Source organism: Spirosoma montaniterrae (assembly GCF_001988955.1).
GTDB lineage: Bacteria > Bacteroidota > Bacteroidia > Cytophagales > Spirosomataceae > Spirosoma > Spirosoma montaniterrae.
Genome location: NZ_CP014263.1, coordinates 1,036,537 through 1,151,879 on the forward strand (window position 1 = coordinate 1,036,537; position 115,343 = coordinate 1,151,879).

Annotated in this window: 97 protein-coding genes and 1 tRNA gene (2 of these 98 only partly in view); 34 read left to right on the top strand and 64 right to left on the bottom strand. The window is 54.0% G+C overall.

The window, feature by feature from the left end:
• The 14 genes from AWR27_RS04510 to AWR27_RS04570 all read right to left on the bottom strand — a co-directional run.
• Window positions 1–271, bottom strand: the 5' portion of a protein-coding gene (locus AWR27_RS04510; RefSeq protein WP_077130095.1) for a hypothetical protein. It extends 260 nt beyond the left edge of the window; 271 of the gene's 531 nt are visible here — the first part of the coding sequence; its start codon is at window positions 269–271; the stop codon falls past the left edge of the window.
• 29 nt (window positions 272–300) lie between these two features.
• Complete coding sequence (gene hisC, locus AWR27_RS04515; protein ID WP_077130096.1) at window positions 301–1,503, bottom strand: histidinol-phosphate transaminase; 1,203 nt, start codon at window positions 1,501–1,503, stop codon at window positions 301–303.
• A 108-nt stretch (window positions 1,504–1,611) separates the two neighbouring features.
• Window positions 1,612–2,127 carry a peptide deformylase gene (locus AWR27_RS04520; RefSeq protein ID WP_077130097.1) on the bottom strand — a complete coding sequence of 172 codons (516 nt, stop codon included), beginning with the start codon at window positions 2,125–2,127 and terminating at the stop codon, window positions 1,612–1,614.
• An 84-nt stretch (window positions 2,128–2,211) separates the two neighbouring features.
• Window positions 2,212–3,399 (bottom strand): aminotransferase class V-fold PLP-dependent enzyme, encoded by a 1,188-nt coding sequence (locus AWR27_RS04525; protein ID WP_077130098.1) that lies wholly within the window; start codon window positions 3,397–3,399, stop codon window positions 2,212–2,214.
• Window positions 3,400–3,428: 29 nt separating this feature from the next.
• Complete coding sequence (locus AWR27_RS04530; RefSeq protein WP_157579134.1) at window positions 3,429–3,662, bottom strand: hypothetical protein; 234 nt, start codon at window positions 3,660–3,662, stop codon at window positions 3,429–3,431.
• A gap of 32 nt (window positions 3,663–3,694) precedes the next feature.
• The gene (gene hisD, locus AWR27_RS04535) at window positions 3,695–4,984 is read right to left on the bottom strand and encodes a histidinol dehydrogenase (RefSeq protein ID WP_077130100.1); all 1,290 of its coding nucleotides are present in this window, start codon (window positions 4,982–4,984) and stop codon (window positions 3,695–3,697) included.
• Window positions 4,985–5,089: 105 nt separating this feature from the next.
• Window positions 5,090–5,941, bottom strand: coding sequence for an ATP phosphoribosyltransferase (gene hisG, locus AWR27_RS04540; protein ID WP_077130101.1), 852 nt, complete (start codon window positions 5,939–5,941; stop codon window positions 5,090–5,092).
• A 294-nt stretch (window positions 5,942–6,235) separates the two neighbouring features.
• The gene (locus tag AWR27_RS25465) at window positions 6,236–6,388 is read right to left on the bottom strand and encodes a hypothetical protein (RefSeq protein ID WP_198045095.1); all 153 of its coding nucleotides are present in this window, start codon (window positions 6,386–6,388) and stop codon (window positions 6,236–6,238) included.
• A 201-nt stretch (window positions 6,389–6,589) separates the two neighbouring features.
• Window positions 6,590–7,576, bottom strand: a complete 987-nt coding sequence (locus tag AWR27_RS04550) for a DUF4238 domain-containing protein (RefSeq protein WP_077130102.1) — start codon at window positions 7,574–7,576, stop codon at window positions 6,590–6,592.
• 167 nt (window positions 7,577–7,743) lie between these two features.
• Window positions 7,744–7,959 carry a hypothetical protein gene (locus AWR27_RS25180; protein ID WP_157579136.1) on the bottom strand — a complete coding sequence of 72 codons (216 nt, stop codon included), beginning with the start codon at window positions 7,957–7,959 and terminating at the stop codon, window positions 7,744–7,746.
• A complete protein-coding gene (locus AWR27_RS04555; RefSeq protein ID WP_077130103.1) occupies window positions 7,925–9,265 on the bottom strand; it encodes a spinster family MFS transporter in 1,341 nt (446 codons plus the stop codon). Before AWR27_RS04555 ends, AWR27_RS25180 begins: the two co-directional genes overlap by 35 nt.
• Before the next feature lie 131 nt (window positions 9,266–9,396).
• Window positions 9,397–10,041, bottom strand: a complete 645-nt coding sequence (locus AWR27_RS04560) for a tetratricopeptide repeat protein (RefSeq protein ID WP_077130104.1) — start codon at window positions 10,039–10,041, stop codon at window positions 9,397–9,399.
• Between the two features lie 14 nt (window positions 10,042–10,055).
• Window positions 10,056–12,221 carry a TonB-dependent receptor gene (locus AWR27_RS04565; protein WP_077130105.1) on the bottom strand — a complete coding sequence of 722 codons (2,166 nt, stop codon included), beginning with the start codon at window positions 12,219–12,221 and terminating at the stop codon, window positions 10,056–10,058.
• A 159-nt stretch (window positions 12,222–12,380) separates the two neighbouring features.
• Entirely contained in the window at window positions 12,381–13,307 is a 927-nt protein-coding gene (locus tag AWR27_RS04570) for a LytTR family DNA-binding domain-containing protein (RefSeq protein WP_077130106.1), read from the bottom strand.
• A gap of 56 nt (window positions 13,308–13,363) precedes the next feature.
• Between AWR27_RS04570 and AWR27_RS04575 the strand changes: the two genes are divergently transcribed.
• The 4 genes from AWR27_RS04575 to AWR27_RS04590 all read left to right on the top strand — a co-directional run bounded on the left by AWR27_RS04575 (window position 13,364) and on the right by AWR27_RS04590 (window position 18,229).
• Complete coding sequence (locus tag AWR27_RS04575) at window positions 13,364–13,999, top strand: 7-carboxy-7-deazaguanine synthase QueE (protein WP_077130107.1); 636 nt, start codon at window positions 13,364–13,366, stop codon at window positions 13,997–13,999.
• 14 nt (window positions 14,000–14,013) lie between these two features.
• Entirely contained in the window at window positions 14,014–15,954 is a 1,941-nt protein-coding gene (locus AWR27_RS04580) for an OmpA family protein (protein WP_232325975.1), read from the top strand.
• A gap of 123 nt (window positions 15,955–16,077) precedes the next feature.
• Window positions 16,078–17,049: a thioredoxin-disulfide reductase gene (gene trxB, locus AWR27_RS04585; protein ID WP_077130109.1), complete on the top strand. Its 972-nt coding sequence runs from the start codon at window positions 16,078–16,080 to the stop codon at window positions 17,047–17,049.
• A gap of 112 nt (window positions 17,050–17,161) precedes the next feature.
• Window positions 17,162–18,229, top strand: a complete 1,068-nt coding sequence (locus AWR27_RS04590) for a peptidoglycan DD-metalloendopeptidase family protein (RefSeq protein WP_077133797.1) — start codon at window positions 17,162–17,164, stop codon at window positions 18,227–18,229.
• 72 nt (window positions 18,230–18,301) lie between these two features.
• On the opposite strand, the gene AWR27_RS04595 is transcribed toward AWR27_RS04590, so the two are convergent.
• The 8 genes from AWR27_RS04595 to AWR27_RS04630 all read right to left on the bottom strand — a co-directional run bounded on the left by AWR27_RS04595 (window position 18,302) and on the right by AWR27_RS04630 (window position 27,838).
• Complete coding sequence (locus AWR27_RS04595) at window positions 18,302–18,931, bottom strand: Uma2 family endonuclease (RefSeq protein WP_077130110.1); 630 nt, start codon at window positions 18,929–18,931, stop codon at window positions 18,302–18,304.
• Between the two features lie 18 nt (window positions 18,932–18,949).
• The gene (locus tag AWR27_RS04600; RefSeq protein ID WP_077130111.1) at window positions 18,950–20,251 is read right to left on the bottom strand and encodes an amidohydrolase family protein; all 1,302 of its coding nucleotides are present in this window, start codon (window positions 20,249–20,251) and stop codon (window positions 18,950–18,952) included.
• A 159-nt stretch (window positions 20,252–20,410) separates the two neighbouring features.
• Entirely contained in the window at window positions 20,411–23,464 is a 3,054-nt protein-coding gene (locus AWR27_RS04605) for an amidohydrolase family protein (protein WP_077130112.1), read from the bottom strand.
• Between the two features lie 238 nt (window positions 23,465–23,702).
• On the bottom strand, window positions 23,703–25,817 hold the full coding sequence (glgX, locus tag AWR27_RS04610) for a glycogen debranching protein GlgX (protein ID WP_077130113.1): 2,115 nt from the start codon (window positions 25,815–25,817) through the stop codon (window positions 23,703–23,705).
• Window positions 25,818–26,042: 225 nt separating this feature from the next.
• Window positions 26,043–26,498, bottom strand: coding sequence for a ferritin-like domain-containing protein (locus tag AWR27_RS04615; protein WP_077130114.1), 456 nt, complete (start codon window positions 26,496–26,498; stop codon window positions 26,043–26,045).
• Window positions 26,499–26,573: 75 nt separating this feature from the next.
• Window positions 26,574–26,921 carry a DUF3140 domain-containing protein gene (locus AWR27_RS04620; RefSeq protein ID WP_077130115.1) on the bottom strand — a complete coding sequence of 116 codons (348 nt, stop codon included), beginning with the start codon at window positions 26,919–26,921 and terminating at the stop codon, window positions 26,574–26,576.
• Window positions 26,922–26,923: 2 nt separating this feature from the next.
• Window positions 26,924–27,139, bottom strand: a complete 216-nt coding sequence (locus AWR27_RS04625; RefSeq protein ID WP_077130116.1) for a hypervirulence associated TUDOR domain-containing protein — start codon at window positions 27,137–27,139, stop codon at window positions 26,924–26,926.
• A 42-nt stretch (window positions 27,140–27,181) separates the two neighbouring features.
• Window positions 27,182–27,838 (bottom strand): YiaD family glycine zipper/OmpA-like lipoprotein, encoded by a 657-nt coding sequence (locus AWR27_RS04630; protein WP_418346634.1) that lies wholly within the window; start codon window positions 27,836–27,838, stop codon window positions 27,182–27,184.
• Between the two features lie 351 nt (window positions 27,839–28,189).
• Between AWR27_RS04630 and AWR27_RS04635 the strand changes: the two genes are divergently transcribed.
• The gene (locus tag AWR27_RS04635) at window positions 28,190–29,386 is read left to right on the top strand and encodes an alpha/beta hydrolase family protein (RefSeq protein ID WP_077130118.1); all 1,197 of its coding nucleotides are present in this window, start codon (window positions 28,190–28,192) and stop codon (window positions 29,384–29,386) included.
• 111 nt (window positions 29,387–29,497) lie between these two features.
• Here the strand turns inward: AWR27_RS04635 and AWR27_RS04640 are convergent, their stop codons facing one another.
• From AWR27_RS04640 to AWR27_RS04660, 5 genes are all read right to left on the bottom strand, one after another.
• Window positions 29,498–30,418: a TolB family protein gene (locus tag AWR27_RS04640; protein WP_077130119.1), complete on the bottom strand. Its 921-nt coding sequence runs from the start codon at window positions 30,416–30,418 to the stop codon at window positions 29,498–29,500.
• A gap of 1 nt (window position 30,419) precedes the next feature.
• Complete coding sequence (locus tag AWR27_RS04645; protein ID WP_077130120.1) at window positions 30,420–31,541, bottom strand: hypothetical protein; 1,122 nt, start codon at window positions 31,539–31,541, stop codon at window positions 30,420–30,422.
• Between the two features lie 49 nt (window positions 31,542–31,590).
• Window positions 31,591–32,586 (bottom strand): 3-hydroxyacyl-CoA dehydrogenase family protein, encoded by a 996-nt coding sequence (locus tag AWR27_RS04650; RefSeq protein ID WP_077130121.1) that lies wholly within the window; start codon window positions 32,584–32,586, stop codon window positions 31,591–31,593.
• A 29-nt stretch (window positions 32,587–32,615) separates the two neighbouring features.
• Window positions 32,616–33,293, bottom strand: a complete 678-nt coding sequence (locus tag AWR27_RS04655) for a response regulator transcription factor (RefSeq protein WP_077130122.1) — start codon at window positions 33,291–33,293, stop codon at window positions 32,616–32,618.
• A 155-nt stretch (window positions 33,294–33,448) separates the two neighbouring features.
• Window positions 33,449–34,675 (bottom strand): sensor histidine kinase, encoded by a 1,227-nt coding sequence (locus AWR27_RS04660; RefSeq protein ID WP_077130123.1) that lies wholly within the window; start codon window positions 34,673–34,675, stop codon window positions 33,449–33,451.
• A gap of 247 nt (window positions 34,676–34,922) precedes the next feature.
• Between AWR27_RS04660 and AWR27_RS04665 the strand changes: the two genes are divergently transcribed.
• Entirely contained in the window at window positions 34,923–35,297 is a 375-nt protein-coding gene (locus tag AWR27_RS04665; protein ID WP_077130124.1) for a DUF1573 domain-containing protein, read from the top strand.
• A gap of 94 nt (window positions 35,298–35,391) precedes the next feature.
• On the opposite strand, the gene AWR27_RS04670 is transcribed toward AWR27_RS04665, so the two are convergent.
• Entirely contained in the window at window positions 35,392–36,444 is a 1,053-nt protein-coding gene (locus AWR27_RS04670; protein WP_077130125.1) for a glycoside hydrolase family 130 protein, read from the bottom strand.
• Between the two features lie 117 nt (window positions 36,445–36,561).
• Here AWR27_RS04670 and AWR27_RS04675 point away from each other — a divergent pair, with 117 nt between their 5' ends.
• Together AWR27_RS04675 and AWR27_RS04680 are read left to right on the top strand one after the other, a co-directional pair.
• The gene (locus tag AWR27_RS04675) at window positions 36,562–36,834 is read left to right on the top strand and encodes an adhesin (RefSeq protein ID WP_077130126.1); all 273 of its coding nucleotides are present in this window, start codon (window positions 36,562–36,564) and stop codon (window positions 36,832–36,834) included.
• 21 nt (window positions 36,835–36,855) lie between these two features.
• The gene (locus tag AWR27_RS04680) at window positions 36,856–37,041 is read left to right on the top strand and encodes a hypothetical protein (protein WP_077130127.1); all 186 of its coding nucleotides are present in this window, start codon (window positions 36,856–36,858) and stop codon (window positions 37,039–37,041) included.
• Window positions 37,042–37,224: 183 nt separating this feature from the next.
• Here AWR27_RS04680 and AWR27_RS04685 read toward each other — a convergent pair whose 3' ends face one another.
• The gene (locus AWR27_RS04685) at window positions 37,225–38,511 is read right to left on the bottom strand and encodes a chorismate-binding protein (protein ID WP_077130128.1); all 1,287 of its coding nucleotides are present in this window, start codon (window positions 38,509–38,511) and stop codon (window positions 37,225–37,227) included.
• Between the two features lie 150 nt (window positions 38,512–38,661).
• On the opposite strand from AWR27_RS04685, the gene AWR27_RS04690 reads away from it, so the two are divergent.
• A complete protein-coding gene (locus AWR27_RS04690; protein ID WP_077130129.1) occupies window positions 38,662–38,868 on the top strand; it encodes a DUF2281 domain-containing protein in 207 nt (68 codons plus the stop codon).
• A 79-nt stretch (window positions 38,869–38,947) separates the two neighbouring features.
• Here AWR27_RS04690 and AWR27_RS04695 read toward each other — a convergent pair whose 3' ends face one another.
• From AWR27_RS04695 to AWR27_RS04715, 5 genes are all read right to left on the bottom strand, one after another.
• Window positions 38,948–40,030 carry a Gfo/Idh/MocA family protein gene (locus AWR27_RS04695; RefSeq protein ID WP_077130130.1) on the bottom strand — a complete coding sequence of 361 codons (1,083 nt, stop codon included), beginning with the start codon at window positions 40,028–40,030 and terminating at the stop codon, window positions 38,948–38,950.
• Between the two features lie 125 nt (window positions 40,031–40,155).
• Complete coding sequence (locus AWR27_RS04700; protein WP_077130131.1) at window positions 40,156–41,322, bottom strand: pyridoxal phosphate-dependent aminotransferase; 1,167 nt, start codon at window positions 41,320–41,322, stop codon at window positions 40,156–40,158.
• A gap of 98 nt (window positions 41,323–41,420) precedes the next feature.
• The gene (locus AWR27_RS04705) at window positions 41,421–41,897 is read right to left on the bottom strand and encodes a hypothetical protein (protein ID WP_077130132.1); all 477 of its coding nucleotides are present in this window, start codon (window positions 41,895–41,897) and stop codon (window positions 41,421–41,423) included.
• A gap of 33 nt (window positions 41,898–41,930) precedes the next feature.
• Window positions 41,931–43,391, bottom strand: coding sequence for a SusD/RagB family nutrient-binding outer membrane lipoprotein (locus AWR27_RS04710; protein ID WP_077130133.1), 1,461 nt, complete (start codon window positions 43,389–43,391; stop codon window positions 41,931–41,933).
• 106 nt (window positions 43,392–43,497) lie between these two features.
• Complete coding sequence (locus AWR27_RS04715) at window positions 43,498–46,668, bottom strand: SusC/RagA family TonB-linked outer membrane protein (protein WP_077130134.1); 3,171 nt, start codon at window positions 46,666–46,668, stop codon at window positions 43,498–43,500.
• Here AWR27_RS04715 and AWR27_RS25185 point away from each other — a divergent pair.
• Entirely contained in the window at window positions 46,667–46,879 is a 213-nt protein-coding gene (locus AWR27_RS25185; protein ID WP_157579138.1) for a hypothetical protein, read from the top strand. The genes AWR27_RS04715 and AWR27_RS25185 overlap by 2 nt on opposite strands.
• Window positions 46,880–47,195: 316 nt before the next feature.
• Here the strand turns inward: AWR27_RS25185 and AWR27_RS04720 are convergent, their stop codons facing one another.
• The 11 genes from AWR27_RS04720 to AWR27_RS04770 all read right to left on the bottom strand — a co-directional run bounded on the left by AWR27_RS04720 (window position 47,196) and on the right by AWR27_RS04770 (window position 65,043).
• Complete coding sequence (locus AWR27_RS04720; protein WP_077133798.1) at window positions 47,196–47,993, bottom strand: RpnC/YadD family protein; 798 nt, start codon at window positions 47,991–47,993, stop codon at window positions 47,196–47,198.
• 5 nt (window positions 47,994–47,998) lie between these two features.
• Complete coding sequence (locus AWR27_RS04725) at window positions 47,999–49,273, bottom strand: DUF5690 family protein (RefSeq protein ID WP_157579140.1); 1,275 nt, start codon at window positions 49,271–49,273, stop codon at window positions 47,999–48,001.
• Between the two features lie 32 nt (window positions 49,274–49,305).
• Window positions 49,306–51,585: a TonB-dependent receptor gene (locus tag AWR27_RS04730; RefSeq protein ID WP_077130136.1), complete on the bottom strand. Its 2,280-nt coding sequence runs from the start codon at window positions 51,583–51,585 to the stop codon at window positions 49,306–49,308.
• A gap of 129 nt (window positions 51,586–51,714) precedes the next feature.
• Entirely contained in the window at window positions 51,715–54,489 is a 2,775-nt protein-coding gene (locus AWR27_RS04735; RefSeq protein ID WP_077130137.1) for a bifunctional YncE family protein/alkaline phosphatase family protein, read from the bottom strand.
• Between the two features lie 97 nt (window positions 54,490–54,586).
• The gene (locus tag AWR27_RS04740) at window positions 54,587–55,120 is read right to left on the bottom strand and encodes a phosphonate degradation HD-domain oxygenase (protein ID WP_077130138.1); all 534 of its coding nucleotides are present in this window, start codon (window positions 55,118–55,120) and stop codon (window positions 54,587–54,589) included.
• A gap of 98 nt (window positions 55,121–55,218) precedes the next feature.
• Window positions 55,219–56,139: a metallophosphoesterase family protein gene (locus tag AWR27_RS04745; protein WP_077130139.1), complete on the bottom strand. Its 921-nt coding sequence runs from the start codon at window positions 56,137–56,139 to the stop codon at window positions 55,219–55,221.
• Window positions 56,140–56,230: 91 nt separating this feature from the next.
• The gene (locus AWR27_RS04750) at window positions 56,231–57,745 is read right to left on the bottom strand and encodes a SusD/RagB family nutrient-binding outer membrane lipoprotein (protein ID WP_077130140.1); all 1,515 of its coding nucleotides are present in this window, start codon (window positions 57,743–57,745) and stop codon (window positions 56,231–56,233) included.
• A 113-nt stretch (window positions 57,746–57,858) separates the two neighbouring features.
• Window positions 57,859–61,191: a SusC/RagA family TonB-linked outer membrane protein gene (locus AWR27_RS04755; protein ID WP_083732750.1), complete on the bottom strand. Its 3,333-nt coding sequence runs from the start codon at window positions 61,189–61,191 to the stop codon at window positions 57,859–57,861.
• A gap of 146 nt (window positions 61,192–61,337) precedes the next feature.
• Window positions 61,338–62,486, bottom strand: coding sequence for a TIGR03364 family FAD-dependent oxidoreductase (locus tag AWR27_RS04760; protein WP_077130141.1), 1,149 nt, complete (start codon window positions 62,484–62,486; stop codon window positions 61,338–61,340).
• A gap of 71 nt (window positions 62,487–62,557) precedes the next feature.
• Window positions 62,558–63,307 (bottom strand): HAD family hydrolase, encoded by a 750-nt coding sequence (locus AWR27_RS04765; RefSeq protein WP_077130142.1) that lies wholly within the window; start codon window positions 63,305–63,307, stop codon window positions 62,558–62,560.
• 248 nt (window positions 63,308–63,555) lie between these two features.
• Window positions 63,556–65,043 carry a nicotinate phosphoribosyltransferase gene (locus AWR27_RS04770; protein WP_077130143.1) on the bottom strand — a complete coding sequence of 496 codons (1,488 nt, stop codon included), beginning with the start codon at window positions 65,041–65,043 and terminating at the stop codon, window positions 63,556–63,558.
• A 154-nt stretch (window positions 65,044–65,197) separates the two neighbouring features.
• Here AWR27_RS04770 and rpoN point away from each other — a divergent pair, with 154 nt between their 5' ends.
• From rpoN to AWR27_RS04800, 6 genes are all read left to right on the top strand, one after another.
• On the top strand, window positions 65,198–66,649 hold the full coding sequence (gene rpoN / locus AWR27_RS04775; RefSeq protein WP_077130144.1) for an RNA polymerase factor sigma-54: 1,452 nt from the start codon (window positions 65,198–65,200) through the stop codon (window positions 66,647–66,649).
• Between the two features lie 166 nt (window positions 66,650–66,815).
• Window positions 66,816–67,403: a hypothetical protein gene (locus tag AWR27_RS04780; protein WP_077130145.1), complete on the top strand. Its 588-nt coding sequence runs from the start codon at window positions 66,816–66,818 to the stop codon at window positions 67,401–67,403.
• 241 nt (window positions 67,404–67,644) lie between these two features.
• Window positions 67,645–68,442 carry an enoyl-CoA hydratase/isomerase family protein gene (locus tag AWR27_RS04785; RefSeq protein ID WP_077130146.1) on the top strand — a complete coding sequence of 266 codons (798 nt, stop codon included), beginning with the start codon at window positions 67,645–67,647 and terminating at the stop codon, window positions 68,440–68,442.
• A 53-nt stretch (window positions 68,443–68,495) separates the two neighbouring features.
• Window positions 68,496–68,569, top strand: a tRNA-Arg gene (locus tag AWR27_RS04790).
• 21 nt (window positions 68,570–68,590) lie between these two features.
• Window positions 68,591–69,082: a hypothetical protein gene (locus AWR27_RS04795; protein ID WP_077130147.1), complete on the top strand. Its 492-nt coding sequence runs from the start codon at window positions 68,591–68,593 to the stop codon at window positions 69,080–69,082.
• 74 nt (window positions 69,083–69,156) lie between these two features.
• Window positions 69,157–69,924, top strand: a complete 768-nt coding sequence (locus AWR27_RS04800; RefSeq protein ID WP_077133800.1) for an SDR family NAD(P)-dependent oxidoreductase — start codon at window positions 69,157–69,159, stop codon at window positions 69,922–69,924.
• A 58-nt stretch (window positions 69,925–69,982) separates the two neighbouring features.
• Here AWR27_RS04800 and AWR27_RS04805 read toward each other — a convergent pair whose 3' ends face one another.
• From AWR27_RS04805 to pckA, 4 genes are all read right to left on the bottom strand, one after another.
• On the bottom strand, window positions 69,983–70,600 hold the full coding sequence (locus tag AWR27_RS04805; protein WP_077130148.1) for a DJ-1/PfpI family protein: 618 nt from the start codon (window positions 70,598–70,600) through the stop codon (window positions 69,983–69,985).
• A gap of 71 nt (window positions 70,601–70,671) precedes the next feature.
• Complete coding sequence (locus tag AWR27_RS04810; RefSeq protein WP_077130149.1) at window positions 70,672–71,589, bottom strand: EamA family transporter; 918 nt, start codon at window positions 71,587–71,589, stop codon at window positions 70,672–70,674.
• Window positions 71,590–71,656: 67 nt separating this feature from the next.
• Entirely contained in the window at window positions 71,657–72,706 is a 1,050-nt protein-coding gene (gene fbp, locus AWR27_RS04815) for a class 1 fructose-bisphosphatase (protein WP_077130150.1), read from the bottom strand.
• A 69-nt stretch (window positions 72,707–72,775) separates the two neighbouring features.
• Entirely contained in the window at window positions 72,776–74,419 is a 1,644-nt protein-coding gene (gene pckA / locus AWR27_RS04820; protein ID WP_077130151.1) for a phosphoenolpyruvate carboxykinase (ATP), read from the bottom strand.
• Between the two features lie 149 nt (window positions 74,420–74,568).
• Between pckA and AWR27_RS04825 the strand changes: the two genes are divergently transcribed.
• On the top strand, window positions 74,569–76,059 hold the full coding sequence (locus AWR27_RS04825) for a helix-turn-helix domain-containing protein (RefSeq protein ID WP_077130152.1): 1,491 nt from the start codon (window positions 74,569–74,571) through the stop codon (window positions 76,057–76,059).
• Between the two features lie 120 nt (window positions 76,060–76,179).
• Here the strand turns inward: AWR27_RS04825 and AWR27_RS04830 are convergent, their stop codons facing one another.
• Entirely contained in the window at window positions 76,180–78,996 is a 2,817-nt protein-coding gene (locus AWR27_RS04830) for a M16 family metallopeptidase (RefSeq protein WP_077130153.1), read from the bottom strand.
• Window positions 78,997–79,261: 265 nt separating this feature from the next.
• On the opposite strand from AWR27_RS04830, the gene AWR27_RS04835 reads away from it, so the two are divergent.
• From AWR27_RS04835 to AWR27_RS04845, 3 genes are all read left to right on the top strand, one after another.
• Window positions 79,262–82,399, top strand: coding sequence for a SusC/RagA family TonB-linked outer membrane protein (locus AWR27_RS04835; RefSeq protein WP_083732980.1), 3,138 nt, complete (start codon window positions 79,262–79,264; stop codon window positions 82,397–82,399).
• A 16-nt stretch (window positions 82,400–82,415) separates the two neighbouring features.
• Window positions 82,416–83,954, top strand: a complete 1,539-nt coding sequence (locus AWR27_RS04840) for a RagB/SusD family nutrient uptake outer membrane protein (RefSeq protein WP_077130154.1) — start codon at window positions 82,416–82,418, stop codon at window positions 83,952–83,954.
• Between the two features lie 70 nt (window positions 83,955–84,024).
• Window positions 84,025–87,465: a VCBS repeat-containing protein gene (locus tag AWR27_RS04845; RefSeq protein WP_077130155.1), complete on the top strand. Its 3,441-nt coding sequence runs from the start codon at window positions 84,025–84,027 to the stop codon at window positions 87,463–87,465.
• A gap of 6 nt (window positions 87,466–87,471) precedes the next feature.
• Here AWR27_RS04845 and AWR27_RS04850 read toward each other — a convergent pair whose 3' ends face one another.
• Window positions 87,472–88,239, bottom strand: coding sequence for a LytR/AlgR family response regulator transcription factor (locus AWR27_RS04850; RefSeq protein ID WP_077130156.1), 768 nt, complete (start codon window positions 88,237–88,239; stop codon window positions 87,472–87,474).
• Window positions 88,240–88,309: 70 nt separating this feature from the next.
• Here AWR27_RS04850 and AWR27_RS04855 point away from each other — a divergent pair, with 70 nt between their 5' ends.
• The gene (locus tag AWR27_RS04855; RefSeq protein ID WP_077130157.1) at window positions 88,310–89,485 is read left to right on the top strand and encodes an ATP-binding protein; all 1,176 of its coding nucleotides are present in this window, start codon (window positions 88,310–88,312) and stop codon (window positions 89,483–89,485) included.
• Here the strand turns inward: AWR27_RS04855 and AWR27_RS04860 are convergent, their stop codons facing one another.
• The 8 genes from AWR27_RS04860 to AWR27_RS04895 all read right to left on the bottom strand — a co-directional run bounded on the left by AWR27_RS04860 (window position 89,486) and on the right by AWR27_RS04895 (window position 98,289).
• Window positions 89,486–90,562, bottom strand: a complete 1,077-nt coding sequence (locus tag AWR27_RS04860) for a sensor histidine kinase (RefSeq protein WP_077130158.1) — start codon at window positions 90,560–90,562, stop codon at window positions 89,486–89,488.
• Window positions 90,537–91,214: an ABC transporter ATP-binding protein gene (locus AWR27_RS04865; protein WP_077130159.1), complete on the bottom strand. Its 678-nt coding sequence runs from the start codon at window positions 91,212–91,214 to the stop codon at window positions 90,537–90,539. Before AWR27_RS04865 ends, AWR27_RS04860 begins: the two co-directional genes overlap by 26 nt.
• A gap of 91 nt (window positions 91,215–91,305) precedes the next feature.
• On the bottom strand, window positions 91,306–92,556 hold the full coding sequence (locus tag AWR27_RS04870; protein WP_077130160.1) for an ABC transporter permease: 1,251 nt from the start codon (window positions 92,554–92,556) through the stop codon (window positions 91,306–91,308).
• A 78-nt stretch (window positions 92,557–92,634) separates the two neighbouring features.
• Window positions 92,635–93,729, bottom strand: coding sequence for an efflux RND transporter periplasmic adaptor subunit (locus tag AWR27_RS25190; RefSeq protein ID WP_077130161.1), 1,095 nt, complete (start codon window positions 93,727–93,729; stop codon window positions 92,635–92,637).
• Window positions 93,730–95,043 (bottom strand): TolC family protein, encoded by a 1,314-nt coding sequence (locus AWR27_RS25195; protein WP_077133802.1) that lies wholly within the window; start codon window positions 95,041–95,043, stop codon window positions 93,730–93,732.
• A gap of 169 nt (window positions 95,044–95,212) precedes the next feature.
• Window positions 95,213–95,668, bottom strand: a complete 456-nt coding sequence (locus AWR27_RS04885) for a hypothetical protein (RefSeq protein ID WP_077130162.1) — start codon at window positions 95,666–95,668, stop codon at window positions 95,213–95,215.
• 66 nt (window positions 95,669–95,734) lie between these two features.
• A complete protein-coding gene (locus AWR27_RS04890; protein ID WP_232325976.1) occupies window positions 95,735–96,370 on the bottom strand; it encodes a response regulator transcription factor in 636 nt (211 codons plus the stop codon).
• Window positions 96,367–98,289: a histidine kinase gene (locus AWR27_RS04895; RefSeq protein WP_083732751.1), complete on the bottom strand. Its 1,923-nt coding sequence runs from the start codon at window positions 98,287–98,289 to the stop codon at window positions 96,367–96,369. Before AWR27_RS04895 ends, AWR27_RS04890 begins: the two co-directional genes overlap by 4 nt.
• Before the next feature lie 205 nt (window positions 98,290–98,494).
• Here AWR27_RS04895 and AWR27_RS04900 point away from each other — a divergent pair, with 205 nt between their 5' ends.
• From AWR27_RS04900 to AWR27_RS04925, 6 genes are all read left to right on the top strand, one after another.
• Entirely contained in the window at window positions 98,495–98,914 is a 420-nt protein-coding gene (locus AWR27_RS04900) for a hypothetical protein (RefSeq protein ID WP_077130164.1), read from the top strand.
• A 2-nt stretch (window positions 98,915–98,916) separates the two neighbouring features.
• On the top strand, window positions 98,917–99,156 hold the full coding sequence (locus tag AWR27_RS04905) for a hypothetical protein (RefSeq protein WP_077130165.1): 240 nt from the start codon (window positions 98,917–98,919) through the stop codon (window positions 99,154–99,156).
• 19 nt (window positions 99,157–99,175) lie between these two features.
• Entirely contained in the window at window positions 99,176–99,682 is a 507-nt protein-coding gene (locus AWR27_RS04910; RefSeq protein WP_077130166.1) for a hypothetical protein, read from the top strand.
• A 39-nt stretch (window positions 99,683–99,721) separates the two neighbouring features.
• Window positions 99,722–100,207 carry a hypothetical protein gene (locus AWR27_RS04915; RefSeq protein WP_077130167.1) on the top strand — a complete coding sequence of 162 codons (486 nt, stop codon included), beginning with the start codon at window positions 99,722–99,724 and terminating at the stop codon, window positions 100,205–100,207.
• 27 nt (window positions 100,208–100,234) lie between these two features.
• Window positions 100,235–100,624, top strand: a complete 390-nt coding sequence (locus AWR27_RS04920; protein WP_077130168.1) for a hypothetical protein — start codon at window positions 100,235–100,237, stop codon at window positions 100,622–100,624.
• A gap of 226 nt (window positions 100,625–100,850) precedes the next feature.
• Window positions 100,851–101,441, top strand: a complete 591-nt coding sequence (locus AWR27_RS04925; protein ID WP_157579142.1) for a hypothetical protein — start codon at window positions 100,851–100,853, stop codon at window positions 101,439–101,441.
• Window positions 101,442–101,490: 49 nt separating this feature from the next.
• Here AWR27_RS04925 and AWR27_RS04930 read toward each other — a convergent pair whose 3' ends face one another.
• From AWR27_RS04930 to AWR27_RS04940, 3 genes are all read right to left on the bottom strand, one after another.
• Window positions 101,491–101,676 carry a CsbD family protein gene (locus AWR27_RS04930; RefSeq protein WP_077130170.1) on the bottom strand — a complete coding sequence of 62 codons (186 nt, stop codon included), beginning with the start codon at window positions 101,674–101,676 and terminating at the stop codon, window positions 101,491–101,493.
• Between the two features lie 35 nt (window positions 101,677–101,711).
• A complete protein-coding gene (locus AWR27_RS04935) occupies window positions 101,712–102,860 on the bottom strand; it encodes a flavin-containing monooxygenase (RefSeq protein WP_077130171.1) in 1,149 nt (382 codons plus the stop codon).
• A gap of 63 nt (window positions 102,861–102,923) precedes the next feature.
• Complete coding sequence (locus AWR27_RS04940; protein WP_077130172.1) at window positions 102,924–103,373, bottom strand: DUF2147 domain-containing protein; 450 nt, start codon at window positions 103,371–103,373, stop codon at window positions 102,924–102,926.
• A 114-nt stretch (window positions 103,374–103,487) separates the two neighbouring features.
• Between AWR27_RS04940 and AWR27_RS04945 the strand changes: the two genes are divergently transcribed.
• Complete coding sequence (locus AWR27_RS04945; RefSeq protein WP_077130173.1) at window positions 103,488–103,997, top strand: acyl-CoA thioesterase; 510 nt, start codon at window positions 103,488–103,490, stop codon at window positions 103,995–103,997.
• A 122-nt stretch (window positions 103,998–104,119) separates the two neighbouring features.
• On the opposite strand, the gene AWR27_RS04950 is transcribed toward AWR27_RS04945, so the two are convergent.
• Entirely contained in the window at window positions 104,120–107,248 is a 3,129-nt protein-coding gene (locus AWR27_RS04950; RefSeq protein WP_077133804.1) for a TonB-dependent receptor, read from the bottom strand.
• A gap of 204 nt (window positions 107,249–107,452) precedes the next feature.
• On the opposite strand from AWR27_RS04950, the gene AWR27_RS04955 reads away from it, so the two are divergent.
• The 3 genes from AWR27_RS04955 (at window position 107,453) to AWR27_RS04965 (ending at window position 111,325) form a co-directional block, all read left to right on the top strand.
• The gene (locus AWR27_RS04955; protein ID WP_077130174.1) at window positions 107,453–107,920 is read left to right on the top strand and encodes a hypothetical protein; all 468 of its coding nucleotides are present in this window, start codon (window positions 107,453–107,455) and stop codon (window positions 107,918–107,920) included.
• 113 nt (window positions 107,921–108,033) lie between these two features.
• Window positions 108,034–109,032 (top strand): nucleoside hydrolase, encoded by a 999-nt coding sequence (locus AWR27_RS04960; protein WP_077130175.1) that lies wholly within the window; start codon window positions 108,034–108,036, stop codon window positions 109,030–109,032.
• Between the two features lie 157 nt (window positions 109,033–109,189).
• Window positions 109,190–111,325: a M3 family metallopeptidase gene (locus tag AWR27_RS04965; RefSeq protein WP_083732753.1), complete on the top strand. Its 2,136-nt coding sequence runs from the start codon at window positions 109,190–109,192 to the stop codon at window positions 111,323–111,325.
• 82 nt (window positions 111,326–111,407) lie between these two features.
• Here the strand turns inward: AWR27_RS04965 and AWR27_RS04970 are convergent, their stop codons facing one another.
• Window positions 111,408–111,956: a YceI family protein gene (locus tag AWR27_RS04970; RefSeq protein WP_077130176.1), complete on the bottom strand. Its 549-nt coding sequence runs from the start codon at window positions 111,954–111,956 to the stop codon at window positions 111,408–111,410.
• Between the two features lie 165 nt (window positions 111,957–112,121).
• On the opposite strand from AWR27_RS04970, the gene AWR27_RS04975 reads away from it, so the two are divergent.
• From AWR27_RS04975 to AWR27_RS04985, 3 genes are all read left to right on the top strand, one after another.
• Window positions 112,122–112,640 carry a DUF4494 domain-containing protein gene (locus AWR27_RS04975; RefSeq protein ID WP_077130177.1) on the top strand — a complete coding sequence of 173 codons (519 nt, stop codon included), beginning with the start codon at window positions 112,122–112,124 and terminating at the stop codon, window positions 112,638–112,640.
• 115 nt (window positions 112,641–112,755) lie between these two features.
• A complete protein-coding gene (locus AWR27_RS04980) occupies window positions 112,756–113,208 on the top strand; it encodes an HYC_CC_PP family protein (protein ID WP_077133806.1) in 453 nt (150 codons plus the stop codon).
• A 78-nt stretch (window positions 113,209–113,286) separates the two neighbouring features.
• Window positions 113,287–115,343: the 5' portion of a TonB-dependent receptor gene (locus AWR27_RS04985; RefSeq protein WP_083732754.1), read on the top strand. 319 nt of this gene lie beyond the right edge of the window; only the first 2,057 of its 2,376 coding nucleotides appear in the window; it begins with the start codon at window positions 113,287–113,289; the stop codon falls past the right edge of the window.

Sequence of the window (115,343 nt, forward strand, 5' to 3'; positions counted from 1 at the left end):
ATTTATGCCACAGATAATGGCCCTGAATGCTCAAACCTACGCTGCGGTACTGGCCCGTGCGGTAGCTACGCCGGGTGCCATACAAACCGCCATACGTGCCAACGTTGAGGTCGAAGGCGTGGTTGCTGCCAAAATATTTGCGGATGTTCAGGCCCGACGGTTCGCCCAGCCGGAAGCCCACCGACCAGTTGTTATACTGCGCCTTTGCCACGTTAGTAACTGATAGCCAACCCGCTACGGTTAATGCAATCAGCAAGAAGGTCTTTTTCATAGAGTGGTTGTATTGCATTGTTGGCAAAATTAAGCGTTCGAGACTAACTCTGGTTTCGTTGCCTGTTGGCCATTGCCAAGTGGTAAACGTGGAGTAGCTGTGTTCTCGTGTTGTTGCCGCAGCACTTCGAGCAAACGTTCGTTCTCGGCCCGTGTGCCAACCGAAATACGCAGGCAGCCGTCGCAGTGTTTTACGCGGGAGCGGTCGCGCACAATAACCTGTTCGCGAATGAGATACTCAAACGTGGCCTGCGCATCGGCGAATCGTACTAATAGAAAATTAGCATCCGACGGATAAATCAGTTGTACGTCGGGCAGCAATTGTAAGTGTTCAGCTAAATAGCCGCGCTCGGTCTGTATTTCGGCCACCATCGCGTTTTTGTCTGCTTCGCGTGTCAGGGCTTCAAGGGCCAGGGTCTGCGTCGGGGCCGAAATGTTGTAGGGTGGCTTGATTTTGTTCAGTACCGCAATCAGTTCCTCGCTGGCAAAGCACATACCGAGCCGCAAACCAGCCAGCCCCCAGGCTTTCGAGAACGTTTGCAGCACCACCAAATTCGGGTAACGGTCGAGTTCGCTCGTCCATGATTTGTCCGGCGAAAAGTCAATGTACGCTTCATCGACTACCACCAGCGATTGCGTAGCCGTTTCCAGCACCGTCCGGATGTCATCGGCTCGCAGCCGGTTGCCCGACGGATTGTTGGGCGAACACAGCCAGACGATCTTCGTGGTTTCGGTAATGCCGGCCAGCACGGCGGGCAGGTCGACCTGAAAATCAGCCGTGAGCGGGATTTTTGTAATTGCTACGTCGTTGATTGTGGCCGATACCTCGTACATGCCGTAGGTAGGCGGCATAATCAGGATGCTGTCGTGGCCGGGCGAATCCACGCCGGGCGAATCCACGCCGGGCGAATCCACGCCGGGTATGCAGGTGGCCCGGATGAGCAGGTCGATGGGTTCGTCGGAGCCGTTACCCAGAAAAATCTGTTCGGGCCGAACGCCCTTAATCGGGGCCAGCCGCTGTTTGATAGCCCACTGATGCGGGTCGGGGTAGCGGTTGAAGTGGACCTCGGCGGTGGTTGAGCCGCCGAGCGTCGGACCGCCGAGCGTCGGGCCGTATGGATTTTCGTTAGCGTCTAAGAAAACGCCTTCGGTGCCGGTATATTCATCACGGGCCGACGAGTAGGGTGTCAGCGTCAGGATGTGTGGGCGCAGCAGGTTTTTTAGTTGGAACATGTTGCAAAGGTACAGGGGAACACGGATTATACAGATGAAACGGATTAACACAGATTTTTCTGTAGACATCCGTGTTGATTTGTTTCATCCGTACAATCCGTGTTCCATTTAAGAATTTGGTGTTGGTCGCCAGCGAAACGCCTGGGCATCGATGGCCCGCATGGTGCAGAGAATGCCGTTGAGGTGGTCGTACTCGTGCTGAATCAGTTCCGAAAGCGACCAGTCCGAAACGGGCCAGACGTGTTCGTGCCAGTGTTCGTCGCGGTAGGTCAGCGTCAAACTGCGGTGTCGGCGCACCCGAACCAGCAGGTTGGGGAAACTCATGCAATCGTCCCAAAGTTCGTCCATATCGTTGCTGACAGATGTTAGTTCGGGGTTGATAATGACCTGCGGCCAAGCCTGGCCCGGACGGTCGATATTCAGGTAGAACAGCCGTTTCATAATACCCAGTTGCGGGGCTGCAATACCGCGCCCAAACTGGTATTTGGCCCGAATCTCCTCCATTACGTTATGCAAATCAGCCACCCAGCCCGGCACGAGCGGCAGTTCGTCGGGTCGAACGGGTTCGCAGGATTCATACAGGCGCGGGTCGCCCAGGAGCAGCAGGTCAGCGAGGGTCTTCATCTGATGGAACACGGATTAAACAGATTGGACGGATTTACACGGATTTTTTCTTGAACAAAATTTACTAATCTGTGTCAGTCCGTCTCATCCGTTTAATCTGTGTTCCATCAAACTGACTAAACGCTCCACTTCGTCGTCGGTATTGAAATAATGTGGAGAGATGCGCAGAGCGGCTGTGGTCATACCTTTTTGGGCGTAGTTGATGACGGCGGCATTGTACGAACTGACCGAGGTGTTAATGCGCTCGGCTAACAGGGCGGCTTTTAGTTCGGCGGCTGTTTTCTGGTTGTGAATCAGCGTAATGATGCTTGCCAGCCGGTTGCCTTCGTCCAGCAGCCGGACGCCGGGCAGTTGGGCCAGTCGCTGACGGAGGTTCGTACACAACTCGGCGTTTCGGTGAGCGATGGCGTCTACTCCCACGCGCAGGGCATAGCGGTGGGCTTCGGCGGCTCCGAGCATCAACGCGTAGGGAAATTCCCAGTTTTCAAAGCGGGCAGCGGTGTCGGCCAGCCGGTAGCTGTCGGGGCCAGTCCAGGTAGCTCCGTGCATGTCGATAAACAGGGGCGCGTAATTCTCTGACAACACCCGGTCCGACACGTAGAGGAAGCCCAAACCGCGTGGCCCGCGCAGAAATTTGCGGCAGGTGGCACTCAGGAAATCACACTGAATCTGCCCCACATCGACCGGCAACTGCCCCACCGACTGACACGCATCCACCAAATACAGTGCTCCAGCTTCGCGGCACAGCGGCCCGATGGCTTCGACTGGCTGAATCAGCCCGGAGTTGGTCGGTACGTGTGTAACGGCTACCAGCCGGGGGCGCAAAGTCTGAATTTTTTCGGCTATGTCGTCAACCGAAACGCCACCCGCCGGGTCGTCTCCGGCCCGTACTACGCGCACGTCGAACCGGTCCTGCAACGACAGAAAAGCGAGTTGGTTGGATGCGTAATCATTATTGGTGGTCAGAATAACGTCGCCCGCCCGAAACGGAATGGCCGATAGTGCCTGACTGTAGGCATCGGTCGCGCTGGAAACGGCGGCAATGTTCCGGGGTTTGGCGTTAAGCAACGCTGCCGTAGCTGCGTAAAATCCCTGAATGGCATTCTGCTGTACTTCAGCGGCTTCGTAGCCACCTACCTGCGCTTCGAGCGTGATTGAGTCGATAATAGCCTGCACCACCGGCTGCGGCATCAGCGACGCTCCGGCATTATTGAAGTGGGTCAGCGTGTCAACGGCGGGCGTATCGGCGCGAAGGGTCTGGAGGTTGTTCAATAGATAGGTATGTTGCTGTCGATAATCATCTATTCACGGCCAGGTAAAGGTCTGTCTTGTCGAGTTTCGCGCTGCCATTCCGAAGCATCTCCGAATGATTCACCAACTCCGCCTTTGGCGGTTATTTCATACATTAGCTCGATAAAATTACGCTGTTTATTGGCCTGATCTACATCAATCACTCGTCCGTTAAATCTGGAAAGAACCGATAGCAGAGATTCTTTATCTTGTGGCGTATCGAACTCGATAAGTACCCGTTCCATAACCTTCTCTTTTTTTAGCAAGATAACCAATTTTACACCAAATTCGCTTCGGTCAGACTCGCCAGCCGGATGCTTACGGCGCGTTTGTGGGCGTCGAGCGATTCGGCTTCGGCCATCGCTTCAACCACCGGGCCAAGCACTTGCAACCCGTCCGGGCTGATGTGCTGCACCGTGATTTTCTTCACGAAACTATCGAGCGAAACCCCGCTGTAGGCCCGTGCAAAGCCGTTGGTGGGCAGGGTGTGGTTCGTGCCGGATGCGTAATCGCCTGCCGATTCGGGCGTGTAGTTGCCTAAGAAAATCGACCCGGCATTGATAATTTCGTCGGATACGGCTTCGGCATTTTCGACGCTCAGAATCAGGTGTTCGGCGGCATACTGGTTCAGCAAATCAATGGCGTCGGCATGGGTTTCGACCAGAATGGCCTTGCTGTTTTCGAGGGCTTTAGCCGCCAAATCGCGCCGGGGCAGTTTGCCGAGTTGCGTGCTCATCGTCAGGTTCACGCTGTTGATGAGCCGCTTACTGGTCGATACTAATAGCACCTGACTGTCGGCTCCGTGTTCGGCCTGTGAGAGTAAATCGGCCACCACAAACGCCGGAATGGCCGAATCGTCGGCATAAACGGCTACTTCGCTCGGCCCGGCGGGCATATCGATGGCGACGCCTTCTTTGGCAACGAGCATTTTGGCGGCTGTAACGTACTGATTACCCGGCCCGAAAATCTTGTAAACCTGCGGCACCGACTCCGTACCATAAGCCATAGCCGCAATGGCCTGCGCTCCGCCCAGCCGAAAAATTTTGGTAATGCCAACCAGTTTAGCGGCAAAGTAAATAGCCGGGTGGTTACTGGGCGTGCAAAGCACGACCTCGCGGCAACCCGCCAACTGCGCCGGAACGCCCAGCATCAGCACTGTGCTGAAGAGCGGGGCCGTGCCGCCTGGAATGTACAGCCCAACACGTTCGATGCCGACGCTTTTGCGCCAGCACGTTACGCCCGGCATGGTTTCGATTTTTTCGACCGTCTGCCGCTGTGCTTCGTGAAACGTGCGAATGTTCTGATACGCCTGCCGGATGGCCGCTTTCAACACCACTGAAAGCTGATTTTCAGCCGCGTCGAGTACGTCTGAAGTAACTTCGAGTTGGGTTGCATCGAGCGTCACTTTGTCGAACTGTTGGGCCAGTTCAACCAATGCAGCATCGCCACCGGCCCGAACGCGGGCCAGAATCGGAGCCACAACGGCCTCAATCTGCTCAGTCGACTGAACGGGCCGGGCCAGCAACGCAGGCCACTCGGCCCGGTCAGGGAAAGGAATGATGTTCATAGGCGTTGAGTGATGAGTGATGAGTGATGAGTGATGAGTAAACTAACGCCAGTAAAATACGGGTGCGTCAGCCACTCATCACTCATCGCTCATCACTCATCACTATCAATAAATCATTTTCTCAATCGGAATTACTAAAATACCTTCGGCACCAGCGGCCCGGATGGCTTCGATGTTTTCCCAGAAATCGTTTTCATTCAGTACCGAATGTACCGAACTCCAGCCTTCGGTGGCAAGGGGCGTCACGGTTGGGCTACGCATACCGGGCAACAGGGCCGTAATCTGCGGCAGTGCCTGATTGGGCGCGTTCAGCACGATGTATTTGCTGTTTTTGGCCGCCTGCACCGACTTGATCCGAAACAGCAGCTTATCGACTAACGCCTGTTTCTCAGCATCGAGTGCAGAGTTGGCAATCAGAATGGCCTCGGAGCGAAAAATAGTTTCTACTTCCTTTAGCCCATTGCTCAACAACGTACTGCCCGAACTAACGATGTCGCACACGGCTTCGGCCAGCCCGATGCTCGGCGCAATCTCGACGGAGCCGCTGATTTCATGGATATCAGCCTGAACGCCCTGTTCGGCCAAATAGTTGCCCAGCAGGTTGGGGTAGGAGGTGGCGATGTTTTTGCCTTGCAGGTCCTGAATACCGCCCCAGTTGGTGCCGCGCGGAATAGCGATGCTCAACCGACACTTCGAGAAGCCGAGTTTATGCACCGTTTGCACGGGCCGCCCGGTCTCAACGGCCACGTTTTCGCCTACGATGCCGAGGTCGGCCACGCCGTCTTCCACGTAGCCGGGAATGTCGTCGTCGCGCAGGAACAGGAACTCGGCGGGGAAATTCGACGAAACGGATTTGAGTTTGCCGGTGCCGTAATCGAAGCGGATACCGCACTCTTTGAACAACTGATACGAGTCTTCGCTGAGCCGACCCGATTTTTGAAGGGCAATACGTAACATGATTGACGAGGTACGAATTACGATGGGTGATGACTATCGCACTTCGTGGATGAGCCGTGAATACAGACTACCGGGTAGCTGCATTACCGCAGTGGAAAATTGACCGCAAAACTAAGGGAAATAACTGATTGGGCGCGTCGGCAAAGCAACGCAAAAGGGCAGCACGACTAATGGCCGCGATGATGGCGACGATGTCGGAAGAAGGAACAATTGGCCCGTGACGAAATCATGGGCGCAAAGGTAATGGAGAGAGGGGATTCTGGCAAGTGGGTTGGGGAGCTACTACCGCCGACTTTAACCGTTGTGAGCCTTACCCTCTTTGTCTGCAATGTATGCTTTGAATTGCTCGAAGGTCATTCCGTAGGAGTCTTTGGATATCCTTTCTTTGATGTCCCGGAAGGTCTTCACGGCATCAAACTCCTTCCCTTTTCTATCCTTCGTTTTCATAGCCTACAATATCTTTTGGTGAACGAATTTCGAGGGTTCCGTGACCAAGACGCAAGTTGACGGAGTTATATCCTCTGATTCTGAAAATGTTCACGATGTGCTTGAAGTTCCAACTAACCAAAATATCGACCTTACTCAAGGTAACTTGAGCCTTTATTTTTAGTCCCCATAACACCAAACGACCTGTTAACTGTAAGACTGTTATTTTCCATTAACTTTTATTGTCGGACGTTCTATTGTTATTTCCGTATTGATATCTCCGTTAGCTATTTTAAGCAGATTTATCAATTTAAAATCATTCTTTGAGGAATACACTTCGTCATTTGCCCAAATATATTGATAACAATTGTAGTGCCTCAATTCTGCATCTGTCAGAAAGGAAAATGTATTATTTTCAGCTTTGCTGTCGATGAATGTTTCTTCGTCCCAAATTGTCAAAATGATGCTTTCGCTTACGGGAAAGATAACTTCGACTCCCTTCATGGCAAATCCCTCATAAAAGGGGGCTTGGTTTTTAAGATGTGGTTTTAGCAGAATCGGATTGTCTGATGTGAAAACGGTATCGCTGGGGGCTATTTTATATTTCCAAATCTTCTTCACTAATTTGTCCTGAATGTCTGCGATTAGTTTTTCGTCTAAAAATATTTCGGAATGTAGCACAGGAGCATAGTCGTCTTCTCTGTGAAGTGCAAGAACTTCGCTACAATCAATATCCCCATAAATTCTCTTCATTGCGGACAATATCTCATTTCTTTCTTTTTGAATCTTTCTATTAGCATGCCAATACTTATCCCTGATATTTGGCATTCTTAAATACTGAATAGCTATCAAAGCCGCAAATAAATCTCGTTCTTTCGTACTAAAAATTTCAATTGATTCATTGTGGCTTGTCCATGTTGATGCTGCTCGTATTATTTTATTTAAAAGGCCAGAATAAAGGCTCTCAATCCTTTCTGATAAAACTCTCTTCTCAATGAAATTGCCGTCAATCTCGTTAAGGAGTTCCTGATTTATATAATTTTCGGGAATGGTGTAGAAATTATCCTGGTAAGCAATTTTAGCAATGCTTTGTGGGTAGCCTTTATTCTTGTTTTTCTTGCTGTAAACAAATACGAACTTGCCATTTTCAGAAAAGTTTTTCAAATAGCATTGAGGTATGAAATGTTGTTTAACGTATTCTTTTTGCATTGAAAATGTGTCGTTATAGCCTTACTAATAACTCCGAAATATACGTAAGTTTTGTGTTACCTTGTGATGATAGAAAAACTTTAATTAGGCGGATAAGTTACTTCTCTCTCTTTAAACATCTGTGAATCAACACAATAAATTTTCTATATGACATCATCTTGTAAGCATTACAAAATAGACATCCCCTCATACACCTCCGCCACCGACAACGTTAGCCCCAACGCGTGTAGCGTGAACGAATCGCTTAGCTCTGTGTAAAATGCATATTCCCATTTAGTGCCGGTGCGCTGATAGACTTCTACGAGCGGTTCGGTTTTCAGGGGGTGCGTGAAAATACAAAAATCCGTGTCAAATCCGCTCCATCCGTATAATCCGTGTGCCATCAGATAGAAACGCGCCCCGCGCCCAGGCGTAGCTGAGCAACGATAGCACACTGCCGCCTAAAATGACAATCGACAGCGACCAATGCACGGCCTGTTCGTCGTGGAAAACGTAGTCGGTGAGCAGGGCCACGAGCGTGGGTCCGAAGCCGAGCGCCAGCAGGTTCAGAACAAATAGATACACCGCCGAGGCCATGCCCCGCGCCTGATTGGGCATGATAGCCTGAATAGCCGCCGACGATGCGCCCAGCGGAAAGGCAACCAGAAAGCACGGAAACGCGAGCAGTGCAACGGCTACGGTTGGGTTGGGAATCAGGCAGATGCTCGAACTCAGCAACAGCCCCACGGCAGCAATCAGCCCAACCCGTACTTTGCCATCAGCGTGACCCCGCCGAACGTAATAATCGGCCAGTCGCCCGCCCAGAATGATGCCCGCCGTGGAGAAAAACGTAATCAGCAGGCCGTATAGCAAACCAATCTGACCCGGCGTCCAGCCGAAACGGCGCACAAAAAGCGTTGGTATCCAGGCAGTACAGGCGTAAGCTACCAGCGCGGTAAACGTGATACCGAACGTGACGCCCAGAAACCCGCGTCGCCGTTGACCGATGAGCCGGAATACATCGCCTATAGAGAGCGTTTGTGTTTGCCCGGCGTTGTTGGTCAACAGGTTACGCCGGGCCGGTTCGCGTACAAACCACCGCACCAGCGCGGCCAGCAGCAGTCCCGGCAGACCGATGTAAAAAAATAACAACTGCCATGAGAACACCTCGCCCACTACGGGCAGCGTAACCGTTGCCGGGCCGCTACCCATACCCACCAATGCGGCTCCAATCAGCACGGCCAGCCCCGAGCCGAGGTAAACCCCCGCCGAATATACGCTGATGGCCGAAGCTAATTTCTCTTTCGGAAAATAATCCGACAACATCGAATAGGCCGCCGGCGACAGGGCCGCTTCGCCTACGCCCACGCCAATCCGGGCCAGAAAAAACTGCCCATACCCGCCCACTACGCCACAAAGCGCGGTCATCAGACTCCAGACCGACACGCCCCACACGATAATGTCGCGCCGGTTGGCCCGGTCGGCGAGTCGGCCAATGGGTATGCCCAGCAGGGTGTAAAACAGGGCGAAACTCAGGCCCATCAGCAGGCTCACCTGTGTGTCGGTCAGGTGCATATCGCGTTTGATGGGGCCGACCAGCAAACTCAGAATCTGCCGGTCGATAAACGACGATACGTAGGCCAGCATCAGGACAAAAACAACAGTCCAACTGTAGCGAAGTGAAGGGTTGTCTGAACCTGGATTAACCATGATTCTCTGGATTGACAGGATTTTTTCAGAGAACCCGGAAACGCCTGATTTCTACTACCGACGTTGCACTGTTTAAGCCCTACGGGCTAATTTAATAGGTTTTTATCTTGTAACGGGGCTTCTCAGCCGCGTTACTTGCTTTCGCACATCGTTACCAGCCGTTTGGCACTGCCCCGGCCCCAGGTGGGCTGAATGCCGGTTTGTGGTTCTGTTTCATAAATGGCCTTTGCTTTTTGGGCTAACTGGCAGGCCACCGCTTTGTCGCCACCGAAGCCAGCCGGGGCTGTATTGCGAAGTTGCGCCAGCACCACCATAGCGCGGGGGTTGTTCGGGTTTTGCTGGAGCGCGCGTTGCAGGGCGTCGGCACCGAGGGCTGAATATTTAGGACCTCGCCCCATGAAATCGACGTTGATACGGGCGAAGTGAACAGTTGCCAGCAGTACCGATACTTCTGAATTATTGGGGCTGAGCGAATCGGCTTTCTGAGCGAAGGCTTCGGCCTGATCGGCCCAGCCATCGACGCGGGCCTTGTCAGGTTCGTTATTTGCCATACTCGTGGCACACATCCCGGCGTAATAGTACGGCAACCACTGCGTTTTTTCGGCCTGGGCAATCCGCCCGAATGCGCCCATCAGCGACTGTATTGTTGGTATCGAACGGGCCGTGTCATAGGTGGCAACGTTCTTTTCCATTGCTTTCAGGTATTTGTCCGATTGAGCAAGGGTACTGGTGCTGACGATCAGCAGTGTGGCGAGGGTAATGAGGTTGGTTTTCATGGTTTCTGCTTAGTTTATAATTGACTGTTGATAATCTCCTGCCGACGGTCGACGCCGATGTTTACGAACAGGCCGACGAAAACGAAGGGGTTGTGGTTGGGCATGATGGCTTCGCGCCGGGCCGGATTCGTAGTCGAGTACGTATAGCCGAAAATCTGTTGGTTGCCCAGCACGTTGCTCACCGTAAGCACCAGCACCGACTGTGTTTTGCGGATGCTCATCAGGTGCGCTACGTTCAGGCCGAGGTTGTGAAAAGCGGGCGTCCGGTCGGTCATAAATGCCTGATCGGGGCGGTTCGGATTGGCGTAGGGGCGACCCGATGCCACCGTATAGGCCAGGCCGACGTTGGTTTTGATGTCGCTAAAGAAGCGTTTGACTACGAGCGAGGCCGTGTGCCGGGCTGCAAACGAAGGCTGCACCAGCGCGGGGTAGTTCAGAAATTGCCGCTTTGTGTCCAGAAACGAGTACGATACCCAGTAATCAACGCCTTTGACGGTTTTCTTATCGCGGAAAAATAACTCGAACCCCTGCGCGTAGCCCCGGCCATTGTTCGCCAGCGTAGGCGTCGTTGTAATCAGGTCACTATACTTTTTGTAATAGGCTTCGGCCCGGAAGGTGCGGTCGTTGGCGGTCTGCTGATAACTCACCTGATAATGATCGGCGCGGCTGAAATTCAGCGCATTGGATTGTAGCAGAAACGGGCGTTCGGGCTTCTGGTAAAACTGTCCGAACGACACCGACAGTAGGCCGTTGTTGCCAGCACTGTAGCCCAATGCCAGCCGGGGAGTCACGTTAGCCCGATCCAACAGCGACGAATACTCGGCCCGGACGCCCACCCGCGCCGACAGGCGGTCGGTCACGTAGGACTCGGTCTCGGCAAACACGGCACTGAGCGCGTCGGTGTAGCGCAGGTCATTGCGCTGCTCAGAGGTGTAGAGCATCTCCTGACCTATGTGCAACCGGGTACGGTTCAGCACCAGTTTGGAGAACACATTCCGCACCTGCCATACCGATGACCGGTCGGCCAGATTAACGGTTGAATCAGGGCGAGCATCGCTACCCGTGAAGGCTACCACACGCGTGTTATCGAGGTTGCGGCCATAGGCAAGTCCGGCTTTCCAGGTCCAGCCTTTCGGTAGCAACTGTTTGTACGTCAGATTACTATACAGATTCTGGTTTTGGAGATTAATCCGGTTGGTCACGCCCTCGAAGTCGAGGTTGGCCCGGTCGATGGTCATGTTGCTGATGCCGCCGTTGACCATCAGTTTGAGCAGACCACCGTTCTTGAATTGATGCCGAAACAGGCCGTTGCCATCCCAGAAACGCGGGGCCTGCGGGAAGTTGAACCGCCCCGGATTGAGTGCGTTATACAGGCCCAGATTCGTGTGGCTAAGGGTGCCGCCGTAGCTCGTTTTTCGGTCGCGGCTTACCTGCGTCAGGCCCGCGCTGCCCAGAATGGGCGAGATGCTGAGTTCGGCACTGCTTTTCAGGGGAATATCTTCGGTTTCGAGTACCAGAGCCGACGACAGAGCCTGCCCGTACTGCGCCGAATAGCCGCCTGTCGAGAAAAACGTTCCTTTGAACAGGCCCGGCTGGAACCGGCTCCGGGCGGCTAAGTTGGCCGGGCCGCTGTATGTGAAGTTGCTCACCAGCAGTCCATCGATAAATACATTCGTTTCGGTGCCGGTGCCGCCCCGCACAAACAGGTCGCCACTTTCGCCCACAGCCTGCGCACCCGGCATGGTTCTGAGGGCCGACGTGATGTTGCCATCGGTGGCGGTGGTCAGTACTTCGAGCGGGCTGAGTACGGTGTATTTATTTTTGTCGGTCAGGTCGAACAGGCGCGGGCGAACCGTCACGTTGGCGAGGGTAAACGACTTGGTGGTTAACACCACGTTTAGTTTCAGCGTCGGCTTGCCGTTGAGTTCTACGCGCTGCGACACGTCAACGAAGCCGGTGGCTTTGGCCGTGAGCGTAAACGTGCCGACCTCCGACGTCTCGAACGAAAATTCGCCTTTGTCATTGGTCGTGGTTCCGTCATACGTGCCGTCGAGTGTGAGGCTGACGTTGGCAATGGGGTTAACATTGTTGTAGGTCACAACCCCCGACACGCGGGTAGTTTGGGCCGATAGCAGGCGGGGCAGTAACGAAATCAGCAGTAAAACAACGAAGCGATTCATGACCGAATGAGTTTGTCGTGGCGAATTGCCGTGACAAACATGGCGGGCCGATTTCATCCCCGCAAGGGCGTGGGATGGGTGTCAAACAGCAAGGGATAAAACGCCCTGTTTTGGGCTAAATCGGAAGTTTTGGGACAAATGGGAAGGCTCGCACCAGTCTTACGCCAGCCGCTCGAACCGGGCGTTGAACGAGTCGAGATAGGAGCGGGACACGGGTATTTTGGTCTGAATGCCCGTCAGGGTGAGCTGGTAGCCCCGTGCATTTCCTTCCGTTTGCACTACGGCGTCCAGGTTAACCAAAAACGCCCGGTGGCAACGGAAAAATTGCGGGTGGCCGGTCAGCTTATCGGCTACTTCTTTCAGCGTGGAGCGCAGTACGCTTTTCTGTAGTTGAGAGCCGTTCAGCCAATGCACATCGACGTAATTGCCGACCGATTCTACGTACAACAACTGACCCGGCTGGAGGGTAAGCCGTTCTTTCCCGCTCTCGGAGATGAGTAAAATCGGGGTAGGCTGCGTAGCGGTCTGGGTTTGTGGCGTAGTAGCCGGAAGGGAAACGGGCGTTTGTGGCGTGCGTTGGTGCAATTGCCCGTTCACCACCTGCGCCTGCGCGAGATTGCGCTTCAGCCGCCGTTGTTCGGCTACGAATACGCCGAGCATAATCGGGAAAAAACCAATGGCCGTAACCAGCAGGTACATCTGCCCAAACGAGGGCCTACCTGCCTCTAAGAGCGTTAAAACCAATTGGTTGCTGACGCTAATCAGAAACAGCACGAGCAAGGTATGGATAATATGCCGCCCCACCGTCCAGCGATCTTCGTCGTAAAAAACGGGCAGTAATTTGGGGATGATTACATTAGCCAGAATGACCATTACTACGCAACCCACTGACATCAGGCCGACTACTGCCGTGTCGCCCAGTCGCCGGAAACTACCGTTTAGTAAGCCTACGAACAGGAAAACATACAGACCCGATTGTAGGGCCAGCCGTACCTGCGTTTTGGCATCGAAGTTTTCGGCAAGGGGGCGGTTCAGGAAGGAGCGAAGCATGACAGCAAAAATAGTGACGCGGCTGGAAAGCCGCATGATTCGGTTCGGTTTATAACCTGCGGCTTTCCAGCCGCGTTACTGTATCTTTGTATATGGTTTCTGAACAGCAACAACAAACAAGACAGACCAACACGTTGCCCGTGATGGAAGCATTCTATACGCTTCAGGGCGAAGGAGTGCACACGGGCCGGGCCGCTTACTTTATCCGGCTCGGCGGCTGCGACGTGGGTTGCCATTGGTGCGACGTGAAAGAATCGTGGGACGTAAACGCCCATCCGCATCATACGGTTGACAATATAGTGGCCGGGGCACTTGACTATCCTGGTCGGCTTGCGGTAATTACGGGTGGCGAACCGCTTATGCACGACCTGACCAACCTGACCGCAGCCCTGCAAACGGCGGGTTTCCAGACCAATATCGAAACATCGGGCGTATGCGAGGCCGTAACGGGTTCATGGGACTGGATTTGCTTTTCGCCCAAGAAGTTCAAGAAGCCCAACCCGGCCATTTTTGAGCAAGCCGACGAGTTGAAAGTGATTGTGTATAACCAGTCGGATTTCGCCTTTGCCGAGTCGTTTGTGCCGTTTTTGCGACCCGGTTGTACGTTGTTTCTGCAAACAGAATGGAGTCGTTCCAATGAAATGCTGCCCCGCATCGTTCAGTATATCAAAGAACACCCCCAATGGCAGCTCTCGTTACAAACGCACAAATATCTGGACATACCTTGAGTGAAAAGTTAATAATGAAAAGTGAAAAGTGGCGATTCGTATGGCTACTCACTTTTCACTTTTCATTATTAACTTTTCACTCGTCACTCTATGCGCAAAGCGCGAAGGCCAAACAACTTTACGACCAGTCGATTAAACTGTTTGGCGAACGGCGGGCCAATGAAGCCATTCCGTTTATGGAACAGGCTCTGAAAGAAGATCCAAATTTTGCGGATGCACACCTCAAACTGGGTCAGTTGTATGAGTTCACGAAACGGTATGAACCGGCCATTACCGCCTACCGAAATGCCGTTCGGTTGCAACCCGACAGCCCGGCCTCAGGAGCAGCTTATCAGTCGTTGAGTAACACCCTGCTGCGGCTGGGGCGGTACAGCGAAGCAATTCCATATCTCGAAAAATTTCAGACCCTGTTTGCCGCGCAGTCGGCGCAGGGACAGCGGATTGCCCGGCAGCTCGAAACGGCCCGGTTTGGGCAGGATGCTCTCCAGCACCCCCAGACAGTTGACCCTAAACCGCTGTCGTCGGTGCTGCAAACCACGCCATCGCAGTATTTTCCGGTGCTGACCGCCGATGAGCAAACGCTGGTGTTTACAGTGCTAAAACCCGAAGGCGACGAGGACCTGATGACCGCCAGCTTCAACGGTGAAACGTGGTCGCCCCCCATATCGCTCTCGCCCAACATTAACACGCCCGAAAATGAAGGTACGCCCAGCCTGTCGGCAGACGGGCGTATGCTGGTCTTCACTGCCTGTCAGGGACGCAAAGGTTTTGGTAGCTGCGATTTGTATGTGAGCCGCAAAACCGGCGATAGCTGGTCGACTCCCGACAACCTCGGCCCCACCGTCAACACCCGCTACTACGAATCGCAACCCGCGCTCTCGGCAGATGGGCGTCAACTTTATTTTGTATCCGACCGGCCCGGCGGACGCGGTCGGCGCGACATCTGGCGCAGTGACCTCGACGCTACCGGCAACTGGACCGAACCCGTCAACCTCGGCGAATCGGTCAACACACCCCAGAACGAAGCATCGCCGTTTTTGCACGCCAATGGGCAAAGCCTGTTTTTTGCGTCGGATGGGCATGTCGGTATGGGTGGCTACGACCTGTTCGTGAGCGACTTCGACGTATCGTCGGGGTGGTCGGCTCCGTCGAATTTAGGCTATCCTATCAACACGTCGGAAGATCAGGCGTCGCTGTTTGTGGCGGCCAATGGCACGCGGGCGTACTACTCATACGAGGAACAGAAAGAGGGCGTGTCGCAGAAATCGCGGCTGTATGCCTTCGATCTGCCCGAAACCCTGCGCGAGCGCGTGAAACCTGTAAGCTATTTGAAAGGCATCATAGCCGATGCCCGCACAAAAAAACCGTTGCCAGCCACAGTAGAACTAATTGACCTGAAAACCAACGCAGTAGTCTCGCGGGTGCAGGCCGACGCGCAAACGGGGCAGTACACGGCCATACTCCCGACCGGGGGTGAATACGCGCTCTATGTCAATATGCCAGGGTATCTGTTTAAAAGTTTGTCGTTCGATTTCACGCAGCGTACAAAAGGGGAGCGGTCTGTCGGTACGGGCGTAGCACTGAGCGTACCGCTCGAACCTGCCGTGTCGGGCGCAACGGCCAAAGAAACGTTGAATAACCTCTTTTTTGAAACGGGCCGCTACGACCTGGCCGACAAGTCGCGCACGGAACTGGACCGGCTGTCGGCATTTTTAAAAGCGAATCCGGCCGTAAAAGTTGAGATTTCGGGCCATACCGACGACCGGGGCGATGCAGCCGCCAACCTCACACTTTCGCAGAAGCGGGCACAGTCGGTAGTGGCCTATCTAACAGGTGCAGGCATCGATGCGGGCCGAATCCGGGCCGTAGGTTACGGCAAAACGCGCCCCCTCGCGCCCAACACCTCCGACGAGAACCGAAGGCAGAACCGGCGAATTGAGTGGCGGGTGTTGTAGAGAACCCCCCGTTTTACTTTGCTTTCCAGCGAAATTTTTTCAATTTTGCGTATGTTGTCTTTTTAGAATCGTTTTAAGCAAACGGTTTTTTCAGCTATCTGACAACATTTTGTTTCTTCCGCAATGACTCCCGAACACGTTAAGTGCCTGATTATCGGCTCCGGCCCGGCTGGCTATACAGCCGCTATCTACGCAGCCCGCGCAAATATGCAACCCCTTCTGTACCAGGGTACTCAACCCGGCGGACAGTTGATGATTACAACAGAAGTCGATAACTTTCCGGGCTATCCTGATGGCGTACAGGGGCCGCAGATGATGCAGGACTTAGAGAATCAGGCGCGCCGGTTTGGTACTGATATTCGATATGGCATGGTTACGAAGGTAGAACTGGTAGAAAACCCAGGCCATGACAATCCGCACCAGGTTACTGTCGATGATCATCATATTATTAAAGCCGATAGCATTATTATCTCTACAGGGGCATCGGCCAAGTGGCTGGGCCTGCCATCGGAAATGCGGCTCAACGGACACGGGGTTTCGGCCTGTGCCGTTTGCGACGGATTTTTCTTCCGGGGGCAGGACGTAGCCATTGTGGGCGCGGGCGATACAGCCGCCGAAGAAGCCAGCTATTTGGCAAACCTATGCCGCAAGGTGTACATGCTGGTGCGTCGGGGCGAAATGCGGGCGTCGAAGTTCATGCAGAAGCGTGTACAGACGGCCCCTAACATTGAAATTCTGTATCATACCGAAACCGAAGAAATTCTGGGCGAACATGCTGTAGAAGGGGTTCGGGTGAAGAACAATGTAACCGGCGACGTTAGCGTTTTGAACGTGACCGGCTTTTTCGTGGCAATTGGTCACAAACCCAATACCGATATTTTCCGGGACTACCTCGACCTCGACGCGAATGGCTACATTCTGACCGAGAAGGGCAGTACCCGCACGAATATACCCGGCGTCTTTGCCTGTGGAGATGCTCAGGATAACGTTTATCGTCAGGCTGTTACGGCTGCCGGAACCGGTTGCATGGCTGCTTTGGACGCTGAACGCTACTTAGTCACATTAGAAATGCAGGACCAGGAACTTGTTCATTAACACTAAACGGGTTGTAGGGTGAAAGGGGCAAACGGTGTAAGGCTGGAAAGAATATAAAAAACACGTTCCAGCCTTGCACCCTGCACTTTACACCTTGCACCTTCTCGTAATTATGAGAAAAACCGCTACACGGTGGCTACTGGCCGTTGGATGCCTGTGCTTAGTCGTATCGGCTGAGGCTCAAGAGCGCGGACGCTTCAAAAACAACCTGAAGATTACCCCAAAAAATCAGTACAATCCCTCTCCATCGGTCGTTGAGCAGCCCCGAAAAGCGGACGATCCCTTCGAGCAGGAAACGACACAACTGCGTTTTAACAACCAGTTTGAGCCGAAAAAAGAACTTAACCCGGTGGTCAGTGAAGATACAAGCCAGATCGACCAGGGCGAAACCAGCGTTGTTGAAGTCATTGATTCGGTGCTGGTTGGGAATGAATGGGTGAAGATTGCTGACTATTACGCTGTTTGGGATTCGCGCAACATTAACCCGTATGGTATCGACCCGCGTGAATTCAACGAGGCCATCGACATTAAACTCTACGACCCGCCAGCCAACCATTACTGGTCGGCCCCGCTCAATGAGGGGAAAATGACATCGAATTTTGGGTATCGCTGGGGCCGCTGGCATACCGGCACCGACCTCGATCTCGAAACCGGCGACCCGGTTTATGCTGCCTTCGATGGTATTGTACGGGTTGTAGGCTGGGATGGTAACGGCTACGGGCGTTACGTGATGGTACGGCATTACAACGGTCTCGAAACACTTTACGGGCACCTTTCCAAACAAACGGTTGAGTCGGGTCAATTGGTAAAAGCGGGCGATCAGCTTGGTTTGGGCGGTAACACGGGCCGCAGCTACGGCGCACACCTGCACTTTGAGACGCGCTACGAAGGCAACCCCTTTAGCCCACTAAACATTTATTCGTTTCCGGCCAACACCATCAATTCCGATCATTTTCTACTGACCAGTGCCGTTTGGGATTATCTGCGCGGTGGCCGCTCGGCAGGTTCGGAAAGTGTGGCCCGCCCGCGCCTGAAACGAACGGTGCTGCACCGGGTGCGGTCGGGAGAAACACTTAGCTCGGTAGCCAGCCGCTACGGTATGTCGGTGTCGGCGTTGAAGCGCAAGAATCATATGTCGGGTTCACGGCTTCGGCCCGGTCAGAAGCTGCGGGTGTATTGATTTGAGACGTATTATTCAGTGAAAAGCCGCCAGAACAGTGTGTTTGGCGGCTTTTTATGCGTCAGGTCGTTGTTATTCTTCGTCGGGCAGGTCGGCGAAAATTTCCTGCAACGGTATGTCAAACAAGTCGATGCGGGCCACGTCGGTTAACTGATAGTAATTGGTCTGGGTCCAGACGTTTGGCGATTCGGTTCGCCGGAACGTGCTGACCGACAGCTCGAATCGGTCAATGAACACGATCTCTTGTAAGCTGTCTATCTGCTCATATTTGGGCAATTTATGACTAAGGTCATAAGCCGCCGTCGACTCAGACAATACCTCAACAACCAGATACGGGTTTGTGATTATGGCGTTCGAGCCACTACGAAAGGCTGGTTTGCCCTTCACCACTGTTACATCAGGATTATAATAGCCTCTGCCCTCACGTTTCAATACGCCTACATTGCTGCCAGCCACGTAGAAGCCTTTGCCTTTTACTACTGATTTAAGCAAAGCAATGATGTTTCCCACCAATAATTCGTGGATGAAGGCAGCTAAGCCCATAAAAATAATCTGGTTGTTGTGGTATTCGATACGGTAGGGAGCATCGGGCAGGTAGTCCATAAACTCGTCCCACGATGCCGGAATCGCCACCATACGCCCAGCATCAAGTTTTGCTACCTGTGCTTCAGTGAGTTCTATCTTCTGTGCGGTCGCTTCCATACAGTGGTAAAGGTACAATTATTTTTCCTCGTACTTCTTCTTGTAGGTCTGATATAGCCGTTTGTGGCGGTCGTCTAAATCGATTTTTCGCCCCTGAATAAACGCCTGCTCTATTACGTTTGTCCGCATGTCGAGGGCATCGCCCGCCGATACGAACAGCGTGGCCTGCTTGCCTTGCTCCAGTGTACCCACGAGTTTGTCGATGCCGAGGATTTTGGCCGTGTTGGATGTAATCATTTTCAGGGCTTCTTCGCGGTCTGATACGCCAAAGCCTACGGCGGTTCCGGCCTGAAAAGGCAGGTTGCGGGTCCGCCACCACTCGTCGGCATAACTCAGGCTCACCAGTACGCCCGATTTCTGCAAAATACCCGGCAGTCGATAGGGGAGGTCAACGGGTTCGTCTTCGCGGTTGGGCAGGCGGTGCAACGCGCTCAGAATCACCGGCACGTTCTGCTCTTTCAGGAATGTGACGACCCGATTGGCTTCTTCACCGCCTACAATCACCACCTTCGGCACACCCACCGACCGGGCAAATTGCACGGCTTCGATGATGTCTTTGCCGTAGTCGGCCCGGACATACAGGTTTTGCCGACCCGTAAACAGTCCGCGCATGGCTTCGAGTTTAAGATTCATGGGCATTGGATTCGTAATAGCCGCGTAAGCTTTGGCATCGGCGAAGGTTGCCCGGAGTGCGCCGATAGTTTCATCGCGCTTTTCATTCTTTTTTACGACGACGGAAAAATCATCGAAATTGAAATCACGGCTGAAATAACCGGGCCAGTTGAGCCAGATGCCATCGTCGCGTTTCAGCACGGCGTCTTCCCAGTTCCAGCCGTCGGCCATCATAATGCTCGAACTGCCCGATACGGTGCCGCCCTGCGGCATGGCCTGTGTCAGCAAAATACCGTTGTTGCGGATGGTCGGAATGATTTCCGAGTCGGTATTGTAGGCAATCAGGGCGCGAACATTGGGGTTCAGCGCACCCACTTCCTGCTTATCGACTGTGGCCCGGACGGCTGCAACTTCCTGCAACCCGACCGTCGATGCGGGCGAAATCAGGCCGGGATACACGTGCTTCCCGGCCACGTTGATTACCTCCACGTCGTTCAGATTCAGCCGCGTAGTTGTGGCATCGACAACGGTTGTGATGATGCCTTTGTCGAAAATAACGACGCCGTTTGGAATCACCTGTCCATTGCCAACGTGAACGATGCCGTTCATAAGCGCAATGGGCCGCGTTTGTGGCCGGGCCGGAGCCGGGTTCTGCGCCAACGCCGATACCGACGCCAGCACGAAAAGGGTTGATATGAAATGTTTCATGTTTTTATCCTTGTAGAGACGCAAGATTTTGCGTCTCTCGGTAGCCGGATGGTTTTTTAGAATCTTCTAAAGCAAATTGCTGACGTCAAAGGAGACGCCAAACGGAAATGTAAATTGCTGACGCGAGCGGAGACGCAAAATCTTGCGTCTCTACGATTGTCATCGTTCTTCCCCCTCTGCCATTACGCCTTCTATGTCTTCGCAGTGCCACATACGGGCGCGTTTGGGTGCTGGGCGGGTGGTGGGGTTGCCGCTTGCTTTGGCCGCTATCATCTTCTGAATCAGGCGGGTGCGCTCGGCCTGCATGGCGTTGCGTCGTTGCTCGTCGCCTTTTTGGCTGTAGTAGATGGCTCCGTCAATAATGGTGAAGTCAGGGCGGGCGTAGATGGTCAGCGGGTTGGCGTTCCAGAGTACAAGGTCAGCGTCTTTGCCAACGCGGATACTGCCTAACCGCCCATCCAAATGCAGCAGTTTTGCCGGATTGAGCGTTACGGTCTTCCAGGCGTCTTCTTCGGTCATGCCGCCATATTCGATGGTTTTGGCCGCTTCCTGATTCAGGCGACGCGCCATTTCGGCATCGTCGGAGTTGATCGAGACCGTTACGCCCTGCCGGTGCATCAACGCTGCGTTGTAGGGAATGGCGTCTTTCACTTCCATTTTGTAGGCCCACCAGTCGGCAAACGACGAGCCGCCCGCGCCGTGCTTCGCCATTTTGTCGGCCAGTTTGTAGCCCTCCAGAATGTGCGTAAACGTGTTGACTTTAAAGCCCAGCGAGTCGGCTACTTTCATGAGCATATTGATTTCCGACTGCACGTAGGAGTGGCAGGTGATAAACCGTTTACCATCTAAAATCTCGGCGAGTGCGTCGAGTTCGATGTCGCGCCGGGGTGGTTGCGATAGTCCTTTCGTCTTCACGTTCAGCGTATTATAGTTCTGCCACATGCGGCTGTATTCTTTAGCCCGCATGAAATGATCCATGTACACCTGCTCGACGCCCATGCGCGTTTGCGGAAACCGAACCCGGTTGGCATCGCCCCAGTTGGCCTGTTTTACATTTTCGCCCAGCGCGAATTTGATAAATCCATCGGCACCCGGCAGCAACAGCCCAGCAGGTGCTTCGCCCCATTTTAGCTTGATAATGGCCGACTGCCCGCCAATGGCGTTGGCCGAGCCGTGCAGCAGTTGCGACGTTGTAACGCCCCCGGCTAATTGGCGGTAGATGTTGATATCTTCCGAGTTCACCACGTCGGCCATTCGTACCTCAGCGGTCGATGACTGCGAGCCTTCGTTTACCGACAGCAGCGCAATGTGCGAATGCTCGTCGATGATGCCGGTAGTGAGGTGCTTGCCGGTGCCGTCGAGTACGGCAATATCGGCGGGAACGGGCATGTTTTTACCGATTTGGCTAATTTTCCCGTTCGTTACGAATACGTCCGTGTCTGGAAGAATCCCATCTTTTTCGTTGGTCCAGACGGTTGCGTTGCGAATCAGTATGGTTTGCGGCTGCGGCTTACGCACGTTGCCCATACCCACGAATGGGTACAGCAGTGAGGCCGTTACGGCAGTTGGTGCCGTTGCTGAAGCCGTTGTCGCTGACGTAGAAACCGGCGAATCAACTGCCCGCGCCATCGACCACGTTACTGGTTGCCCATCCGGAGTTTCGCCATCGCCCGCGTAGTTGGCCGGGCCGGTGCGGTAGCCAGTCAGGCGGGTAGTGCTGGTGCCCGGTTTTTTGTCGGTCGGTAGTTGTAGCGAGATTAATTCACCGCTCACCGCCACTTTCGGGGTAATTTTTATCGTATCGTTTCGGATAATCTGGTACTCGACTTTATCCGCCGTTTTTCCCGTAATGCTCAGCGACACGGGCGGTTGATTGCCAACCACAAGCCGCCAGTTGCCGCGCAGGTCAACAGCATCTTTTGGGTTGACGATGTACTGTTTGCCGCGAATCCAGTTTTCATAAATCACATTGTCGGGGCTGAATAGGTTGCCCGACGTGATGATGAAATTAGCCACGCGACCCTTCTGCAAGGTGCCCACCTGATCGTCGGCGCGGATGAGCCGGGCCGGTGTGGTGGTCAGTGCTTCTAATGCTTTTTGTTCGGAAAGCCCGTTTTCGATGGCTTTGCGCAGGTTGGCCCAGAAGTCGGCTTTGTTTTTCAGCCCCGCCGTAGTCAGCGCGAACGGAATGCCTGCTCCGGCCAGTTTCCCGGCGTTGGTGGGAGCCATTTCCCAGTGCTTCATTTCGGCCAGCGATACGTTGTCGGCGTCCCAGGCGTCTTCTACGTCGTATGCTGCCGGAAAAGTAAGCGGCACAATTAGCGACGCACCCGTAGCTTTCACCTCGTCGATGCGCTGGTATTCGTCGCCGGTAGTACGCATAACGAACTGAATGCCAAACTCGTCGCCCACTTTATCGGCTCGCAGAATACCAAGTTTATCGCCCGCATCGAAAATGGCGGGTAGCGGCTGAATGCGGGTCAGAGCTTCCAGCGAGAGGTTAGTTTGTTCGGTTTTGCCCGCTCGTTTGTACCAGTCAGCGTCGTAGAATGCCTGCCGCAGAATGGCTACCGACCCCATCATAGAGTTGGGCGCGGTTTGGCCCGAACTGCCCTTGCTGAACGAGTAATGCGCTGTGGCATTGGCTTTCAGCACCAGCGCGTTCTCACGTTCATCGGCCAGCGTAACCAGCACACCCGTGCCACGGGCCAGACCGTCGTGGGGGTGGGTCAGCACGGTTGCGAAGCCCATTTTTCGGAGTTCGTCCGCTTTTTTGGCATCGGCTTTGACGAGCAGACTCGCGTCGTTTTCGGGCTGAACGGCCTGATTCCAGTAATAGGGACCTTTCTTATTCGACTCAACTTGCGGAGGTGCGCCAAACCGACCGCCACCGGCTGCACGGGGTACGTCGGGCATTCCGTAGTCGGAGTCTAAATCGATCAGGGCGGGATAGATGCGTTTGCCGCGCAGGTCGGCCACAACAGTTCCGGCGGGCAGGCTGAGGTTGGTGCCAACGGCTTCTACACGTCCGTCGCGGATAAGCAGCGTGGCGTTCTGGAGGGTCGTTTGTGGGTCAACGACGACGGTAGCATTAGTGAAGGCATACAGACCCGGACGTTCGTCGTACACGCCATTGCGCGGGAAGCCCGTCTGCGCCTGAGCCGTAGCCAACAGGCCGAGCGCAAACAGCCCCATCAGGAGAGGTATTCGCATAAACTGATAAATTGGGATGATTGGGTAATTTGCTTAAATGTACGAATAACCAGCAAAAGTTGCCCATTCGTCTGTGATGAAACTATAAAAGCCCGACCTGAAATCCAGATCGGGCTTGAAGAAAGTATTGCGTATTATAGTGGGTTATAACCCCACCCCAACCCCTCCCCGTTAGGGAGGGGCTTACTGGCGTAAGCTTTTTTGGCCCCTCCCTAACGGGGAGGGGTTGGGGTGGGGTTTACTTCAGCCGTAACAGCACCGACGAGCGGGCCGCTACCGTGAATTCCTGACCGCCTTTGGTGGGTTTAACGCTGGGCCGCACCTGACCAACGTTGGTATCGATCAGCACTTCCCACGACGCAGTTTTGCGTTCGAGTTTGGGGAGCATAAACGGAATGTCTTCCCAGAAAGCGTTTAGAATCCAGATTAGCTGCTCGTCGCCAATATCCTGTCCATCTTCGGTTTGTTCTTCCACGCGTTTCCCGTCGATGAACAGCGCGAGGCAATGCGTTCCGGGATTTTGAAGATCGTCGTGCGTCATTTCCTGCCCGTCGGGGCGCAGAAACGACACTTGCTCACTGCCGAAGAATTTGCGTCGGCTCAGGAGCGGAATTTCCCGTCGCAGGGTCGTCAGCGCACTTGTGAAGTCGAATAAAGCCTGTTGCTTATCGTCCCAGTGCCAGTTCATCCAGCTAATCTCGCTGTCCTGATTGTAGCCGTTGTTGTTGCCCTGTTGTGTGCGGCCACATTCGTCGCCCATCACAATCATCGGCGTTCCCTGACTCAAGAGCAACGTAGTCAGGAAATTACGTTTTTGTTTTTCACGCAGTGCGTTGATGTCCGGGTCATCGGTCGGTCCTTCTGCGCCACAGTTCCAGCTTAGGTTATCGTTCGAACCGTCGTTGTTGTTTTCGCCATTGGCTTCGTTGTGCTTCTCGTTGTAGCTAACCAGGTCGTTGAGCGTAAAGCCATCGTGAGCCGTAATCAGGTTCACGCTGTTGGCTGGCGAACGGCCTTTGTCGTATAGGTCGGGGCTGCCAAGCAACCGCACGGCCACCTCACCTGCTTTGCCTTCGTCGCTTTTCCAGAAGGACCGCAGCGCATCACGGTATCTACCGTTCCACTCCGACCACTGGACCGGAAAGCCGCCCACATGATAGGACCCAATGTCCCAGGGTTCGGCAATCAGTTTCACCTGCGCCAGAACGGGGTCCTGCGCCACCGTATCCAAAAAGGATGATACATTGCCCATCTCTTCGTCGGTACGAATCAGAGCCGAGGCCAGGTCGAAACGGAAACCATCGACGTGCATCTCCGTAACCCAGTACCGCAGACTGTCCATGACCACCTGCAACGCACGCGGGTGGCTGATGTTGAACGTATTACCCGTTCCAGTGTAATCCATGTAATAGTCGGGGCTATCGCCGACCTGATGGTAATAGGCCCGGTTGTCGATGCCCTTAAACGAGAGCGTTGGACCGAGTTGATTGCCCTCGGCAGTGTGGTTGTACACCACGTCGAGAATCACTTCGATACCCGCTTTGTGCAGGTTTTTCACCATTTGCTTGAACTCAACAACCTGCTCACCGTTCATGCCGGACGACGAGTAGGTGTTCTGCGGGGCAAAAAAACCGATGCTGTTGTAGCCCCAGTAGCTTTCGTTCGTAAACTGATGCACGGGCAGCAACTCGACCGCCGTAACGCCTAATTTTTTAAGATAGTCGATGCTCTCCGGGGTGGCTAAGCCAGCGTAGGTGCCGCGAATGCGTTCGTCAATCGTGGGGTGCTGATGGGTGAACCCCTTTACGTGCATTTCATAGATAACCGAACGATGCATTGGAATGGCCGGAGCGGTATCGTCTTCCCAGTCAAATGCCCTGTCATCGATCACGACCGATTTTGGCATCGTTGGGCCACTATCTACGGCACTCATTACCCGATGCCGGTCGTCTTCGCCATCTTCGTAGTCATATCCCAACCAGTCATTGTTATGATTGACTGGTGCGTTAATGGCTTTGGCATACGGGTCGAGCAGCAGCTTGTTCGGATTGAAAAAATGACCGGCCTGCGGGTCATAGGGGCCATCTACGCGAAAACCGTAAAGCTGACCAGGTTGCAGTCCATCGACGTAAATATGCCAAACCAGATCAGTGCGTTCGGTTATAGGAATCATAGCCGTTTCGCGACCAGGATCAGCCGTGTCGTACAGACAGAGGTATGCGCCCGTAGCATTTTCGCTGAACAGGGCAACGTTTACGCCTTCGCCATCGAAGGTAGCACCGAGCGGATATGGTTTGCCCGGTTTTGTTGGAGGAGTCTCCGGAGGAGAGACGGTTTTAGAAGATTTGCTCATAACGTTGTAGGAACTGGTGGCTTCCCACTGCCTTCATTTTAGTAAGTTAACCGTTCGTTCAGGCCGAATGTTTACCCCAACCCCTCCCCGTTAGGGAGGGGCCAAGCATAGATGCTTCCAGCGAAAGCCCCTCCCCTCGTTTTGAGGGGAGGGGTTGGGGTGGGGTGGATGACAAACAAAAAAGCCTGCCTCCAATGGAAGCAGGCTTTCCGATCCCACCATTCACTACACTACCAAGGCCAAACGAGCCATCGTGGCATGAGCCGACTCGATACTCTGTTTTTGGCGTAGCAGCAACTCGCGGGTGCTGGCTACTAAGTCTGTTTCCTGCAACACGGCATTGTAGTTGTTGAGGGCTTCCTGATCGCCCCGCTGACACTCCTGCACGGTTGCTTTATCGTCGTTGCTGGCAAAGGTCGATTTAATGTTGATCCACGCGCGGTGCAAATCAGCTCCTAAACTGGTGCTGTTGTCGGGGTCGCCACCAAGTGTGCGAATCTCGCGGTCAAGTTCCAGAGCGAACTCACCACGCTGCCGGGCCTGCGCCAGAAACAAGCTCTTCAATTCAGCGTCTTTTACATTTTCGGCGGCTTCCTGATAGCCTTTTTCGCCATCACGTGTATCCGTAAGCAGGCGGTTGAGTTGGTCGAGGACTTCACCCCGTGTTTCCTTAACGTTCATAACGTGCTGTGTTTGGTTGTGTTAACAATTAAAAAGAAAAGAAATAACGTTTCGTGTGTTGAGTAAACCAGAAAACTACTTCTGCGGGTCGTGTCCCCAATTCTTCAGAGAATACGCCCAATTCGACCCGTCGACTTCCTTCGGTCGCTGGGCACTGTGCCGTTTTACATAGCTGACGACCTTCCGCATGTGCGCGTAATCGTCGTCCGATAAATCGCTGGCTTTCTTTTTCAGAATCTGGATGATGCGCTCGCCCGATTTATGCCCGGTCGATTCACCTTCGTCGTCCTTCTTCTGCCCAACCGACTTCGATTCGTCGGTGTCTAACCATTTTTCGAGTTGCGACGCGGTCATGTTGACCGCATCGTTAAACTCATCGCGAATGGTTTTTTTCTCAGTGTCATCTAAGGTCGCCGTTGCCATGTCTACTTATTTTTAGTGACCTCGCTGGCCGACTTGATGATTTTCTTGCTGCCCTGCTTAATCACAAGGGCAGGTTCTTCAGCAGAGCCTTTACGCTTTACTTTCGCGCCCTGAACAGTGCGTTCCACATCATCTTTGTGAACTTCGGCAACGGTGCCTTTAGCTTCGCCTTTGCCGTATTTCCACGTCACTTCGTCACCTTTCTTAACCGTTGCCATTGTCAAAATGCTGTTAGTTGGATAAAGCGTAGTCGATCACTGTTAATCGTCTAATTTGCCATCTTTGGCATCGCGTTGCATTTTCTTATTGGCAAATACCGCGATGTCGACCCGGCGATTTTTCTGACGACCAGCTTCTGTCGAGTTGTCGGCTACTGGCTGAGCTTCACCATACCCTTTCTCATCGAGCCGGGCTGTTTTCACGCCCTGCGCTTTCAGATAATCGGCAACGGCATCAGCACGTTGTTTCGAGAGTTTCTGATTGTAATCGTCCGGTCCGGTTGCGTCGGCATGACCTTCTATCACAATATCCGTATCCTCATATTTATTGAGCGTCTGCGCAAAATCAGCTAATGCCTTCTGCGTGGCTGGCTTCAACTGATACGAGTTTACGTCAAACAGAATATCGGAACCAAGCGTAACCTTGATACCTTCACCTACGCGCTCAACTTCAGCGTTTGGCAGCTCGCGCTTGATCTCTTCCGCCTGCTTATCCATCCGCCGACCGATTACGGCGCCAGCGGCACCACCCACCGTTGCGCCCAAAATGGCACCCAACGCGGTGTTGCCCGACCGCCGACCGATAACGCCCCCAACTACAGCACCGCTACCAGCACCGATAGCTGCACCCCGTTGGGTTTTATTCGTATTGTTTTTGATTGATTTGCAACCCGTCAGGGTTACGTTACTTGCCAACATGCCGGTAGCCGCCAAAACAAAAAGCGAGCGTTTACCAACCGTTATCCATTGTTTGTTCATGTGTCGTGAATACTTGGTACTGCCCACGGTAGTCCAAAGGTCGTACCAGTCTACCCGATAGCATTAGGAGAGAAAAGCAGAGGGTAGGCCAAACGATTGATTATTAGTTGGTTGAAGGTTATATAGTTTACATATAGTTTGAGCAGTTAGTTTTTAGAAATTGGCAAATCGGGTTTTATTCGGGAAGTGGGATGCCTATTCTTGTGGAGTCGATTCCACACCGGGTCGCAAACGAAAACGGGCAGAGTGGTGTTTTCTTTATACAACTCAACAACGTTTTATCCTTTTTTCATGCTTACCATAAAATCTCTGTTCGTCCTGCTGCTGGCGGGCCTGATGGTGCTCATTGCACCTACGGGTTGCCAGAAACCCGGCAGCGAAACACCCACAGCCCCCGCGCCTGCCCGAACGTTACTCAGCAGTTCGCTCATCGGCGAGTATTCAGCAACCCAACTGCGTAGCCGGTTTACGGGCGCGAGTTCGGCTCTTCAGCTATTTATCCGGCACGGCATCAAGGTTTATCGGCTCGAATACAGCACGGTCAATACGGATGGCAAGCCCATTAAAGCATCGGGTGCGGTCATTATTCCAACCGCTACCACGGCTATGCCATTGCTGAGTATGCAGCACGGTACTATTCAAAATGATGCCGATGCGCCGTCCTATTTCCGGTCGGGCAGCGAGGCCAATATGTTTGGGTCGGTGTTTGCGTCGCAGGGATATATCATTGCCGCCCCCGATTACATTGGTTATGGTGCCTCGAAAGACCTGCCGCATCCGTATGAGCATCGGGCTACGCTGGCATCGGCGTCGCTCGATATGCTGCGGGCATCGCGCGAGTTTCTGGCCGATAACAAAGTCAACTGGGATAAGCGGCTATTCGTGGCGGGCTATTCGGAAGGTGGATATGCGACGCTGGCTTTGCAAAAGAAAATAGAAGAAGAAACCGGCAGCGAGTTCAACCTGGTGGCGTCGAGTTGCGGGGCCGGTGCTTACGACAAACCGGCCTTCATGCGCGAGGTTATCAACAATCGAACCAGCGGCATCGACTATGTGAACCGGCTGTATGTCTGGGTGTTGCAATCGTATGACCGCATCTATGGCCTGAACCGCCAGATGTCATATTATTTTAAAGAACCTTATGCTGCCCGACTTACCGCCAACCCAACTGCCAGCATCAATGTAAGTCTGAACAGCGCGTTTACCGATAGTTTCAAACAGGCCATCAACGACGGCACCGACAAGGGTTTTCTGGCGGCAGTGCAGGACAACGACATCCACGACTGGAAACCGCGCACGCGTACCCGGCTCTACCACGGCGACGCCGACGAAACGGTGTTGTACGTGAACTCGAAAAATGCCTACGACGCCATGCGCAAACGCGGAGCCACCAACGTCGAACTCATTACCATGCGCGGAGCCAACCACGCCACCGGCATCATCGAATTCATCACAGGTACGTATGGGTTTTTTGGTGGGGTACAATAGAGGGAGTAAGGGGTAAGAGGGGGCAAGGGGTAAAGGTGTAGGGTTGGAAAGGGTTTTGATTAATAAAAAAACGCCTTTCCAACCTTACTCCCTCTACCCCTTACCCCCCTTTCAGTACGTCACAAATCCGAACGCTTTGCTATCGGGCGACCAACTCGGTACGTTAATCGTGCCCTGACCGCCCTGAAACCGGGCTAATTCGTTGAATACGCCCGGCTTTTTTGTGTCCATCAACCGCAGCATCACGGCTTTGTCGGCGGGGTGAGCGGCTTTCTGGTCTTCGAGGTAGCTGATAAAGACTATCCATCGGCCATCGGGTGAAGGGTGCGGAAACCAGTTGGAATACTGGTCGTTGGTCAGTTGTTCAGGGTTGGAACCGTCGGGAGCCATGCGCCAGAGTTGCATGTGGCCCGTGCGGTACGAGTTAAAATAAATGTAGCGGCCATCGGGCGAATAGTCGGGACCGTCGTCAAGACCAGGCGAGGTTGTCAGGCGGGTTTCGGTGCCGCCCGTGATGGGTATCGTATAAATATCGAAATCGGGTTTATTGTCGGGGCCAACGGGCCGCTCGGCTACGTAGGCCAGCGTTTTGCCATCGGGCGAGACACCGTGCCAGTACGATGGTCCCTGCTGCGTAATGCGCGTGGGTTCGCCCCCGGTCAGCGGTACGGTAAATATATTCGAGGTTTTATAATCACGGCCTGTTCCATCTGTGTTGTGGCTGATGATGAGCGTCTTACCATCGGGCGTCAGGCCGTGGTCGTTGTTGCAGGCGTTGGCCGTTCCGGTGTTGATACGCGCTTTCTGCCCGTCTTTTACGGCCACTTTGTACAGCAGACCGCGCTCGTTGATAATCAGAAACTGCCCGTCGCGGGTCCAGTTGGGTGCCTCGAACCGAACGCTATCCTGCCGCACAACACGCCGGGTGTTCGTTGTCAGGTCATAGATTTCCAGTCGGCTTATCACTGGTTTCACCACGGTCTGGGCTATTGCCAATTGGGCTGTCAGCAGAAGTAAGGGAAGGTATTTCATGCTACTTTGCTGTTACTGTTACGATAGCATACGGAGCCTGATTGGGCTGACGTACTTTGCCGTTAACGGGCGTTTGAAAGCGGTCTTCGTCGTGGATAATGAGCAGCCGGTTCTTGTCTAACGGTGTCAGGTCTTCGCCTTTATGACCGAATCGCAGCGGTTGCCCCTGCGTATCGCGCACGAGCGTGAAAGGCTTATTGCTGAACAAACCATCGGCAGATATCGACCACAGGTAAGCGTCGAGTCGGTCTTTTGTTTCGAGTGATGTCAGCAGCCAAAAGCGATTCCGATAGGGATCATACTCTAAGCTCGACAGGCTTAACGGCAACGGCAGCGATGGTTCGGCAGTGGCCGGGTCGAAGTCGGCCACTACGCGCCAGTCGTCACGGAGCCGGATGCGCTCGCCAGTTCCCGCTCCTTCGATGTAATACGACACCGCAATGATTTTATCGACGGGCTTGAACGCACTATACGATTCGCCCACTTCGCGGATGCCAAACAGCAGGTGTTGGTTGGTTGCGGCCAGACCTTCTACTTTGAAATACGGTGCGCCTTTTGGAAACTCCTCGGTTTTTAACGCTTGGGCCAGCTTATTTCGGTAAGCTATTGACGTTCGGCTGGTATCGTCGGGAGCCAGTACGCGCGGATTCTGCTCGTCGCCAGTGCGCCAGTACAGAATCGTATTGTAGCCATTCCATTCCGGGCTACCAGCTTTCACGCGGTCGAAGGCTGTGGTAAGCAGTACAAACCGCCGGTCGGGTGTTTGGGCGAAATCTTCGTACTTGCGCCCCTGGGCATAGGCCGTGGTCATTACATACGCCGGTGGCTGTGTCGAATCGGCCAGCGTTGCCAGCGGTTTGCTGAACACCGGGCCGAGGTCGGCAGGCATGTCTTTGTCATTGGCGAACAGGAGCTTACGGCCATCATAGGCCACCGCAGACGCTTCGCACCAAACCGCTTTTCCGTCGAGCGTGGTGCCGGGTGCAAAGCAGGTAAGCAAACCCTCTTCGGTGATGGTGGCCGAAAGCTGGGATGCAGAAGAAACGGAAGACGGTTTTACGGTTTTGCAGCCAGCAGCCAGTACGGCTACGAATGCGACCGGGACAAGTAAATGACGAATCATAAGGGCGTTTTTAGCGTGTGTTCGCAAATTACGATGCTGTCGTTGAAAATCATCCGACCTGTTTCAGTTGCTGCTTCACCACGTCGGCGGGGTAGCGCAATGCCAGCTCGCGTATCTCAAAGCTAAACCGCTCGAAGGTATCCCTCCAGGCATTGGCTTCTTCGGGCGTGTATTCGTAGAATCCGTCGGCGTTGGTAACACCCCGGCCTCCCCGGTCCACAATAGTCTGAATCAGCTTCGGCACGTCAGTACGATTGCTCAGGGTGGGCCACAGGTCTTTCAGCACGGCATGGTAGGCCGGTACGCCTGTCAGATCCATCCAGCGAAACACGCCCACCAGCGTCATCCAGTACCCCGCATTGTTACGGCAGGCCCGATCAACGTCTTCGATGGTGGCGTACCCTTCTTCTACCAACGTGAATGCCTCGCGGTACATGGCGTACATAAGCCGGTTGGTAATAAAGCCCCGAATGTCTTTACGCACCAGCGTTGGTTCTTTGCCCCAGCGATGTGCCAGCGCGTATACCCACTCGGCGCAGGCCAGATCGGTCTGATCGCCACAGATTACTTCGAGAAAGCGGGTTGTATGCGACGGTTCGGCCCAATGCAAACCAATAAACCGCTGCGGACGGCGCGTAAACTGCTGAAGCTGCGTAATCGGAATAGCGGAGGTGTTGGAGCTAATCACGGCATCGTCGGCCACTTCGGCTTCTATCAGCTCATATACCCGCTGCTTGATGGCAGGCTGTTCAAGCGTACACTCAATAATTAACCGGCAGTTTTTTAGAGCCGCATATGTGTCGGTAATCGTCAGGTTTTCAAGGAAATAGTCGGGCTGCTGATTGGTTATTTTCCAGGTATGCAGGTCGTTCAGGTGGTGTCGGATGCGTGGTTCGGCAGTTGGCAAATCAGCCGGAATCGGGGCAACAGCCACCACCGGATGACCAGCCGCCAGCAAACAGGTGGCAATGCTGCACCCCATCAACCCCAGACCAACAACGCCTACGGGCAGCGATTCATTTGGCAACTCAATAGCAGCAGACATAGGAGTGTTTTTAGCAAAAAGTAGACACCTCAACGATTCTCCTGACGCAGCACAAACCCAACCCCGTGAACGTTTTCGATGCGCAGAGCCGGGTAGTCGGATAGTCGTTTGCGGAGCCGGGAAATGAATACGTCGAGACTGCGACCCATGAAATAATCGTCGTTGCCCCAGATGGCCCGTAGTAGTTCGTCGCGCCGAACGAGCGTATTAGGCCGGTCGAGCAGGTAGGCCAGCACGTCGGCTTCACGGTGGGTGAGGGTTTGTGGTTCAGCATTTACGTACAGCACCAGATTGGTACGGTCGAGCCGAAACGAATCGGATTGGTTCTCCGGCAGTTGCGCAGGCTGTGTTCGCCGGAGAAAGACGTTGATTTTCAGGATCAATTCTTCAATGCTGAATGGCTTTGCCAAATAATCGTCGGCACCGAGTCGCAGACCATTCAGGCGGCTGTCTTTGTCGGCCAGCGCACTCAGAAACAGAATCGGAATGTGTAGGTTCACGCTCCGAATCTGCCGGGCCAGTTCAAAGCCGTCGGTTTGCGGTAACATTACGTCGAGCAAACACAAATCGAACGGCTCCCGTTGAAAAGCGACCCACGCATCGGCACCGTTCGTACAGTGTGTTACGCTGAACGGCACAGTTGAGAGCGTGTCCCGCACGACAAACCCCAGATTAACGTCGTCTTCAACAAATAAAATACGTGCCATCGTGGTGGTTGACCGGTTGAATGATTGAGTGGTTGAATGATTGAATGATGGACTGATTGAATGGTTGTAGCGGCAACACAATCAACTACCGACGAATCTAAGGCAGTCTGGCACTCCATTCAATCATTCAATCACTCAATCATTCAACCAGTCCATCATTCAATTAGTATAAACGTGCTTCCTTGTTCGGGTTGGCTATCTACGGTGAGTTGCCAGCCGTGTGCCCGCGCAATGCGCTGCACGGCGTACAGCCCCAGCCCGAAGCCGTTGGGCGGGGCAACGTGGCCGGTTGACGGTACGCGAAAAAACTGTCGGAAAATAGCTTTGTGATAACGTGGCTCAATACCGATACCGTTGTCAGCTACCGACCAAACGAGCCGCCCATTCCCGCGTCGGGTGTGCAGCACTACGCGGGGTGTAGGCTGGCTATATTTCAACGCATTGTCGATCAGGTTATTGATTACTGTTTCGAGCTGATGGCGGTCGGCCAGGAGGTGGGCGTCGGGGGCGGTCAGGTCGAGCGAAACGGCGGGGCCGAATGCGTCGGCGGCTGTGGTCAGCACCTCGTGCAGATCGACCGACGTGCGTTCAGGTACAAAGCCGTTGCGCTCGGAGCGGGCCACCTGCAACACACTGTTGATGCGTTGTTGCAGGCGTCGGCTTTCTTCGTTCAGCACGCGGGCGTATTGTCGGAGCCGGTCGGGTTGCTGCATAATGGCATCGGTTTGCAGCACGTCGGCGGCAATGCGGATAGTCGATACGGGCGTTTGCAGTTCGTGGGTAATGTTGTTGATAAAGTCGCGCTGTACTTCGGTCAGCCGCCGTTGTTTCAGCACCACGGTCAGCGTGTAGCCGAAGAAAATTACCACCAGCAGCACCGCGCCCGTCGACCAGAGCCAGCCGCTCAACTGCCCTGCCACCACGCCCGACTGATTAGGAAACCGAATGCCGAAATAATACGTGTAGTCAGCGAATTTGGGCAAATTACGCGCATTGCGGGTGGTTTGCGCACTGGTGCTGACATAGTCGCCGTAGACCATGCGGTCGGTTTCGCAGTCGTAAATACCGTACTCAAAGTCAGTAATCAGGTGATGCCGTTGCAGCGAATTCAGAATGAAGGTTTCGAGCGTAACAGGATCGATGGGGGCATTGGTGTTCACTATAAAGTAGTCGGGCGAAAGCTGAGTTACGGCATAGCGATTCAGCGTAAAGCGGTTCAGCCGGGCCACGTCGTCGGCCACGTCCTGCAACGCAATAAACGCCGATTGCCGGAACTGCCGTTCGCGCAGGGCATAGGCATTCCGCACCCATACCGCCTGCACGGCCAGAATGCCAATAATACTCAGCACCGACAAAATAACCAGTAGACGAAGGCGTGACACGGGACCGTTGATTGACTGATTGAGTGGTTGAATGGTTGAATGATTGAATGATTGAATTGGCGAGGTAAAGAACGGGCAATTCAGTCAATCACTCAATCATTCGATCAGTCAACAAGAGTGCGTTAACAACTCATTAACAAACGTTAGGAAGTGCTTAACAGGCAGGTTAGGGTGAGGTGCGTAGGTTTGCCCTGTCGTTCGGGTGAACGACCGCGACGTTCTCACTTTTTCTAAAACCTGTTTTTTTATGAAACGCATTTTGTTCTTTGCTTCGCTCGTTTGTTTGTCGGCTTCGGTGGCTATGACCCTGCCGACGGCTCTGTTTACGTGGGGGAAAACCACGCACGATTTCGGCAAAATAACCCAAAACAAGCCCGTTACGGCTGAATTTCAATTTGTTAACAAAGGCGATATGCCATTAGTGATTAATAATGCCAGAGGCTCCTGTGGCTGCACGGGGGTCGATTACCCGAAAGAAGCTATTTTACCCGGCGCGTCGGGCAAAATCCGGGCCACGTTCAATGCTGCTACGGTCGGCTCGTTCAACAAAAGCGTACTGGTCGAGTCGAATGCCGAAGGCGGCACGGCTGTCTTGTACGTGAAAGGCGAGGTAGTGAAATAAGTATGTCCTGTTAGCCATAGACTGGAGTGAAGTAGTGATTTGGCGATTGTATTCTACAAAAAACTATAAATTTGTAGAATACAATCGCCAAATTTCATACCAGTTCGCATACGCCCACGCCCGAATCTGCCGCGCCGTAATACACCCAGATTTTGCCGGCATGAGCCGTACCCTCGGGCCAGCGAACCCAGCCGTTGGCGAACACAACGTTTGGGAAAAAACCGTCGCGCTCCCAGGGTAGGTCGGGGGTGAGCAGGGGTACTTCGGAGCGGTCGAGGACGTGCGTGGGGTCGTCGCGGTCGAGCAGGGCCAGGGCGAGGGCATAGGCGTGGGTTTCGTCGGCACCGTGGTAGCAGACTAACCAGCCTTCGTCGGTGAGCAGTGGTTCGGGACCACCGCCGATTTTGCCGCCTTCCCAGGCAAACTTTTTATCCTGTAAACCGCGCCCGCCGAAACCGAAGCGGTGATTTCCCCAGTGAATGCCATCAGTAGAATCGGCAAACCAGACTGACGGTTTACCAATATCCGACACCATCGGGCGGTGCATCAGACAGTATTTTCCGTCAACTTTTTCGGGGAACAGGGCCACGTCTTTGTTAGGGGGTGGCAGAATCAAACCCACGCGCTCCACATCGCGGAAATCGGTGGTAATGGCTAAACCCACCGCCGGGCCATGTTCCGACACTGCCGTGTAGGTGATCCAGTATTTTCCGTCCAGAAACGTGATTCGTGCGTCTTCGATACCATACGACTCGTCCATACGGGCGGGGAACAGAAACGGCTTTTCGTCAATCGTGAAGTTCAGCCCGTCGCGGCTGCGGGCAAGCCGGAGATGGCTTAGCGACGTCAGGTATTGCTTGCCCTGAATGGTAACAACACGCGGGTCATAGTCCTCGTCGGGTTCGGCAAACTCCCTGACCGTCAGCGTTGGAACGCCGTTTTTTTCTTCGAGTAGCGGCACCAGAATAAGCCCCTTTTTAGGTTTGGGTGCTTCGGCCACACGCAGGAGCAGGACTATCTCATCGTCAATAAAACATGCTGCCGGGTTAAAGGCACCCAAAACCTCGAAATCATCGATGGCAGGCGTTACGTCGCTGGTGCGAATTATTGGCTGATCGGTTAACCGATTGAACTGGTAGTTTTTCATTATCAATAACAACTATTTTTTTGCCCGTTTAGTCAATTACCTGACGTTGCGGCCAACTTTCATGACAAAAGTCGCGTTATTTTTGGGCCAAAACAGAACCAATTATTTCTTTCTGCCATGATTAACCACCCCACTTTTGCGCAGGACGACGATGTAATGCTGCTCACGCCCAACCCCAAAATGGCCGCTTATGATGATGATGACGACGATGATAATTTAGCCGACGACTTCGATGACGAGGGCGGTGCTGAGTTTGATGAACTCGGGTCAGGAGCGACCAGTGGCTATGGCGAGGAGGACTTAGCCGAAATCGAAGACGAGTTTGCCGACGATGATCTGGAATTAGATGATGATATTGACGACGACCTCGATGACGACAGTATGGAATAAAAATACGAAAACTCAACGAATATGAACACAGAAGCTAACCCCCAGGATTCAGAGGAGAATCGCCAGGCATCAGGTGGCACCGACAACACCGCACCCGACAGTGAAACGCAGTCGTCGGTAGCAGCCAATCAGGGCCGTACCAACAACGCCGACATTCGCAGTGAGGAGACCGGGGCCGACTCGTTCGAGAAAGCCGAAGGAGAGTGATTAATGCGAAATTGAACGAAGTATGTTGTATGGCTGGCTGGCGCAGGTGGAGACGCAAAGGGTTGCGTCTCTACGCTGGGCGGTCAATTGTAGAGACGCAACCCTTTGCGTCTCCACCTGCGCCAGCCAGCCATACAACAATACCGCTTCACTATAGCAGCAGCCAGCAGTTTCTCCGTATAGTTAACTGTTGGCTGTTGGTTGATAACTGATAACTGAAAGCAGCGTCTGGCATTTCATTTCGGTTTCGAGCCATTCGCGGGTGGGGTCGGAGTCTTCGGTCAGGCCGGCTCCGGCGTAGAGCGTGGCCGTGCGGCCTTCGAGTTTCATACAGCGGATGTGTACAAACAAATGGCTGGCCGGACGGCTGTCGGCAGCATCGATATTGATCGGGCCGAGGAAACCGGCGTAGAACTCGCGGTCGTAGGTTTCGTGCTGCTCAATGAACGCAAAGGCCCGGTCGCGGGGCATACCGCACACTGCCGACGTTGGATGCAACAGCCGCAACATTACTGTACCAAGTTGTGGGTAACGAACGGCCTGCGTATCGACCGTGAAGTGCGAACCGAGGTGCATCAGATTGCCAGCGACGACCGTTTTTGGCCCTTCTTCTAAGTATTCACGCAACCGGATCTTCTTGAAACACTCAATAATATACCGGCTCACCAAAGCCTGTTCTTCAATTTCTTTCTGCGACCAAAGAGCGTCTGCTGCCCGTTTAGCCGTACCATCGGGGTGCCGCGCCGACTGCGTACCAGCCAGCGAAAGCGTCTTGAAAATGCCATCGGCGTCCTGACTCACTAACCGTTCGGGCGTGGCACTGATCCAGATTTGCCCGCGCTCTGGCACCGACACGGCGGAAATGAACGCCGTTGGATAAGCCTCGCACAACCGGTCGAACAGCAGTACGGCGTTAGGCACGTCGGCAAACTGCACCTGCTTCACTCGCGATAACACTACCTTTCGGAACTCACCCCGCTGAAGAGCGTCTATGGCTTCGGCCACGTCGCGCTCAAATTGGGCCTGTACGTCGGGGTCGGGAAGAACTGTCAGCGCAGGTAGGACAGTCGGCGATGTTGCCCCGTTTTTTTGGGTCAAAAAACGTTGAAAGTCAGTGATTTGCTGATCAAACTTCGACGTCTGACTGTCGTGTTTTTCAGCGATAAGGTGACCCGTTTCTGAAAAGCGGGCGTGGATGTCGGCCCGGAGAAACAGCGTTTTGGCAGGCGTTTCGGTATCGCTGTTCAGGTTATCGAACGGGCTGAGGGCAAACCCGGCGGGTAACTCCTCCAGATCGACCGCCACGCGGGGCAGCACCGTATCGAACGACACAATCAGGTGTTTGTCGCGCTGATACGGCAGTCGCCAGAGTGCTGCCGGGAAGCCCAGCGTCAGGGCTGTTTCCCAATACTCGACCGAAGTCGGTTGTAGGGCGGTGTGGTGTATGTCAACAACAATAGCAGGTTGCATAGTACTCCCGTAACAGTTTGTGCGGGCGTTTTGTGCCGAAATCCGGCAACTTTGTCTGTGTTGGGCTTGTTGTTGCTACAGCCGATAATTTCGTTGATATTGCATCGTTAATCACCCTCTCGAAGCATACAGCGTAACGTCTTATGTGCTATGCAAACTGCTGAGTTAAAACTGAAAGTTGTAAAAGAAATTACTGAATTGCCAGATGAGCAGTTTATTAAGGTGTATGACGCGCTCGTAGAAGTACTTCATGCTCCAATTCGCACACCTAAATTTGGCAGTGCGAAGGGGTTAATTGCATTCATGGCCGAGGACTTCTATGCACCCCTTGATGACTTCAAGGCATATATGCCATGAATCAATTATTAGATACTCACACCTTCCAAACGACAGTTATTTTTCCGCTTATCCAGTAAACACGATTTGGTGAACCACCTCACAACCGTACCACTTCTCCCGTTTTAACGCTTTCGTCGCACGCGAATGCGATGCGGAGCGAGTTTACGGCGTCTTGCAGGTGGTCGGTGAGGTCAAGGTTTTCGCGGATGGCACGGAGGAAATAGCGTTGTTCGCGGTTGCAGAGTTCCTGATGGTCGGGTTCGTCGGTCAGGTCGATCCACTCGTCGGCGTAGGCAAATTGGTCGTCGGCGGTGAGGTCGGCGCGGTGAACCCGCAGCGATTCGGTCTTCGTATGAGCATCTACGTTATCCGACTGCCCGGTAGCTCCGGCATTTTTGGCTGTAATCGACACGCAGCCGTTCGGTCCAATCACGTCTTTTACGAAAAAAGCCGTTTCGCTCATCATTGGCCCCCAACCCGCTTCGTACCAGCCGACCGAACCGTCGTCGAACCGGATTTGCAGTTGCCCGTAGTTGTAGTTATCGGCTGGAATGTCGTTGGTCAGTCGTGCGCCAATCGCGCTTACCCACACGGGTTTGGCCCGCGTCATCTGGCACATCACGTCGATGTAATGTACTCCGCAATCGACAATCGGGCTGAGCGATTTCATCAGGTTGCGGTGAACCGTCCACATATAGCCGTGGCTTTGCTGATTCAGGTTCATGCGCATCACCAGCGGCTTGCCGAGATTTTGCGCTTCCTGTACAAACCGCTCCCACGACGGATGCACCCGCAGAATGTAGCCCACTACTACTTTTTTATCTGCTTTTTGGGCGGCTGCCATCACCCGCTCGGCCCCTTCGACCGTATCGGCCAGCGGTTTTTCGATAAACACATGACAACCCGCTTCGAGAGCCTGAATCGCGAACTGCTCGTGCGTGTCGGGATAGGTCGAAATGCAAACGGCGTCGGGGCGGGTTTCGGTCAGTGCCGTGGCATAATCATCGAAGAGCGGGTAGCCACCGCCCAGTTTGTCGTTCAATACATACTTGCTTTGGCCGGTCGAGACGATGCCGCAGATTTGAAAACCGTCGAGCGTGTGGTAGGCCGTAGCGTGCGACGCGCCCATGTTGCCACAGCCAACAACGAGAACGCGAATAGGGGAGGATTGTGCAGTCATGGCGGCAAATATAAATTAGCCGCCCGGCTCTTCCGTTAGCGGGCGAATTAATTCGCTCGCTAACGGAAGAAAAATCCGTGTTTATTCGCTCAATCCGTCAAATCCGTGTTCCATTTATCCCCATTCTACGAAATAATTTTCAGCCCGTCGGCGAATGCCTGCATCTGCGGCATGGTGCCGAGGCTGACGCGGCACCAGAACTGCCCGTCGAATTTCCATTGCCGGATGCTCACGCCCTGCTCCATCATGCGGGCCACGAAGTCGTCGCCCTTCATCCGAATCGGGAACATCACAAAGTTCGCGCCCGATGGCAGCGGCTCGTAGTTGTGTTGCTTCAGGACGCCCGCCAGAAAATCTTTCGACTCCTGCGTTTTGCCCAGCGAATACTTGATAAAGTCGGTGTCCTGCAAGCTCACAATAGCCGCCCGGAGTGTGGTCATGCTCATACTGCTGCCGCCCGTAGCAAATTTACTGATTTGCTCCAGCAGTTCGGGTTTGGCAATCATATAGCCCGTTCGCAGGCCCGCAAAGCCGTGAACTTTCGAGAATGTCTTGGTAACAATTACGTTTGCGCCTTTGCGTACCAGATCAACCATCGAATACGCTTTCGGATCGGGGGTGTAGTCAATGTAGGCTTCGTCGACCAGAATGGGTGTTTTTGCGCCAACGGCTTCGCAGAACGCCCGCAGTTTAGCCGGGTCAACGGTAATGGCCGTGGGGTTGTTGGGGTTGCAGAGATAGACCATGCCGGTCTGACTACCCACGCGTTCGGCCAATTTGTTGAGATTGATGTCGTAGCCATCGGCGGCAACGAGCGGCACCCGGTCCATCGTAATGCCATGCCGCATAGCCGAGCGGGGCAGGGCGTCGAACGTAGGGTCGGGGGCTACGATGGTGCGCCCGGCATTGGGCCGATACGCAGCCCAGAACGCGGTTGCTGTCAACAACTCGCCCGAACCGGCACCCAGCAGTACGTGATCTTCGGGAACGCCCTCGGTTTCGGCCACGAGTTTGCGAAACTGGCGGGCATATTCCATCGCGTAGAGGTAGCCGTCGGGCGCGGCTTCGGTAATCACTTTCAACGCTTTCGGCGACGGGCCGTAGGGGTTCTCATTGGCCGACAGCCGGGCTTTCAGGACACCCTTGCGCGGGTCGTCCTTTCTTGGGTCGAGCCGCAGCGGTTGGCCGTTCGGTTCATCTAACCACGGCTCACAGAGTGCGGCTGGGGCAGCGGCCAAACTGATTCCCGATAACATACTGGCCCGCAGCCAGTTACGACGATTGATTTGCATAGTTCAACAAGTGATAAGTGATGAACGATGAGTGATGAGTGATAAGAGATGAGTGCTTCGCGTCAGCCTACTCATCGTTCATCACTTATCACTCATCACTAATTAATTCCCTGTACTCTTGATAATCGGCTGAACGCCTGGCCTTTGTGGGTGCCGGTCCAGGTGAGCAGTACACTGCTGCCCGCACGGGGTGCCGTTACGCCTAATTCGGCCCAGGTTTTGGTAATAGTGGCTTTGCCAGTGGCGTCGGTTTGCAGATCGCCCAGTGCCGCACCGGCGCGCGTGGTCAGCCGCAACGCCAGCGCCGACACTGGAATCGAATCAATTCCGACTTTATTGTCCAAGATACCGGTTTTATCGAGTTCATAGACGCGCACGGCCATCGTGACTGGCCCGCCCACCTTCTGCGACACTACGGGTTCGCCCGTCAGTCCGCCCCCGTCGCCGGTGGCGTTGTCGATGACAACCAGTACGGGAGCCGCCACGCGGTCAACAAAGGGGTCATCTTCTTTCGTACAGCCTGCCAGCAATGTCAAGGCCAGCAGCGTTATCACATGAGGAATATATCGGTTCATAGTAGTTTCGTTTTGCATTTTTCATTCACATTTTCATTTCTCCGCCCACCAGAGTTTGGCTTGGGTGTCGTTTTTGCCGCCGATGAGTGTTAGTGCCTTCTCGTAATTAGCCTGATTCAACGATACTTCCGAGCCGGGATAAGGCAGGCGCGTGGGCAGTATACCATCATTCTCGAACACGGCGCGGGGGTCTTTGGCAGGCAGCACGGGCAAACCCGTCCGGCGGTATTCGGTCCAGGCTTCGAGGCCCTGCCCGAACAGCGCAATCCATTTCTGCTCCATAATTTTCTCCTTCGTGGCCGCGCCAACGGTTTTCAGATACGCATCGGTCACTTTCAGGCCGTATTGGTCGAACGACGCCGTGATGCCCCGTTCGAGATACGTCTGTGCGCTGCCCGAAATGTCGCCATCCTGCGCGGCCTCGGCCAGAATCAGGTTCAGTTCGGCGAAGGTCATCAGTACTTCGGGGGCGGTTTGCTGAATAAAATAGTTGCCAATGTTGGAGCTGACACCCAGGTAGGTAGTAGCAATGGCGTCGGGCAGGCCATTGGCATGGCCGAGGTATTTGCCGTCTTTGTTTGGCTGGGCGTAGATGGTCAGGCGGGCATCGCCGAGTTCGGTCAGCCGGTCAACCAGCGTTTTGCTCATGTTCCAGTCGGTACGGCTGTCGTTGACCATCACCATAAACAGTTCGTTGCTGCTCGATAGCACGGTGGTGCATTTCAGACTGGCGTTGTCGGCATTGCTCGTAAAGACCGGGTACTTCGTAGGGTCGCCCAGAATTTCGGCCATAATCGCTTTCGACTCGGCGGCTTTTTTGGTTGCCTGCCGGTTTGCCAGCCGCAGCCGCAGCGAGTTGGCGAATTTTTTCCATTTCAGGATGTCGCCGTTGTACAGAATATCGCCCGACACTGCCGGGCCACCTACGGTCAGTTTCTCATTAGCCGTTTTCAGGTCGGCCAGTAGTCCGGCATAGACCTTTTCCATGCTGTCGTAAGCCGGGCTGTAGATGGGCGCGTCGGTGGTGCCTTTGAGGGCTTCAGTGTACGGAATGGGACCGTAGAGGTCGGTCAGCAGCGAGAACGTCCATGAGCGCATCACCAGCGCAATGCCTTCGTAATTGGTGTTCTGAAACTTGCCGCCCTGCCCGGCCAGCGTGATAATGCGCTGATAATTAACTAATCCGTCGTTGAAGAGGGCTTTCCAGTTGTTGTTGTAAAACGCCGGGCTAAGTCCGTAGTTGTCGCCCTCGTTGGAGTAGATATTCCGGCTGAGGTACTGCATCCAGAGCATGGCTCCGTCGAGGTTGAGCCGCTCGAAGCGGGTGCGCCCGCCCCACGAGCGGTCGATGCTGGTTTCGAGCGCGTAGGGCAGCAGAAACTGCGGTCCTAAACTGGTGGGGTTGTTGGGGTCCACGTTCATCTGGTCGAACTCCTTCGTGCAGGAGGAGGCCGTCAGCAGCGTAGCTATAGCGATAAAGATTGTTTTTTTCATGGTTCTTTAGCAATAGTCGTTACACAGAGATTCACCGGGTAAGAGAGATACACCGAGACCTCTGTGTGTCTCTTTTAACTCCGTGCATCTCTGTGTAACAATCCTCTTAAAAACTCAGATTCAGATTCACACCCATACTGCGGCTGTTGGGCAGTTCGCCGTAGGCAAAACCCTGCGCGTTGCCACCGAACCGGTCTACTTCGGGGTCGATGTGCGGGTTATTGCGGAAGAGCATCAGCAGGTTACGACCCACCACCGATAGTTTGGCCGAACGAATGAATTTGCCCGTTAGCCAGGCCGCAGGCAGCGCGTAACCAACCGAGGCTTCACGCAGTTTCACATACGAACCGTCGAAAATTACGGCTTCGTGATACCGGCGCGGGTTGTTGTATCCGTAGAGCGTGCTGGCCGGTACAATCACCGTATTGGGTACGTACTGCGGACTTTCGGTGCTACCAATGTTCACGACGCCTTTGCCAATGATGCCCTCTTCACGCCCGATGGCGGTTTCGGCGTATTGCCCCGTCCAGCGGGCGGTGCCAGTGCCTTCGTCGTAGAAATCACCGCCAATCTTGGCGTCAATCAACGCCGACACCACAATGCCTTTGTAGCTGACGGTGTTGAGCCAGCCGCCTGTCCATCTGGGTTGAATATTACCCAGCACTTTGGGGTCGGTAGCCACCACGGGCAGGCCGTTGCGGTAGATGATCTGCCCGTCGGGTGCGCGCTCGAAACCAATACCGAACAGCGTACCGTAGGGTTGACCGACGCGGGCTTCTGAGTTCAGACCCCGTTGGCTATTCAGCACATACGTAGTGAGTCCGTCGGCCAGCGCATCGACCCGGTTGCGGTTGCGGGCGAAGTTGAACGTTGTTTCCCAGGTCAGGCCCATCGGCAACCGGAGCGGGGTGCCCGTCAGCACGATTTCGATGCCCTGATTGGTCAGTTGTCCGGCGTTCAGAATCCGCTGGTTGTAGCCCGTCGATTTAGAAATATCGACCGCCAGAATCTGGTTGCGCGAGGTTTGTTTATAGTATGTCACGTCGAGGCCAATGCGTCCTTTCAGAAACCGCAGGTCGACGCCTAATTCGGTGCCGGTCGTGATTTCGGGTTTGAGCGTGGCGTTGGCGATGGTGGTGTTCTCGTAGAACTGTGGCACCGAGCCATTCCAGGAGCCGCCCGCCCGGAAGGTTTGCGCCAGTTGGTAAGGGTCGGTATCGTTGCCCACCTGCGCTACACTGGCCCGCAACTTGCCAAACGACAGCACATTGCTTTGCATGCCCAGCAGATCGGTGAATACCGCCGAGGCCGATACCGACGGGTAGAAATACGAGCGGGCTTCGGTGGGCAGGGTGCTGCTCCAGTCGTTGCGGGCCGTAGCGTTCAGGAACAGGGCGTTGCGCCAGCCAAACTCCACCGACCCGAACACGCTGTTCATCTGCGACTTACGAATGGCACTTTCGGCGATGTTCTGGCTCGGATTCGAGTTGGCGAGGTTGTATACGCCATCGACCACCAATTCGCCCACATACGTGTAGTTGCGTTTGAAATAGTTGGTGCGCTGCACACCCCCGGCCTGAATGGTGGTCGTAAGGTCGGTAGTGATGTTCTTGTTGAACGTCAGCAGCAGGTCGGTATTGGTTTCCTGCCGACGCAGTACTTCTTCCGAATAGCGACCCGGTGTGCGGTTGCCGTTCCGAACCCGCTCGAAGTTCACAACGTTGATGCGCGTATCGCTCCAGAGATCGGTACCGCTGCGGAGCATTACGCTCAAAGAGGGTAAAATCTTGTAGTTCAATGCAATGTTACCCACCACCCGGTCTTTCTCGTTGGTATAGGGCAGTAACTCAGTCAGATAATAGGGGTTGGTGAAAAAGGTATGCTGCCAGTTGGGCGGGTCAGTATCGGCGGGGCGACCTGGCAGGGCACGCTGGATGTGAGTAGCGGTGTAGTCGCGCCAGTTGCGGTGCTTTTCCCAGTCGGTCTGGCGGTGCGCCCAGATAAACTGCTGCCCTTCCTGATAGCCCCGGTTTCCGCCCGACTTCACGTATTCTGCCGATACCGTTACGTTCAGCTTTGGCGTAAAGTTATAGCCCGTGTTGAGTTTGTAGTTGTTGCGGTAGAAGTCGTTGTAATACATGATGCCATCCTGCGTGAGCCGCCCGATGCTGAGCCGAAAGTTACCCTTGTCGTTGCCACCCGACAGCGCGACATTGTTGGTAAACGTTCTGCCGGTTTGCCAGAAATCCTGGAAGTTATTGGGACTGGGCGTCAGCGGGGCTACCTGCGTACCGCTCCACCAGTGCCGTACCAGCCGCCCATCCATCGGCGCACCCCAGCTTTCGTCGGTGCCTTCGGTGCCGCTCAACGGTGCCAGTGGGCCATAAGCCGCCCGATACTGGGCAATGTGGTCGGCTCCCGTAATGGCTCCGCTCCAGCCGTCGGCATACCAGGTGCGGTAGCCGTTGCCCCCGCCGTACGTATTCTGAAACTGGGGCGTAATCCAGGGCCGTTCAAACGTTGTGTTCGAGTTAATTTCAACGCCAATGCCTTTGGTGCCTGCGCCGGTTTTGGTCGTGACCAGAATAACGCCGTTGGCCGCCCGCGAGCCGTAGAGAGCCGCTGCGTTGGGGCCTTTCAGTACGCTGATATCCTGAATGTTATCGGGATTTATCTCCGACAGGCCACCGCCAAACTGCTTTTCCGATGTCTGCTGAATGGGTACGCCGTCGACCACAATCAGCGGCTGATTATTACCCGAAATAGAGGCCGCTCCCCGAATCTGAATGCTGGAACCACTACCCGGCCCGCCGTTACTGCCAATGCGCAGACCCGCCACCTTGCCACTCAGCGCGTTGGCAACGTTGGTGGCGCGGGCTTCGGTCAGTTGCTGCCCTTTGATTTCCTGAACGCCGTAGCCTAATGATTTCACTTCTTTTTTGACGCCGAAGGCCGTAACGACCACTTCAGACAGCGAACGCACGTCGGGGCGCAATGTCATGCTTAGCGACGAACGGTTGCCTACTTTTAATTCTTCAGTCGTAAAGCCAATCGAGCTGAATGTAACAACGGCTTCGTCGTTAGGTACAGAAATGGTGAATTTTCCCTGAGCGTCGGTGGTGGTGCCCAGGTTCGTGCCTTTCAGTACAACGTTAACGCCGGGCATGGGACCTTCTTCGGGAGAAGTGACCGTACCCGTTAGCATACGGTTTTGTGCGTGAGCCGCCAGCCCTGTACAACACCAGCATAAAAGATAAAAGAGTAGTCGTTTTCGCATGAGTACCAGAGAGTTTGAACAATCGACTGCTCCCGGTCGGCAACGGGCAGTGCCGAATACTGGCCGCCCGATCCGAACCGCCCGAACCAACCGGGCGCAATTCGACTGCCCTCGCAAGCCGTGCGGCCTGCGGGTGAAACACAACAATAAATGCGGTAGTAAGAAACCTCGCGCAACCGGTGGTGATCCGGTGCGGTCTGGTGTTAATTAACCTGTTCCACAAGTGCGGCCAGTGAACAGGTTATGCGTGAAGATTGCTTTGTTGTACTCAGATACTTTTTCAAATATAGGCTATCTGTCGTATTTCCAAATACTATTCGGCTATTTTTTTTAATAACTTATATAATATTTCACAGAATCCAACATTTGCCGAATAAAGTACAAACTACCGTTTAAATTATTTCTTGCTATAATGCAATTTGAACATCACGCTGTTGAAACTGCTTCTTGAAATACAGAAACGACGAACGACCGGCAGGCTGGTAGCGTGCGGTAAATGCAAGGCAGGTAGTAGCCAAACCTGGAGACTACTCGTCTTTAATAAGCTTTTGCTGAATGTCCTTCACGAAGTCAACCGAGACACCCGTAATATCAGCTACTTGCTCGAAGGTAAGATTGAGTTTCCGGAGAAGATTAGCAACAATCTCCCGTTTCGCTCGGATGACCAGATAGTCGTTCTCAGCGTCTATGTATTTATCTAAGTTCTGAAGCATATCATCTAATTTTATGTCTAATCTACGCAGCTTTGATAAAACGCGCAACTGCCTGAGATGCTTGTGAAACGTCCGCTGGTCAATAGTGGTTTCTTCGAGTCGATGTATGATTTGATTCAGGGCATTTTCCGGTTCAGCTTTACCGAAATCGCTCAAAACGGCCAGAATTACCTCTTCTGGATTTGTTGATGTCAGAAAACGCAGATAATCGAATTGGGTGATGTTAATCAAACCAAACTGGAAATAGTTTCCGTCTTCCGCCAGCACTGTTTTCATCTTCGGCTCACCGTTGCCGATAAAGATTACGAACTGGCGGACAGGAAGATTATACTTTGCTTTCAGCAAGCCCCAGTAGTCAATCATTCGATAGACCATTTTGGGGTAATCATCCACTTGAAATTCTAAATGGAGTATAAACTCCTGACCGCTCGGGTCGGTAATAAGCCGTAAAGCGTCAGCTTCTTTTTCCTTCGTTTGTTGGAGCTTCTCCCGCAGAACAACGGCTTCTTTCACCCGAAACCCCAGCACACTACTCATTAAAGCTGGGATTATGCTGTCAATATTTTCTTTAACGATCTTATCATACAGATTTCCCTCTGTTTTCTTCTGCATATCGATCAATTTACGCTAACAAGTGTATGAACATCGCGCTGTTGAAACCGCTTCTTGAAATACAGAAACGACGCAACGACCAGCAGGCTGTAAAACACGGCCATGGTGTAGCCGCCGTAAATAAAAAACTCGCGGTAGCTGATGTTGGCCTGGCCGAAGTTTTTGTAAAGCAGCACGCCTACACTACCTAAATAACCGTACCAGTCGGCCAGCGTAACAATAAATCCAACCGTACTGACATACCGGAAAGCCGCCACCAATCGCTCGAAATACAGGCCGTTGCAGGGCACGTAGGCCATGTATAGGCCCAGCCCGGTCAGCAAAAACCAGTTGCCCGCTCCGATGAAACCACTTTGGTAGCCCCACGTACTCAGGCCCACCAGCAGACTGCCAAGCAACATCAGCCCGTTGAGCAGCGTGAAGGCCCGGAAGTTATCGGCCACGCGTTGTAACAACGCCATTATGAGTAGCACGCCTACCGCTACGAGCGTTTCGGTCCGGGCAAAAATGCCGGGGTTGTCAACGCCTGCGTCGCGCAGAATTTCAGGGCCAAAATTGTCTCGGAAGTCGCGGAAAGCCGACAGCAGCACGTAGCTGGCAATCAGCAGTACCAAACCCACCTGAAACTCGCGCACAAACGCCCGCCGTTCGGTCCCGCTCATGGGTTTGCGTTCGGTACGCAGGGCGCGGTCTTCGGCGGTGGGCGGGGGCAGTAGCGTGAGCGCGTAGACCGATGCCAGCATTGGTATTACAAACAGCGAACCCGTCACGAACGGCAACCAGAATTCCGACACGCCCCAGCCACTTTTTATGGTTAGAGCCACAGTTTTCACAAAGCCCGACGCGAAAATAAACGAAGCCGTTAGCCCGGCCACGAGCGCGTCGGTTTGTTTGCGGCCCTCCAGAAAGCCGAGCATGATGCCATAGACCATGCCCAGCGGCAGGCCGTTCAGAAACAGAAACGGGATGTTGTACGGAGCCGGAACCAGTGCAAACCCCAGCAATGCCAGCAGCGCAAACCCCACCAGCAAGAGCAGGTTTCCGGCCCGGCGGGCGGGCGACATCTCCGATACGAATTTGATACCCAGCCCTTTCGAGACGGCGTAGCCGAAGACCTGCGCCGTGATGAGCCAGATTTTGTAGTTAACACCGGCGAAGGCCAATCCTTCGAATGTAACGGCAGTAATACCCCGCCGAAAGGCATACATGCAGGCGTAGGTACTAAAAGCGGCTACGGCACCAAAAATAGTGAAGGCAGTCGGGTTGCGGAGAAAACGCATGGGTCTTGTCATGATGCCAAAGAAACACTATTTTACCAGTTGACCAATACCGACAGCCACGCGCTGCGGCCCACGCCATCGACGCCCGACCCGTGGGTACGATACGCTTCATTGGTCAGGTTTTGCAGTTCGGCACTGAGCGTTACGTACTGCCAGCGGTAGCCACCGTTCAGGTTGATGACCTGCCAGCCGGGCGTGCCGCCTTTGGCAATGCGGTTGTCGGCTATGTCGCCAGCGGCCAGCCGGGTTTGCGCACCAGCCAGCAGCCACTCGGCCCGCGCCCACCAGCGGTTGGCCGACTGGTACGTTAGGCCGACGCGCCCGTTCAGGGGCGGAATCCGCCGGAAGGGTTCGTTGGCCGTAACGTTTTGGCCGTAGGTGTAAGTCAGCCCGCCATAGGCTAACCAGTTGGGCAAAAATTCGTATTCGACGTCGGCTTCCAGGCCGCGAATAAACGATTCGGCACTGTTTTCTTTCCGAAATACCGGGTAACCCTGTAAGGAATCTGTGCCCGACCGGATGCGGTTGATGAAATCCGTCAGGCGGTTGTTATAGGCAAGCAGGGTGGCCGACACGCGATTGGTGCGGATTTTTACGCCCAGTTCTGTATTGAACGAGCGTTCGGGGCGAAGGCTGGCATTGGGTAGTTCGTACCGAAAATCAACGATGCCGAGTGTGCCGAGGTCGTCGATGTTGGGTGCCCGAAATGCTGACCCTACCGACCCAACCAGCCGCACAGCAGGCAACACCGCAAACGACGCGCCCAGATTACCAACCAATGCCGACGGACTGATTTTTGTCCGTTCGTTCAGGCTGGTGCCGATGCCCGGTTGCCCGTTGGTTTGTTCGGGAATGCTGATCTGGTAGGTGTTGTATCGCCCGCCCGCCGTGAGCGTCAGTCGTTTGATGGTCAGCGTATGTAGCGAAAACAGAGCTACGCTATTCATGGTGGCCCGGTCGGGATACAGGCCGCGCCGGGCTATGTTGCTCCCTGTGGTCAGGTTGGCGTCGGTGCGGTTGCTGCGAACGTAGTCGGTATACACGTCCAGTCCGTTCTGCATTCGCCAGAGGGCAGTCGGTTGAGCAACAGTCAGAAGTGTCAGGCCGAGCGAGGTGGTTTGGTCGCGTTCGTAGACTGCCGTTGGGTTGCCGTTTCGCTGACTTTGCCGCCCCTCGGTCTGTTGCTGCCATGAGGCTGTAAGCTGCACCGATTGCAGATAAGGTCGGTTATAAAAGCCTTCGAGCCGGGCATAGGCCAGTTTACGCTGTTGCGGGTCGAACTGATAATACCGGTAATTTTCGAGCCGAACGCGGTGATAGAGCGGAACATTGTCCTGCCGAAGGTTCTGGTAAGCCGCCGTTGCAATCAACCGATTCGACAGTCGGAAGCGGGCCTTCACATCGCCCGAAAACTGGTTATAGCCCGTTGGCGACAATCGCCCTAAGCCCTGACCAGCAACCAGATCACCGAAACGGCGGTAAGCAATGCCACCCAGCACCGCTACGTTGGCCGACGAATAGCCTGCCTCAGCCCGGCCACTATAGTCCATGCCCTGTGTCATTGCTTTCGCGAATAGGCTGCCCGAAAAACCGCTGCGATCAGCAAACTGGGGCGTTTTGGTCAGCACATTGACAACGCCCCCGATAGCGTCTGAACCGTAGGCCACCGAGCCACTGCTCCGAACAACCTCAAGCTGACTAATGCTCTGCGGGTCGATGGTATTCAGATACTGGTTCGGGCCGGAGCGAAACGTAGCATTGTTGAGCCGAATCCCATCAACCAACAACAGCGTTTGCTGGCCTGTAAGCCCGCGTACAAAGGGCGAACCACCCCCGTGGTTGGTTTTTTGCAGCCAAACGCCCGTAGCCCCAAACAGTGCTTCGGGCGTGGTGCGGGGAGCGCGTTGCTCAAGATCACGGCTGGTCAGAACGGTTGTTATTTCAGGGCGCAGAAAATCGGGGGTTTCGGTGCGGGCGGCTGTCGTTATTGTCTGCTGGTTGAGCTGAATTGCTGTTGGTTGCAACGAAACGGTTATTCGCTGGTCGTTGCGGGAGGTAATAGCTACCACAACGCTCGTGGCCTGATAGCCCACCGAACTCACCTGAACGGTGTAAGTGCCTTTCGGCAGGTTGTAAAAAACAAAATGACCCCTGTTGTCGCTGGTGACGCCTTTTTGAGTGGGTAGCAGGCGCAAACTCACGCCCGGCAGCGACTCTTGTGTTTGGGCGTCACGAACTGATCCGGTAAGTGTTTGGGCCAGACAATGCCCGATGGTTACTAATCCAATGAAGGCGGTGTAGAGAAGACGCATCAATTAATGGAGATATGTTGGACATGGTATAGATGGAAATCGGTTCAGAAGTTACGGCAAAGCAAACGTAGAAGTCAGTTTGTGCGGGAAAAATGCAGAAGAAAATACTATTCGGTCAATTGAAGTTGGTTAATAGCCGTCGTTTTGCTGCCGATAGTGGTCAGCACGCTGGTCGGCGCGGTCGTCCATTTCCGGTCCCTTCTGTATTTTTCGCCAGTCGAAAGGCAGTTTATAGGGCTTCATCGCCTGCTGCGGGTCAAACACGCGGGCGTCGGGCAGCACGGCGTCGTAGGGCCGAAAATCGGGTTTGTCGGTGAAAAAATCCTGCAAGAGCGATGCCGTCAGATCGTACTGATTCACATAACCTACGCCCAGGATGTTGTAGATGATTTTTAGAATCGAACCGAAATTAGCGTGTGTATGCGACACATAGCCACGCTTCACATACGGCCCGGCCAGCATCAGCAAGCTCCGGTGTGCATCGACGTGATCGACTCCGCCCTGCGGGTCATCTTCCGTGATAATAACGAGCATATTTTTCCAGTACGGCGTTCTGGACAGAAAATGCAGGATACGGCCCACCGCCAGGTCGTTATCGGCCATGTACGAATGCAGATACGGGTAGCCAAAATCGGGGCGTGGTCCGGCACCGTGATCGTTGGGCAACATCACCGTCAGCAGTTGGGGCAGAGCCTGTTTGCTTTTACCCAGCCACTTCGCCGTGAATTCTTCTTCAAACTGCTTCAGCCGATACTGATCGGGGATGTTGGTATTGTAGCCCGCGAAGTTACGCGACGTATTTCCGTACACGGCTTCGGGCATTGGGAACACCACACTCTGCGCGGCCCCAAACTGTGTGGTTGTCCATTCTTCTACCGACCCGGCGTATTCGTTGGCCTGCCCGAAGTTATAAAACGAGATTTTGTTGCGTTTCAGGGCTTCCCACATCCCGCCAATTTCGTTGTAATCTTCGGGGTCGATGGCCCCGGTTGTTTTCGGAAACCGCCGACCGGGTGCTTTGGAGTCGGGCAGAAACCGCCCTTCAGACGCTGACTGCGCTTCAACCCATTCGTTTGGAATGGTGCCCATCATCCAGTGGTGGCCGTGAATGCTGGCGTCGGAGTCGCAGTAGAAATTATCGGAAAACGCAAACTGACGCGCCACACGCGTGTGGTTGGGCATCACATCGGCGGCTGTAATCCGCACGGTGTCGGTAGCCTGATCGGTGGTGCGACCTGCGTTACCACGGCTGGTAGAAACGCGCTGTTTGATGGTCACACCCGTACCAAATCGCGCCAGCGTCGAATCGCCCCGGCCTGTTTCGAGTTGCCCCAACACTTCGTCATACGTTCGGTTTTCTTTCGTGATATAGACGATGTGTTTGATGGGGGAGGTACGGGTTTTGGGTAGTACTGGCAGCGGGTTTTTACCGTCGTCGGTGAGGGTGACGGTCTGGTAGGTGTTGGCGAGGACCCTACCCCAACCCCTCCCCGTAAGGGAGGGGCTAAAGGAGCCGGATGGCAAAGTCCCTCCCTTACGGGGAGGGGTTGGGGTGGGGTACGCCTGAAACAGCCCCAACTGAATATCGCCGATATACGTACCCTGTGGCGGTTTCACGAAACTCGCCCCGCCGTTTGGACCGGCCCCATAGCCCCGCGCCGAGACTACGTACAGTTGCTTTTCGTCGGGCGATAGCCGGACGCGGGTAGGTCCCCATCCGGTTGGAATTAGGTCGCGAACCTTGCGCGTTGGCACGTCGATAACAGCTACGGCATTGAACGCCAACAGCGCAACGTACAGCGTTTTTTCGTCTTTCGAGAGCGTCAGGCCGAACGGCATCAGGCCCCGATAGCGGTCAAGTTTTGGGTCGATTTTGATTGGAATTGTGCCTGCCAATTTTCGCGTTTTGTAATCAATGACCGAAATATTATCGTTCGTCGCGTTCGATACGTAAGCGAACCGACTGCCCACTGCCACCGAATTGGGAGACGACCCACCCACTACCTCGGCTTCTTCAATCATTTCGCCAATTTGCACCCCCGTTTTCAACTTCGCCGTGACCTTGTTTGTGGCTAAATCGACTAACCACACGCTCATGGCTTCGTCGGCCAGCGGACTGCCCAAACCCGGAATTTTGCGCCCTTCCACCTCAACACCGTCCCGCGATTCTTTTGTGTGGGCGGCATAGGGCGGGAATTTCAGGGCCATCGTGTCTTTGTTGGTTTTCGTCACGCCCGGCACTTTCGGGTACGCATATAGTCCCACGTTCGCAACAAAAGCCGTCTTTTTATCGGGTGACAGGGCCAGGCCAAACGGTTGCCGCCCGGTTGGAATACTGGCTGTGATGCGCTTCGTAGCAAGGTCGATACGCACCAGCCGAAAATTGGCCCGGTCGAGGGCGAGCAGTTCGCTGCCGTTCAGCAGCAGGTCCGACGTGAAGCTATCTTCGTAACCGTTGCCATCGAGACTGATGCTGTCGGTGGCAACCAGACGCTCGGTATCGAACACGATGACGCGGCCTTTGTCGCCATTGCTGAGGTACACGGTTCGGTTATCCGGGGCGACAGCAACGCCCAGAAAGGTGGCCCCGCCGAGGGGTGATTTTATGGTTCCGGCATAATCCGGTACGCGCACGGCCCGTTGCGTGGCAGTCTGGATGATGGTCAGCACCCCGTCGTGCAGCGTCACGGCCTTGCTGCCATCGGGCGAGAGAGCCAGCCCAAACGGGTCGCTGGTAATACGCAGGCTTCGGCCCGCCGGGGTCACGTACCGCCCACTCGGCAGCACCGACCGCCCCGCCGAGTCAATCTTGCAGTAGTCTGCCCGGCCCGGAACCTGAAGGGTTGTGTAGGTTTTTTGCGCGAAGGCCGGGAGGGCGAGGAGAAGCAGGAAGAGATGTTTCATAGTCTGATGGAACACAGATTACACGGATGGTACAGATTTTACACGGATTTTAAGAGGTGTTACGTCAGACAAAATTTATGATCCGTATCGATTCGTATCATCCGTTGAATCCGTGCTTTATCAACAGATAATACGCCAGGTCGGGCGTTTTCAGGCCGGGTATCTTGGCCTGTTCGTCCCACCCGCGCAGTTGCAGAATTTCCCGAAAATACGGATGCTGCTCAAATTGAGCGGCTTCGTCGGACGTCATCGGCCCGCCCTGAAATTCGAGCGTCCGTAAGCTGGCTTCCGAGAGCCGGGCGAAATAGTCCGGGTTTTTGAAGACTAAATACCGCTTGGCATTTACGTGATTTTCAATCAGTTGCGCTATCTTTTCCGAGTACCCGCGCTGCCGCAGAAAATCGGCACCGAGCCGCTCATGATCCACCGTCCCGTACCCATCCATATAGCCTTCAGCAGCTTCCACGGGCAATAAATGCCCTATGTCGTGCAGCAGTGCGGCCAGAATGGTCTCGCGGTCGGCTCCGGCCTTTTCAGCGAGTTGGGCCGTTTGCAGGGCGTGTTCAAGCTGCGTTACGGGTTCGCCGTAATACGCATCGTGGCCGTGTTGAGTAAAAAGCGATTCGATCATATATGTGGGATGGAACACGGATGTAACGGATAGTGCGGATTTACACGGATGAAAAGCAATCTGTGTAAATCTGTATCATCCGTTACATCTGTGTTCCATCAATATGTTACATACTGCCGTTCAACCGTCCCATCGTCGTACAGGTCGAAGAAGGCATAACCGGGTTTGGTGTTGCGGTGAGGGCCGGGTTTCCACCAGTTGCCGCTCACCGCACCATTGCAAAAATATCGCACGTTGTTATACACCACCTCATCGAGCAAATGCGTATGTCCGCTCAGGCAGGCACGCACGTTCGGAAATGGCATGAACAGATCGGTTAACTGGTAGGCATTATCGACAAACAAGCCATTCAGAATGGTCGTTTTACCATCGATGGGATTGTTTGGCCGTTCAAAGTCCAGCACGGTAGCGGTCAGAATAGGCACGTGTGACAGCACCAGCACGGGGGTAGTAGCGGGCGTTTTCGTCAGGTCGGCTTTTAGCCAGGCAAGTTGCTCTTCATCGACGCGGGTGCTGTACCAACTTCCGTCAGCTTTCGGCTGAACCGAATCCAGCACCACAAAATGCCAGCCATTCTTGTCAAAACTGTAGTATCGACCCGCCAGTTTCAACTCGTCCTGCACCCATGCCTTGCCATAGGCAGCATCGGTTTTGGCCGAGGCCAGCCCCCAGATGTCATGGTTGCCGATAGCATACTGAACGGGTAGCGACGTTTCGGCCTTGACTACTGCGTTCCAGGCGTCCCACTGCTTCCGAACGGCGGCTTTGTCGGACACCAGCGCATCCATGATGATGTCGCCCCCATGCAGAACAAACTGCGGTTTATCCGTCTGGCTTTGAATGTGTTGAAAGCAGGCGGCTACACCCTTCTGCGGGATGGCTTCGGGCATCATGTGCGTATCGCCAATGTAGGCAAAGCGCACCGAGCGCGTCCGGGCCGGCTGCACTGCTGCAACAAGTGAAGGAGCGGTTGCCAGCGGCAACAGGCTGATGTTTTTGAGGAGTGACCGACGGTTCATCTCAAGAGTGAATAGTTAAAAGTTAAGAGTGAAAAATGAATGTAGTTATCGGCTTTCACTTTTCACTCTTAACTTTTCATTTTTAACTTTTTTACTTATCCCACCAAACGGCTGTATTAATATCATCGGTGCCTTGACGAGCTACGGCTTCGGCGCGATTGGCTGCGTTCAGTGCTTGTTCTGATTGGGGGTAAATATAGCGCACCGGCACCCGGTTGTTGTTGAGGTTGTCGGGGCCAGGCGTTACGGTTGGGATGCCCGTTCTGCGCCAGTCGAACCATGCTTCTAAGCCGTTGAACAGCAGCGCAACCCATTTCTGCGTACCAATTTTCTCTAACTTCTGCTGCGTTGTGCCGGTGTAGGCTACGGCAGGTTGCGTGAAATAGTCGGCAGAAGGCGTTACGTTGATACCGTATTCGGCGGGGACGATGGCGCGGTAATAGTCCATGTTGGCCCGGATGCCGTTGAGGTAATACGTTTCGGCACTGCCCGTGGTAATCAGGTTTTTCTCCCGCGCTTCGGCCAGCAGAAACTGCACTTCGGCGTAGGTCATCAGCAGGCCCCGCGCTACGTTCGGCACCGGAGCAGGCGAGCTGCACACTAAACACGCAAACGGCAGACCCACCCGCGACACGCCCTGCGGACCGCCGTTGAAGTTCAGCGCGGGCGTATCGCCCAGTCCGTTGGGTACGCCTACAAACTCAACCCGACCCGGCTGCGAAGGCCGCTCCACAGGCCTCGCAAATACTGGCAAACGGGGGTCGTTCAGAGCCGACAGCCGGTCGACCAGCGATTTACTGGCCCTAAATTCATCGAACGAACCCACCCGCGACCCATACAACGGCCACTGATTAGGAGCTGAAGCCTGATAGGTCAGGGCTGCGTTGTCGGCGTTGGCTTCCATAATCGGGAACTTGGCTTTATCAGCGACGATGGTCTGCAAATCGGCTCCGACGTTACGCTTGTTGGAGATACGCATCAGGGCACGGATACGCAGCGAGTTCGCCAATTTTTTCCAGCGGGCAATGCTGGCCGTACCGCCCCCAAACAGAATATCGCCTGCAATGACTTCGGTGCTGGTGCCGAGCAGGTCGTTGGCGCGGGTCAGATCGGCCAGAATACCGGCATAGATGGCTTCCTGCGTATCGTACTTCGGTGCGTAAACACCTTCCGATTTGGCTTTCGTAGCATCGGTGTACGGAATATCGCCGTAGGCATCGGTCGCCATAGAAAACAGCCACGACTTCAGAACCAGGGCCACGCCGAGGTAATTATTCTGCTTATTGGTCGTGGCTAAATCGATGATATTCTGCACGTTGCGCATGTTTCCATATACGCTGTTCCAAACGCCGTTGCGCTCGCCCCAGAGGTAACGGTCTTCGTTCACGAACTGGATTTTGGCCGTGTGTTGAATCACGATGTTGCCAATACCCCAGGCTTCGCCCACCTGATCGTTGATGCTGTTACGTAGCACCCCTGCCAGCAGCAAATCGGGCGACACCTGCGTCGGTACGTTGGGGTTATTATTGATCTCCTCAAACTGATTGTCGCAGGACGTGACAAGCAGGAGGGCGAGTATAGAAAAAAGGTATTTTATGGATTTCATGTTTCTGTCGGAGAGGTTGTTACACAGAGATGCACAGAGGTAAAAGAGACACACAAAGGTCTCGGTGTATCTCTCATTACTCAGTGAATCTCTGTGTAACAACAGGTTCATTTTTACAACTTCAATCCTAAGTTGAACCCGAAACTGCGGGCTGATGGAATAGACATGTATTCGACGCCGGGCAGGGCCGTGCCGCCTACGAAGGATAGCGTTTCGGGGTCAACGTGTGGCACGTTGCTCCACAGCGCGAGGTTGCGGCCCACGAGCGTAAACGTAACACCCCGCAGTGGTACGCGGCCCCACACGCGGTCGGGGATGGCGAAGCCAATCTGAACTTCGCGCAGTTTGGCAAACGACGCATCGTACATGACGCCCTCAGCAATATTACGGCCTCCGGTCCAGGCCGTATGCCACTGCCGCGAGTTGATTTTTACGTCGTTCGGAACAAACGTCTGCCGACCGTCGGTCCCCGTAACGACGCGTACGCCCTGCCCAATTACGCCGTTGCCGGGGAGGTTGAGATCGTAGCCGTTGGCGCGGCCTTCAAGGGTTTCGGTGATGATACCGCCCTCACGACCAACCGTTTGTGTTTCGGAGTACAACCGCCCGCCCTGCCGGATGTCGAACAGGAAACTCAGCCGCAGGTTGCGGTAGCTCAGGCTATTGTTGATGCCCAGCAGAAAATCGGGGTTGTAGTTACCGAGTTTGATACGTTCGGTAGTTGGCACAGGGCGTCCGTTGTTGAACACCATCTGACCGGCAAACTGACCCGAAGCGTCGTAGTATGGTTTGGTGGGGTCGGTGTTCTGCACACGGGCGAAGCCGATGCCGTACATGTCGCCCATACGCTCGCCTACGCGGGCTTCGATGCTTACCCGGCGGCTTGCCATCACGAAGTTCTGGATATTATCCGACAGTTCGATGACTTTGCTGCGGTTGGCCGAGAAGTTGAACTCGACACCCCAGCGCAGGCTGTTGGGTAGCTCTACCGGCACGAGGTTCAGCGCGATTTCGATCCCGTTGTTGCGTATCAGACCAGCGTTGATAGCCCGGCTGTTGTAGCCGCTCGTAATGGAAAGCGGGATGTTCAGAATCTGGTTACGCGTGTTGGTCAGGTAGTACGAAATGTCGAGACCTACCCGGCGTTTGAACATTTTCAACTCAACGCCAGCCTCGAACGAACTGCTGATTTCGGGTTTCAGATTGAAGTTGGCGAGCCGGTCGGTTTCGCCGTAAATCTGACTGCTGCCAAACGGGTCGCTGGGGTTGTAGGCTTGCGTAAACGTGAAAGCATCGGTATCGTTACCTACCTGCGCGAAGTTGATGCGACCTTTCAGGAATGAAATAGACTGCGGCAGCGTAAACATATCGCTCAGTACTCCGCTCAGGTTCACCGAAGGGTAGAAATACGAGTTCTGCTGCGTACCGAAGGCGCGGGCGTATTCGGGCAGCGTAAGCGCGCTCGACCAGTCGTTGCGGGCCGTCATTTCTAAGAACAGGTAGTTACGGAAGGCAATCTGCGCCGAACCGTAGAGCGAGTTGACGCGCTTGGTGGTCAGGGCCTGCGACGTTTGCAGTGGAATCCGCGAGTTGGTCAGGTTGTAAATACCCGGAATATTGAGCTGACCGGCGTTCGTCTCCAGAAAGTCAGACTTCTGCGCAAGCTGGTTGCCACCAAACGTACCGCCTATGGTCCAGTCCTGGTTGAGTTCTTTGTTGGCTGTGAACAGGAAATCGGTATTGCGCTCTTCGGTTATGATGCGGGCGTCGCGGTACTGCCCGAACGGGAACCGCTGCGAACTGAACGCCCGGCGGTATTCGCGCTTTTCGCTGCTGTAATCAATGGCTGTGCGGCCCTGTAGACTCAGCCACGGAGTAAGGTCGTACTTCAACGACACGTTGCCGATAATCCGGTCGTACAACTGCCCGTTGGTATTTTCATAAACCGTAAAATACGGGTTGTCGTGGTAGTTGTAGTTCCAGCCAAATTGCCGCGTGCCTTCCAGTCCGCGCATCCAGTAGTCCTGCATGGGTTCGAGTTGCACGGAGGGCGGCAACCAGCAGTTGAAGAGGTACATGATGCTCTCGGTGCCGTAGCTGATGGAGGGGCGGTTGCCGCTTTCGCCTTTGATGTAGCTGACGAACGCATTGGACGAGAACTTGGGCGTGAAATTATACCCACCGCTGAACGAGGTCGTGTAGCGTTTCAGGTCGGTATTGGGCACGATGCCCGTCTGATTCAGGAGCGTGTGCGCCAGCCGGAAATTACCGGCGTCGTTGCTGCCCGTTACGGCGATGCTGGTAGTGTTGGTACGGCCCGTTTGCAGAAACTTACGCAGATTGTCGCTTTCGGCCACCCAGGGCGTAGGCGTAATTACGCTGCCCGCCGGAGCATTCAGGTCGCCACCCCGGAAGTTGATGGGCTGCCCATTGAGTGTGCGGGGCGAGTCGTATTGGGGGTAGGTTTTGTTGAGCGAAAACGCTGGTCCCCAGGCTTCGTCGGTGCCATCGGTCAGGCCCGCACCCGCGCCATTCACAAACGCAAAGTCGCCCCCGTTGGCGTTGCCCTGCCCGTAAACGTCCTGGTAATCGGGAAGTTTCAGGGGTGTTTCAAATGTCTGGTTCGTGTTGATTTCCACGCCGATACCTTTGTTGCCGCGCCCCGATTTGGTTTTGATAACAATGACGCCGTTGGCCGCCCGCGAGCCGTAAAGAGCCGATGCAGCCGCGCCTTTCAGCACGTTCATGCTCTCGATGTCGTCGGGGTTGATGAAGCTGGCTCCGTTGCCAAAATCCACTTCGAGGTTGCCCCGGCCCGAGCCACTCGTCAACCCGTTGGAGATGGGTACACCGTCGATGACGTAGAGCGGCTGGTTTTTGTTGAGATCGACCGACCGCTCACCGCGAATCGTGACCCGCGCCGACCCGCCAATACCCGACGGACTACCGACAACCGTTACGCCCGCTATTTTCCCGGCCAGTTGGTTCGTGACGTTGGTTTCGCGGGCCATCGTCAGGGCCGAGCCCTGAATTTCCTGGGTAGCATAGCCGAGGGCTTTTTTCTCGCGCTGAATACCGAGGGCCGTAACAACTACTTCGCCCAGCGTTTGTGCATCACCTTTCAGCGACACGTCGATGGTGGTGCGATTGCCAACAGCGATCTCTTGCGACAGGTAGCCGATATACGAAAAGGTCAGTGTACGGTTGGTGCCGGGTACGTTGAGCGAGTACTGTCCGCTTGCATCGGTGGTGGTGCCGGTGGTAGTGCCTTTGATAACGATAGATACGCCCGGCAGGGGCTGGTTGTCGTCAGCCGACAGCACCCGGCCCGTAATGGTCTGGGCCAGAGCCGCCGTGCCGTAGAGCAGGCAGACAAAAAATGCTATCGCCCATTGGCGCAGGGACGGAGACAATAGCATCAACGTGGGTAAACGTTTCCGATTCATACTTCTTGCAGGTTAGTCTATTAAGTATTCCCTGCAAAAGTAGGCGGGGGGTATTACGCCAATGTTTACTGATTATCAACGGTTTGTGAACAGAATAAGAGAAGGTTCACGAAATGGTAATGTAGCTTGATTAAATGGTAGTATGGTTAGAGCCTTGCCACGCCCAGCAACGCCCGCACGCTCTGCTCGGCATAGCCCGCGCTCGAACTCATGCCTTTGCCGCCAATGCCGGTGATGATGCGAATGTGGTCGTCAACGTCATGCTCGAAAATTTCGGCGGGTGTTTGGCTGTAAAAACCAGCCCAGGCTTTGCGGACCGTGAGCGGAAACGTGACGATGCGCCGGGCCTCGGTCAGCATCAGGTTGTTGATGTACTCCTGTGTGTGATAGCCCAGGTCTTCGGCCCGCGTAGCGTCAGCGTACTCGTGCGAGTCGCCCACGATGAACGACCCGTCTACAGCCTGTTTGAACAAAATGTGAATGCCCCATTTCTTGAGTTCCAGCAGGTGTTCAGGAACGGGCAAACTGGCATAAGACGGGCATTGCTGAAACGATTCGTACCGACGTATAGATAGGCCCGTCAGGATATTGCCCGGTAAGGAAACGTCTTTTACCGGCTCAGCCATCACCATCTGCAATTTGCTGACAATCAGCCCGGCTTCGGTCAATACGTCGGGGAAGAGCAGCCGTACTTCGTGGCCCGAGCAAATCAGCACCCGCCCGGCCTGGAACCGCTGCCGGTTCGCTAGCGTCACGGTGGCCCCGTCGTGGTTCGATTGGGCATCGACCACCACCGAGCCGGGCCGGTAATCGACGCCGTATTTGCGCTGCACAAACAGCAGTAGCCGGTGGATCATCTGCTCCGGCTCCACGCTGAGTTCCTGCGGGAAAAACAGTGCGCCGACCGGGTAACTGGGTCGTAGAGCCGGGTATTTTTCCAGACACTGCGCTTTGCTGAGCAGTTCGCACGCATAGCCAATGCGCTGATAGTGATCGTATAATTCGTTGGCAAGCTGCCACTCGTCCGTGTCCGACGCGATGTACACCGTACCATTGGCCCGGATGCTGATGTCGGTCTGGCGTTGAATATCGGCGTAGATTTCCAGGCTCCGACGCCCCAACTCGAACCACCGGCCCGCCAGCCCCGACGGCACTACCTGCCCGAAATTACGCACTGTAGCCCCTACCGGATACTGATCTTTTTCGAGCAGGAGTACCCGCTGCCCGGCTTTGGCAGCATGATAGGCATGAAACGTACCGAGCGCACCCGCGCCGATGATGATAAGATCGAACATTTCAGTGAACAGTCAGCAGTCAACAACCAACAGTGAGCTACAGCCAACCAGAAGTTAATACCAAATCAAAATTATACAGCATAAAGAGAACTGTTGGCGGTTAGCTGCTGACTGATAACTGAAGGCAGTTCAGCCAGTGAGCCAATCAGCAGGTCGTGCGGGTAGGCATCGAGCTGGTCGCGGGAGTGGGTGCCGTTGGTAACGCCGAGGTTAAGCCCTACGCCCGCTGCCCGGCCACTGAGCAGGTCGGAGGGTGTATCGCCAATATTAACCACGGCTTTGGGGTTCGATACGCCGAGCAGGTGCATGGCCCGCTCAATCATATGCGGGTAGGGGCGTCCGCGCTCTACTTCGTCGCTGGCGATAGAAAGCTGAATCAGGCTGTCGGGGCCACCCATACGCTGCTCATTCAGGCCATTGAGCCAACCGAGTTTTTCCAGGATAATGTCGGTCACAACCCGGTAGAAGCCCGTTGTGAGCGCCATGGCAATACCCCGCTCACGCAGCCAGGCAAAGGTTTCGAGACATCCTTCGGTGGGCGTGGCTCCCTGTGTCTGGTAGTGATTTTCCAGAATACCTTTGAAAGCCGCATACGACACGTCGGTTTGCCGCGTCACGTCAGTGTGCAGTTCGCCGAGTTGTTCTTTCCAGAGCGTTTCAAACACGTAGCGTTTGGCGAGTCCCTGCATTGCCAGAATCCGTTCGGCTGTAACGAACAGGCCCGTTTGGGCGGCTGCTTCCGCGAAGCACCGCTCTACCTCATGCTGGTCGGTCACGGTCGTGCCGGCCATGTCAAATACCACTAAGTCAATCGATTGCATTGTGGGAGGTTTTTGGAGAGCCGGTCGAGCAGACCGGGACGGTAAAACAACGGAAAGTTTTAATACATTCGGTTATGGGAGTGTTAAGAATTGAATGGTTGAATGGTTGAATGGTTGAATGGTTGAATGATTGAATGATTGAGTGATGGAATGGTTGAATGGTTGAATGATGGAATGGGGCTGCTACCTAACTACTCCATTCAATCATTCAACTATTCAATCACTCAACCATTCCATCACTCAATCATTCAACCTCTCGCCCTTTCACTCTTTTCTTCCCGCAACTGTAAAATTAGTGCTGTCTTCAACTCGTGTAGGGTTTTCTCCAGCCCAACCGGGTACAGATGCGGATTTACAAACCGTTTAACGCCGGGGTGAAGGTTGGCTAACTGTGCCTGAACCCGCGCCCGGATGCTATGAATGTCGGGTTTTTCGTACACGCACTGCCCGTTCCGAAATACTGGCACGAGCAGGTCTTCATAGGCACAGTTCGCGTCGAAGCGTCGGCGTTTGGTGAAATCAAGCGGGTCGATCATTGTTACCGAACGGTCGTGGCCGTTTTGCTCCACGTCGTAGATCATATCGGCCAGAAAGCCGCGCTCGTCCCGAAACCGGCGCACCTGCTGAATACCGGGCGTGGAGATTTTAATGGCCTGCTCAGAGAGTTTCATCTTGTACTTCCACTGACCTGTTTGATTATCGCGCAGGGCAGCCAGTTTGTAAACACCCCCCAGCGCGGGCTGATCGAAGGCCGTAACGAGCTTGGTACCAACGCCCCACGTATCAATTCTGGCCCCTTGCTGTTTCAGGCTGTTGATAATAGTTTCGTCTAAATCGTTGCTGGCAACAATCGCGGTGTCCTGAAAACCGGCGTCGTCGAGCAATTGCCGGGCTGCGATGCTCAGGTAAGCCAAATCGCCCGAATCGAGCCGGATACCAGCCAGTTTGTGGCCGCGTTCGCGCAGTTTGCGACCTGTTTCAATGGCGTGCCGAACGCCCTCAAGCGTGTCGTAGGTATCTACCAGCAGCGTTACGTTGTTGGGCAGCACGCTGGCATACGTATCAAACGCCTGCTGCTCGGTATCGAACGACATCACCCAACTGTGTGCATGCGTGCCGCGTACCGGAATGCCGTAGAGTTTACCGGCCAGCACATTCGACGTAGCATCGCAGCCGCCGATATAAGCCGCCCGGCTGGCCGTCATGCCCCCGTCGATGCCCTGCGCCCGGCGCAAACCAAACTCCAGCAGCGTATCCTGCTCGGCTACGAGCCGCAGCCGGGCCGCTTTGGTGGCAATCAGCGTCTCGAAATTAATCAGGTTAAGCAGGGGCGTTTCAACCAACTGACATTGTAGAATCGGCCCGCGCACCCGCAGCAGCGGCTCGTTGGGAAACACTACGGTTCCTTCGGGAATGGCCTCTACGTCGAGGGTCAGTTTCAGATTGGCTAAATAGTCAATAAACGCTTCCTCGAAGAGCGGTTTGCCATCGTTGCCGGTGAGAGTTGTGAGATAACGAATGTCTTTTTTTGAAAAGCCAAACTGATTCAGGTAGCCAATGGCGTTAGTTAGGCCGCAAGCCACCGTAAAGCCGCCACCAAACGGATTTCTGCGAAAATACAGATTGAAGACGGACTCTTTTTCGGCGGTCCCGGATTTCCAGTACCCGTAGGCCATCGTGACCTGATAAAGGTCGGTAAGCAGACTTAGCGAGGTATCGTATAATTTGTTGGTCATGCCGCAAGGTAGTAGTCAGGCACTTGTTAGAAAATTTTTTGCGACAAAAAACAAATTCCTGGTTAATTTGGTCTGATAATTGTGAGGGCAGTTTTGCGGAGTTCGCAACCGACCTGACATAAGCCCATTTCCCATAGATTGAAGCATCACTACCATGCAGAAATTAAGCCTTTCCCAGTCGCTGCAACAGAAGCTGTCTCCGCAACAGATTCAGTTCATCAAACTGTTGCAGATACCTACGGCTGAGCTGGATACGCGCATTGAGGAAGAACTGGAGATTAATCCCGCGCTGGAAGAAGGCATGGATGAAGAGTTCGATCAGAAAGACGATGATTCGTTCGATGATGAGTATGACGATGATTTCAAAGATCGAAACGAAGACCTCGATATTGATACGTATCTCCAGAACGAAGATTATGGCGGCTATAAAATGCAGGGCGATGGTAATTATGGCGACGAAGACCGCGATATGCCATTAGCCACAAGCTCGAGCCTGACCGACTCGCTTATGCAACAATTTGGCTACCTGAACCTAACTGAACAACAGCGTATTATTGGGCTGCAACTGATTGGCAGCATTGAAGCCGATGGCTACATCCGGCGGTCGTTGCAGGCCATTGTGAATGACCTGGCTTTCTCACAGAACGTATTCACCGACTCCGAAGAAATCGAAGAGGTTCTCCACAAAATACAGACCTTCGACCCGCCCGGCATTGCCGCCCGAACGCTTCAGGAGTGTTTGCTGCTCCAACTCCGGCGCAAAGATCAGTCAGAACCGTACAACGTACTGGCGATTCGGATTATCGAAGATTTCTTCGATGAATTTTCCAAAAAACACTACGATAAAATACAGCGTCGACTCAATATCAGCGACGATTCATTGAAAAAAGTCATCGATATCATTATCAAGCTAAACCCGAAGCCGGGTTCCGTAGAAGGTGAGTCGGACACGGCGCAGTACCTGACACCCGATTTTATCCTGACCAACAGCAATGGTAAGCTCGAACTGACGCTTAATTCCAAGAATGCGCCTGAACTGCGCATCAGCCGGTCGTTTGCCGATATGCTCGACACCTACGACAAAAGCAGCAAGCAGAACAAGTCGCTCCGCGAAACCGTCTCGTTTGTCAAGCAAAAATTAGATGCCGCCAAGTGGTTTATCGATGCTATCAAACAGCGGCAGCAAACACTGTTGCGGACTATGAATGCCATTGTACAGTTTCAATATGACTTCTTCCTGACTGGCGACGAATCGAAACTGCGGCCTATGATTCTGAAAGACATTGCTACGCTAATCGACATGGACGTTTCGACCGTGTCGCGGGTGGCGAATAGTAAGGCTGTTCAAACCGAATTTGGCATTTATCCGCTTAAATATTTTTTCTCGGAGGGTATTGCAACCGATTCAGGTGAAGATGTCAGCAGCCGCGAGGTAAAGAATATTCTTAAGGATTTGATCGATGCCGAGCCGAAAATGAACCCCCTCTCAGACGACAAACTTGAAAAAATCCTGAACGACCGGGGCTACAACATTGCCCGCCGAACTGTTGCCAAATACCGCGAACAATTAAATATTCCGGTGGCGCGGCTGCGAAAACAGCTTTAAATTGAGTGAAAAATGAAAAGTGAAAAATGAAGAATGTACGCTGATAGTTAACTTTGCTACCAGCCATGAGTATTTTGTGGAGAACTATTTTTCACTTTTCATTTTTCACTTTTCATTGACCACCTCTCTCGCCCGCATACTTTCCGTTGTTTGCCACCCGCTGTTGATGCCGACGTTGTTGTTCGGGTTGTTGTTGTTTCAGGCACCGGGCGTGGTTGGTTTGGATGCTTTCTCTAACTCTCTGCGTTTCAGTCTGCTGGTGCTGATTTTTATTGGCACTTTTGCCGTACCGTCGCTGCTGATTTACTACTTATTTCGGAGCGGCTACGTCCGTAGTATGCAGTTGGATACCCTCGCCGACCGCCGGTTGCCGTACTTTCTGACAGCCCTGATTTACACGTTTCTGACCTACCTGTTTGCGTACCGAATGCAATTAGTGTCGGTGGTGGCTCCCGAAATTGCAGTGATGCTGGGGAGTATCGCAGTATCTATTCTGCTGGTTGGCGTTATTAGTTTATATTGGCAGATCAGTGCGCATAGTGTTGGTATTGGTGGTGTTCTGGGCGGTATTGCCGGCCTGATGCTCAAATTTGGTTTAAGTGAATTGTACAGTTCGTTGCTGGTGTTGGTCTTGCTGGCCGGTTTCGTGGCGAGTGCCCGGCTCAAACTCAATGCACACACGCCTGCTCAAATTGTGGCCGGTCTGGTACTGGGCCTGGCCGTGAGCGTAGGGGCCGTGTGGTGGCTGGTGTAATCTTGAATGATAGAGTGGTTGAATGATTGAATGATAGAGTGGTTGAATGGTTGAATGATTGAGTGATAGGATGATTGAATGGAGTAGTTAGGTAGCAACCCCATTCTATCATTCTATCATTCAACCACTCAATCATTCTATCACTCAATCATTCAATCATTCAACCACTCAATCATTCTATCACTCAATCATTCAACCATTCAACCACTCTATCATTCTATCATTCAACCATTCAATTCGTATGTTCGAGAATCTTCTGTATGAAATAGACAAGGGTGTTTGCCGGATTACGCTCAATCGCCCGCAGGTTTACAATGCGCTAAGCCCCGGTCTGATTCGGGACATTACAGCCGCTATCGAAGCGGCTGGTGCCGACGAGAGCGTGCGCGTAGTGGTGCTGACGGGTGCGGGCGATAAAGCCTTCTGCTCCGGGGCCGACCTGAAAGAAGGCTTTGCGAACGCTGCCACATCTGAAGGACAAATGAACCTCGGCGAATCGCTGCGGAATGGGTATCACCCTATGATTCGGGCGATTCGGAATCTGCCGAAGCCCGTGGTGGGGCGTGTAAATGGCGCGGCTGCGGGGGCGGGGTGTTCGCTCGCGCTGGCCTGCGACGTAGTTATCTGCGCTGATGAAGCCTACTTCAGTCAGATTTTCATCAATATCGGTCTTATGCCGGATGCTGGTTCCACGTTTTTTCTACCCCGGCTGGTGGGTTCGCAGAAAGCGTTTGAGTTGTGCAGCACGGGTCGGCGGGTCTATGGCCCCGAAGCGGCTCAGATGGGTCTGGCGGGCCGGTCGGTGCCAACGGCTGAATTAGACGCTGTTGTGGCCGAAGTCGTAAGTTATTACGCTGCTGCGCCCACCCGTGCCATTGGGGCCATGAAAAAAGTTTTGAATCAATCGTTATACTCGGGCCTTGACCATCAGTTGGAGCAGGAGGCTGAAAATCAAGATGCTTTAGGTCGCTCGGCAGACACGGCGGAGGGTATCGGAGCGTTTCTGATGAAGCGCAGGCCAAATTTTTTAGGCCGATAAGTTGACACAGGCCAAAAATCTTCCTACTTTTGCACTCCCAATCAACGGGAAACGCATTCGTAGCTCAATTGGATAGAGCACCTGACTACGGATCAGGAGGTTTGGGGTTCGAATCCCTACGAGTGCACAAAAGCCATCTCACTATGAGGTGGCTTTTTTATTGCTGTATACGCACCGAAACCTCGTGCGGTTCGTTTCTGAACATAAATACATCCTGATTTTTGTGACGAAGCTACTATTCGCTTTCCTGCTTGGTGTGTCGGGCATAGCCGCTGCCCAGACAAGTGATTCAGCCAAAGCCATGCCCGCTGCAACGGCAGCAAAACAACCAGATAAGCCACAAACCGTCGGTTCGACCAATGCCGAACGCCGGGCGTTAGACGATGCCTTTGTGCAGTGGAAACAGCGTTACGCTACCAACCGCGCCTGGGTGGCCGCCGAAATCAAAGCCATTAAACAGGAGCTGGCCGAACTGCGCCAGACCAAACCCGAGCAGGCTACGCCACTAATCGACCTGCTCAATGGCAGTATCCAGACCTGGAATCGCGAAAAAACGGATTATGGCGATCCCGAACAGTTTGCTGAGTGCCAGGAGTTGCTGGCTACCGTTCGGGAATCAATTCGCAAAGCGAAGGAGTAGCTTTGTCAACGGCCTGAACTTTGGACGTTCAGGCGTAGTTGAAACGCCATTTGCTGCCAAACGTTTTTATATTCATGCCTTCTTTACCTTTCCATAAGCAAACCGTGCTGATTACAGGGGCGGGTGTCGGTATTGGTTTTGCCATTGCACAAGCTCTTGCTCAACAGGGTGCCAGCGTAGTATTGAACGATTTTGATGAAACGCTGGCTCAACAGGCCGCCGAACGGATTCGGGAGGAGGGAGGCATTTGCGAAGCCTGCCCCGGCGATGCGTCTGACGTTCGGTTTATCGAGCACATGGTTGAAAAAGCTGCGAGTCAGTTTGGCTCGGTCGATATTGCCATTGCCAATGCGGGCGTCACGGTGTTCGGCGACGTATTCACGACCACACCCGATGCGTTTGAGAAAATTGTGAATCTGAACCTGCGGGGTAGTTTTTTTCTGGCTCAGGCTGCTGCCCGGCATATGCGCCAGCAGGGTAGAGGTGGCAGCGTGCTGTTTATGTCGTCGGTAGTAGGGCATCAGGCGCATCCGGGTTTGCCCGTTTACAGCATGACTAAAGCTGGCCTGGAAATGCTTGCCAAACAATTGGTCATCGACCTGTCGCCACTCGGCATTACGGTCAACGCCATTGCGCCCGGTGCTACACGTACCGAACGGACGTTAGATGACCCGAACTACGTACCAATCTGGTCGCGCATCACGCCGATGGGTCGCCCTGCCACGGTCGAAGATATTGCCAACGCAGCTCTGTTTTTGGTTTCGCCCGCATCGCGACACATCACCGGCCAAAGCCTGATCGTTGATGGCGGCTGGACCAGCGTAGGCATACCCCCTGTGTGATTGACTGATAGAATGATTGACTGGTTGAGTGATGGAATGATCTCATAATTCCATTCTATCAGTCAATCATTCTATCAGTCAACACATACTGCATATACCGCGCCGTTTCATCGGCTACTGCCTTACCCAACAATCTGCTTACGACATATAACGACATGTCGATGCCCGCTGAGATGCCCGCCGACGTGATGATTTTGCCGTTATCGACATATCGTTCGGTAGGTAACACCGTGGTTGTGGGCGCGAGTTGAGCCAGACTATCGAGAGCCATATAATGCGTTGTGGCCGACAGCCCGTTGAGCAGACCGGCTTTCGCCAGCAATAGCGAACCCGTACAGACCGACAGCACCAGTTCTGCTGTTTCAGCGTTTCGGCGAATCCAGTTCAATACGGCAGGGTTATCAACCTCCCGGCGCGACCCGTAAGGGGTTCCATCTGTATGGTAGCCACCACCGCCCGGTACAATCAGAATGTCGGCTTTGGGATGGTCGTTGAGCAGATACGTAGGGTTGATGCTCAGGCCATTACGTGCATATATCGGGCCGCGTTCGGCCACCGTAAACACGCGAAACGGCTTCGGATCGGCCTTACGGTCAGCAACGCCGAAGACCTCAAACGGCCCGGCAAAATCGAGTACCTCTATTTCGTTGAACAGGAGAATGGCAACGTTACGCATAGTAGTGGTGAATGATGAACGATGAGTGATGAGTGATGAGTGATGAGTTTGGCTGGCGCAAGCACTCATTGCTATTTTTTTCCCATCGTAATCAGCACCACGCCCGCGATGATGACGGAGGCTCCGATGAGTGATTGCGATGAGATAACTTCGTTGGCGAAGAACGCACCGAGCAGCATCGCCACAATAGGATTGACGTAGGCGTAGGTTGAGGCTAAAGCCGGAGGTGCATTGCGGGCCAGCCACGCAAATGATGAAAAGCCGATAATAGACCCAAAAACAACTAAATAGGCCAGCGAATAAAAAGCTTTCGGCGGTGCCTGCAAAATGCTGAACAGCGAAACCGGCTCCGTCAGCAGGGCAAATGTAAACATTACGCCCCCGCCCGCGAGCATCTGCATTCCACTCGACAGCACGGGCGACGCGGGCGTTTGTAAGCGGGGCGTCAACAGTGTACCGAGTGCCCAGGCAGCGTTTGCCACTGTGGTCAGGGCGAAACCAATGAGCAGCGCGTGGGTGCCACCGGGCAGAATGATACGCCCCGGCTGAAACAGAATCACAACACCAAGCAATCCCAATAAAGACCCCAGTAGTGCCATAGTAGTGGGGCGGGTGCGGGCGAAAAACAGCCAGTTAAATGTCAGTACGTACACGGGCAACATGGCTACCAGTAAGGCTGTCAGGCCGGTGGGCAGGTAATGGAGTGCCATTGTTACGGCTCCGTTGGCAATGCTGAGCAATAATATGCCCAATATGCCCGTACCGCGCCAGTTTACCAGCGAAGGCCGTGTTGCGCCGGTCAGCCGTGCATACGAATACAGCAAAACCCCTGCCGTCAGAAACCGAAGGCTTGCCATATACAAGGGTGGCATCCGTTCGGTCATGAAATGCACAAACAAATAGGTCGACCCCCAGAGAATGTAAACAGTAACGAGGGCGAGCCAGAGGGTTGTGCGATTTGGAACAGGCGTAGACGTGGCAGCTTGCATAGAAACGGGCAGAATGTTGTTAATCTAACACCATCGCCCCGCGTTTTTGTGCAGAAAATCTTAAAAATTAAACCTGTTCTGTGCTTAGTGCAAAACTATCCGTAAATAGTTGCACAACGTCGGCGACTAACTGCGCTGATCCTGCAAAAATGGGTGTCCGGCCATGCAGCGCATCGGGCCGAACATTTAGCACCGGCCCGGCCCCGGTTTCAGCTCGACCGTTGGCCTGTTCGGCTAACCAGGCCATCGGGAAAGCTTCATATAACAGCCGGATTTTTCCGGCGGGCTGTGTCAGGGTGCCGGGGTACAGATAGATGCCGCCCTTGAGCAGGTTGCGGTGAAAATCAGCTACAAACGCGCCGATATACCGGGCCGAATAGCCCCGCTCACGGCATTGATCGATATACTGTTGTACGGCTTCGTCATACTGCGCCAGATAGCCATCGTTGCAGGAATACACCGTACCATCAGACGGACACTGTAGCTGCGGGTGCGACAGCATAAATTCGCCCAGCGACGGGTCATACGTGAACCCGTTAACGCCGTTGCCAGTCGTAAACACCAGCATGGTCGATGGGCCGTAGAGTACGTAGCCTGCCGCTACCTGCCGCCGTCCGCCCTGCAAAAAATCAGCTTCGGTAGGCAGCGTACCGATGGGAGTTATCCGTCGATAAACCGAAAAAATAGTACCGACCGATACGTTGGTATCAAAATTCGATGAACCATCGAGTGGGTCGAGGGCCACCACGTATTTACCGTCGGGGTGATCGGTATGAATGATTTCCGGCTCTTCTTCCGATACTATGGCCGCCACTTCGCCCCCGTTGTTGAGTGCCCGCAGAAACCGGATGTGGGCCGACAGGTCGAGTTTTTGCTGCATCTCGCCCTGAATGTTCGTGCTGCCTGCCGTACCGAGCAACCCCGACAGGCCCGCCCGGTTAATCTCGCGGTTCACGATCTTGCTCGCCAGCGCGATGTCGCGTAGCAGTTGCGAAAAGTCGCCCACTGCCGATGGGTACTGGCTTTGCTGCCGTTTAATAAAACGGTCGAGCGTAGTGCCAATGGGTAATCCCAAAGCCGCTGTTTCGGCTCCGTTGAGTGTGTTCTGGACGGTCATGGTTGATAGTGAAAAGTGAAAAATGTTTCTTCCAGACTACATTTTTCACTTTTCATTTTTCACTGAAAATTATATTTCTTTCAACTTTTCGGCGAAGGCGTTGGCTAAGCGTTTGGCAGCGGCTGTGTACATGCCCTTGTACTCCCAGGTGTCGATGGGGTTGAGCAGTTCAGTTGGAACGCCGGGGCAGCGTTTGGGAATGGCAAGACCAAATTCGGCGTGTTGCTGGAAGGGTACGGTATCGAGTGCGCCAGTCAGCGCGGCCTGAATCATAGCGCGGGTGTGGGGCAGGGCCATGCGTTTGCCAATACCAAAACCACCCCCTTTCCAGCCAGTGTTGATGAGCCAGACCTGCGTGCCGTGCTGTTCGATCCGTTCTTTCAGCAATGAGGCATAACGTCGGGCGGGCAGGGGCAGAAAAGCCGCACCAAAGCAAGGCGAGAACGTGGCCGTGGGGCTGCTGACACCCTGTTCAGTTCCGGCTATTTTGGCCGTATAACCCAACAGGAAGAAATCGAGAGCCTGCTGCGGAGTGAGTTTAGCGATGGGCGGCAACACACCAAACGCATCGGCAGACAGAAAGAAGATATGTTTGGGAGCCGCACCAATCGAGGGTGTCACGGCATTACGAACATGGCTGAGCGGGTACGAGCAGCGCGTATTTTCCGTTACCGATCCATCGGCGTAGTTGACCGTATTGGTATCGGGCAGGAAACGCGTATTCTCCAGAATGGCACCGGGTCGGATGGCGTCGAAAATCTGCGGTTCGTTTTCACGGCTCAGGTTAATGACTTTGGCATAGCAACCACCTTCAAAATTAAAAACTCCCAGCGTGGATTCGCCCGGCGTGGATTCGCCCGGCGTGGATTCGCCCTCATCGGCCCAGCCGTGTTCGTCGTCGCCGATAAGTTGGCGCATAGGGTCGGCAGAGAGCGTAGTCTTGCCCGTTCCCGACAGGCCGAAGAACAGAGCCGTGTCCCGTTCGCCGTTGCGATCAGCCGTGCCAACGTTGGCCGCGCAGTGCATTGGCAGTATGTCAAACTGGGTGGGCAGTATGAAGTTCAACGCCGAGAAAACAGCTTTTTTGATTTCGCCCGCGTAGCCTGTACCACCAATCAGGATAATGCCTTTCGACAGATTCAGAATCGTAAAGTTGGCGTTGCGGGTGCCATCGGCAACGGGCCCGGCCTGGATTGGCCGGGCCAATCCAGGCCGGGCCTGAAAATCGGGGTCGCAGATGATGGTGAAATCAGCCGGGCCGTCTACGCGTTCACCCGCTTCTGGCCGCAGAAACATATTGTAGCTGAACAGGTTGTGCCAGGCCAGTGTTGTTACCACGCGTAACCGAAGGCCGTAGGCAGGTAAGGCACCAGCCAGCGCGTCGCGCACATACACTTTGCGATCAACCAAATGAGCCAGCATCCGCTCGTGCAGACTATCGAACGCGTCGGAGTCGAACGGCTGATTTACGTCGCCCCAGTCAACCGTCGAGTCGGTCAGTTCATCGCGTACAATATACCGGTCTTTGGGCGTGCGGCCCGTGAACTTACCGGTCTGACAGACCACTGCACCATTGTCGGCTAAAACGCCTTCGCCATTGGCGAGGATTTCTTTCACCAGATTATCGGGCGACAGATTGCGGTGAACCCAACCCGGAATGGGCGTTTGAACAGACTTCCTGACGATTGATTGAGGGGCAAACGTAGCTTCCATTTGAGTGACGAAGGTTTATAATCAGACACGAATTAGTATGACAAAGCTATTTTGCGATACAATTATAAACAAGCGATAAATCGCTAAATCTTAAAAATTTGCTGTAACTCCCTGATTTTGTACCTTTGTTAACCCCTATAATTGAGCGAATGGACCTGAATTCTGGAAATATACGGCTGCTGTTTGGGCTGAAACTACGCCAAATGCGGCTCGATAAGTCGCTGACACAACTTGAATTAGCCGAGCGGGCTGGTCTTTCTCAATCGTATATCAACGAAATTGAGAAAGGAAAAAAGTACCCAAAAACAGAGAAGATTATTGCGCTGGCGAAAGCGATGGACACCACCTACGACGTGCTGGTGTCGTTGCAATTGAATAAAAAGATGGAGCCGATTTATCAGCTTCTGCGCTCCGATCTGCTCACCGATCTGCCACTCGGCATGTTCGGTATCGAACCCGGCGACTTGCTCGAACTGCTGTCTGAAGCACCTATTAAACTCAGTGCGTTTATCAGCACGGTAGTTGAAATGGCCCGGAGCCACAACGTAACACTGCCGCAGTTCTATTTCACCGTCATGCGTACCTATCAGGAACTGCACGACAATTACTTCCCTGATATTGAGGATGCTGCCGACGCGTTTCTGGCCGAAAGCGGTCTCCCCGCCGGCGAATTGGTCAGCGATGCGTTTCTGAGCGAATACCTCACAACACACTACGGCTACGAAATTGTACTGTTTACCGAAGAAACATTCCCGACCCTCACGCGGCTTCGGTCGGCGTTTATTCCGGATGAGAAACTGCTGTTGCTCAATCAGCGGCTAACAACCGATCAGCGCGTCTTTACGCTGGGCCGCGAACTGGCGTTTCAGTATATGAACCTGACAGCCCGCCCGCTTACCTCGACCTGGGTGGAGGTCGATACGTTCGAGCAGGTGCTGAACAATTTTCGGGCGTCCTATTTTGCGGGAGCTATTTTGATTCGGCGCGAAGCACTGCGCCAACAACTCGAAACCCTGCTCAACCTGACCACCTGGGCCGAAGCGTCGACTATGTTTATGGCCCTGCTCGATCAGTTTCAGGCCACGCCCGAAACCCTGCTGCTGCGTATGAGCAACCTGTTGCCGCGCTTTTTTGGCATCGATGAATTTGTATTTCTGCGACTCGAGCAGGAAAACAATAGCCCCGTGGTGAACCTGACCCGAGAAATTCACCTGTCGCGATTACACAACCCGCACGGCACCACCGACGAGCATTACTGCCGCCGGTGGGTAGCCCTGACGAGTTTGCAGGAACTGGAAGAAAAATTAAAGCAAAACACCTACACCGAACCTCTCCTCCGGGCCCAGCTTTCCGACTATATCGGCTCGCAGAATACCTACCTGATTTTATCGTTCACGCGTCCGCTGACGCCCATCAAATATCTGAACCACAGTGTATTGTTGGGTATTTTGGTGAACGATGCGTCGCGGTCGCGCATTCGGTTTTTAGACGACCCGGCCATTCAGCACCGCGAGGTCAACGAATCGTGCGAACGCTGCCCGCTCACCGACTGCCGCGAGCGCGTAGCTCCGCCCACCGAACTCAAACGCCAGCAGCGCATGGCGGCCATCAAACAAACGCTAAAATCGTTGGGCGTCTGAACTGGAACGCCAGCCCGGTGTGATTCGTCGGATTGTGCTGACCGACTCTGATTTTTTATTGATTTATTGCCGAAGGCAGGATAATCAATGTCGGTCAGCACAATCCGACGAATCACAGTTTTAATTCTTGCTGCCACCTACCTGGGCTGCCGGGGCTTTCTCGGTAAGTTTTTTTGCCGCCTTTTCAAAGTCGCCCGCTTTCACAATCACTAATTTGTTGTAGTCGATATACTTTTTCAAGGCAGCATTGACCTGTTCGGGTGTCAATGCTTCGACTTTTTTATCAAAGTCGGCGTCGAAGGCAAAACTGCGGTCGGCTTTGGTCAGATACTGCGACCATTTGCGGGCCAGCGTGTTGTCTTGTGAGCGACTCACCTGCCGGTTCTGCAATACCGCCGATTTGGCTGCTTTCAGTTCGGCATCCGATACGCCTTCGTTCACCATTTTCTCGATTTCTTCCTTATATGCTTTCTCTAATCGCTCCGAGTTTTCGGGGTTGTAGATAGCATACGAGCCGAAGGTCGTCACTTTATCATTGTCATCGGGTTGCAGGTACGACCCCACGCCGTAGCTAACGCCCTCTTTCTGCCGAATCCGAACCGCCAGCCGCGAATTCAGGAAACCGCCACCCAGAATAAAGTTGGCCGTGTAAAGGGCCGGAAAGTCGGGGTCGTCGTCGCGCATGGGCAGTTTCATACCCGTTACGAGCATGGCGTTGGCCTTGTCGTTGGTTTGAATCGACTCGATTTTGGGCGTCACAGCCGCCAGTTGCAACGGCACGCGGGCATACGGCCTGGCCGCTTTCCAGCCGCCCAAATCGGTCTTGAGCGTTTGTAGCACCGGGGCTTCATTAAAGTCGCCCACTATGGAAACCACCGTACTCTGAGCACCGTAGAAATCTTTGTAGAACTGCTTCACCTCATCGAGTTTCACGTTTTTGAGGGCTTCTATTTCCTCATCGAACGTCATCGTATACCAGACGTGGCCCTTCGGATAGGGGTTGATCAGCCGCTCGGCTACGTTGAACGCAATGGCCTGTGGCTCCTGTTTCTGCGATTCTATCTGCGCCAGCCGTTCTTCTTTCAGCTTCGTGAACTCGGATTCGGGGAAGGTCGGATTCCGCAGATAATCAGTTACAACTTTTAGCACGGCAGGTAGATTCTCTTTAGTGGTTTCGATCTGCACGTTCAACTCCTGTCCGCTCGGATAGGCGTAAACTTTGGCCTTCAACTTATCGAACTCATCCCGAATCTGCTGATAGCTGCGGGTTTTGGTGCCGCGCTCAATCATCGACGCGGCCATGCTTGCCACAGTCATTTTGTTGGTCAGGCTTTTCTCATCGCCTAACCGGAGCCGGATGGTGGCGTTTACACTGTTGCCGCGTGTGCTTTTCGATAAAAACGCATATTTCAGCCCATTGGGCAGGTTGCCGCGCTTAGTACGGGCATCGATGTTGGCGGGCGATACGTCGAACGATTCACCGGCGGCTACGGCTTTTTCGCCTTTGTAGTTCGTTACGAGCGCGGCTACGTCGGGCGTCGCGGGGATTTCGGCACGGTCGGGTTTTTGTTCAGGAATAAATACGCCCACCGTGCGGTTCGAGGGCTTCAGATACGCCTGTGCCACGCGTTGAACGTCGGCGGGGGTTACGGTGCGAATCCGGTCGCGGTAGAGGTACACTAATCGCCAGTCGCCTGCGCCCATCCATTCGCTCATCTGCAAACCCACACGGTCGGGGTTCTTAAACATCAGGTCGATGTCTGACAGCAGCTTGGTTTTGGCCCGCTCCACTTCTTCATTCGTGGGCACTTTGGTCGAAACGGCGTCGAGGGTTGTCAGCATGGTGTTGCGAGCCGAGTCGAGCGAGTTTTCTTTACGCACTTCGGCGTAGAAATAAGCAAATCCGGGGTCGTGTACGGAGGGTGCCCAGCCGTAGGTGAAAGCCGCTTTTTTGCCTTCGACAAGGGCTTTGTAGAGCCGCCCCGACGGTTCGTTGGTCAGCACGTCGATCAGCACGTCCATCACGGCATAATCGGGGTGGGCGGCTGCGGGGGTATGGTAGGCTACGCCCACGCCCTGCGTGTCGCCCACGCGCCGGAGCGTCACCGAGCGTTCGCCGTCCTGCGTTGGTTCAACTGTGTAAGGTTGCGTAAGCACCCGCGATGGTTTCGGAATCGGGCTGAAATACTGATCGACCAAAGCGAGCGTTTTGGCTTCATCGAACTTTCCAGCAACCAGTAGAATCGCATTGTCGGGCTGATAGTATTTCTGATAAAATGCTTTCAGATTGTCGATAGGAACCCGCTCGATGTCTTCTTTCGAGCCGATGGTCGATTTGCCGTAGTTGTGCCATAGAAACGCCCCCGACAGAATGCGTTCCATCAGTACGTACTGCGGTGAGTTTTCTCCCATCTCGAACTCATTACGCACAACCGTGAATTCGGTTTGCAGGTCTTCTTTTTTGATGAAGCTGTTCACCATGCGGTCGCTTTCGAGGTCGAGTGCCCACTTCAGATTTTCATCCGTTGCGGAGAAGGTCTCGAAGTAGTTGGTACGGTCGTACCAGGTAGTGCCGTTGGGCCGTGAGCCGTGTTCGGTTAGTTCCTGCGGAATGTTGGGATGTTTGGTCGAGCCTTTAAACACCATATGTTCGAGCAGGTGGGCCATGCCGGTTTCGCCCAGACCTTCGTGCCGTGAGCCAACCATGTAGGTAATGTTCACGGTAATGGTTGGCTTCGACGGGTCGGGGAAGAGCAGTACCCGAAGGCCGTTCTTGAGTTTATACTCCGTAATGCCTTCGACAGACGTTACCCGGCTAACGCCCTCGGGCATGGTAACGGCAGCCGGTTGATTTTGGGCGAACGAAAGCGATAAACTACCCGCCAGCAGCGATGCCACCAGCAAGTGCTTCCGAACCGATTTGTTGACTTGGTTCATACGCGTAGTAAAGATTAGTTGGGTATTTGAAACAAAGCTGTATAGTTACAATAGACAAGATGTAATCGCAATGATTTTTACACATTTTAACAAAAGAGCGGATAAACGGCAAACAGCTCATCAGACTTGATAACAACTCGGCAAAATCCAATATATATAGTAAAAAATGGGCTTAAACCGCTATAAACCAGAATGGGTGAGTAAAATTTCATATGAAAGACTTTATGACAAAAACCGGATTCTTTTTCACCAAAGCAACACTGTTATGAAAGTAACGTCTATCCAATCAAACAGGCCGAGTCTGTTCAGGCATGGTACCAACCGGCGGAGTGCACCGGGGATATTGCTACTGCTGATGGTATCGGCCACGGCCTTCGCTCAGCAGATAACTGGCAAAGTAACCAACGAGCAAAATCAGTCGCTGCCGGGGGTTAACGTCGTCGTGAAAGGCACCAACCGGGGCACAACCACCGACCGCGACGGACGCTACAGCATCAACGCCGGACAAACAGCTACGCTCGTTTTCAGCTACATTGGCTACGTCATGCAGGAGGTGGCCGTGGGCAACCGCTCCTCTATCGACATGCGCTTAGCCGAAGATGTGCAATCGCTTTCAGAATATGTTGTCGTTGGCTATGGTGCCCAGAAGAAATCGTCGGTAACGGCGGCTGTGTCTTCCGTAACGCCGAAGGAGTTGACGGCATTACCGGTCATCAGCCCGCAGCAGGCGTTGCAGGGGCGGGTGCCGGGCGTGAGCATCGTCAACAACAGCAGTCCGGGTGTGGAGCCAGTAGTACGCGTGCGGGGGGTTGGCTCTATCAGCCTGAATCCGAACCCCTTGTACGTAATCGATGGTATGCCGTCGGGTGGGCTGAATAACTTCGACCCCAAAGACATCGAGTCGCTCGAAGTGCTTAAAGATGCCAGTGCCGCAGCCATTTACGGCTCACGGGCCGCTAACGGGGTGATTCTGATTACAACCAAAAAAGGATCGAACAACGGTAAAATTAACATCAACGTCGACTCGTATTATGGGACACAGGCGGCCTGGCGCAAACTCGATTTGCTCGACCGCGACGAGTACATACGCTACGGTACGGCTCTGCTTACGGCGTCGGGGCAACCCGTACCCGGTCGGTTCAATAACCTGAATACGCCCGTTTACGAAGGTGCTACGCAAACCTTCGCCCAGACCAATACCGACTGGCAAGACGTGATGTTTCGTAACGCACCCATCTCCGACAACCATCTGTCGATTTCGGGTGGAAATGCCCAGTCACGGTTTTACATGTCGGTGGGCAACTTCAGTCAGCAGGGAATTCTGCCCTTCACCAACTACAATCGGCAAAGCTTCCGCATCAACTCCGACCACAAGTTCAGCAAGTTTCTGACCGTTGGGCAAACGATGCTGGCATCAACCGACTTCCGGCGGCTCGAGCGCGACGGGGGCGGGCGCAGCTTAGTGATGAACATTATGCGGATGACGCCTTACTGGCCCGAGCGCGACCCAACCAAACTGGGCGGCTTCAGCACCACCGCACAAGGCTTAGACGCTACCGACCCCGAAAATCCGTTACGCGTGGCCGAACAGGAACAGCAGTTTCAGATTGATCGGGGCGTAAAACTCCTCGGTACAGTCTTCGCCGAAGTACGCTTTAACGACTGGCTGCGCTATCGATTTACCTTCGGAGGTGACTTTTCGACGACGCGATTCAACGGTTTCCTGCCTATCTATAATGATGGCAACCGCAGCCGACCGCTCGCCAACGTATCAGAAAACCGGAACACCTTTTTCTCGGCCCTGCTAACCAATCAGCTTACGTTCGACAAAACCTTCGGCAAGCATTACATCAATGCTACGGCCATTGCCGAACGTCAAACGGCTGAATCGCGCGATATATCGGCCAGCGGCCAGCGTCCCGACAATAATATCCAGACCATTCAGGGCGTATCGAACCCCAACGGATCGAGTTCATTGAGCCAGAACGTGCTGATTTCTTACGTAGGCCGGATTAATTATGAATACGGCGGGCGGTATCTGTTGAGTGCGTCGGTTCGGCGCGATGGGTCGAGCAAGTTTGCGCCCGGTAATAAATGGGGTACATTCCCGGCGGTGTCGGTCGGCTGGCGCATCAGCGAAGAAGCATTCATGAAGTCGGTGCCAACCATTTCTGAACTGAAGCTGCGGGCCAGTTATGGCCGAACCGGCTTCAATTTCATCGGCGATTACGACTGGCAGGCTCTTGTGCTGGCAAACAATACATTGTATCCGTTCAACAACCAAACGCAGTTGGGTTCTTACATTAACGTGTTGAGCAACAATGCGTTAAGCTGGGAGGTTAACAACACCACCGATGTTGGGCTCGATCTGTCGCTGTTTAGCAATCGAATCAATCTGACGGCAGACGTATATGAGCGAAATACCGATGGACTGTTGCTACGGGTGCCGCTACCCGCGTCGCTGGGGTATTCACAAAGTCCACTTGCCAACGTAGGCAGCATTCGCAACCGGGGGCTTGAACTGGCTTTGGGGTATAACCATTCGGGCAAGAACTTCCAGTGGTCGGCTACAGGCGTGTTCGATATGGTACGAAATCAGGTGCTGAGTCTGGCAACGCCCAACGCGACGATTAACTCGGGTTCTAACTCAGATTTTGGTGGCTTCGACATTACCCGCACCGAGGCCGGGCAACCGATTCAGTCGTTCTACGGCTGGGTGGTCGATGGTATTTTTCAGAATCAGGCCGAAATTACTGCCGCCAATGGTATCGACGGAAACGATAAAACGTTCTATCAAAACGACAAAACCGCTCCCGGCGACATTCGCTTCCGCGACCTCAACGGCGACGGGCGCGTAGATGCCAACGACCGCACCTACCTCGGCAGCTACATCCCGAAATTCAACTATGGCCTGAACGCAACGGGTTCGTACAAAAACTTCGACTTCACGCTGTTTTTCCAGGGCGTTTCGGGCAACAAAGTGTATAACGGTACAAAAGTGATTGGGCAGGGACAACTCCGACTTTTCAACGCCACTACCGACGTGCTGAATGCCTGGACTCCGCAAAACACCAACACCGACGTGCCCCGCTCGATCAGTGGTGACCCCAACCAGAACTCGCGTACCTCCGACCGCTTCCTCGAAAACGGGTCGTATCTACGTCTGAAAAACCTCAGCATCGGCTATACCATTCCAACGGCGGTGCTGACCAAAGCCACGCGGGGGTATATGAGCCGGGTGCGGGTATATGTGTCGAGTAACAATTTGCTGACGTTTACCCGGTACACGGGCTACGACCCCGAAGTGGCAACACGGGGCGGCAACCTGCTCAACAACGGTATCGACTTTGCCCAATATCCGCAGGCTCGCACGTTGCTTGTTGGCGTAAATCTTGGCTTTTAATCAACAATCTACATTCATGAAAAAGATACTTTTGATTAGTGCGTTGAGCCTCGGCCTGGCCGTGAGTTGCAGCGACGACGAACTGAACAAAGTGAACCCCAATGGGGTCACGTTCGATACGTATTTCAACAACGAGAGCGAACTGACGGCGGGCGTCAATGGCATCTATGCCCTGGTGCAGTCGAACAGCTTAGTATCGCGGGAGTGGTTTTTTACCCACGATCTCCGTGGCGACGAGATGGCGTCGGGGGGCGGGCAACTCGAAACGCCCCGCAATCAGTTGCTGATTGGGGTACATGACACGGGCAACTCACTGGTAAACAGCATCTGGACGGGCTGGTATCGGGCCGTTCACCGGGCCAATGTGGTACTGGAAAAAGGTAGCCAGGTAAAAAACGTAACGCCAGCCGTTCGCGACCGACTGCTGGGCGAAGCTCGTTTTCTGCGTGCCTGGGCCTATTACGAACTGGCTACGTTCTTTGGGGCTGTTCCACTATACAAGGAATTTGCCAAAGCCGTTGACGGATCACTGCCACGTACTGCCCAGAAAGAAGTATATGACTTTGCTATTGCCGACCTGAAAGAAGCCGAAAAAGGTTTGCCCGCTTCGTTCTCGGGCCGAGACCTGGGCCGCGCAACCAAAGGAGCTGCGCAGATGCTGCTGGCCCGCATCTACCTGCAACAGAACGATTACACGAACGCCCGCGCCGAACTCAAAAAAATTATCGACTCCGGCTTGTATAAGCTGGTCGATAACTATCTCGACATTACCAATGAGGAGGGCGAATTTAACAGTGAGTCGATTTTTGAAGTAGTCTTTGCCCCGTCGGGTGGTGCCTACAACTGGGGTGGCGATGGCGACGGGTCGGTAGTGCAGGAAGAAACCGTTCGAACGCAAGAGTACTCGGCTATTGGCTGGCGCAACGTAATTCCGTCCGACAAACTGCTGAACGCTTACGAAACGGTAGCCAAAGGCGATGCCAAAGACGACCCCCGCTATACCATGTCGTACTGGTCGGAAGGCGACAGGTTCAACAACGGTGCCAGTGTACTCACCGCCGACCGTGTGCAGGGCAATGCCTCGAACGTGGGCGGAAAAGTACAAAAAGTTAGCTGGCGGAAGTATTCGGTGTTGTATAAGACAGACGCCGGTTATGCGCAGAGCGGTATCAACATGCGGATTATGCGCTATGCCGACGTGTTGCTGCTGATGGCCGAGTGCGAAAACGAACTGGGTAACTCTGCCGCTGCACTGCCGCTGTTGAATCAGGTGCGGGCGCGGAAATCGGTAGCTTTGCCGCCGTACCCAACCAAAAACTACCCGGCTGCCAGCAAAGATCAGGTGTTCGATGCCATTGTTCATGAGCGCATGGTTGAACTGGCCGCCGAGCAGATTCGTAACTTCGACATTATACGCTGGCGGAAGAACGGTAAGCTCAAAACCGAACCGCTGACCTACTTCCAGCGCGGCAAACATGAACTGTTGCCCATTCCGCAACAGGAAATAGACAATAGCCCGGCCATCGAGATCAAAGACCAGAATCCGGGGTATTAGCAGATTGGAACCGCATCGGCGGACCGTCGATGCGGTTCCAATCCTGATTGCTTCAGCGATTCTAAGCCAAATGTTCATCCGTAGCCTTCCCCTGTTACTTCTGATTCTTGCCGGTTGCCACCAAAAACCGACGCTGTTTCGTAAAATCGATTCCGACGATTCGGGAGTTGATTTTGCCAATACCATTACGGCCAGCGATTCGCTGAATGCGTTTACATTTACTAATTTCTACAACGGCGGGGGCGTCGGCGTGGGTGATTTTAACCGCGATGGTCGGCCCGATCTGTTTTTTTCCGGCAACCAGGTTAGCTGTCGGCTGTATCTGAATCAGACCGATTCGACCCGTTTGGGTGAGCTGCGTTTTCAGGACATAACCGAGTCGGCGGGTGTAACTACCAGCCGGTGGTGTACGGGCGTGTCGGTGGTGGACATCAATCAGGATGGTTGGGACGACGTGTACGTTAGCGTGGCGGCTCATCAGCACTTGAAAGAGTCGCGTAATTTGCTGTTTATCAACCAGCGGACGCCCGTGCCAACCTTCCGCGAAGAAGCCGCCCGCTACGGTCTCGACTATGCCGGCTTTACGACCCAGGCCGCCTTCTTCGACTACGACCGCGATGGTGATCTTGACTGCTTTCTGCTCAATACCGCCCCCGACCTGCAAAACCCGAATCGGCTGCGCCCTGCTCTCAACGATGGTACGGACCCATCGACCGATAAGCTGTATCGTAATTTAATGAGCGAAAGGGCGAAAGGGCGAAAGAGCGAAAGAGTGAAAGAGTGCGGGCCGCGTTCGGCAAAGGGTGAAAGTGCTATTGATTCACTCTTTCACTCTTTGCCGAACGCGGCCCGCACTCTTTCACTCTTCGAAGACGTATCCAACGAAGCCGGTATTCGCTACGAGGGGCTGGGGCTGGGCGTGGTAGTCTCCGACCTCAACGGCGATGGCTGGCCCGATCTGTATGGTTCCAACGATTTTCTGAGCAGCGACGTGCTGTACCTGAATCAGAGAAACGGCACGTTCGCGAACGTAATTCGCTCGGCCACAGCGCATACGAGCCTGTTTGGTATGGGCATCGACGCGGGCGACCTGAACAACGACGGTCGGCCCGATCTGCTTCAGTTGGATATGCTGCCCGAATCGAATCAGCGGCTGAAGCAAATGCTGGCGGGGCAGGATTACGACAAAAAAGAACTAAGCCTACGCCCCCAATATGGCTACCAGTTGCAGTACATGCGCAACACGCTCCAACTGAATACAGGTAACCAGGACGGCCTGCCTATTTTCAGCGAGATGGGCCTGCTGGCCGGGCTGGCCCGCACCGACTGGAGTTGGGCCGTGCTGCTGGCCGATCTCGACCTCGACGGACACCGCGACGTGTTTATTACCAACGGCTACCGCAAAAACGTGACCGACCGCGATTTCATCAACTTCACCGAAGAGTTCGATCTGTTCGGCTCCGACGAAGCCCGGCAGCAGCAACGCGACAAGTTGGTAGACAAAATCCCGGAAGTTCAGCTACGTAATTATGCATTCCGAAACCAGCAGGGCGATTCGGCTACTAACCTGACTTTTGAAGACGTTTCGGCAGCGTGGGGTTTAGATGAACTCTCGTATGCCAACGGAGCCGCCTACGCCGACCTCGACCGCGATGGCGACCTCGATCTGATTGTCAACAACATCGACCAGGCGGCTTCTATTTTCCAGAACACCACCCGCGACCAGGGCGGAAACAACTTTCTAACGGTATCGTTTGACGGCGGGTCGGGAAACCGCGCCGGTTTGGGTGCCTCGCTGACCGTTTGGACTAATGGTCAGTTGCAACACTATGAAAACCAGCCTGTTCGGGGATACCTGTCATCCGTTCAGCCGGGTATCATCGTCGGTGCGGGGCAACAAACGCGGCTCGATTCGGTGCAGGTGCGCTGGCCCGACGGGCGCAGGGAAACGCGCTACCGGGTGCCTACCAATCAGCGATTGGTATTCCGGGCGTCGGACAGCCGCGCCGTTGACGCTGCTCCGCGAAACGACGTCAGGCCAATCTTTCAGGCTGACACGAGCCGGTTCTCATTCACGCATCAGGAATCTGATTTTGTTGATTTCAAAACCACGCCCGCTCTGCACAAAATGTTTTCGCGGGGTGGGCCAGCCGTGGGCGTTGGCGACCTCAACGGCGATGGCATTTCCGATGTAGTGGTGGGACCATCGTACCGGGGAAGTGGGGGTATGTTGTTTTTTGGTGAACGAAACGGCAACTTCCGGGCGCAGAACTGGCTGACCAACAGTCCACTGGAAGCAGGCGATGTATTGCTCTTCGATGCCGACGCCGACCGCGACCTCGACGTGTTGCTCGTCGGCGGAGGTAACGAACGTCCGGCTACCGTAGCCGAAGCCTACCAGCCCGTGCTCTACCTGAACGACGGACGCGGCACGCTCACACCATCGCCAAACGCGCTACCTCGCCTGAACGTGAGCAGTCAGGCCGCCCGCGCTTTCGACTACGACCGCGATGGCGACGCCGATCTGCTGCTGACGGGCCGACAACTTCCGGGCCGGTATCCAACGCCCGCCAGCAGCTACCTCCTCCGAAACGATGAGGGTCCCGGCGGGGTACGGCACTTTGCCGACGTTACGGCGCAGGTCGCTCCCGATTTGATGAACCTCGGCTTAGTCTGTGACGCGCTCCCACTCGATGCTGACCGCGACGGCGACACCGACGTAGTGCTGGTAGGGGAATGGATGGCACCCATTCTTATGCTGAATCATCAGGCAAAATTCACTCTTTCGCTCTTTCGCTCTTTCACTCATTCTTCCGGCTGGTGGAACTGCGTGTCGGCGGGCGATTTCGACCACGATGGCGACCCCGATCTGCTGCTTGGGAACGAAGGCTTGAACACGATTTACCGCGCATCGGCTGCGGAGCCGGTACGTATCATTGCCAAAGACTTTAACAACGACGGGCAAATGGACCCCATCATGGGCTACTATCTGCAAGGACGTTGCTATCCGGCACCGCCCCGCGAGGCTCTCAATCAACAGGTTATACAGTTTAGACGCAAATATCAGCGATACGCCGACTACGCCGAGGTAACGTTCGATGAACTGTTTGGGCCGGAAGAACGGGCAGGTGCCTGGTCGGGGCAGGCAACCGAATTGCGAAGCTGTTACGCCGAGAATCTCGGTAATGGCAACTTTCGGTTGCAGCCACTGCCGATACTGGCGCAGCAGGCCCCCGTCGCGAGTTTCGTGCTGGACGATTTCAACCGCGACGGGCATCTCGACGCACTCGTAACGGGTAATTTTTACCCCAATGAAGTAAACATGGGCCGTCAGGATGCGTCGCAGGGTTTGTTATTGACGGGCAACGGCAAAGGCGGGTTCACGGCGATTGGCTCCGACGTGACCGGCCTGCGGCTCTGGGGCGACGTTCGTAAATCATATCGGCTTCAACCGGGTCGGCGCGTGATTACGGCGGTGAATGGGAAGGGTTTATCGATGCATTCGTGGTAAAGTTGCTCACCCCTCGAACCACTGCCGGAATGCGCCAGCTTTTTCTTTGCTGATTGTGATGTCTAATGAATCGTTCGGTTTTTTCAGATGCACAATCAACTTGCCGGAGTAATGCGGTTCGTAGCCTGCTACTGATTCCAGCGCGATAATGTATTGCCGATTGGCCCGGAAGAAGCGGGCCGGGTCGAGTAGTTCGTCCAGTTCGTCCAGTGTGCGGTAGTCGGTGATGAGCTTTTGGCCGTCTGTCGTGTGCAGAAAAATCAGTTCGTCGCGGCAGAAACAGGCAATCTGCTCCTGCGATACGGAAATAATTTGCCGGAGGTAGTGGGCCGTGAACCGTCGCTTGTAAGCAGGCGTGGCCGACCTGCCCGTAAACTGCGCCAGAAACATCTGAAACTGCTCGGCAAAGTCGGTGCCGGTCGGTTGCCAGCGGTGATATTTTGCCAGCGCAGCCCGGAGTTCATCGGGGTCAATGGGTTTGAGCAGGTAGTCGATGCTGTTGAGCTTGAATGCCCGAATAGCGTACTCGTCGTAGGCTGTCGTAAAGATAACTGGTACGTTGAGGCCCACCGTTCCGAACGCGTCGAAGCTCACGCCATCGGCTAACTGAATGTCGGCAATGACCAGATCGGGTCGGTTGTTGGTCAGATAATCCACTACGTCCTGCACGCTGGTCAGTGGTCCCGCTAACGTAGCGTCTGGCTCCAACTGCCGCATCAACTTAAGCAGTTGCTTGCCGACCAGTGGTTCGTCTTCAATTAGGAGGATGGTCATGAAACAAATTTATTCAATTATTCCCGCAAATTTAATTTAACAAACTAAATTTGCGGGAATAATTAGTGATATGATTGAACGGATTATCAAAAATCGTTTAGAGGAGTCGCTGACGTATTTCCCGGCAGTCGCTTTACTTGGCCCCCGGCAGGTAGGTAAAACCACCCTTGTTCGGTCGGTGATGGTAAATGCCGAACAACCAGTCCGGTACTTCGATTTAGAGAACCCCACCGATCACGCCCGTTTCCAGAACGACAGAGGACTACTGCTGGAAAGCCTCGCTCAGGAAACCGTAATTTTAGACGAAATCCATCGACTCCCCGACCTATTCCCTCAGTTACGTGGCTTAATCGACCAGTACCGCAAGCCGGGCCGTTTTGTACTGTTGGGATCGGCATCCTACGATTTGCTGAAAAATACCTCCGAGTCATTAGCCGGACGTATCGACTACATGGAACTGACACCGTTTTTGCTTCGCGAACTGCCCGAAGCCTCGGTCGGGCAGCATTGGTTTCGGGGTGGTTTTCCACAGTCGTATCTGGCACCGTCTGATGGCCTGCAACAACGCTGGTTTAGCTCGTTTATCACTACGTATCTCGAAAAAGACCTGCCCCAACTCGGACTCACGGCTTCACCCGCACTTATAGGTCGGTTACTGACCATGCTCGGCCATTGGCAGGGGCAGTTGCTGAACTACAGTACGTTAGCTAACTCGCTGGCTATCGCGTCCACTACCGTCACGGCTTACATCGACTTCCTCGAACGGGCTTTACTCATTCGCCGACTGCAACCCTATTACACCAACGTTGGTAAGCGACTCACCAAAAGCCCGAAAGTGTATGTTCGGGATAGTGGTATGCTTCATCATTTATTACGTATCGCTGACTATCCATCGCTGCTGGGCAACCCGGTAGCGGGTGGGTCATGGGAGGGCTACGTAATCGAGCAGGTGCTGTCGCTGCTTCCGTGGCAGCAGATGCCCTTTTTCTACCGTACTGCCGATGGTGCCGAACTGGATTTGGTTGTCGTGTCAGGATCAACGGTACTGGTAGCCCTCGAAATCAAGCTGTCGAACGCGCCTACGCTGAGCCGGGGTACTACGGTTGCGTTACAGGATTTGGGGAACCCGCCCCTGCTGGTGGTAACGCCCAGTAGCGATGACTACCCCATGCGTGCCAATGCGTGGGTGTGCAGCGTTAGAACCCTGTCGGAGAATTTGAAGCGATTCGGGGTAGGTACCGACTGACTACTCCAACAGCGGCACCCGAACCGCGAACGTGACGCCATTATCTTCAATCAAAACGGGCTTTTTGCTTAAAAACCCATACAAATGTTGCAGATTCTGTAACCCCAGCCCATTCGACGTAGCGACCTGTTTTTTGCGCTGAATCGGATTCGATACAGTCAGGTAATCGTCCTCGGTGGTGAGCCGGATGACCAGCGGTCGTGCTTCGCTAACGACGTTGTGTTTGATGGCGTTCTCGATCAGAATCTGGAGCGTAACGGGTACAATCTGCCGGTCGCGGGATTCCTCACTAATCTGACACTCGATCTGCAACTCGCCGTTGAAGCGCGTTTGCAGCAGCGATATATAGTTTTTTATGAACGACAACTCGGTTTCCAGCGGCACCTGTTCGCGGTCTTTGTGTTGTAATACGTAGCGAAATACTTTCGAGAGTTGTTGTAGAAACTGCCGGGCCAGCGCGGGGTCGTCGTCAATCAGCCCGTCGAGCGACGACAGGCTGTTGAACAGAAAATGCGGGTTCAACTGGTTGCGGAGGTTGTCGTATTGTGCGCTGATACGTTCCTGATGAAGCAGTGCCCGCTCCTTTGCCCAGGTCTCTTTTTCGATCAGATTCTTTTTCCACTGCCCAAAAAAGTAAAACCCGAAGAAAGCCGTGTTGACAGCAAGCACAACAAGCACATCGAGAAAGTACGACGCTACTTTGATGGCTCTGGCGAACTGGGGCGTAAAATAGTCTTTATAATACCGGTCGAACTGATTCATAAACACGGTATGAATTATCACCATCACAACCAAACAGCACCCAGTCTGAATCAGAAATCGGCGCAGCACGCCCGACTCGAAGGGCAGAATACGGTTCAGGTACTGGTTGAATGCGTGTATGACCTCCCACATCAACAGGATGAAGAAGAAACTAAGGGACGCAAAAAACAGCCGTTCCGTAGCGTTGTACTGCGGAAACAGCGTCAAAATCAGCACGTAGCGAATAGCCGACGTTACAAAAGCCGCCGTATAAACGTAGCCGCGTGGCGTGTGAAACGCCTGCCGGAGCTTAGTGACCGGAGATGATCTGTCCATCGCTCATTTCAATTATTCGGTCGGTGCCAGCCGCGAAGTCGGGGTCGTGCGTCACGGTGATAATAGTCTGACCACCAGCGGCCAGTTCCCGAAAGATAGCGAATACGTTCTCGGAATTAGCTCTGTCGAGGTTGCCCGTTGGTTCGTCGCCCATGATGATGGTTGGGTCGTTGATGAGGGCGCGGGCAATGGCGACGCGCTGTTGCTGCCCGCCACTGAGCTTGCTGGCCGGTTTGCGGGCGTATTCGGCCATGCCAATCAGCCGCAGTTTTTCCATCGCCCGTTCTTCGACTTCCTTCTCGGAATACTTTCCCAGTTTCAGACCGGGGAGCATTACGTTTTGCAGGGCCGAAAACTCCGGCAGCAGAAAGTGAAACTGAAACACAAAGCCGAGGTGTTCGTTGCGGAAGTGCGCCAGAAAATCCTGACTCCGGCCCGTCAGCTTCGTACCCGCCATCTCGATCTGCCCCTCGTACTCGGTGTCCATCGTAGACAGCAGGTACAGCAGCGTACTTTTGCCGCAGCCCGACTTCCCCACGATAGCCAGAAACTCGCCCTTCTGCACGTCGAACGTCACGTCGCGCAACACCTGAAACGTATCGGGGTCGTAGAAGTATTTGTTGAGGTGTTTCGCTGATAGAACAGAGTTCATTTGTTGAATTATTGAATGATGGAATGATCGAATGGCGGAACTACCGAAAGGGTTTGAATACACCCATTCAATCATTCCATCATTCAATAATTCAACCACGTAGTATCGCAACCGGGTCTACTTTTGCCGCTTTTTTGGACGGGAAATAGCCCGCCAGCAACGTAGTCGTGACGCCAAACACCAGGCCCATGACGTAGTATTTGGCCGCAAAAATGACGGGGAATGTCTTCAGACTGATGACGTTACCCGTATCGAAGGGCGTGATCGACAGCAGGTAACTCAGCCCGAAACCGATGCCCAGCCCCAGCAACCCGCCCGATATGCCAATAAATACAGCCTGTAACAGAAAAATCGCCACGATGTCGCGGCTGTCGAAACCCGTGGCTTTCAGGATGGCGATGTCTTTGATCTTGTTCACGACGGTCATGTTCATGATGTTGTAGATACCAAACCCCGCCACCACCAGCAGCGTAAACGACACCACGAAGGTCATGACGTTACGGATTTTCTCACCGGCCAGAATGGCCGTGTTGGCTGCGGCCCAGTCTTCGGTATAATACCCAAACATGGCCCGTAGCTGCTTTCCGAACGGCAGAGCCTGTAGCGGGTCGGTCATCTTAATGTGAATGTCGGTGATGTAGCTCGGGTCTTTTTGCAGAATTTCCTGCACGGTCGAGAGGTTGCCGTAGCTTCGGGTATTGTCGATAGTGCCGATGCCGAAGCCAAACGTAGCGGCTACGCGCAGAATACGGGTGCCGCCTGTAGGGGTCGTCACGGTCACTTTGTCGCCAATCCGCACGTTGAGGTCTCTGGCGAGTCCCGACCCCATAATCAGCGCGTTGGGGTTGGTTTTCAGCGTGTTCATATCACCCGACTCGATGCGCGTGGTAAGTTTATACAGCAGATTTTCGCGGTCAATGTCTACGCCCGAAATCGTACCCGATAGCTGAATGGGGCCGTTGTTGTAGAACACCTGCGTGGCTGCCTGGGGCGATACGCCCAGCACGCCCGGCTGACGTTCGATGCGGTCGGCGATAATAAGTCCGTTCTTGAGCCGGGCCGATTCGGCCTTCGGTTTCTGGCGATACACAACGTTCAGACCGTTGGGCCGTAGCTGGTCGATAATAGACGGTCGCTGTGTATTGACCTTGTTGTACATCCGTATATGCGGGCTGGCGTCTAATGCCGAGTCTTCGAGAAACTGGTTGACGCCCTGCATGAACGAAATCATCGTGATGAACATGGCAATCCCGAACGTAACGCCGAGCATAGCCACGAGTGTCTGCTTTTTCTTAGCCAGCAGGTGCGTTTTAGCGATTTGGGAGACGATGTTGAGGTTCATGGTTTTTTGAATGATTGAATGATTGAATAGTTGAATGATTGAATGGAGTGCAAAGGCTTCATTCAATCATTCAGCCATTCAATCATTCAACGTAATTCGTGAGGTTTCGCTCAACCCGCCCCGCACCTCCACAACATCAAAATTCTCGATGCCTTTCTGGAAGCGGATTTTCTGCTTTTTGCCGTCCTTTTCCACCCACACGCTGTCGCTGCCGACGACGTAAGCTTTTGGAATGGTGAGCACACGCGGTTTCTGCGTAATAATAATGTTGGCTTCCACCGTCAGGCCGTAGTAGGCGTCGGGGTAGTTATCCGTGAACTCCGCATCGACCCGAAACGACTGATCGGTGCGGTTTAGCTTTGGATAGCGTTTGGTGATGCGGGCGTTGAAGACCTTATCAGGATACACGTCGGCTTTCAGAACAACCGATTGCCCGATGCGTACCCGCCCAAAATCGCTTTCATCAACGGCAAGCTGAGCATAGAGCCGTTGTCCACTGCCGACCAGGGCCAACTGATCGCCGGGACGTACCAATTCGCCGGGATCTTTGTAGACTTCATACACTTTGCCATCCACAAAACTGCGAACGCGCGTGTTGCGCCCGGCCACTTCCGACACCACCAACTGACTCCGGTTATTGGCTACATCAACCTGTATCTGATTCCGACTGCGCTGGAGCGTGTTGAGTTGTGCTCGCAGCGTATTGCGCGAGAGCGTATAATTCAGTTCGGCGCGTTCGAGTTCGGCGCGGGAGGTAGCGTTCTGAGCATAGAGTTCGCGAAAGCGGGCGTAGTTGATCGAATCGTTGGCGAGCCGGGTGCGGGCGTTACGTATCTGCGCTTCGAGTTCGGCCAGCACGGGCGAGTTGGCGTTCAGGTTCGCCTGCGACTGCCGCAACACCGCAGCCGCAGCCTGTCGCCGGGCATCGGCTGATGCACTTTCGAGCACGAACAACAACTGGTTTCGCCGGATGGAGTCGCCCTCATTCACAAGCCGTTGCTGAATCAGCCCGGTGGCATCTGCCGTAACCATGTACTCCTGACGCGGATATACGTTGCCCGATGCATATACGGCCTCGGTCAGTTCGCGATACGTGGGCGAAATGCCATCACCACCGCGTTTGCAGGCCACGGCGAAGGCGAGGAGGGTGGATATGTACAAGATTTGTTTCATCTATTCACCATTACGTATCTGTAAGATTGTCTGATTAATAAACACGTTCGACAGATTGCTGAGGAATCTATTTTGGGCCGTGAGTGCTTCGTTGAACACGTTGAGGTATTGGTCGTAGGCAAACAATCCAGACCGGTATTTCACCAGCGCAATCTGCACGTTCTGGTTGCTGAGTTCGTAGTTCTGCCGGTTCAATTCCAGCGACCGAACGGCCTGATTATACGAGTTGCGGACGTCGTCGGTGTCGGTTTGCTGTCTATTTTGTTCGTAGGCTAACTGGGCTTCGGCGAGTTTGAGTTGCAGCCGGGCTCGGTTGATGCTGCTGGTACGTAGCCCGCCCGAATAAATTGGATAATTGAACTGCAAGCCGGCAACGCCAATTGTAAACCAGCGTTCGTTGGGGTTGAGAAAATTGACGGCGTCGCGTTGTGCCTGTTGCGTATAGCGTCCGTAGGCCGAAAGGGTAGGCCACCGCAAGAGTCGCTCGCGGTTCAGTTGCAGTTTCGACAAATCGACCTGCGATTGCCGAAGCACAATCTGTGGACGTTCGGGGCGTAGTGCCGGAACATCAGTTGAAGCAGGAGCGGGCCGGGCGTCGAGAGTTTCGGTGAGGCTGAGGCTGTCGGCGGGGGCCAGCCCGAGCAGTAATTTAAGCTGATTTTGGTTGCGCACGTACTGTAACTCGTTCTGGTAGAGCACGTCGGCGGTGGTAAGCTGCACGGCCCGAATCCGGTTATATTCGAGCGGCTCGATCAGTCCTTTATCTAACCGCTGCCGGGCAATCTGCGCCAGCGTATCAGCCGCCGACAGGTTACGCCGGGTAATGTCAATGGCCGAGCGGGTGAGCAACATAGCGTGATAAACGCGGGCCGTTTGGGTCGAAATGTCGTCCTGCAACACCAGCGTCTGATCGTCGATAATGCGCAGATTCTGCTCCGTAATGCCCCGGTCGGCGCGGAGGGGGCGGTTCAGCAGAGGGGCGTTGACCTCTACGCCAGCGGTTAGAAAAAACGGCAGACCAAACCGGATGGCGCGAGTTTCGCCGGGTGGAATGCCCAGAATACCGCCCGGAATCAATTGTACCGGTAAGGCGTAGTTGTAATCAAAATTGGTGTAGAAGCGGGCCGATGGCAATAGCCCTGCCCGTGCAATGTTCCGTTGCTGATCCTGCGCCGTTCGGTTGAGCCGGGCATTTACCAGTTCGGGGTTATTGCGCCGGGCCAGCGTTAGAACCTCCTGCACCGACGACACAACGGTTTGTGCGTGTATGCTAAGTGAAGTGAGGAGAATGCCGGTGAAAACGTACCGATTCATGAGCGTTTTGAATAAACGCCCAAAGGAAAAGTTTTCATTCGTATCGCGCCACCAGTTTTGCACGAAGCGGCAGAAACGGTACGTAAAGCAGTGTTTTTTCGACACAAAAAAGCCGGAGCGTTGTGGCTCCGGCTATGGTGAAGTACTTGACGGCGCGGGAGTTGTGCGATTAAGGTAACTGCACGAAGGTTTTAACGCCTGTTTCGGGTACGCGCACGTTCAGTTCAAAGAAATTACCAACGCTCAACGCGGGCGTCAGCGATGAAGCCAATCCCTTGCCGGGGTCATTGTATAGAAACGTGTACGGCGCAAACTGGAACATACTGGACAACATATTATAGACGTAAATCTTGTTACCCTCCACGTAAAACTGGTAGATGCCGCTGCCGAGCCGAGGGGTGATCTGGCCATAGCCGTTATCCGCCCGGCCCCGGTTGACCGTAACATAGCCCTCCAGCCGGGTGCTGGCCGGTATGCTGTTCGATTGTCGAAAGATGAGCGTGTCCCGCCGGGCTGAGGATTCAATCCAGCGGCCCCAGAGTATATTGCGTAATTCGGTAGCGGGAGCCACCTCTGCGCGGTGGCAGGCGGTGAGCAACAGGAGGAGGTAAAGAACGTAGCGCATAAGCATAAATTTTGCTCTAAGACCCCGCCGGACAACGTAGCGTTGGAATGGAGTCAAAAGACGCCTTCAGTACTTCCCGAAAAACTTGTTCAATGCCTCCACCTTGTTATCGACCCGGAGTTTTTCGTAGATGTTATAGATATGCTTTTTGAGAGTCTTAACGCTGATAAACAGCCCATCGGCCACTTCAGCGTAGGTTAATCCTTTGGAGAGCATAGTCAGCACCTCTGCCTCGCGGGGGGTGATGTGGTAGTCAGGGCGGGGCGGTTGACTACGCTGCATTTTGGCCACAATCTTGCGGGCAATGTCGCTGCTCATGGGTGAGCCGCCTTCGTGTACTTCGCGGATGGCCGTAAGCAGCAGTTCGGGTTTGCTTTTTTTTAGGATGTACGAATTGGCCCCCGCTTCGAGCGACTCAAATACCTTTTCGTCCTCGTCGTAAACAGTACACATAATGAACTCCACGTTAGGGCAAAGGGGCTTCAGTTTCCGCACGCATTCGATGCCGCTCAGGTCGGGCAGGCCAATGTCCATCAGCACTACGTCGGGCAGCAGTTCGGGAATTCGGCGGAGGGCTTCGGTGCCGGTCGCAACCACGCCAACACAGACATACTCGTCGTCGCGGCTTACAATCGTTCGCAGCAGCAACTGAATGTCGGGGTTGTCTTCAACAATCAGCACCGAAATGATGGGCATGGTCATGGGGTCATGGGGGTTTGTATCCGAACCTGAGTGCCGTTGTTGACACTCCAGTTAATTTGCCCCTTTATCGTCTCGATGTTCCGGCGCATATTCCGCAGCCCGTTGCTCCAGCTTTCAACCGGTCCGCCGGTCATGCCTTTGCCGTTGTCGCGGATCAGGATGTGTAGTTCGTTTTCGACCGTGGCAATCGCCAGCTCGACCTGCGAGGCTTCGGCGTGTTTTACTACGTTGTGAATCGCTTCTTTGACAGACTGATACACATTCCGGCGGATGATTCCCTTCAACTCCTGCCGGGGGTTGGCAATGGTTTCGGAGAATATCATCTGTATGCCCGCTTCGCCGAGAAAATCGGCGCAGAACTTGCGAATATACGCTACCAAACTTTGTAGGTTATCGTTATTGACGTTCAGACTCCACACGATTTCGTTCATGCGGGTGGTCATCTCCGACGAGGCCCGCGCAATGATCTGTACCTCCGCCGAGTTTCCTTCCGCCCGCTGTTTTAATAGTTCGCTGGCAAGTGAAATTGACGTCAGGGCCGTGCCTAATTCGTCGTGCAGTTCCTGCGAAATTCGCCCACGTTCTTCCTGTTGGGCTTCCATGCGGCTTTTTAGCTGCGCCCATTCCGTTTCCAGTTCCAGTTTGGCGAGTTTCTCCGATTCCAGCATCTTACGTTTGCGCCAGTAAAGCATGAGAACAACCGCCAGCCCTACCAACAACACACACACGACTGCCAGCCCGACAATCAGGCTATTTTTTCGGTCGAGTGCGTACTGCTGGTCGGCCAATTGTTTTTCGTGCGTAAGTTGCTTCACCCGTTCATCGTACTGAACCAGTTTGCGGTTTTTCTCGCCATTCTGAAACGCTGCTATGGCCCGGTTATACCGTTCAAGGGCCAGCAACGCCCCTTCCCATTGCCCGGTTTTCTTCAGTAACTGATGCTGAAGCCGGTAAAAATTCTGCCGGTCGAGCAAGGGCAGCGAATCGGGATTGGTGAGCCGGGCCACAGTCGCCAGCCGCGCTGCGGTAGCCGCTATGTTGCCTGCCAGCCAATCGGTTTGGGCCAGGCCAATGAGCGGCTGAGCCAGATAAACCGGAGGGTACAGCGACCGGGTCAGGTCATAGTATCGGGTGAAGTAATACCGGGCCGAATCAACGCGGTCTCTGGCAACGTAGTACTCGCCCGCGTTTTTGAACAGTTCGGTTTCGTCGCGCCAAGTTTTGGGATCAGCCGCCAGCGCGAGGCCGTTTTTTAGATACATGAACGCGGTTGCGGTGTCGGCGCGGGCAATTTCAAATCCGTATAGATTCACGTAGCTGCCGATAATCCGGGCGGTATCGTTACGGCTAATGGCGTTTTGAAGGGCTTTCTGCTGGTATGTAACGGCCAGATCGTCGCGTTGCTGAAAATGAAACAGAATGGCCAGATTGTTCTGAATCATGGACACCCGCGAGGTGTCGCGGGTGAAAACCTGATTGTCGAGTGCCCGCAGGTAATAAACGATGGCCGAGTCGTTCTGCTCCTGAAACTGATACTCGATGGCCCGCGAGAAGTTCATCAGCATCCGAAACCGCTGCCGGGCGGGGTCCTGCACCAGTGATAGCGCTGTGTCGCCGAGCCGCTTGACCAGCGCGAAATCGCCCCGGTAAGCCGCCCGGTTATACATAGCCTGATTGTAATAATTAAACAGCCCCTGATCGAACCCATACTGGCGCGAGAGTGCGCCCGCCTGCTGAATCAACTCGTAGGCACTGTCGGGGTTGGCGTTCTGAACCTCATACGCCCTATCGAATAGCCGAAACACCCGCGCTGAGTCAGCCACCGAAATACCCGACGATGCGGGTCTGTTCGACTCGCGGCAGGCCACTATTATGCCAGACAGGAGAGTGAGTAGCAGAAAAAAAGTGACGCGTGGCATAATCGGCGGGCAGAAAGAGTTGGGGCGCGGGGCGGTTCGGGTGGAGTAAAAGTACAGGTTCAGTGACCGAATTGATTGCCTTTTGCCTGCATATACTACAAAGGTAGTAGGTCAAATAGGCCACCAGATACCAATATACTACTTTGGTAGTATAGTATTGACAATCAGACCAGATGAACTTTGCCCCGAACAAATTAACCCGCACATGAAGCACACGATCCGGTTTTTTGCTGTACTGCTTGCCTTGAGTACGCCGACTGTTGCCCAGGAAAATAAAGAGCAACTCGTTGACAAAATCGAGCAAAGTAACGTCTGGATGACGGGTTACGTTGTCGAGAAACTGTTTACTATCAATCTATCGCCCACTATGTGGGAGAGCGTGCTGGCCGCGCCCAGCCAACCCCGTGGCCGCGACAGTTTCAAGCGCATGGCGCAGTCGCTGGTCGATTTTTCGGACAAAGCGGGCTACACCACCCTGAACGGAAAGTGTGGCTACGATGTGCAAACCGATAAGGCGAAAGAATACAAACCGGACTGCACCGAACAGATCGACGGTCTGGCTAAAAAATCACCTTTAAACTCGACGCGCCCGCCGTTGCCAAAACGCCCGATTCGTTCAATCTGACGATGGGCTACCTGACCACCATCGCCGACTTTTTTGGGGCGCGGAGCAAGTACATCTCGGATGGCTGGCGACCTAAAGGCGAGAAACTCAATATCGTTCTGGCTCCATCAGCCACGGCCACGAGCATAAAAGTGGCCTGGAGTGCAGACGGCCAAACTGTTACGGTGAGCGGCCCTGCCAACAAAGAAGTTCCCGGCTGGAATGATGCTATTTTGGCGGGTTTGGCTAAAGGTGGCAAATAACCCTTAACCTTATCTTCTTATGTCATTTATCAGCTTTTTGCTCATTGCCGGGGTGGGCGGATATCTTTACTATTTTTTCTATATCAAAAAGCGCGAGACCGACACGCCCGCTATGCGCTCATTTTATGGCTACAATGAGGGCGAAACCCTTGCTCAGATGTGGCCCAACGGTCTGCTTTGGCTTCGCAAAATCAGCGATGCTGAGAAAGCAACCCGAACCGTCGGGAATGTCGCCGGGATGCTGCTCGGATTTGAGGTGATTTCGGTTTATGACATTTTCGCACTTTCGCTAACGACCGATGGCGTCTTTATCCTGAAAGACCGGCGCGACGAAGGCAACATCGGCGCACTGCGGTTTCGTCGATCTGACATTCAGGCTGTTAATCGACTTCATCAGGAGAACAATTTAGCGGCATCGGGAGTGGGCAAAATGGAAGCTGCCTTCGATATAGAACTTCTGCTCAAGACCGGCGAACGACTCTGGATTCAGGTGCCGCAAAGTGCCTACGAAGCCCTAACCAACTAATAAACAAGCATTACTGAACCAATTCTTCAGACCGACTATATGATTCGATTGATTTGTATCAGCATCATCGCCACACTACTGTATGTACCGGGCTGCATTCAGTCAGGGTATGCTCAGTCGGGCAAGGCAGGTACTCCCCAGCCAGGCGCAGCCCGCCCCGAGATAGGCCGTTACTGCAAAGTCTACCGGGCGGGCGAGGGGTTGAAAGTGCTGCTATTGCGGGTTGGCCCCGAAGCCCGGAATGAGTCGCTGGTGGCTCTCGATGGGTTCGACCATCCCTGGGATGGCAAAATTTTCAAAGCCAGCGTCGCTAAGGCCGACGGTCGGCAGGAGTTCACGATTCAGCACAACGGTCGCCCGTTTGTGGTGCTGGTGTTCCGTGAACGTTATGGGCAATCGACACTTTTCGTGCCGAAATACGGTACTGAAGAAACCGAACGACTCCTGAGCTATTCCGAAGACCTGTCAGCGGAATGCAAACCCGATATTCTGCTATCGCAGTATTTGAATCAGCAAAAAAAGTAGTCGTTACGTATAAACAAACCAACTCCCATGTTCAAACATACATTGTCGACAGCCGCGATTTCACTGACCCTACTGGTTGGTATCCTCAGTGCCTGCAACACGAAAGACGAGACGGGCACCACAACCACTACGCAAGAGGCAACAACAACCGCCGACGCCCCCAGCGGCAGTGCCAGTGGCATTGACGCAGTAATTGATGATTATGAGGAGCTGGCCGTTGAGTATAAAGACCTGATGGCGAAGGCCAAAAAAGGTGATATGCAGGCCGTACAGCAAATGCAGGGATTTTCGCAGAAAATGATGGATGCCAACAAAAAAATTCAGGATCGGATACAAAGCGAGGGACTGACGCTTACCGCCGAACAGCAGGCACGCCTGAAAAAAGTAGGCGAATCGTTCAATCAGGCCGCTCAATAGAGCGATATTGTGGCAGTTGAACCAAGCTGGACAGTACACCATGAACTGGTTAAGCACCACATTCGGGTCTATAATACTACTTTCCGTACTGTTAGGCCTAACCGGCTGCCAGCACGAAACGGTCATCTACAGCGGAACTTTTGAGGGCGAACCATATGAGCTGGTATCAGTTGAAACGAAAGGTTTCAGCACCAATTCCATTCATTACGTGATCAAATCGGAGCGGATGAAATCGCTCAGAATTGATGCGGTAAACACCGATTGGGGACCACCCTACGCCGACGATCTGTACGGCAATGCCCCCCGAACCTACCTGACGGATGCATCAGTTCTGTACCGCAACGAACCCGACAATGCCGTGCAACACCCCAGTACGATGGTTTATCTGTCGCCCAAGCGGTTTAGCCGCGCGACTTTCGACCTGTACGCCCGATTTATGGAAAGCGAGTGGCCCGCCATTGACCAGAAATTCGGTCAACGGGAATACAGCCGATTTCCGCACATTATCGGGCTTGTATATGGCGAACAGGAACGGTTTGTACGGCTATTTCGGGGTCAGCTTCAGGGCCGCGACTATACGATCAGGGTAGAACCCGATGGCCGCATCCGGTTTGGAGCGGGGAGAAATGGGTCAAGCGAAGAATACAGCGGGTTATCGGAGAAGATACAAATGCAGGGGAAGGTAATTTATGTGGCAACCGGTGAGCAGGCCGGGTTGTCGATGAGCCAATTGCAAGGCTACACAGATGCTCAGGGAAAACGGTTAAGCGATTATTTCAAACTGGTCGAAAAACCAGCTCTCAATTTGAGACATTAAAAAAACCGGAGTGCGACGGCTCCGGTTTTCGATAAGCGGTTTGCTGATTTTACAAGTCAGCCACAGCTTTGTTAATTTCGTCTTTTGTTTTGCCAGTCTTCTGCTGGAGTTTACCCCACATTTCGTCTTCTTTACCTTCCGTGTAAGTCAGGTCATCGTCGGTCAGGTCGCCGTAGGCTTGTTTGATTTTGCCTTTCAATTCGTTCCAGCCACCTTTCAAGGTTGTCTCGTTCATGATCGTAGTGATTTAACGTTGATTTACGAATAGAACTATGCCGGGATGAAATTGTTTTTGGCAATGTGGTTCGCGATACGCTCCGAGTCGATGGTCAGGTTGTAAATTACGCCTGTCAGCGGAGTGGTAAACCCCAGAAAATACAGATCCGTCAGTCCTGATTCATTGAACCACAGGCTTTTTGGAAAACCGCGTTCGTTCAGAATGCGGTGTGCCAGCGCGTCGCCGAGCAAGGCAGTCAGGCCGGGCCGATACCCCGTTGCCAGCACGATGGCATCGAACGGACGTTCAGAACCGTCGGCAAACGTCACGCTGCGGGCGTTTACGCGCTCGATGCCGGGGGCAACTTTAATCTTTCCAGCCTTAATCTGATCGAGAGTGCCAATGTCGATAACGGGAATTTTGCCGCGCCGGGTGTCAAACGAAGGCGCGTGTTCGGGCTTACCCAGGCCATAAGCCGACATGTCGCCCACGCTGAAACGCTGCGAGAGCCGGGCCATGAAGTCGTAGAACCAGTTCGGGAATTTGCTCAGAAAAATAGCGGTGGGCTGCGCCGGTCGGCCAAACACGTCGCGCCGGACAATATTGACCGGGCCACGTACCGAAATAACGGGCCGGGCATCGTGTTCGACCAAATCGAGCGCGATTTCAGCCCCGGTGTTGCCCATACCTACCACCAGCACGTCTTCATTGCGGAAAGCCGCGCCGTTGCGGTACTCACGGCTGTGCCAGATAACGCCCCGGAAAGCACGTTGCCCCGGCAGTTCGGGCGCGTTCGGCACACGATTATAGCCCGTTGCTACCACTACTCGTTCGGCTACAAATACATCGGTTTGCGTTTGGACTCTCCACAACCCATCGGCCTGTTTTTGAATGTTCGTAACGGCCTGCCCATACAGCGGCTTGATGTCAAACTGCTCGGCGTAGCGTTCGAGATACTCTACCATCTGCAACCGCGACACGTAGGTAGGATAAGTAGCCGGGTAGGGGAGATGCGGCAGGGCCGAATGCTGTTTTACGGTGTGCAGATGGAGCCGGTCGTAGTGGTTGCGCCACGCAAAGCCGATGTGTTCGCTGGCTTCGAGGACGGTAAACGGTAGCCCGCGCTGCGCCAGTTGCCCGGCCATTGCCAGCCCCGCCGGGCCAGCACCAATGATTAACGTTGTAGGGTTGTAGGGTTGCATGGTTGTAAAGTTAACGAACGGCACAGCCAACTTTACAACTATGCAACCCTGCAACTTTACAACTTATTTCACCCGCGTCCACGTCTGGGTTTTGCCCAGCAGCGAAATGCCAACATAGCCCCGCACGTCGAGCGTATTCGGGTCTTTGAGGGTCATCTTGCAGTTGTATTCCTTACCGTCTTCGGGGTTATAAATTTTTCCGTCGGCCCAAACGTTGCCGCCATCGTATTTGAAATTATACATCAGTGGCAGATTCAGCAGCGGGCGCGACCGTTTCCGCTCGTCGGCGTTTCGGCTGTCGGTTTTGGGCTTGCCAGTGGCCGGATCGTTGGGTTCGCTGACCCAGACTAATTTGCCAAAATAGGTGCCACCCTGTTTATAGATCTGAACGTGGCCTTTCTTGGTGCCGTTCAGCCATGTACCAACCACCGCGTCGGGATTATCTTTAGGCGCAAACGAGAATAGCGAAACAACTAACAGCAGGAGGGGCAATACAAAACGATACTTCTTCATCTGAACCAGGATTAACTAAGATTTGCAAGATTAAACAGGATTTTATCTATCTGCATAAAGCGAAACGTAAAATCTTGATTAATCTTGCAAATCCTGTACAATCCTGGTTCAGACATGTTCCATCGCGACCCTAACCGCATTTACCCAACCGAAACCGAATCGCGCATGATTATTCGGTTTCAGGACTGCGACCCGCTCCAGCACCTCAACAACGCCAAGTATTTCGATTATTATTTCAACGCCCGCGAAGATCAGGTTGCCAAAATCTATGACTTCAACCCCGGCCAGTTGTTCCGCGAGTTTGGCACCAGTTGGGTTGTGTATCAGCACCAGATTGCCTACGTTCGACCCGCGCAGGTCAGCGAGTGGGTACGCATTACGTCGCGGCTGATTTTCTACAACGAAGACACCACCGTGACAGAGTATTACATGACCGATGATGCCAAAACGCACCTCAAAAATGTGTTGTGGGTAACGTCGAAATACATCAGCGTGGCAACGGGCAAACGCATCCCACACAGCGACATTGTGATGGGTTATCTCGAAGCTACCTGCGTACCCAATGTCGACTTTGCCAGCCTGAACTTCAACGACCGAATCCGGGCCATCAAGCTGGATTTGTAGTAAGGTTTAAACGGTCATAACACAGAGATGCGCTGAGTGAAAAGAGATTCGCAGAGCAGTAATTTATTCTCTGTGTATCTCCTTTCACTCAGCGCATCTCTGTGTTATAACCCCGTCAATCCTTAAAACGTGTACCGCGCACCAACCTGCATCCGCCAGCGCGAGATCAGTTGCGTATCATTGAAGAACGTGCTGCGCTGGTTGGCATCGAAACTATAGGTCGGAACGCCGTTTGTTACGCTCACGCCTAACGGCTGAGCCAGCCCCGTATACGACGCCGTTTGCCGAACACCCCAGTTCGAGTTGAGCAGGTTGCCAAAGTTCAGAATATCGACGCTCAACTGAATGGCGTGTTTGTTGGGCAATACATATTCCTGCACAGCCCGCACGTCGAGGGTCGAGAACCAGGGCGTGGTGCTGGCGAACTTCCCGGCAACCTGCCCCCGGTTGGCACTCAGGTATTTATCTTGCTGAATATACGACTCAAACGCGGCCCGTTGGGTGTTCTGCTGCTCGGTGGTGCCCGAAAAACGCATCTGCGAAAGCTGGGCAGCCGTCGGTATAAACAACAAATCGTTGTCGAATGCGCCATCGTTGTTGATGTCGCCCGCGTAGGTAAAGCTGAACCGATTGCCTTCGGCGTATTCGGCAACGGCAGAGAGCGTAGTGGCCCAGTTGCGGCTAAAACCATACACAAACCGTTTCGAGGCCGACCCTACAAACCGGTGCCGGTTGCCATAAAACGACGGCCCGAGCACGGCCTGATTCACGTTGCCGTAAGCGGGATTACGGGCGTAAGCATCCGACGAAATTTCGGCACTCAGCGACGAGGCATCTTTGGCGTTCAGGAAGTTATACGCTGCACTCACATACAAACCATTGGCCCACGTCCGCTGCGCCTGAATGCTGGCGTTGAACGAGTAGCCGAGGTTCGTGTTCGTGAATACGTAAGCATCGGTCTGACCACCAAAGGCGTTTACGGCCCGGTCGGCAGTGCGGTAAATGGGGCGGTTGCTGGGGTCTTGCAGGGTGCCACCCGGCAGGCGCAGGCCGTAGTTCCGCACCAGCATGGCGTTGATGTCTTTGTTATACAGCACATCGACCGAGGTTATCCAGCCGCTCTTAAACTTGTGGTCGTAGCCGAGGCTGGTTTTCCATACCTGCGGAAATTTGAAATTGGGGTCGGTGACGCAGTAGAAAAAGAAGGCCGGGTTTGCCACCTGATTGCCAATCCAGACAAACGGGAAACGGCCCGTGAAGATACCCGAACCTCCGCGCAGTTTCCGGGTTCCGTCGCCTTTCAAATCGTAGTTGAAACCAAAGCGGGGCGAAAACAACGGAGCCGTGGTGGGCAGCGTCAGCGAATTCAGCTTAACCGGATTACCGTTTTCGTCGTAATACTGGTTGTCAGGTTGGTAGACGCCCTCGTTGCGGTCGATGTTCTCCTGAATCTTCTGCTGTGTATCGAAATACATCGGGAAGTCAACTTTCAGGCCGTAGGTCAGCGTAAAGCGCGGATTCACCACAAACTCATCCTGCGCATACAGGCCCAGTTGACCAACGCTCGTCTGGGCCAGTGCCCACTGACCACCAGCAAACCTTGCTTTGGCGTCGGCCACGGATTTGGCGAAATCGGCTCCGCGAGCGGCTGTTACAAAGTCAGCTACCGACGCATATTCCGGGCCGAACACACCCGCGTAGGCACCGAGGTTGAACGAGTTGTCGAAGTTGAACCGCTCGAAAGTGCCGCCCAATGTCAGCGTGTGCTTTTTCAGGTATACGTTGAAATTGTTCGTAATCTGGAACACGCTCTGATCGAGTCGGTTGTTGATCGAGAACGGTTCATGACCAGCTACGATATACCGCACCCCATCTTTACCGATGTTGATGGTCGGGAAGGGCGTCGAGAACGGGTCGCGTGAGTCGTTGAAGTTCGTAAAACCAATCTGCAACTTGTTGGCATACTTGCCGTTGAAGTTGGAGTTCAGCTCGGTAATTACGCTATGCAACTTGTTGTTGATGCGGTAGCCTGACGAAAAATATTGGAGCGTCAGGAAGTCAGGCCCGCGCCGACCAATAGCCGACGGGTTGGCGGGCAAATCGCGCGAGGCATCTAAGAAATTGTAGATCACCGACAGTTTATGTACGCGGTTTACGTTCCAGTCTAAGCGCAGCAAACCCTTGGCATTCTGCGTTTTGTGCGTGAAATTCTCGTAGGCACCCGTTTCGTAGCCATGTACACTGCGGAGCGTACTGCTCACCAATTCGAGGTCAGCCGCCGTTACGCGTGAGACGTTGGCACCCGTCAGGCCGGGCCGGGCCGCTACCCAACCCGCCGTGCCGAGGTCAGACCGATTGTCAAATTCAGCATTCGCAAAGAAGAATAGCTTGTTTTTGATGATTGGACCGCCCACGCTGAAGCCGTACTGCGCCTGACTCGACTGCGGCACGGTGATGTCGGTGCCTTTTACTTTTTTGCCCGTCAGTTCCTGGTTACGGAAGAAGCCAAACGCCGTACCGTGAAACTGGTTCGTACCCGACTTGGCAACGGCGTTGATACCCGCGCCCGTAAACCCGGCCTGCGTTACGTCGAACGGCGAAAGAGCCACCTGAATCTGATCGATGGCGTCGAGCGAAACCGGCTGTGCATCGGCCTGACCGCCCGGCGTAGCAGCATCCAATCCGAAGGGGTTATTGAAAATCGTGCCGTTCAATGAGAAGTTGTTGAAACGGCTGTTCCGACCCCCAAACGAGCCATCGCCCCCCGACATGGGCGTCAGGCGGGTATAGTCAAAAATCGACCGTTTGATAGTCGGCAGCGTTTTAATCTGCTCATTACTGATGTTGGTCTGGGCACCCGTGCGATTGTTGTTCAGCACGTCGTTGGGATTGGCCCGTACCTCGATTTCGCTCAGTTGGCGGGCGTCGCTGCGGATGCTCAGATTAAGTGGCAGTTTCTGACCTAAGCTCAGATACACATTCTCAACCGTCTCGGTCTGGTAGCCCACGAAGCTCACCGTGATGGTGTATGGGCCACCTACGCGCATGTTCGCTAAGTTGAACTCGCCCTCAGCGCGGGTCGTCACGCCGTATTGTGCGCCAGTAGGCTGGTGGGTAGCAACGACCGTTGCACCGGGCAATGTTGCGCCTTTGTCATCGCGGATAAAGCCGTAAATGGAGGCTGTCGTTACCTGAGCATAGGTATGAATGTACCCAACTCCCAGGCAAACAAGGAGTAGTAAACGTTTCAAAGACATAGTAGGTTGGAAGTACAGTTTGTGAAGTTTTCGGAATTAAAATTAACAGAGGATTCATAGATAATTGTCTGATTCTAAACAAAGCACCAGTCTTTCATAGACAAGTACAAATTCAGTGTCGCTACACTGTTTAGTACCCGAATTAAACCTTGCTGAGGCTCTTTGCTCAAAGAGACAAATACAACCTGAAAAACTACCATGAAAAACGTACTGATGACTACTGCCGTATTGCTGATGTTGCTGACGGGTTCTGCCGTTGCCCAACGCTACGACCGCCCAACCTACCCGCCCCAGCCGCGTTACGGTAATCCTGGCTATAACCAGCCGAATTACAACTACGATTACGATGATTATCAGTTTGATCGGCACCTCGACTGGTGGGATCAGGAATTGAACCTGAGCCGTCGGCAGGAGCGCGAAATTCGACGCATTCGGCAAAACTTCGACCAGCAGGCGCGGAGTATAAACGTTCGCGACCCACGCCAGCGCGATTCTTATCGGCGGCTTCGGCAGCGCGAGTTTTTCGATATGATGGCCGTGCTGAATTCGGCCCAGCGCGACCGCGTTATCGAACACATGCGCCCCTACGAGCGTGTGGCCGACCGCCAGAACGGACGCGGCTGGAACAACGGACGTGGTCGGGGCTACGACCCGTATGGATATTAAGTGAGGATGAGTGAAAGATGGAAACAGTCGGTCCGCTTGGGTCGGCTGTTTTTTGTTTATGCACTACCTTCGCGTTGTCATACATCAGCGAAAAATCTGCGAGAACAAATCACATGCCCCAAAAACGCAAACTAATTTTTGATACCGACCCCGGTGTTGACGACGCAATGGCCCTGCAATTTCTGCTGGCCGCGCCCCAACTCGAACTGATTGGCCTGACGACCGTGTTTGGCAACGGCCCCGTCGATTTAACGACCACCAACGCCCTGCGCCTGCTCGACCTGGCCGGGCGCACCGACATTCCCGTAGCACGCGGAGCCGACAAGCCGCTGCGTGTGCCGTTCGAGGGTGGTGCTTTGCACGTTCACGGCGACGATGCACAGGGGAATACCTTCGCCCCGCCGAGTCAGCACACGGCTATTAGCCTGTCGGCGGCTGAATTTTTGGTGCAGCAAATCAAGGCTCAGCCCGGCGAACTGACGATTGTAGCCGTTGGGCCGCTGACGAATCTGGCCCTCGCGCTTCAACTCGACCCAACCATAGCCAACGACGTTGTCGATGTAGTGATTATGGGTGGGAATGCGTTCTGTTCGGGCAACATTACACCCGCTGCCGAAGCCAACGTCTGGTCGGACCCCGACGCGGCTGATCTGGTTTTCGGGGCTAACTGGCGCGTTACCATGATTGGCTTAGACGTAACGCATCGGGTGAATCTGACAGGAGCAACCATCGCAGAACTGGCAAAACTGCCCGGTGCTTTCAATCAGTACGTAGCCGCCACGATTCCGTTTTATCAGGCATTTTACGAGCGCGTCAATAATATCGACGGCTTATATGTACATGACTCAACGGCGATTGCCTACCTGCTGGCTCCCGAACTTTTTGATTGTAAACAGTATCCGGTGCGGGTCGATACGTCGGCGGGTATCAGCCGGGGCAAAACGTGGCCGTCGCTGGGCGAGTCGGATCTGGAAGAGGGCGAGGCACTGCTACCTTGGAAAAACCGCCCGCTCGTGAACATTGCCGTGGGCGTTCGGGGCGAGGGCGTGGTGCAGTTGATGATGGATACGCTGAGACCCCACCCCCGTCCCCTCCCCGTTATGAAGGGGTGAAGCCTGAAAAGCTTCGCGCTCCTCACCCCTCCCTAACGGGGAGGGGACGGGGGTGGGGTAAGCCACTCAACCCTGCATCCTGACCGTTGGACTACGAACGATTGTTTGTCAGAGCATTGATTCGTATTTTTCGGGGAAACTCTTGTTCCAAACCAATATGTTTACACGTCAACAACTCATACAAACCGGCGTATTGCTGGCTCTTGCTGCCACTACGGCACTGGCCCAGCCCGCTGCGCCCCAACCGCCTAAAATGACCCAGAATCCGTTTTTACAGCCGTACACGACACCCCACCAGACGGCTCCGTTCGACAAAATCAAGAATGCCGATTACATGCCCGCACTCACCGAAGGGCTGGCGCAGGGCCGTAAAGACGTGACGGCTATCGTGAATAATCCGGCAAAACCCACGTTTGAAAATACCATCGTAGCCCTCGAACGGGCGGGCGATTTGCTGGGCCGGGTAACATCGGTATTATTTAACCTCAACAGTGCCGAAACTACGCCCGAACTGCAAAAAATCGTTAAAGAAGCGTCGCCACTACTGAGCGAGTACGGCAACGACATCACGCTGAATGAGAAACTGTTTGCTCGCGTGAAAGCCGTTTACGACCAGCGGGCCAGCCTGAAGCTTGACACCGAGAGCGCGATGCTGCTCGAAAAAGCGTATAAACGATTTGCCCGCAACGGGGCCAACCTCGACGCCAAAGGAAAAGAGCGGCTCCGGGCGATCGACAAAGAACTATCGCAACTGTCGCTGCAATTCGGGGAGAATGTGCTCAACGAAACCAACGAGTACGTGATGGAAGTGACCGACGAGAAAGACCTCGCTGGTCTGCCCGACTACGTGCGCGAACTGGCAAAATCGACTGCCAAACAGAAAGGTAAAGAGGGTTGGGCGTTCACGCTCCAGGCTCCCAGCTACGGGCCGTTTATGCAATATGCCGACAACCGCGAATTGCGGAAGAAACTGTTCATGGCCTACAACGGGCGCGGTTTCCGTGGCGATAAGAACGACAATCAGGCCATTATCCAGAAAGTCGTGAACCTGCGTTATGAGCGGGCTAACCTGCTTGGCTACCCCACCCACGCTGATTTTGTGCTGGAAGAAAGCATGGCAGGTTCACGCGGCAAAGTGCAGAGCTTCTTAGACGAACTTGTGACCTACGCCCGCCCAGCCGCCGAAAAACAACTCGCCGAACTGACGACCTACGCCAAAGCCCACAGCTTCGCCGACAACAAACTGCAAGTCTGGGATAACAGCTACTATGCTGAGAAACTGAAAAAAGAGAAATACGACCTCGACGACGAGACGCTGAAGCCCTATTTCAAACTCGAAAACGTGCTGAACGGCGTGTTCACGGTAGCGAATAAACTATATGGCATCACGTTCAAAGAGCGCACCGACATTCCGGTGTATAATTCGGAGGTGAAAACCTACGACGTGTTCGATAAAGACGGGAAGTTTCTGGCTGTGTTCTACGGTGACTATTTCCCACGCCCCGGCAAGCGGTCAGGCGCGTGGATGAACGACGTGCAGGGGCAGAAAATCGAGAACGGGCAGAACATCCGTCCGCACATCGTTAACGTCTGCAACTTCACCCGTCCTACCGATACAAAGCCTTCACTGTTAACCTTCTATGAAGTCACGACGCTGTTCCACGAGTTTGGGCATGGGCTGCATGGGATGCTGGCAAATGGCCAATATGAAAGCCTGAGCGGCACGAGCGTTCCCCGCGATTTTGTGGAGTTGCCCTCGCAGGTGATGGAAAACTGGTGCTACGACCCCGAAGCCCTGAAACTGTTCGCCAAACACTACCAGACCGGCGAAGTAATCCCGAACGAACTGATCGAAAAAATCCGGGCCAGCCAGAATTTCTTAGCCGGTTTAGCCAACCTGCGCCAACTGCGTCTTGGCTTGGTCGATATGTATTACCACGGTCAGAAACCAACGGGCGAGAGCGTATCGCAGGTTGAAAACAAAGTCGACTCGGTAGCGAATCTGTTTCCGCGCGTTGAAGGCGTAGCGTTTAGCCCGGCGTTCTCACACATCTTTGCGGGCGGCTATTCGGCGGGTTACTATAGCTATAAATGGAGCGAAGTGCTTGATGCCGACGCGTTTGAGTTCTTCAAAGAAAAAGGTGGTCTGGAAAACAAAGCAGCCGCCGACAGTTTCCGCAAGAACGTGCTGGAAAAAGGCGGCAGCGAAAAGCCGATGGAATTGTACAAAAAATTCCGGGGCCGCGAACCCTCGCCCAAAGCCATGCTGCGCCGGAGCGGGTTGATTTTGTGAAATTCTGTTTAACCGCCAGAGCGTTCCGTTCCCTGAGAGGGCGAATTAATTCGCCCTCTCAGGGAATTTTGCTACAAAAAAATTACCCCTGTTTCGTTACCTGAATATTCAGCACCAGCCGCACGTCGTCGCTGACGACCACGCCACCGGCTTCGGTAACGCCATCCCACATCAGGCCGAATTCCTTACGCTTCACTGTACCCGTTACTTCAAAACCGGCTTTGGTCTGGCCGTAGAAATCCTGCATCTGACCGCCGTATTCGGCCTTCAGCGTTACGGGTTTCGTCACGCCCCGCATCGTCAGGTCGCCGATTAGTTCGTAGGTGTCGTCGCCGGTTTTCTTCATGCTGGTGGAGATGAACGTTAGCTTTGGGAACTGTTCGGCATCGAAAAAGTCGGCTGATTTCAAGTGACCATCGCGCTGTTCGTTGCCGGTAGTGATGCTGGCTACGTCGGCAGAAAAGGCGATTTTGGCACCTTCAAAATCGTCGCCAGCCATTTCCAGCGAGCCTTCATACTGCGTGAACAGCCCCGTAACGGTTGACACCATCAGGTGCTTCACTTTGAACTGAACTTCTGAGTGCGTGGGGTCAATTACCCATCGAGTGGCGGTTGCGGTTTGAGCTTCCATGATGTATTTCGTTAATTGTTGTAGTGGTATTTAATGTCGATACATGTAAATTGTTTATAAAGTTCAGCGGATACTGTTATTTGTTTGTGAATAGCGCGTTTCCATGCTTTTTCCGCACTTTTGCGGTACGTTTAGTGTTCTGTCAATGTACTAAATCATTGAAAAATGCCCAACTGGTTTCTCGGTAAAATCCGCTATCAGCAACCGATTGACGAAGCGACTGTCGGTACGCGCAACGAAGAATTTTTAAAGCAAAAAACGGTAACGGAAGCCTATTTGGTTGATGCCGTGAGTTACACCGACGCCGAAGCCCGGCTCTATCAGGAAATTGCGGCCAATACGCCTGACTTTGAGATCACCGATATTTCGCGCATGAAACTCGCCGATGTGTTTTTCAGTGAGGAAGGGGGCGATACCTGGTACAAAGTGAAGGCGATGTTTATCACAGACGACGAGAAAACCGGCAAACAGAAGAAGTCGCCGAGCCTGATGCTGGTGAACGCCGAAACGCCCAAGCAAGCCTACGAGCGCGTTGAACACAGTCTGCGAACAGCCCTTGATCCGTTCGAGATTACGGACGTGAACACGACGAAAATCCTGGATATTTTCCCGTTTAACGAAGAGGAGCAACGCAACCTGCGCCCGCTCAACGAGGTAGCCGAGCGCGAACCTGAAGCAGTATAATACATACCGAAATGCCATCTGATTACAGGATGGCATTTGTTTTTAATAAGATTTTGGTTTTTGGGCAACCGGTTACTTGCCTTGTATTGTCCAATTGCTGATATTTGTCTCACTTATGAAACGCGCCCTGTTCCAGTTTCTCAACCTGATGATGGCCTGTGTCGTGCTGCTGAGCAGTACGGGCTTTGGGCTGGTTGAGCATTCGTGTCAGATGCGCGGCAAAAAGAAAACGGTAGTCGTTGCGTTTAGCGACGCCAAAACCAAACCCGGTTGCGCCGAACATAGCCAATCTGCCCCTACCAATAAGCCCGCTGTTAAAAAGTCGAACTGCTGCGACGAAGATGCGTATTATCAGAACGTTGACGTAAAGTCGTCGCTGAGCCAGCTCGTTGCCAAGTTCGTCAAGACCGTTACCGAAGCGGTTGTGGCGGGTGTTGCGGCTCTGCTGGCGTGGGTGCTTAACTGGGTTTTTGACCGCGAAGCCGCAATTTCGCTCGCCGGTTCGCTTTCGCCCCCACCACTCTCCGGGCGAGATATTCTTACGCTTATTCAGTCTTTCCTGATTTGATTCGTTGATCGACATTCCGCTGCCGATGCCTGTTTGGGCATGGGCTGTACGTGTTTACTGTCATCAATCAACGAACCTATGTCATTCCATTTTCTTCGCCGTGTGGTGCTGAGCATTGCCATCGGCTGGCCGGTTGTGCAGGCACTGGCCCAATCAGATTCTACTAATCGCGCTGTTCTGTCCGCCGATTCTGTTATAACGCCAGAGCCGATTCTGGTGCAGGGTATTGTCAGCGAACTAAACAACGGTCGGCGGGTGCCGCTCACGGGTGCTACCGTGCGGTGGCTGAGTACGTCGGTTGGGGCCGTTACCGACTCGCTGGGCCGCTTTCAATTGCCTCTACTACCTGCCCAAAATCGATTGGTGGTCAGCTACGTCGGCTATCAGCCTGATACGCTCACGGTAACGAATCCTGCTACTCAAGTAGCTATTACGCTCCGGGCCGCGCAGACGCTCAACGAAGTGACCGTTACGGGCGCACCGGGGCAAATCGACCCGCTCAATCCGATTCAGACCGAGCTTATTACGCAGCGGACTCTGGCGAAAGCGGCCTGTTGCAACCTGTCGGAAAGCTTCGAGACGAACGCGTCTGTGAGTGTGTCGTACAGCGATGCCGTTACGGGAGCCAAACAAATTCAGTTTCTGGGGCTGGGTGGGCAGTATGTTCAAACCAACGTTGAGAACATACCAACCGTGCGCGGGCTGGCAACAACTTTCGGGCTGAACTACATTCCCGGCACCTGGATTACCAGCATCGACATTGGCAAAGGAGCCGGTTCGGTCGTGAATGGCTACGAAAGCATGAGCGGCCAGATGAACGTAGAACTGCAAAAACCCGATAGCCCCGACCGCCTTTTCCTGAATGGCTACGTCAACAGTTTTGGGCGGGCAGAAGGTAACGTCAACTGGTCGAAGCCCCTCAACAAGCGGTGGAGCATGGGGGTGCTGGGGCACGCGAGTACGCTGCAAACCGAGCGCGACCAAAACCGCGACGGATTCCGCGATTTGCCGCTGTACACCCAGGTTAATGCGGTTAATCGATTCAAATACAGTGGCGAACGCTTTATGGCGCAGTTTGGCGTGAAGGCACTCTACGAAGATCGGAATGGCGGGCAATTGTCCCGATTTGGCGAATCTCGGTATGCATTTCTGAACACGACAAAACGGGTTGAGTTCTTCTCAAAAACGGCCCGGCTGTATCCCGAAAAACCGTACAAAGGGCTGGGCCTGATTCTCAACGGCCTGTATCATGATCAGACCGCTCGCTTCGGCCTAACGCCCTACACGGGCCAACAACGGTCGTTGTACGGCAACCTGATTTACCAGAACATTATTGGCACCACGAGCCATGCCTACAAAGCGGGGCTGAGTTACGTATTGGACGATTATCAGGAGCAATACGCCAGTCGCCCGCTTTTGCGCCGGGAGTCGGTGCCGGGTGCATTTCTTGAATATACCTACACCTATCTCGACAAACTAACGCTGGTGCTGGGTGGGCGGCTCGATTATCTGTCGGTCAGTGGGCAGCGGCAGCAGGTAAATACAACCTCCATAAACGGACAGCCGCACCATACTGAAACCGTAGTGTTGCCCAACCAATGGGCGCAGTGGCAGGCTACGCCCCGGCTGCATCTGCGGTATCAGCCAACGCCAAACCAAACGCTGCGGCTGTCTGCCGGGCGCGGTTTTCGGATGCCGAATCAGTTGGCAGAGAACATGGGCTACTTAGTCAGTTCGCGCCGGGTTAACCTGAACTATGACGTGCGGCCCGAAGTATCGTGGAACTACGGGGCAAGTCTGACGAATGATTTCCGGCTGTGGGGTAAAAAAGCATCGGTGGTGCTGGACTACTACCGGACTGATTTCCAGAATCAGTTGGTGGTCGATCTGGAACATCCGACGCATCTGTATTTCTATAACTTACAGGGTCGTTCGTTTGCGAACAGCTTTCAGGCCGAACTGAACGTACAGCCCGCCCGCCGGTTCGACCTGAAAGCCGCTTACCGCCGGTTCGACGTGCAGCAGAGTATGGGCCGACCGGGTACGCCGTCGCAGTTACTGCCGCGCATGATGATTGCCCGCGACCGGGTGCTGCTGAACGCCGGTTATGCGTTACCCTATGATAAGTGGAAGTT

Bases quoted from the DNA above. Each gene is read 5' to 3' on its own strand.
- hisC (WP_077130096.1), bottom strand. From the start codon at position 1,503: ATGTTCCAACTAAAAAACCTGCTGCGCCCACACATCCTGACGCTGACA.
- AWR27_RS04520 (WP_077130097.1), bottom strand. From the start codon at position 2,127: ATGAAGACCCTCGCTGACCTGCTGCTCCTGGGCGACCCGCGCCTGTAT.
- AWR27_RS04530 (WP_157579134.1), bottom strand. From the start codon at position 3,662: ATGGAACGGGTACTTATCGAGTTCGATACGCCACAAGATAAAGAATCT.
- hisD (WP_077130100.1), bottom strand. From the start codon at position 4,984: ATGAACATCATTCCTTTCCCTGACCGGGCCGAGTGGCCTGCGTTGCTG.
- hisG (WP_077130101.1), bottom strand. From the start codon at position 5,941: ATGTTACGTATTGCCCTTCAAAAATCGGGTCGGCTCAGCGAAGACTCG.
- AWR27_RS25465 (WP_198045095.1), bottom strand. From the start codon at position 6,388: ATGAAAACGAAGGATAGAAAAGGGAAGGAGTTTGATGCCGTGAAGACC.
- AWR27_RS04550 (WP_077130102.1), bottom strand. From the start codon at position 7,576: ATGCAAAAAGAATACGTTAAACAACATTTCATACCTCAATGCTATTTG.
- AWR27_RS25180 (WP_157579136.1), bottom strand. From the start codon at position 7,959: ATGGCACACGGATTATACGGATGGAGCGGATTTGACACGGATTTTTGT.
- AWR27_RS04555 (WP_077130103.1), bottom strand. From the start codon at position 9,265: ATGGTTAATCCAGGTTCAGACAACCCTTCACTTCGCTACAGTTGGACT.
- AWR27_RS04560 (WP_077130104.1), bottom strand. From the start codon at position 10,041: ATGAAAACCAACCTCATTACCCTCGCCACACTGCTGATCGTCAGCACC.
- AWR27_RS04565 (WP_077130105.1), bottom strand. From the start codon at position 12,221: ATGAATCGCTTCGTTGTTTTACTGCTGATTTCGTTACTGCCCCGCCTG.
- AWR27_RS04570 (WP_077130106.1), bottom strand. From the start codon at position 13,307: ATGCGGCTTTCCAGCCGCGTCACTATTTTTGCTGTCATGCTTCGCTCC.
- AWR27_RS04575 (WP_077130107.1), top strand. From the start codon at position 13,364: ATGGTTTCTGAACAGCAACAACAAACAAGACAGACCAACACGTTGCCC.
- AWR27_RS04580 (WP_232325975.1), top strand. From the start codon at position 14,014: ATGAAAAGTGAAAAGTGGCGATTCGTATGGCTACTCACTTTTCACTTT.
- trxB (WP_077130109.1), top strand. From the start codon at position 16,078: ATGACTCCCGAACACGTTAAGTGCCTGATTATCGGCTCCGGCCCGGCT.
- AWR27_RS04590 (WP_077133797.1), top strand. From the start codon at position 17,162: ATGAGAAAAACCGCTACACGGTGGCTACTGGCCGTTGGATGCCTGTGC.
- AWR27_RS04595 (WP_077130110.1), bottom strand. From the start codon at position 18,931: ATGGAAGCGACCGCACAGAAGATAGAACTCACTGAAGCACAGGTAGCA.
- AWR27_RS04600 (WP_077130111.1), bottom strand. From the start codon at position 20,251: ATGAAACATTTCATATCAACCCTTTTCGTGCTGGCGTCGGTATCGGCG.
- AWR27_RS04605 (WP_077130112.1), bottom strand. From the start codon at position 23,464: ATGCGAATACCTCTCCTGATGGGGCTGTTTGCGCTCGGCCTGTTGGCT.
- glgX (WP_077130113.1), bottom strand. From the start codon at position 25,817: ATGAGCAAATCTTCTAAAACCGTCTCTCCTCCGGAGACTCCTCCAACA.
- AWR27_RS04615 (WP_077130114.1), bottom strand. From the start codon at position 26,498: ATGAACGTTAAGGAAACACGGGGTGAAGTCCTCGACCAACTCAACCGC.
- AWR27_RS04620 (WP_077130115.1), bottom strand. From the start codon at position 26,921: ATGGCAACGGCGACCTTAGATGACACTGAGAAAAAAACCATTCGCGAT.
- AWR27_RS04625 (WP_077130116.1), bottom strand. From the start codon at position 27,139: ATGGCAACGGTTAAGAAAGGTGACGAAGTGACGTGGAAATACGGCAAA.
- AWR27_RS04630 (WP_418346634.1), bottom strand. From the start codon at position 27,838: ATGTTGGCAAGTAACGTAACCCTGACGGGTTGCAAATCAATCAAAAAC.
- AWR27_RS04635 (WP_077130118.1), top strand. From the start codon at position 28,190: ATGCTTACCATAAAATCTCTGTTCGTCCTGCTGCTGGCGGGCCTGATG.
- AWR27_RS04640 (WP_077130119.1), bottom strand. From the start codon at position 30,418: ATGAAATACCTTCCCTTACTTCTGCTGACAGCCCAATTGGCAATAGCC.
- AWR27_RS04645 (WP_077130120.1), bottom strand. From the start codon at position 31,541: ATGATTCGTCATTTACTTGTCCCGGTCGCATTCGTAGCCGTACTGGCT.
- AWR27_RS04650 (WP_077130121.1), bottom strand. From the start codon at position 32,586: ATGTCTGCTGCTATTGAGTTGCCAAATGAATCGCTGCCCGTAGGCGTT.
- AWR27_RS04655 (WP_077130122.1), bottom strand. From the start codon at position 33,293: ATGGCACGTATTTTATTTGTTGAAGACGACGTTAATCTGGGGTTTGTC.
- AWR27_RS04665 (WP_077130124.1), top strand. From the start codon at position 34,923: ATGAAACGCATTTTGTTCTTTGCTTCGCTCGTTTGTTTGTCGGCTTCG.
- AWR27_RS04670 (WP_077130125.1), bottom strand. From the start codon at position 36,444: ATGAAAAACTACCAGTTCAATCGGTTAACCGATCAGCCAATAATTCGC.
- AWR27_RS04675 (WP_077130126.1), top strand. From the start codon at position 36,562: ATGATTAACCACCCCACTTTTGCGCAGGACGACGATGTAATGCTGCTC.
- AWR27_RS04680 (WP_077130127.1), top strand. From the start codon at position 36,856: ATGAACACAGAAGCTAACCCCCAGGATTCAGAGGAGAATCGCCAGGCA.
- AWR27_RS04685 (WP_077130128.1), bottom strand. From the start codon at position 38,511: ATGCAACCTGCTATTGTTGTTGACATACACCACACCGCCCTACAACCG.
- AWR27_RS04690 (WP_077130129.1), top strand. From the start codon at position 38,662: ATGCAAACTGCTGAGTTAAAACTGAAAGTTGTAAAAGAAATTACTGAA.
- AWR27_RS04695 (WP_077130130.1), bottom strand. From the start codon at position 40,030: ATGACTGCACAATCCTCCCCTATTCGCGTTCTCGTTGTTGGCTGTGGC.
- AWR27_RS04700 (WP_077130131.1), bottom strand. From the start codon at position 41,322: ATGCAAATCAATCGTCGTAACTGGCTGCGGGCCAGTATGTTATCGGGA.
- AWR27_RS04705 (WP_077130132.1), bottom strand. From the start codon at position 41,897: ATGAACCGATATATTCCTCATGTGATAACGCTGCTGGCCTTGACATTG.
- AWR27_RS04710 (WP_077130133.1), bottom strand. From the start codon at position 43,391: ATGAAAAAAACAATCTTTATCGCTATAGCTACGCTGCTGACGGCCTCC.
- AWR27_RS25185 (WP_157579138.1), top strand. From the start codon at position 46,667: ATGAGTACCAGAGAGTTTGAACAATCGACTGCTCCCGGTCGGCAACGG.
- AWR27_RS04715 (WP_077130134.1), bottom strand. From the start codon at position 46,668: ATGCGAAAACGACTACTCTTTTATCTTTTATGCTGGTGTTGTACAGGG.
- AWR27_RS04720 (WP_077133798.1), bottom strand. From the start codon at position 47,993: ATGCAGAAGAAAACAGAGGGAAATCTGTATGATAAGATCGTTAAAGAA.
- AWR27_RS04725 (WP_157579140.1), bottom strand. From the start codon at position 49,273: ATGCGTTTTCTCCGCAACCCGACTGCCTTCACTATTTTTGGTGCCGTA.
- AWR27_RS04730 (WP_077130136.1), bottom strand. From the start codon at position 51,585: ATGCGTCTTCTCTACACCGCCTTCATTGGATTAGTAACCATCGGGCAT.
- AWR27_RS04735 (WP_077130137.1), bottom strand. From the start codon at position 54,489: ATGAAACATCTCTTCCTGCTTCTCCTCGCCCTCCCGGCCTTCGCGCAA.
- AWR27_RS04740 (WP_077130138.1), bottom strand. From the start codon at position 55,120: ATGATCGAATCGCTTTTTACTCAACACGGCCACGATGCGTATTACGGC.
- AWR27_RS04745 (WP_077130139.1), bottom strand. From the start codon at position 56,139: ATGAACCGTCGGTCACTCCTCAAAAACATCAGCCTGTTGCCGCTGGCA.
- AWR27_RS04750 (WP_077130140.1), bottom strand. From the start codon at position 57,745: ATGAAATCCATAAAATACCTTTTTTCTATACTCGCCCTCCTGCTTGTC.
- AWR27_RS04755 (WP_083732750.1), bottom strand. From the start codon at position 61,191: ATGAATCGGAAACGTTTACCCACGTTGATGCTATTGTCTCCGTCCCTG.
- AWR27_RS04760 (WP_077130141.1), bottom strand. From the start codon at position 62,486: ATGTTCGATCTTATCATCATCGGCGCGGGTGCGCTCGGTACGTTTCAT.
- AWR27_RS04765 (WP_077130142.1), bottom strand. From the start codon at position 63,307: ATGCAATCGATTGACTTAGTGGTATTTGACATGGCCGGCACGACCGTG.
- AWR27_RS04770 (WP_077130143.1), bottom strand. From the start codon at position 65,043: ATGACCAACAAATTATACGATACCTCGCTAAGTCTGCTTACCGACCTT.
- rpoN (WP_077130144.1), top strand. From the start codon at position 65,198: ATGCAGAAATTAAGCCTTTCCCAGTCGCTGCAACAGAAGCTGTCTCCG.
- AWR27_RS04780 (WP_077130145.1), top strand. From the start codon at position 66,816: ATGCCGACGTTGTTGTTCGGGTTGTTGTTGTTTCAGGCACCGGGCGTG.
- AWR27_RS04785 (WP_077130146.1), top strand. From the start codon at position 67,645: ATGTTCGAGAATCTTCTGTATGAAATAGACAAGGGTGTTTGCCGGATT.
- AWR27_RS04800 (WP_077133800.1), top strand. From the start codon at position 69,157: ATGCCTTCTTTACCTTTCCATAAGCAAACCGTGCTGATTACAGGGGCG.
- AWR27_RS04805 (WP_077130148.1), bottom strand. From the start codon at position 70,600: ATGCGTAACGTTGCCATTCTCCTGTTCAACGAAATAGAGGTACTCGAT.
- AWR27_RS04810 (WP_077130149.1), bottom strand. From the start codon at position 71,589: ATGCAAGCTGCCACGTCTACGCCTGTTCCAAATCGCACAACCCTCTGG.
- fbp (WP_077130150.1), bottom strand. From the start codon at position 72,706: ATGACCGTCCAGAACACACTCAACGGAGCCGAAACAGCGGCTTTGGGA.
- pckA (WP_077130151.1), bottom strand. From the start codon at position 74,419: ATGGAAGCTACGTTTGCCCCTCAATCAATCGTCAGGAAGTCTGTTCAA.
- AWR27_RS04825 (WP_077130152.1), top strand. From the start codon at position 74,569: ATGGACCTGAATTCTGGAAATATACGGCTGCTGTTTGGGCTGAAACTA.
- AWR27_RS04830 (WP_077130153.1), bottom strand. From the start codon at position 78,996: ATGAACCAAGTCAACAAATCGGTTCGGAAGCACTTGCTGGTGGCATCG.
- AWR27_RS04835 (WP_083732980.1), top strand. From the start codon at position 79,262: ATGAAAGTAACGTCTATCCAATCAAACAGGCCGAGTCTGTTCAGGCAT.
- AWR27_RS04840 (WP_077130154.1), top strand. From the start codon at position 82,416: ATGAAAAAGATACTTTTGATTAGTGCGTTGAGCCTCGGCCTGGCCGTG.
- AWR27_RS04845 (WP_077130155.1), top strand. From the start codon at position 84,025: ATGTTCATCCGTAGCCTTCCCCTGTTACTTCTGATTCTTGCCGGTTGC.
- AWR27_RS04850 (WP_077130156.1), bottom strand. From the start codon at position 88,239: ATGACCATCCTCCTAATTGAAGACGAACCACTGGTCGGCAAGCAACTG.
- AWR27_RS04855 (WP_077130157.1), top strand. From the start codon at position 88,310: ATGATTGAACGGATTATCAAAAATCGTTTAGAGGAGTCGCTGACGTAT.
- AWR27_RS04860 (WP_077130158.1), bottom strand. From the start codon at position 90,562: ATGGACAGATCATCTCCGGTCACTAAGCTCCGGCAGGCGTTTCACACG.
- AWR27_RS04865 (WP_077130159.1), bottom strand. From the start codon at position 91,214: ATGAACTCTGTTCTATCAGCGAAACACCTCAACAAATACTTCTACGAC.
- AWR27_RS04870 (WP_077130160.1), bottom strand. From the start codon at position 92,556: ATGAACCTCAACATCGTCTCCCAAATCGCTAAAACGCACCTGCTGGCT.
- AWR27_RS25190 (WP_077130161.1), bottom strand. From the start codon at position 93,729: ATGAAACAAATCTTGTACATATCCACCCTCCTCGCCTTCGCCGTGGCC.
- AWR27_RS25195 (WP_077133802.1), bottom strand. From the start codon at position 95,043: ATGAATCGGTACGTTTTCACCGGCATTCTCCTCACTTCACTTAGCATA.
- AWR27_RS04885 (WP_077130162.1), bottom strand. From the start codon at position 95,668: ATGCGCTACGTTCTTTACCTCCTCCTGTTGCTCACCGCCTGCCACCGC.
- AWR27_RS04890 (WP_232325976.1), bottom strand. From the start codon at position 96,370: ATGACCATGCCCATCATTTCGGTGCTGATTGTTGAAGACAACCCCGAC.
- AWR27_RS04895 (WP_083732751.1), bottom strand. From the start codon at position 98,289: ATGCCACGCGTCACTTTTTTTCTGCTACTCACTCTCCTGTCTGGCATA.
- AWR27_RS04900 (WP_077130164.1), top strand. From the start codon at position 98,495: ATGAAGCACACGATCCGGTTTTTTGCTGTACTGCTTGCCTTGAGTACG.
- AWR27_RS04905 (WP_077130165.1), top strand. From the start codon at position 98,917: ATGGGCTACCTGACCACCATCGCCGACTTTTTTGGGGCGCGGAGCAAG.
- AWR27_RS04910 (WP_077130166.1), top strand. From the start codon at position 99,176: ATGTCATTTATCAGCTTTTTGCTCATTGCCGGGGTGGGCGGATATCTT.
- AWR27_RS04915 (WP_077130167.1), top strand. From the start codon at position 99,722: ATGATTCGATTGATTTGTATCAGCATCATCGCCACACTACTGTATGTA.
- AWR27_RS04920 (WP_077130168.1), top strand. From the start codon at position 100,235: ATGTTCAAACATACATTGTCGACAGCCGCGATTTCACTGACCCTACTG.
- AWR27_RS04925 (WP_157579142.1), top strand. From the start codon at position 100,851: ATGAAATCGCTCAGAATTGATGCGGTAAACACCGATTGGGGACCACCC.
- AWR27_RS04930 (WP_077130170.1), bottom strand. From the start codon at position 101,676: ATGAACGAGACAACCTTGAAAGGTGGCTGGAACGAATTGAAAGGCAAA.
- AWR27_RS04935 (WP_077130171.1), bottom strand. From the start codon at position 102,860: ATGCAACCCTACAACCCTACAACGTTAATCATTGGTGCTGGCCCGGCG.
- AWR27_RS04940 (WP_077130172.1), bottom strand. From the start codon at position 103,373: ATGAAGAAGTATCGTTTTGTATTGCCCCTCCTGCTGTTAGTTGTTTCG.
- AWR27_RS04945 (WP_077130173.1), top strand. From the start codon at position 103,488: ATGTTCCATCGCGACCCTAACCGCATTTACCCAACCGAAACCGAATCG.
- AWR27_RS04955 (WP_077130174.1), top strand. From the start codon at position 107,453: ATGAAAAACGTACTGATGACTACTGCCGTATTGCTGATGTTGCTGACG.
- AWR27_RS04960 (WP_077130175.1), top strand. From the start codon at position 108,034: ATGCCCCAAAAACGCAAACTAATTTTTGATACCGACCCCGGTGTTGAC.
- AWR27_RS04965 (WP_083732753.1), top strand. From the start codon at position 109,190: ATGTTTACACGTCAACAACTCATACAAACCGGCGTATTGCTGGCTCTT.
- AWR27_RS04970 (WP_077130176.1), bottom strand. From the start codon at position 111,956: ATGGAAGCTCAAACCGCAACCGCCACTCGATGGGTAATTGACCCCACG.
- AWR27_RS04975 (WP_077130177.1), top strand. From the start codon at position 112,122: ATGCCCAACTGGTTTCTCGGTAAAATCCGCTATCAGCAACCGATTGAC.
- AWR27_RS04980 (WP_077133806.1), top strand. From the start codon at position 112,756: ATGAAACGCGCCCTGTTCCAGTTTCTCAACCTGATGATGGCCTGTGTC.